The 115,343-nt window shown below is 39.6% G+C and carries 97 protein-coding genes, 1 tRNA gene, 2 pseudogenes and 1 riboswitch; of the genes and pseudogenes, 14 read left to right on the top strand and 86 right to left on the bottom strand.

Features of this window, described 5'->3' with window-relative positions; genetic code table 11:
• Positions 1 to 128: 128 nt before the first annotated feature.
• The 16 genes from DWV85_RS06660 to DWV85_RS06585 form a co-directional block, all read right to left on the bottom strand.
• The gene (locus DWV85_RS06660; RefSeq protein WP_123138381.1) at positions 129 to 905 is read right to left on the bottom strand and encodes an ABC transporter ATP-binding protein; all 777 of its coding nucleotides are present in this window, start codon (positions 903 to 905) and stop codon (positions 129 to 131) included.
• Entirely contained in the window at positions 902 to 1,951 is a 1,050-nt protein-coding gene (locus DWV85_RS06655) for an iron ABC transporter permease (protein WP_004697920.1), read from the bottom strand. The genes DWV85_RS06660 and DWV85_RS06655 overlap by 4 nt, the downstream gene beginning before the upstream one ends.
• 16 nt (positions 1,952 to 1,967) lie before the next feature.
• Entirely contained in the window at positions 1,968 to 3,140 is a 1,173-nt protein-coding gene (locus DWV85_RS06650) for an ABC transporter substrate-binding protein (protein WP_123138380.1), read from the bottom strand.
• A 102-nt stretch (positions 3,141 to 3,242) separates the two neighbouring features.
• Positions 3,243 to 4,415 carry an ABC transporter substrate-binding protein gene (locus tag DWV85_RS06645; protein WP_123138379.1) on the bottom strand — a complete coding sequence of 391 codons (1,173 nt, stop codon included), beginning with the start codon at positions 4,413 to 4,415 and terminating at the stop codon, positions 3,243 to 3,245.
• 201 nt (positions 4,416 to 4,616) lie between these two features.
• Positions 4,617 to 4,806: riboswitch (cobalamin riboswitch) on the bottom strand.
• Positions 4,807 to 5,019: 213 nt separating this feature from the next.
• On the bottom strand, positions 5,020 to 5,502 hold the full coding sequence (locus DWV85_RS06640; protein ID WP_123138378.1) for a GNAT family N-acetyltransferase: 483 nt from the start codon (positions 5,500 to 5,502) through the stop codon (positions 5,020 to 5,022).
• A gap of 193 nt (positions 5,503 to 5,695) precedes the next feature.
• Positions 5,696 to 6,115 (bottom strand): GNAT family N-acetyltransferase, encoded by a 420-nt coding sequence (locus DWV85_RS06635; RefSeq protein ID WP_123138377.1) that lies wholly within the window; start codon positions 6,113 to 6,115, stop codon positions 5,696 to 5,698.
• A 105-nt stretch (positions 6,116 to 6,220) separates the two neighbouring features.
• Entirely contained in the window at positions 6,221 to 6,685 is a 465-nt protein-coding gene (locus DWV85_RS06630) for a GNAT family N-acetyltransferase (protein WP_207798797.1), read from the bottom strand.
• Positions 6,686 to 6,777: 92 nt separating this feature from the next.
• Complete coding sequence (dgt, locus tag DWV85_RS06625; RefSeq protein WP_165851647.1) at positions 6,778 to 8,208, bottom strand: dGTPase; 1,431 nt, start codon at positions 8,206 to 8,208, stop codon at positions 6,778 to 6,780.
• 198 nt (positions 8,209 to 8,406) lie between these two features.
• Positions 8,407 to 8,709 (bottom strand): hypothetical protein, encoded by a 303-nt coding sequence (locus DWV85_RS06620; RefSeq protein ID WP_123138375.1) that lies wholly within the window; start codon positions 8,707 to 8,709, stop codon positions 8,407 to 8,409.
• 2 nt (positions 8,710 to 8,711) lie between these two features.
• Complete coding sequence (locus DWV85_RS06615) at positions 8,712 to 9,035, bottom strand: hypothetical protein (protein WP_123138374.1); 324 nt, start codon at positions 9,033 to 9,035, stop codon at positions 8,712 to 8,714.
• Positions 9,036 to 9,043: 8 nt separating this feature from the next.
• Positions 9,044 to 9,454: a hypothetical protein gene (locus tag DWV85_RS06610; RefSeq protein WP_123138373.1), complete on the bottom strand. Its 411-nt coding sequence runs from the start codon at positions 9,452 to 9,454 to the stop codon at positions 9,044 to 9,046.
• A gap of 279 nt (positions 9,455 to 9,733) precedes the next feature.
• Complete coding sequence (locus DWV85_RS06605) at positions 9,734 to 11,644, bottom strand: AAA family ATPase (RefSeq protein ID WP_123138372.1); 1,911 nt, start codon at positions 11,642 to 11,644, stop codon at positions 9,734 to 9,736.
• A 168-nt stretch (positions 11,645 to 11,812) separates the two neighbouring features.
• Entirely contained in the window at positions 11,813 to 13,348 is a 1,536-nt protein-coding gene (guaA, locus tag DWV85_RS06600; RefSeq protein ID WP_123138371.1) for a glutamine-hydrolyzing GMP synthase, read from the bottom strand.
• 260 nt (positions 13,349 to 13,608) lie between these two features.
• The gene (locus tag DWV85_RS06595) at positions 13,609 to 13,806 is read right to left on the bottom strand and encodes a 4Fe-4S binding protein (RefSeq protein ID WP_008603144.1); all 198 of its coding nucleotides are present in this window, start codon (positions 13,804 to 13,806) and stop codon (positions 13,609 to 13,611) included.
• Between the two features lie 184 nt (positions 13,807 to 13,990).
• Positions 13,991 to 15,142, bottom strand: coding sequence for an HAD hydrolase family protein (locus DWV85_RS06590; protein WP_123138370.1), 1,152 nt, complete (start codon positions 15,140 to 15,142; stop codon positions 13,991 to 13,993).
• A 56-nt stretch (positions 15,143 to 15,198) separates the two neighbouring features.
• The gene (locus DWV85_RS06585) at positions 15,199 to 16,380 is read right to left on the bottom strand and encodes an amidohydrolase (RefSeq protein WP_123138369.1); all 1,182 of its coding nucleotides are present in this window, start codon (positions 16,378 to 16,380) and stop codon (positions 15,199 to 15,201) included.
• Positions 16,381 to 16,553: 173 nt separating this feature from the next.
• Here DWV85_RS06585 and DWV85_RS06580 point away from each other — a divergent pair, with 173 nt between their 5' ends.
• Both DWV85_RS06580 and DWV85_RS06575 read left to right on the top strand, forming a co-directional pair.
• A complete protein-coding gene (locus tag DWV85_RS06580) occupies positions 16,554 to 17,336 on the top strand; it encodes a basic amino acid ABC transporter substrate-binding protein (protein WP_004694101.1) in 783 nt (260 codons plus the stop codon).
• Positions 17,337 to 17,647: 311 nt separating this feature from the next.
• Positions 17,648 to 20,020 carry an SEL1-like repeat protein gene (locus DWV85_RS06575; RefSeq protein WP_123138368.1) on the top strand — a complete coding sequence of 791 codons (2,373 nt, stop codon included), beginning with the start codon at positions 17,648 to 17,650 and terminating at the stop codon, positions 20,018 to 20,020.
• A gap of 172 nt (positions 20,021 to 20,192) precedes the next feature.
• Here DWV85_RS06575 and ileS read toward each other — a convergent pair whose 3' ends face one another.
• The 5 genes from ileS to DWV85_RS06550 all read right to left on the bottom strand — a co-directional run bounded on the left by ileS (position 20,193) and on the right by DWV85_RS06550 (position 26,382).
• On the bottom strand, positions 20,193 to 23,027 hold the full coding sequence (ileS, locus tag DWV85_RS06570) for an isoleucine--tRNA ligase (protein ID WP_123138367.1): 2,835 nt from the start codon (positions 23,025 to 23,027) through the stop codon (positions 20,193 to 20,195).
• A 376-nt stretch (positions 23,028 to 23,403) separates the two neighbouring features.
• On the bottom strand, positions 23,404 to 23,928 hold the full coding sequence (locus tag DWV85_RS06565; RefSeq protein WP_243632542.1) for a DUF805 domain-containing protein: 525 nt from the start codon (positions 23,926 to 23,928) through the stop codon (positions 23,404 to 23,406).
• A gap of 139 nt (positions 23,929 to 24,067) precedes the next feature.
• Positions 24,068 to 24,703: a DUF805 domain-containing protein gene (locus tag DWV85_RS06560; protein WP_021147635.1), complete on the bottom strand. Its 636-nt coding sequence runs from the start codon at positions 24,701 to 24,703 to the stop codon at positions 24,068 to 24,070.
• 218 nt (positions 24,704 to 24,921) lie between these two features.
• Positions 24,922 to 25,491 carry a DUF805 domain-containing protein gene (locus tag DWV85_RS06555; RefSeq protein WP_008603157.1) on the bottom strand — a complete coding sequence of 190 codons (570 nt, stop codon included), beginning with the start codon at positions 25,489 to 25,491 and terminating at the stop codon, positions 24,922 to 24,924.
• A gap of 3 nt (positions 25,492 to 25,494) precedes the next feature.
• Complete coding sequence (locus DWV85_RS06550; protein WP_008715195.1) at positions 25,495 to 26,382, bottom strand: DUF805 domain-containing protein; 888 nt, start codon at positions 26,380 to 26,382, stop codon at positions 25,495 to 25,497.
• 173 nt (positions 26,383 to 26,555) lie between these two features.
• On the opposite strand from DWV85_RS06550, the gene DWV85_RS06545 reads away from it, so the two are divergent.
• Complete coding sequence (locus DWV85_RS06545; RefSeq protein WP_123138366.1) at positions 26,556 to 26,852, top strand: hypothetical protein; 297 nt, start codon at positions 26,556 to 26,558, stop codon at positions 26,850 to 26,852.
• Positions 26,853 to 26,993: 141 nt separating this feature from the next.
• Here DWV85_RS06545 and trpA read toward each other — a convergent pair whose 3' ends face one another.
• The 11 genes and pseudogenes from trpA to DWV85_RS09440 form a co-directional block, all read right to left on the bottom strand.
• On the bottom strand, positions 26,994 to 27,785 hold the full coding sequence (trpA, locus tag DWV85_RS06540; protein ID WP_021147633.1) for a tryptophan synthase subunit alpha: 792 nt from the start codon (positions 27,783 to 27,785) through the stop codon (positions 26,994 to 26,996).
• The gene (gene trpB, locus DWV85_RS06535) at positions 27,778 to 28,971 is read right to left on the bottom strand and encodes a tryptophan synthase subunit beta (protein ID WP_021147632.1); all 1,194 of its coding nucleotides are present in this window, start codon (positions 28,969 to 28,971) and stop codon (positions 27,778 to 27,780) included. The genes trpA and trpB overlap by 8 nt, the downstream gene beginning before the upstream one ends.
• A gap of 42 nt (positions 28,972 to 29,013) precedes the next feature.
• Positions 29,014 to 30,585 carry an indole-3-glycerol phosphate synthase TrpC gene (gene trpC, locus DWV85_RS06530; RefSeq protein WP_123138365.1) on the bottom strand — a complete coding sequence of 524 codons (1,572 nt, stop codon included), beginning with the start codon at positions 30,583 to 30,585 and terminating at the stop codon, positions 29,014 to 29,016.
• Positions 30,586 to 30,588: 3 nt separating this feature from the next.
• Positions 30,589 to 31,599, bottom strand: a complete 1,011-nt coding sequence (trpD, locus tag DWV85_RS06525) for an anthranilate phosphoribosyltransferase (protein ID WP_123138364.1) — start codon at positions 31,597 to 31,599, stop codon at positions 30,589 to 30,591.
• A 589-nt stretch (positions 31,600 to 32,188) separates the two neighbouring features.
• The gene (locus DWV85_RS06520) at positions 32,189 to 32,755 is read right to left on the bottom strand and encodes an aminodeoxychorismate/anthranilate synthase component II (protein ID WP_123138363.1); all 567 of its coding nucleotides are present in this window, start codon (positions 32,753 to 32,755) and stop codon (positions 32,189 to 32,191) included.
• On the bottom strand, positions 32,755 to 34,224 hold the full coding sequence (locus DWV85_RS06515) for a chorismate-binding protein (RefSeq protein ID WP_123138362.1): 1,470 nt from the start codon (positions 34,222 to 34,224) through the stop codon (positions 32,755 to 32,757). The genes DWV85_RS06520 and DWV85_RS06515 overlap by 1 nt, the downstream gene beginning before the upstream one ends.
• A gap of 488 nt (positions 34,225 to 34,712) precedes the next feature.
• Entirely contained in the window at positions 34,713 to 35,165 is a 453-nt protein-coding gene (locus DWV85_RS06510) for a hypothetical protein (RefSeq protein WP_123138361.1), read from the bottom strand.
• Positions 35,166 to 35,583: 418 nt separating this feature from the next.
• Positions 35,584 to 36,567, bottom strand: a complete 984-nt coding sequence (locus tag DWV85_RS06505) for a DUF805 domain-containing protein (RefSeq protein WP_123138360.1) — start codon at positions 36,565 to 36,567, stop codon at positions 35,584 to 35,586.
• 34 nt (positions 36,568 to 36,601) lie between these two features.
• Positions 36,602 to 37,414, bottom strand: a complete 813-nt coding sequence (locus tag DWV85_RS06500; RefSeq protein ID WP_123138359.1) for a hypothetical protein — start codon at positions 37,412 to 37,414, stop codon at positions 36,602 to 36,604.
• A gap of 125 nt (positions 37,415 to 37,539) precedes the next feature.
• Positions 37,540 to 38,130, bottom strand: coding sequence for a DUF805 domain-containing protein (locus DWV85_RS09395; protein WP_243632554.1), 591 nt, complete (start codon positions 38,128 to 38,130; stop codon positions 37,540 to 37,542).
• 186 nt (positions 38,131 to 38,316) lie between these two features.
• A pseudogene (locus tag DWV85_RS09440) lies at positions 38,317 to 38,424 on the bottom strand (DUF805 domain-containing protein); the annotation flags it as partial.
• A 384-nt stretch (positions 38,425 to 38,808) separates the two neighbouring features.
• Here DWV85_RS09440 and DWV85_RS06490 point away from each other — a divergent pair.
• Entirely contained in the window at positions 38,809 to 39,987 is a 1,179-nt protein-coding gene (locus DWV85_RS06490; RefSeq protein ID WP_123138357.1) for an MFS transporter, read from the top strand.
• Positions 39,988 to 40,149: 162 nt separating this feature from the next.
• Here DWV85_RS06490 and DWV85_RS06485 read toward each other — a convergent pair whose 3' ends face one another.
• Genes DWV85_RS06485 through DWV85_RS06475 form a run of 3 tightly spaced genes read right to left on the bottom strand, consistent with a single transcriptional unit; the run spans position 40,150 to position 45,035 of the window.
• Complete coding sequence (locus DWV85_RS06485; protein ID WP_123138356.1) at positions 40,150 to 41,571, bottom strand: anion permease; 1,422 nt, start codon at positions 41,569 to 41,571, stop codon at positions 40,150 to 40,152.
• A gap of 2 nt (positions 41,572 to 41,573) precedes the next feature.
• Complete coding sequence (locus DWV85_RS06480) at positions 41,574 to 42,713, bottom strand: PrpF domain-containing protein (protein ID WP_123138355.1); 1,140 nt, start codon at positions 42,711 to 42,713, stop codon at positions 41,574 to 41,576.
• Positions 42,714 to 42,737: 24 nt separating this feature from the next.
• Positions 42,738 to 45,035: a hydratase gene (locus tag DWV85_RS06475; protein ID WP_123138354.1), complete on the bottom strand. Its 2,298-nt coding sequence runs from the start codon at positions 45,033 to 45,035 to the stop codon at positions 42,738 to 42,740.
• A gap of 180 nt (positions 45,036 to 45,215) precedes the next feature.
• Here DWV85_RS06475 and DWV85_RS06470 point away from each other — a divergent pair, with 180 nt between their 5' ends.
• Entirely contained in the window at positions 45,216 to 46,085 is an 870-nt protein-coding gene (locus DWV85_RS06470; RefSeq protein ID WP_123138353.1) for a LysR family transcriptional regulator, read from the top strand.
• A gap of 308 nt (positions 46,086 to 46,393) precedes the next feature.
• On the opposite strand, the gene dcuC is transcribed toward DWV85_RS06470, so the two are convergent.
• The 20 genes and pseudogenes from dcuC to DWV85_RS06355 all read right to left on the bottom strand — a co-directional run bounded on the left by dcuC (position 46,394) and on the right by DWV85_RS06355 (position 74,916).
• Complete coding sequence (gene dcuC, locus DWV85_RS06465; protein WP_123138352.1) at positions 46,394 to 47,647, bottom strand: C4-dicarboxylate transporter DcuC; 1,254 nt, start codon at positions 47,645 to 47,647, stop codon at positions 46,394 to 46,396.
• Positions 47,648 to 47,886: 239 nt separating this feature from the next.
• The gene (locus DWV85_RS06460) at positions 47,887 to 49,131 is read right to left on the bottom strand and encodes a M20 family metallo-hydrolase (RefSeq protein ID WP_123138351.1); all 1,245 of its coding nucleotides are present in this window, start codon (positions 49,129 to 49,131) and stop codon (positions 47,887 to 47,889) included.
• Between the two features lie 62 nt (positions 49,132 to 49,193).
• Positions 49,194 to 50,489: an amidohydrolase gene (locus DWV85_RS06455; RefSeq protein ID WP_123138350.1), complete on the bottom strand. Its 1,296-nt coding sequence runs from the start codon at positions 50,487 to 50,489 to the stop codon at positions 49,194 to 49,196.
• Positions 50,490 to 50,658: 169 nt separating this feature from the next.
• Entirely contained in the window at positions 50,659 to 51,603 is a 945-nt protein-coding gene (locus tag DWV85_RS06450; protein ID WP_123138349.1) for an EamA family transporter, read from the bottom strand.
• Between the two features lies 1 nt (position 51,604).
• Positions 51,605 to 52,081: a YhcH/YjgK/YiaL family protein gene (locus DWV85_RS06445; RefSeq protein WP_123138348.1), complete on the bottom strand. Its 477-nt coding sequence runs from the start codon at positions 52,079 to 52,081 to the stop codon at positions 51,605 to 51,607.
• A 282-nt stretch (positions 52,082 to 52,363) separates the two neighbouring features.
• Positions 52,364 to 54,430 (bottom strand): elongation factor G, encoded by a 2,067-nt coding sequence (gene fusA, locus DWV85_RS06440; protein ID WP_008603194.1) that lies wholly within the window; start codon positions 54,428 to 54,430, stop codon positions 52,364 to 52,366.
• A 401-nt stretch (positions 54,431 to 54,831) separates the two neighbouring features.
• Positions 54,832 to 55,968: a [FeFe] hydrogenase H-cluster radical SAM maturase HydE gene (gene hydE, locus DWV85_RS06435; protein ID WP_243632541.1), complete on the bottom strand. Its 1,137-nt coding sequence runs from the start codon at positions 55,966 to 55,968 to the stop codon at positions 54,832 to 54,834.
• Positions 55,955 to 56,701 (bottom strand): YaaA family protein, encoded by a 747-nt coding sequence (locus tag DWV85_RS06430; RefSeq protein ID WP_123138347.1) that lies wholly within the window; start codon positions 56,699 to 56,701, stop codon positions 55,955 to 55,957. The genes hydE and DWV85_RS06430 overlap by 14 nt, the downstream gene beginning before the upstream one ends.
• Entirely contained in the window at positions 56,679 to 57,281 is a 603-nt protein-coding gene (locus DWV85_RS06425; RefSeq protein WP_123138346.1) for a hypothetical protein, read from the bottom strand. Before DWV85_RS06425 ends, DWV85_RS06430 begins: the two co-directional genes overlap by 23 nt.
• Before the next feature lie 322 nt (positions 57,282 to 57,603).
• Positions 57,604 to 58,432: pseudogene (locus DWV85_RS09450) on the bottom strand (divalent metal cation transporter).
• A gap of 19 nt (positions 58,433 to 58,451) precedes the next feature.
• Complete coding sequence (locus DWV85_RS06415) at positions 58,452 to 59,201, bottom strand: hypothetical protein (protein WP_123138345.1); 750 nt, start codon at positions 59,199 to 59,201, stop codon at positions 58,452 to 58,454.
• A gap of 210 nt (positions 59,202 to 59,411) precedes the next feature.
• Positions 59,412 to 59,502 (bottom strand) — tRNA-Ser (locus DWV85_RS06410).
• Between the two features lie 50 nt (positions 59,503 to 59,552).
• Complete coding sequence (locus DWV85_RS06405; RefSeq protein WP_004697769.1) at positions 59,553 to 59,987, bottom strand: DNA starvation/stationary phase protection protein; 435 nt, start codon at positions 59,985 to 59,987, stop codon at positions 59,553 to 59,555.
• A 402-nt stretch (positions 59,988 to 60,389) separates the two neighbouring features.
• Positions 60,390 to 61,001 carry a serine O-acetyltransferase EpsC gene (gene epsC, locus DWV85_RS06400; RefSeq protein ID WP_120055854.1) on the bottom strand — a complete coding sequence of 204 codons (612 nt, stop codon included), beginning with the start codon at positions 60,999 to 61,001 and terminating at the stop codon, positions 60,390 to 60,392.
• Between the two features lie 163 nt (positions 61,002 to 61,164).
• Positions 61,165 to 62,079: a cysteine synthase A gene (gene cysK, locus DWV85_RS06395; RefSeq protein ID WP_123138344.1), complete on the bottom strand. Its 915-nt coding sequence runs from the start codon at positions 62,077 to 62,079 to the stop codon at positions 61,165 to 61,167.
• Between the two features lie 214 nt (positions 62,080 to 62,293).
• Positions 62,294 to 63,154 (bottom strand): hypothetical protein, encoded by an 861-nt coding sequence (locus DWV85_RS06390; protein ID WP_123138343.1) that lies wholly within the window; start codon positions 63,152 to 63,154, stop codon positions 62,294 to 62,296.
• A gap of 1 nt (position 63,155) precedes the next feature.
• Positions 63,156 to 63,653 carry a preQ(1) synthase gene (queF, locus tag DWV85_RS06385; protein ID WP_004697960.1) on the bottom strand — a complete coding sequence of 166 codons (498 nt, stop codon included), beginning with the start codon at positions 63,651 to 63,653 and terminating at the stop codon, positions 63,156 to 63,158.
• A gap of 1,358 nt (positions 63,654 to 65,011) precedes the next feature.
• The gene (locus DWV85_RS06370) at positions 65,012 to 65,845 is read right to left on the bottom strand and encodes a hypothetical protein (RefSeq protein ID WP_123138342.1); all 834 of its coding nucleotides are present in this window, start codon (positions 65,843 to 65,845) and stop codon (positions 65,012 to 65,014) included.
• Positions 65,842 to 73,158, bottom strand: a complete 7,317-nt coding sequence (locus DWV85_RS06360; RefSeq protein WP_243632538.1) for a hemagglutinin repeat-containing protein — start codon at positions 73,156 to 73,158, stop codon at positions 65,842 to 65,844. Before DWV85_RS06360 ends, DWV85_RS06370 begins: the two co-directional genes overlap by 4 nt.
• A 60-nt stretch (positions 73,159 to 73,218) precedes the next feature.
• Entirely contained in the window at positions 73,219 to 74,916 is a 1,698-nt protein-coding gene (locus DWV85_RS06355) for a ShlB/FhaC/HecB family hemolysin secretion/activation protein (RefSeq protein WP_123138341.1), read from the bottom strand.
• Positions 74,917 to 75,133: 217 nt separating this feature from the next.
• On the opposite strand from DWV85_RS06355, the gene DWV85_RS06350 reads away from it, so the two are divergent.
• Positions 75,134 to 75,865, top strand: a complete 732-nt coding sequence (locus DWV85_RS06350; protein ID WP_123138340.1) for a copper amine oxidase N-terminal domain-containing protein — start codon at positions 75,134 to 75,136, stop codon at positions 75,863 to 75,865.
• 171 nt (positions 75,866 to 76,036) lie between these two features.
• On the opposite strand, the gene DWV85_RS06345 is transcribed toward DWV85_RS06350, so the two are convergent.
• The 18 genes from DWV85_RS06345 to DWV85_RS06260 form a co-directional block, all read right to left on the bottom strand.
• Complete coding sequence (locus DWV85_RS06345) at positions 76,037 to 77,659, bottom strand: membrane biogenesis protein AsmA (RefSeq protein WP_123138339.1); 1,623 nt, start codon at positions 77,657 to 77,659, stop codon at positions 76,037 to 76,039.
• 223 nt (positions 77,660 to 77,882) lie between these two features.
• Positions 77,883 to 79,715, bottom strand: coding sequence for a carbon starvation protein A (locus DWV85_RS06340; protein ID WP_123138338.1), 1,833 nt, complete (start codon positions 79,713 to 79,715; stop codon positions 77,883 to 77,885).
• 281 nt (positions 79,716 to 79,996) lie between these two features.
• Positions 79,997 to 80,623 (bottom strand): imidazole glycerol phosphate synthase subunit HisH, encoded by a 627-nt coding sequence (gene hisH, locus DWV85_RS06335; protein ID WP_123138337.1) that lies wholly within the window; start codon positions 80,621 to 80,623, stop codon positions 79,997 to 79,999.
• Positions 80,624 to 80,701: 78 nt separating this feature from the next.
• Positions 80,702 to 81,778, bottom strand: a complete 1,077-nt coding sequence (gene hisC, locus DWV85_RS06330; protein ID WP_123138336.1) for a histidinol-phosphate transaminase — start codon at positions 81,776 to 81,778, stop codon at positions 80,702 to 80,704.
• Between the two features lie 109 nt (positions 81,779 to 81,887).
• Positions 81,888 to 82,214 carry a phosphoribosyl-ATP diphosphatase gene (gene hisE, locus DWV85_RS06325; protein ID WP_123138335.1) on the bottom strand — a complete coding sequence of 109 codons (327 nt, stop codon included), beginning with the start codon at positions 82,212 to 82,214 and terminating at the stop codon, positions 81,888 to 81,890.
• Between the two features lie 2 nt (positions 82,215 to 82,216).
• Complete coding sequence (hisI, locus tag DWV85_RS06320; RefSeq protein ID WP_004694201.1) at positions 82,217 to 82,534, bottom strand: phosphoribosyl-AMP cyclohydrolase; 318 nt, start codon at positions 82,532 to 82,534, stop codon at positions 82,217 to 82,219.
• 161 nt (positions 82,535 to 82,695) lie between these two features.
• Positions 82,696 to 83,454, bottom strand: a complete 759-nt coding sequence (gene hisF, locus DWV85_RS06315) for an imidazole glycerol phosphate synthase subunit HisF (RefSeq protein WP_123138334.1) — start codon at positions 83,452 to 83,454, stop codon at positions 82,696 to 82,698.
• 84 nt (positions 83,455 to 83,538) lie between these two features.
• A complete protein-coding gene (hisA, locus tag DWV85_RS06310) occupies positions 83,539 to 84,261 on the bottom strand; it encodes a 1-(5-phosphoribosyl)-5-[(5-phosphoribosylamino)methylideneamino]imidazole-4-carboxamide isomerase (RefSeq protein WP_123138333.1) in 723 nt (240 codons plus the stop codon).
• 13 nt (positions 84,262 to 84,274) lie between these two features.
• Positions 84,275 to 84,865 (bottom strand): imidazoleglycerol-phosphate dehydratase HisB, encoded by a 591-nt coding sequence (gene hisB / locus DWV85_RS06305; RefSeq protein ID WP_123138332.1) that lies wholly within the window; start codon positions 84,863 to 84,865, stop codon positions 84,275 to 84,277.
• Between the two features lie 122 nt (positions 84,866 to 84,987).
• Complete coding sequence (gene hisD / locus DWV85_RS06300; RefSeq protein ID WP_008603225.1) at positions 84,988 to 86,265, bottom strand: histidinol dehydrogenase; 1,278 nt, start codon at positions 86,263 to 86,265, stop codon at positions 84,988 to 84,990.
• A gap of 72 nt (positions 86,266 to 86,337) precedes the next feature.
• Entirely contained in the window at positions 86,338 to 87,942 is a 1,605-nt protein-coding gene (gene hisG / locus DWV85_RS06295) for an ATP phosphoribosyltransferase (RefSeq protein WP_123138331.1), read from the bottom strand.
• A gap of 242 nt (positions 87,943 to 88,184) precedes the next feature.
• The gene (hisJ, locus tag DWV85_RS06290; RefSeq protein WP_012863724.1) at positions 88,185 to 89,048 is read right to left on the bottom strand and encodes a histidinol-phosphatase HisJ; all 864 of its coding nucleotides are present in this window, start codon (positions 89,046 to 89,048) and stop codon (positions 88,185 to 88,187) included.
• A gap of 100 nt (positions 89,049 to 89,148) precedes the next feature.
• Positions 89,149 to 89,649 (bottom strand): GNAT family N-acetyltransferase, encoded by a 501-nt coding sequence (locus DWV85_RS06285; protein WP_123138330.1) that lies wholly within the window; start codon positions 89,647 to 89,649, stop codon positions 89,149 to 89,151.
• A gap of 137 nt (positions 89,650 to 89,786) precedes the next feature.
• Complete coding sequence (locus DWV85_RS06280) at positions 89,787 to 90,458, bottom strand: energy-coupling factor transporter transmembrane component T (protein ID WP_123138329.1); 672 nt, start codon at positions 90,456 to 90,458, stop codon at positions 89,787 to 89,789.
• Between the two features lie 9 nt (positions 90,459 to 90,467).
• Positions 90,468 to 91,280 carry an ABC transporter ATP-binding protein gene (locus DWV85_RS06275; RefSeq protein WP_123138328.1) on the bottom strand — a complete coding sequence of 271 codons (813 nt, stop codon included), beginning with the start codon at positions 91,278 to 91,280 and terminating at the stop codon, positions 90,468 to 90,470.
• Positions 91,273 to 92,898 carry a tryptophan transporter gene (locus DWV85_RS06270; protein WP_123138327.1) on the bottom strand — a complete coding sequence of 542 codons (1,626 nt, stop codon included), beginning with the start codon at positions 92,896 to 92,898 and terminating at the stop codon, positions 91,273 to 91,275. Before DWV85_RS06270 ends, DWV85_RS06275 begins: the two co-directional genes overlap by 8 nt.
• A gap of 140 nt (positions 92,899 to 93,038) precedes the next feature.
• On the bottom strand, positions 93,039 to 93,359 hold the full coding sequence (locus tag DWV85_RS06265; protein ID WP_123138326.1) for a type II toxin-antitoxin system RelE/ParE family toxin: 321 nt from the start codon (positions 93,357 to 93,359) through the stop codon (positions 93,039 to 93,041).
• A 2-nt stretch (positions 93,360 to 93,361) separates the two neighbouring features.
• Positions 93,362 to 93,607 carry a type II toxin-antitoxin system prevent-host-death family antitoxin gene (locus DWV85_RS06260; protein WP_004694224.1) on the bottom strand — a complete coding sequence of 82 codons (246 nt, stop codon included), beginning with the start codon at positions 93,605 to 93,607 and terminating at the stop codon, positions 93,362 to 93,364.
• Positions 93,608 to 93,822: 215 nt separating this feature from the next.
• Here DWV85_RS06260 and DWV85_RS06255 point away from each other — a divergent pair, with 215 nt between their 5' ends.
• The 8 genes from DWV85_RS06255 to rbsB all read left to right on the top strand — a co-directional run bounded on the left by DWV85_RS06255 (position 93,823) and on the right by rbsB (position 100,535).
• A complete protein-coding gene (locus DWV85_RS06255) occupies positions 93,823 to 94,344 on the top strand; it encodes a cysteine hydrolase family protein (protein WP_004697951.1) in 522 nt (173 codons plus the stop codon).
• A 108-nt stretch (positions 94,345 to 94,452) separates the two neighbouring features.
• The gene (locus DWV85_RS06250; RefSeq protein ID WP_123138325.1) at positions 94,453 to 95,109 is read left to right on the top strand and encodes an NAD(P)H-binding protein; all 657 of its coding nucleotides are present in this window, start codon (positions 94,453 to 94,455) and stop codon (positions 95,107 to 95,109) included.
• 36 nt (positions 95,110 to 95,145) lie between these two features.
• Entirely contained in the window at positions 95,146 to 95,328 is a 183-nt protein-coding gene (locus tag DWV85_RS06245; RefSeq protein WP_012863713.1) for a hypothetical protein, read from the top strand.
• A 322-nt stretch (positions 95,329 to 95,650) separates the two neighbouring features.
• Positions 95,651 to 96,538 (top strand): ribokinase, encoded by an 888-nt coding sequence (gene rbsK, locus DWV85_RS06240; protein ID WP_123138324.1) that lies wholly within the window; start codon positions 95,651 to 95,653, stop codon positions 96,536 to 96,538.
• 209 nt (positions 96,539 to 96,747) lie between these two features.
• Positions 96,748 to 97,161 (top strand): D-ribose pyranase, encoded by a 414-nt coding sequence (gene rbsD / locus DWV85_RS06235; protein ID WP_123138323.1) that lies wholly within the window; start codon positions 96,748 to 96,750, stop codon positions 97,159 to 97,161.
• Between the two features lie 45 nt (positions 97,162 to 97,206).
• Positions 97,207 to 98,688: a sugar ABC transporter ATP-binding protein gene (locus tag DWV85_RS06230; protein ID WP_123138322.1), complete on the top strand. Its 1,482-nt coding sequence runs from the start codon at positions 97,207 to 97,209 to the stop codon at positions 98,686 to 98,688.
• Positions 98,688 to 99,623 (top strand): ribose ABC transporter permease, encoded by a 936-nt coding sequence (rbsC, locus tag DWV85_RS06225; RefSeq protein ID WP_123138321.1) that lies wholly within the window; start codon positions 98,688 to 98,690, stop codon positions 99,621 to 99,623. The genes DWV85_RS06230 and rbsC overlap by 1 nt, the downstream gene beginning before the upstream one ends.
• Before the next feature lie 9 nt (positions 99,624 to 99,632).
• Positions 99,633 to 100,535 carry a ribose ABC transporter substrate-binding protein RbsB gene (gene rbsB / locus DWV85_RS06220; protein ID WP_101928634.1) on the top strand — a complete coding sequence of 301 codons (903 nt, stop codon included), beginning with the start codon at positions 99,633 to 99,635 and terminating at the stop codon, positions 100,533 to 100,535.
• A gap of 54 nt (positions 100,536 to 100,589) precedes the next feature.
• Here the strand turns inward: rbsB and DWV85_RS06215 are convergent, their stop codons facing one another.
• The 13 genes from DWV85_RS06215 to pcp form a co-directional block, all read right to left on the bottom strand.
• Positions 100,590 to 100,988 (bottom strand): hypothetical protein, encoded by a 399-nt coding sequence (locus DWV85_RS06215; protein WP_123138320.1) that lies wholly within the window; start codon positions 100,986 to 100,988, stop codon positions 100,590 to 100,592.
• A 253-nt stretch (positions 100,989 to 101,241) separates the two neighbouring features.
• Positions 101,242 to 104,478 (bottom strand): type I restriction endonuclease subunit R, encoded by a 3,237-nt coding sequence (locus DWV85_RS06210; protein WP_123138319.1) that lies wholly within the window; start codon positions 104,476 to 104,478, stop codon positions 101,242 to 101,244.
• Between the two features lie 15 nt (positions 104,479 to 104,493).
• On the bottom strand, positions 104,494 to 105,663 hold the full coding sequence (locus DWV85_RS06205; protein WP_123138318.1) for a restriction endonuclease subunit S: 1,170 nt from the start codon (positions 105,661 to 105,663) through the stop codon (positions 104,494 to 104,496).
• 1 nt (position 105,664) lies between these two features.
• Complete coding sequence (locus DWV85_RS06200; RefSeq protein WP_123138317.1) at positions 105,665 to 107,404, bottom strand: class I SAM-dependent DNA methyltransferase; 1,740 nt, start codon at positions 107,402 to 107,404, stop codon at positions 105,665 to 105,667.
• A 15-nt stretch (positions 107,405 to 107,419) separates the two neighbouring features.
• A complete protein-coding gene (locus DWV85_RS06195; RefSeq protein ID WP_123138316.1) occupies positions 107,420 to 107,647 on the bottom strand; it encodes a helix-turn-helix domain-containing protein in 228 nt (75 codons plus the stop codon).
• Between the two features lie 267 nt (positions 107,648 to 107,914).
• The gene (locus DWV85_RS06190; RefSeq protein WP_123138315.1) at positions 107,915 to 108,397 is read right to left on the bottom strand and encodes a GNAT family N-acetyltransferase; all 483 of its coding nucleotides are present in this window, start codon (positions 108,395 to 108,397) and stop codon (positions 107,915 to 107,917) included.
• Between the two features lie 117 nt (positions 108,398 to 108,514).
• Positions 108,515 to 109,288, bottom strand: a complete 774-nt coding sequence (locus DWV85_RS06185) for an amino acid ABC transporter ATP-binding protein (protein ID WP_123138314.1) — start codon at positions 109,286 to 109,288, stop codon at positions 108,515 to 108,517.
• Positions 109,285 to 110,001 carry an amino acid ABC transporter permease gene (locus DWV85_RS06180; RefSeq protein ID WP_077707929.1) on the bottom strand — a complete coding sequence of 239 codons (717 nt, stop codon included), beginning with the start codon at positions 109,999 to 110,001 and terminating at the stop codon, positions 109,285 to 109,287. Before DWV85_RS06180 ends, DWV85_RS06185 begins: the two co-directional genes overlap by 4 nt.
• 6 nt (positions 110,002 to 110,007) lie before the next feature.
• The gene (locus tag DWV85_RS06175; protein ID WP_004694255.1) at positions 110,008 to 110,724 is read right to left on the bottom strand and encodes an amino acid ABC transporter permease; all 717 of its coding nucleotides are present in this window, start codon (positions 110,722 to 110,724) and stop codon (positions 110,008 to 110,010) included.
• A gap of 55 nt (positions 110,725 to 110,779) precedes the next feature.
• Complete coding sequence (locus tag DWV85_RS06170) at positions 110,780 to 111,619, bottom strand: transporter substrate-binding domain-containing protein (RefSeq protein ID WP_021147573.1); 840 nt, start codon at positions 111,617 to 111,619, stop codon at positions 110,780 to 110,782.
• The gene (locus DWV85_RS06165; RefSeq protein WP_123138313.1) at positions 111,612 to 113,165 is read right to left on the bottom strand and encodes an MmgE/PrpD family protein; all 1,554 of its coding nucleotides are present in this window, start codon (positions 113,163 to 113,165) and stop codon (positions 111,612 to 111,614) included. The genes DWV85_RS06170 and DWV85_RS06165 overlap by 8 nt, the downstream gene beginning before the upstream one ends.
• Before the next feature lie 122 nt (positions 113,166 to 113,287).
• Positions 113,288 to 114,403, bottom strand: a complete 1,116-nt coding sequence (locus DWV85_RS06160; protein WP_077707928.1) for a glutathione S-transferase C-terminal domain-containing protein — start codon at positions 114,401 to 114,403, stop codon at positions 113,288 to 113,290.
• Between the two features lie 264 nt (positions 114,404 to 114,667).
• Positions 114,668 to 115,321 (bottom strand): pyroglutamyl-peptidase I, encoded by a 654-nt coding sequence (pcp, locus tag DWV85_RS06155; RefSeq protein WP_004694263.1) that lies wholly within the window; start codon positions 115,319 to 115,321, stop codon positions 114,668 to 114,670.
• Positions 115,322 to 115,343 lie beyond the last annotated feature (22 nt).

Genomic DNA, 115,343 nt, shown 5'->3' with positions numbered 1-115,343 from the left:
TTTTCCCAATAAAAAAGAAGCTGAAATCAATGCTCTGCAATGAATATTTACCCCTTTTACTGGACAAACAGTAAAGAGGGTACATATCATAAAGATTTCAGCTTCTTTTATTTTGAATCATTAGCCCTTCATTTTATTGCTTCTAATGGAATTACATGAGGTAGCCCATTGTCATCGATATATATTTTTGTTTTAACACGGTATACATCTTCCATCATGGCTTCTGTAAAGATGTTTTTCGGCGCGCCTTGAGCGTATACTGTACCCTCTTTGAGCACGATAATTTCATCTGCGAACATAGCAGCCAAATCAAGATGATGCAATGTTACGAGTGTTGTAAAATCATTTTCTTGAGTCAGGTTTTTTAGCAATGTTAACAAGTCAAATTGCTTGTGCAAATCTAAAGCACTTGTCGGTTCATCAAGAATTAAGATTTTAGGTTCTTTTACAAGGGCTTGCGCCATGAACACAAGTTGGCGTTGACCACCGCTGAGCTCCATGATGCTGCGCGATGCAAAGCGCTGTAAGTTCAACCGTTCCAATACCTCTTGTGTGGCTGCAATATCCTCATCACTTACACGGAAGGACATGGATCCCATGCGCCCTAGCATAACGACTTCAAAAACAGATAGATTGACTTTACAGTCATTATCTTGAGACAAATAGCTCACTGTACTACTAAAATCCTTTGTAGAATATTGAGATACAGGTTTACCATTAACGGAAATCTCGCCCTTGCCTTTCAAAATACCCATAATTGTTTTTAAAAGTGTAGATTTACCAGCACCGTTAGTACCGATGAGCGCAGTCAATTTACCTGTTTTAGCAGCAAAATCAACGCCCTTTAAGATTTGTCCGTCTTCCGTAGCGGAATAACCAAAGGTTAGATTATGAACTTCAATCATTTGAAATAGCTCCTTTTCCTAGTTAATACCAACGAGAAGAAGAAAGGTACGCCGATGATTGCCGTCACAATACCGATTGGGAACATCGCCCCAGGAACGAGCATCTTACTCGCAATAGATGCGAGAGACAAAATCGCCATGCCACACACTGCAGATAACGGTAAGAAATACCGTTGATCCTCACCCACAAGCATACGTGCAATATGTGGTCCTACAATACCGATAAAACCAATGGTTCCAACGAAAGAAACGGCAACGGCTGTAATGATGGAGATGAAAGCAAACACTTTTACCCGTAAGCTTTCAACATTAACACCAAGACCAGAAGCCTTTTCATCGCCTAATTTTAATGCTGTTAAACGCCAAGATTCACGCATCATAAGCGGAAGCATGATTGCTAGCACGATAAGAACAATAGAGATGTTCACCCAATTTGCCTTAGCTAAACTCCCCATCGTCCAGAACACGATGTTTTGAAGGGCCTCAGGAGATGCCATATATTGCATCAAGGATTGAAGCGCTTGAAACAAGAACATCATGCCGATACCAGCGAGAATCATCGTTTCAGAGGAGAAGTTCTTAATCTTATTAATGGAATAGATAAAGAAGCTCGTCAAACTAGCAAATACGAAGGCGCCAAATGGAACCATAAAGACACCTAAAAACTCTAATGCACTAGCGCCTACAACAACCATGAGAGATGCACCGAAGCCAGCCCCTGCGGATATACCAAGTGTATATGGGCTAGATAACGGGTTATCAAGGATAGTCTGCATGCCAGCACCAGCAATGCCCAAAGAAGCACCTACGAGCAATGCCATAATGGCCGTTGGAAGACGAATCGACCAAATGATAACATATGCGTTTTTGGAAACCTCTGCTGGGTCTGTTAATGCGAGCCATACATCACTTAACGTAAGTGATGCAGGACCTACAATAATATCGGTAACAAAACTTACCGCACAAATGATCAGACCGATGATAATAAACATGAGCTTTTTATAGCTCTGTTTTTTATAATCGTACTGATTGTTAGTTTCTGTCACTACGAAAAACTCCTTTTTAGTTCAAATGCATAAACCAAACGCCACCGTAAGAGAATGGAAGGAATTTATCATAGAATTCCTTAAGTGTGCCTTCAGGATCTACATCCTTGAATTCCTCAGGATAGAATGTTTTAGCTAAGTATTCGAATACTGCAACGTCATATACTTCACGAGGTAAACCATGGTGAGTAGAGAATACGTTTTTAGATTGAACGGCTTTCAATTCAGGCCAGCCTTGACGTTCTGTAGTGAAAGCCTTCAATAACTCTTGAGATTTTGCTTCATTTGTATCAAAACCTAAACGCATGGATGTAGGTTTCTTAGGCCAGTAAGAACCGATGATCATGATGATATCTGGGTTTCTTTCCAAAATAAATTCTGGGTTAACAGGACCTGCTTTTTGAACTACATCCTTAGTAATAAGGTCGCCACCTACTTGAGTTGCCAATGCGCCCCAGGCTACGTTTCCACTATACGCAAAACCTAAACCTTCTGGACCTTCGTTACCTGTTTCAATGTAAACAGTTGGTTTTGGTTTATTGATTTTGCTAATACGGTCCATAACTCGTGTTAAACGTTCAGTATAGAACTTGTTGATTTCTGCTGCACGCTCTTCTTTACCCAATGCTTTACCGATAGCTTCGATAGATTTTTGGTGATTTTCAAGCTTTTCCGCATGGTAATCGATATAGATAGTAGGAATGCCAGCTGCATCGATTTTAGGTTTGTAATCAGCTTCATATTGATCTTTGAAATATAAAGGCATGAAGATAACATCTGGGTTTAAGGAAATTACTTTTTCCACATCAAATGTTTTATCATTTACGTTACCAATGAGAGGAATTTTTTCCAACTCTGGCACTTCAGATTTGTAGCGATCCCACATATCTGTACGCAATTTGCTTAAATAAGGGTCAATACCAACAATAGTCTTAGCCACATCTTTACCTTGCAACGCAGCCATAGTCAAGAACGCACCACCAGAAGCACTCAATTGAACTACTACGCGTTCTGCTGGCTTTTTCAACGTAACCTTTTGACCAGTTACGTCTGTAATCTCAATTTGTTTGCCAGATTGTGCCGCATCCTTTTTCGTATCTGCTGGACCACCACAAGCTGTCATAATCATGCTCACAACTAGCAGGAGCACCGTGGCAAGATAAGCCATAAATTTCTTTTTCTTAACCATAGAATACCTCGATTCCAAACTTAATAAGTTCTAATAAACACAATATATAACAGCATTTATTTGGGGTTTTACATCATCAGCTCCTTCACACACAACACAACCCTAATTCATATGCATAAACCAGATGCCACTATAAGAGAATGGCAAGAATTTGTCATAGAACTCTTTAAGTGTAGCTTCTGGATCAACATCCTTAAACTCTTCAGGATAAAATGTTTTTGCTAAATATTCGAATACGGCCGCATCAAATACTTCGCGTGGAAGACCATGATGGGCGGAATAAACTTGTTTATTCTCTACGGCTTTTAATTCGCTCCAACCTTGACGTTCTGTGGTGAAAGCTTTCAACAACGCCTGAGACGAATCTTCAGTAGCTTCAAAACCTAAACGCATAGAAGTTGGTTTCTTAGGCCAGTAAGAACCCATAATCATAATGATGTCTGGATTCTTTTCCAATACAAACTCAGGATTAATTGGAGATGACTTTTTAATAGCATCTTTTGTGATTACATCAGCACCAGCCATAGTAGCTAATGCCCCCCAAGAGTAATTACTACTAAAGGAATTACCAAATTCTTCCGGACCATTCATCCCAACTTCAAGATAAACTGTTGGTTTTGGTTTGTTAATTTTACTAACACGATCGAGAACTCTTGTCACGCGATCCGTATAGAACTTGCTGATTTCTGCGGCACGTTCCTCTTTACCTAAAGCCTTACCGATGGCTTCAATGGATTTTTGATGACTTTCAAGTTTTTCAGCATGGTAATCTATATAAATAGTTTGGATACCAGCAGCATCCATTTTTGGCTTTGCATCAGACTCGTACTGATCTTTCAAATCTACAGGAATAAAAATAACATCTGGATTTAATGCCACAACTTGCTCAGCATTAAATGTTTTATCACCGACTGTACCCACTACTGGAATCTTAGCTAGCTCAGGCATTTCAGCAGTAAAGTGCTTCCACATATCCGCCCTGTAATCCTGCAAAGATGTATCCATACCGGCAATAACCTTTGGAGTATCTTTACCCATAAGGGCAGAAATCGTAAAGAATGGACCACCAGCACCACTCCATTGTAAGACAACTCTCTCTGCTGGCTTTTTAAGCGTTACCGTACGACCTGTTACGTCTGTGATTTCGATTGGCTTGTTATTTTGCGCCGTATCTTTTTTTGTTTCGCTAGAACCTGCACATGCAGCGATGAGCATACTAACAATTAGGAGGAAAACCGTGGCTAAATACGCCATAAACTTCTTTTGTTTGAACATAAGTACCTCTCTTCTCTCAACTAAAACTATCACTATAAGTGCACATAAAAAGCCCGTTTCCCCACGAAGAGGAAACGGGCTGTCATCTCAGTTAGACTAACTACCACGCCTAATAAGCTAGCATATAGTATGAGCTTTCAACTATGCATAGCTAGTATAAATTCATCTATATCAATCCCCATCCCTGTCTCTCGCAGGTCAATTGGCAATTGTTAATTAGGCAGTTCTCCTGGCTCCAGTTCAACGTTACTTTGCGCCTTCCCAAAAACTTCAGTGACCGAGAGCATTTTACCCTCTATGCAAAGTACCTCGCTGTTACAGTGGCGTGACCGCTTTGGCTTGTACCAAATTCTCTATTAAGTCAATAGACACCTAACCCAATCATATGTGATTTTCCTCATCGTAGCATGAGGGATATACAGTGTCAATAAACGTATAGGGGTACTTCTATCCTTATATAATCTACACTTTTTAGCAAAAAAGAAGCTAAAACTCAACCACTAAGCGGTGTTTTAGCTTCTCATTAGGACAATCTGTAAAAATATCCGTCAAATTCTATAATTTATTTTTATCTATTAATAACTACATTGCCATAACAAAGGTGCTAAAACTCAACGCGCATCTGATACCATTTAGCACCGCCGTGATTCGACTCAGACTCACCGTCATTTACAAAGCCAAACTTGGCATAATAAGGAATCTTTTCTTCCTTACAGGTTAGAATCACACCCTTACGTTTTTCTTCTCTCGCAAGGTCGATAAACGCCTCAATTAACTTACCACCTACACCGCGATTCCGATACTCTGGCATTGTATTTAAGCCAAATATCATCTGCCATGCGCCGTTAGGGTTATGCAAAGAAGCATCAGCAAACATCTCATCCGTTAAGATTTCATCATCCGTTACAAAACCATCGATAAAACCAATAGGTGTATCGCTGTCAAAGGCAATTAAAAAATGACCTACATAATGGTCTAATCGTTCCTTAAAAGCCTCACGAGGTGCAGCCTCGGCAGGCGGAAAACAAGTGGCTTCTATATGTGTCACTAAATCTAAATCAGCGGTTGTCGCTTTTCGTATTAACATATTAATATCCTTCTTTATGTACTTATGTACTTATTTGCTTATATACTTATGTATTTATATATTTGTATAAAGCACATTTTAAAATAAGTCAACTAAAATAAATCATTTTTAGTATAAACGCTTTACGCTATAAAGGCTACACGTAGAGATGTTACGTGTAGCCTTTTTCTGCTAAATCTTATATTTACTAAATTCACTTTTTCGTATATTTCGGCACATTTCGATACTGCATTGGTAATGAGTCCTCTTTAATCTTAAATCCGTGCTTTTCATAAAATGGAGCATTCTGACTTTCACCAATCATAACATTGATGTACAAATACGATTTGTAAGCGTCTTTCACCATTTCAAGCAAGTGCCCTGCAATACCTTGTCCCCGATAATCAGGATGAACTAGCACATAGTTTATGAAGCATACCAGCTCGCTATCATCCATGACACGAATAAGACCTATTAAACGATCTCCATCCCAAGCAGAAATCACGCGCGATGAATTCATTAGTGCCTTGTGCAATCTATCAGGATACTTGCCTACCACCCAGCGAACAGATAGAAATAACTCTGCTACCTGTTGGGGTGTAAATTTTCTTTCGTCTGTATATGTAATCCCCATAAAAGCTCCTCCAATGAATCCCAAGATAGCGCTATCAATAAACTGGTATCTACCATTTAAATAGACTATAAGACAAATAAGCTCTATTAAACTAAATAGTCTCTATCAATCAAGTTCCTTGCTCATATAGATAACATCGTCCATAGGGTTATGATAATACGGCTCGCATTCAACAAAGCCATGCTTCTTATACAAATGGATCGCTGCCTGCAACGGTTCAATTGTATCTAGCACCATTTCTTTATATCCAGAGGCCTTAGCGCGGTCCATGATGCTTTCAATAAGACGATCACCTAACGCATGTCCACGCCCTGCAGGACGTACGTAGAGGCGTTTCATTTCACAGCGTGTATCACTATGCTGATAATACGCTACCATGCCGAGCACCACATCATTATCATCAATAGCAACCAATAATTCACCATTTGGCGCTGTATATTTTTCAGAAATATCGGCTAATTCCTTATCTAAATCCTGAAAGGATAAATCTCGACCAAGCCATTGCGTATACTCTGTAATTAGCTCTTTTACTTGATCTAAATAAGGTTTTCCATCAACAATTTTAATCATTTAATCTTATTTACCTATTCCATATATCAAACTATTATAATTCATTATCTATTTATTAATAGTTATCGTTAGGTTTGAGCCCTTTCGATTAGTTATCTCATTAATTGAATACCTTCTAACATTTGATAGGTTTCTAACGCAAACTCATCGGTCATACCACTAATATGGTCAATAATCAAGTGAGCTCTAAGCCACCACTCTTTTATCAAAAACTCATTTACATTATCATTTACTTTAATCTTTTCTACATCAAAGTTATAGGCCTCTTTATAACGTTTTCCAATACGATGTAATAATCTCTTTTCAAAATCAAATCCTTTTATTTCCCCCTCATTAGTAATTAATTTATAAAAATCTTCATATTCCATTTTTAAAATACATCTATATTTATTTAAAATACCTGTTATAACTGCATATCCAGTAATTTCAATACTTTCAGCTTTAAATGAAGTATATAAAATACTTCTTGATACACTTTTTATAGTATCTAAAACTTTTCCCATATCATTACTTTTTGATATTAAACTATCTGCAGTGCCTTCATAAATCTCCTTCTTAAAAGCCTTAAAGCAATCAACAGCTTCCTTCATCGCTTTTAAGGACCAAGGGATTGATATATCTCGTTTAAAGCCCTTTAACTCATCATCTTTAGGTAACTTAACAGGAAGCTTTATACCTTCATATTTTTTATTCCACTCTTCATGAAAAGCATCTATAAATGCTTTTTCTGTAATTATCCCTTTTTCAATACCATCAGCTATATCACTCATGCAATACGCAATATCATCTGCCGCTTCCATTATATATACAAAAGGATATCTATTATTATTCTCTATTTCAACTGATTCATAAATAGAATTAACTAAATCCTGTTCTGTTTGAAAATAGCCTGCTTTTTTAAAGCGTAGTGCTTTATCTTTTTCACCTGTTGTTCTCGGATACTTTATTATACATAAAAGAGTAGAAAAAGTTAGGTTTAAACTATATTCATCATAGTCAGGATGTAACTTTGTAACAATTCTAAAACCTTGAGGATTACCATCAAATTCTTTAAAGTCATTAATTAATAAGTTAAGCAATGATGCAGCATTATCAAGTTCTAATTTAAGTGTTTCAGGAAGAGAATTTCGAATACTATCGTTCGCCCACTCTCTAATAGCAGTTTTACCAAAGTGGCCAAATGGAGGATTTCCTATATCATGTAATAAACATGCATTCTCTACAATTGAAACCAATGCTAATATATTATTTTCAGTCAAAAGTTTATCATTTTTCAGAGCAAATCCTATTTGATTGGCTAACGTTCTACCTAAATCTGCAACTTCAAGAGAATGGGTTAACCTAGTTCTTACACTAGAGTTGGGCTCAAGCGAAAAAACTTGTGCTTTTTGTTGCAACCGTCTAAAAGATGATGAGTAAATAATTCTAGATCTATCACTATAAAATTGATCAATCTTTCTTGACCTTTTAACAGATGACTCCCTCATTCTTCTAGTAATAATAAATCGATCATAATCTCTCATTTTACCACTCCTCCACCGATACATTTTAAGTAATATAATAAAACTACAAATCTAAAATATAGTTACAGTTATATATTTCCCCTATTTTTGCAAATAACCAACCATTCAATACATTTTATACTTCAAAACTAATTATATTTATACTTATATAATATTAAATCTAATACTACATAAAATTTAAAAGTGCTTTATCTACACTCACTTTAACTTTCGCATCTCACGAATAAACGCCTCAGCCTCTTGTAGATTCTTAGGGAACTCAAAATAAATACATTGCTCATGTCCACAATAAGGATTACGGAAATCATAGCCACTCAATAGCAAATACTCTATAATCTTCCACTCTTTGTCATTAGATTTTTTAGGAGCCTTGAACTTCTCGTTCACAAAGTACATTTTTCCTTTACATGTGGGACAGGTTTTGTTTTTGTTAAACAACTCGTAGTTTGTGCCCTCCGACAAGGAGATCCGGCAGTTTACACATACATTTTTATAGCCCATAGTTATTTACTCCCATACGGTTTATGCTGAAAGATTTCTTTTACAATCCCTTCACCAACAATATTTCCGCCTTCCATAATAAGGAACTCAGTACCTGCTTGTAGAGCCGAATAATCTACAGTTTCATAAACTGGCAGCGCATTAGCTCCTATTTGTTTATCAAAGATGACATCTTCACCATCAATAAAGTTAATACCAAGATATTCCTCAGTACCTTTTATAACAAAATGAGGATAGTACATTCCATTATTTAAATTCGGTGGAGTACTCCTCTTCTTGCTGAAGAAAATAACTGTGCAGCCAATAGTAAAATCTAAATTACTCATTCTGCACCTCATTCAACTACATATACCATATCGCCTTTAAAGTATATGTTCATTATACAGTGTACGGGATTCCCTTCGGTCCATAACCAACCCTGGAATACAGCGTGTCCCCAATTATAGCTCTCCGTAATGACCTCAAATTCACTTTCACTATAATCCTGCTGATACTGAGATAACTCAATTCTTTTACCTGTGAAAGTATCTAGTATTGTGTTATTAAATACGAGAATTTCAAAAAAATCTATATCACACGTCTCAAACACAACCTGAGCCTTATGAGTTTGCTCAATACCGTTTTCATAAGAAAAAATATAATCAAAAGTAAGGATCAAATTATCATCTGCATATTCTATTTTCTGTACCCGCGCATCATGGAGAGAATACTTGGAATGGTTGCCAAAAGATTTTGTCGTTTTCATAGGTCCTCTTTACAAAATTAACAATGCTTTAATCTAAAACTCAATTAATTTAAGCCTATCCTATTAATTAGTAATACTTTTCATTTATTATTGTATCATGTGTACCATAATGCTAAATGATTATTTTTTGATTAATGATTAAATATTAAAAGGCAAATAAAAAGCACATGATAAAACGCTTTTACGCGTTCAAACTCATGTGCTTCATTTTATCAAAGCCTATCAACTTTGACTTATTATAAAATTAAAGATGAATTTTTAGAAAAAAATATATCTAGACTAAAATAGTTTATTTATCAACTTAAATAGCTTTTCAAAATTATCCAAAGATTCATTTGAAAATGAAATACTTTGTATATTTTTAGCTAGATAATTTGCAGGTCTATAATGATTAAAACTTTCGCCATTGTTTAAAGCCCTTAATTGTTCTAAGATTGAACCGTCAGTTAAAGTTGTACTATCAATCTCCACATCAAATGTTTTATTGTATAAATTAACATAATCAGATTTTAAAAATAAATCTTCAATATCTGCATGATCTGACTGTATAACATCATGGTAAAATAAAATCTTATTCTCTTTAATAATTTGTTTCGCCACCATATTATTTAATCGACTTTGAGCGGATTGATCAGTAAAAGTATCTAATAAGCATACCAACTCCAATTTATTTCCTCGTAGCAAGGAAATAAAAGTTGCCACTTTATCAGCCCCCCCTACCGGAACAATCATAACTTCAGAGTTTAACCCTTCACGTCCATTCTCTTCTAATATTGTTGAAATTATTGATAAGTATGTTAAATCTGAAATTCCCTCTACAAGTAAATTCTTCTTTGATACAAATAAGTTCTGTGCTAAATCATATCCTAAAGCGGCTTGTAATGGAAATAGTGTGTTCGGATCCTTCTCTTGAACAGAATCTAATATTGTAGTTCCATCTTTTTTCTCGAACACAGTTCTAACCTTATTTAACTTATCAGTTTCAATCATAAATGGTGAATGTGTAGTATAAATAATCTGATAATCATTTGATAAATCAAATATGAATTTTAACAAATCATTCTGAGCCTTAGCATGCAAATTTAATCCGGGTTCATCAAGCAATAATATATATGTCGTATCTCTCTTTTCTTGAATTTTCATAAACCATACTAAGAAAGAAAAGAACCAATTAAAACCTTTACTTCTATTTTCTAAAGGTAATGAAACACCGGTTCTTTGATTTTGAACTCTAATCTCTAATATTCGATCAACAATTCTCGTATTATTATAACCATCAATTTCTTCTTTTTTATCTATTTTAAATAGTATTTTTAAATTCTTATTAGTTTTCCAATACTTAAATAATTCAGCGGAAATAATCGCTTCTGTAGCCTCTAATTCAGCAATAAATTCCTCAAAATTATCAGATTTTGTTAATGTCTCTATATCTATATCAGCTAACTCTAAAAGAGCTTTAGCAGTTTTTTTTGCAGAATCAGTAAAATCCTCTTCTAACTTTGTTAACGATACTCTTGATGGCAATGAATAATAATCATCATAATACATAAACTTGGGTAAATTAGGTATTAAATATTTACAAACAACAAACTCCTCAATGGGTGATTTTTCCCATGAATTAGTATCTTTGAAAAAAACTTTAAGAGAATCTAGCTTTTTTATATCGTCCTCACTATATCCCATTTCATTTTTATTCTCTAATACCTTCTTAAACTGAGATTTATTCGAAACATTTTGAAGACTGCTTGATAAGTCTTGATTTTCAAACTCTAATGAAAGAATCTTCCCTTTCATAAACTCTAGAGTATTAATCCAAGATAACCCCCATATCCTATGATTGTCATAGTAATATGTTACTGAAAATTTATTATTTAATGGTTTAATTCCAAGTTCCTCATAAATTTCATGTAAAAGATTATCATCTACCTGATACTCTAATTTAACAGCGGCAGGTATTTCACCAGTTTTATCAACCGATTTTTTCTGCTTTCTTGGAAAATCATGAATCATATTAAAAGTAAATTTTTCATCATTTTCAAAATACTGCGTTTTAGCTAATGCTTCTAAAATAGAGGTTTTTCCTGATTCATTCATTCCCACTAAAACAGTAACATCATCCTCAACATCAAAAGACTGCTCAGTTTCTATACATTTATATCTTATAATATTTGCTTTTATTAATTTTATCATTTTATTCTCCCGATTAAACATGAAAAATTTTTCAATATTTAAAAATTATAAAACTAACCCCAAACTCAAATACTATTAATAAATTTAATGTATTTATTTATACTTATATACTTGGCCCCACCCTCTTATATAATCTTCTCCAATAAACTAAATTACAATATCAAAAAATTATTCCCACTCAATTGTTGCCGGTGGTTTAGATGTAATATCGTACACGATGCGGTTGATGTGTTGTACTTCGTTTACGATACGACGGGAGATTGTGTCCAATACGTCGTAAGGGATGCGCGCCCAGTCAGCAGTCATAAAGTCTGTTGTTGTTACGCCACGCAATGCCAATGTATAGTCGTATGTACGGAAATCACCCATAACGCCTACGGTACGTGTAGAGGTTAGTACTGCAAAGTATTGGTTGATGCTTCGGTCAAGGCCAGCTTTTGCAATTTCGTCACGGAAGATATAGTCCGCATCACGCAAGATGTCAAGTTTATCTTTAGTGATTTCGCCCATTACGCGGATAGCAAGACCAGGACCTGGGAATGGTTGACGCCATACAAGGTAGTCAGCCAAACCTAATTCAGAACCAAGTTCACGCACTTCGTCTTTGAAGAGGTTGCGCAATGGTTCGATAAGGCCTTTGAAGTCTACAACAGCAGGCAAGCCACCTACGTTGTGGTGAGATTTGATAACTTCAGCTTCGCCAGTACCGGACTCGATAACGTCAGGGTAAATAGTACCTTGCGCCAAGAAGTCAACGGAACCGATTTTACGACCTTCGTCTTCAAATACGCGGATGAATTCTTCACCGATAGTTTTACGTTTAGCTTCCGGATCTTCAAGACCAGCCAATTTATCTAAGAAACGTTTTTCTGCATCTACGCGGATAAAATGCATGCCGGAATCTTTGAAAGCTGCTTCTACTTCATCACCTTCATTTTTACGCATCAAACCGTGGTCAACAAAGATACAAGTCAATTGGTCGCCCACAGCTTTAGAAATAAGCGCCGCCGCAACAGAGCTGTCTACACCACCAGACAATGCCAACAATACTTTGCCGTCACCAACGGTTTTGCGGATGTCTTCAATAGCAGATTTCGCATAGTTTGCCATTGTCCATGTGCCTGTAAAGCCACATACTTCGTATAAGAAATTGTGAAGCATTTCTTTGCCATGTTCAGTGTGCAACACTTCTGCATGGTATTGCATAGCATAGAGTTTACGTTCTTTATTTTGCATGGATGCTACAGGGCAATCCTTAGTATGTGCTACGATTTCAAAGCCTTCAGGAACTTTTGCTACATAGTCAACGTGGGACATCCAAACAACTTGGTCTTCTTCCAAGCCTTTGAACAATGGAGATGTAGTGTCCACTTTAGTAGGTGTTTTACCGAATTCACGGTTGTCCGCAGATTTAACTTCGCCACCCAATGTATGCGCCATAAATTGCATACCATAGCACATGCCAAGAACAGGAATACCAAGTTCAAAAATCTCTTTCTCAATTTTGGGGGAATTTTCTTCATACACGCTGTTAGGACCACCTGTGAAGATGATACCTTGCGGTTTCAATTCCTTAATTTTATCCAGCGCTTTGTTGTATGGATATACTTCGCAGTATACGTGATTTTCACGAACACGGCGCGCGATCAATTGGTTATATTGACCACCAAAGTCAACAACAATTACAAATTCCTTGTTTTCCATGCCTTCCTCCATATGCATCTATTTGTGAAAGTATATTCACGATTTGTTATGCCCATACGTTTCTGTACTGGGACGCGTTTTTCCGAGCCAAACGCTAATTTTTCATTTCATTTTATTATACCATAGGAAGTATAACGACTCCATATATTCCGTATGTAGATTATAAATAAATCTTTAATGTTCGGATTTCTAGTTATCACTCTTTTGGAGACTTACGTATGTAAGTCAATTTACTAACAATGTTGAAAGATTTCTAACTATCACTTTTTAGGATCCTCTCTTTTATACATTTTTACGGCCCCCACAGGACAGATAGAATAACAGTCACCACAACTGATACAGCCTTTCCCAATGATAAATCGAGTCTTACCTTCGGTAATGCATTGAACAGGACAATCCTCTGCACAAGCGCCACACTTAACACAAGTGTCATCAATATTAAACTTTAGATTTCCCAGTATACATCACCTCCTATGCATTCTTTATTTATTAGACTTTACAAACCTACGTAATCACAAGCATCTATTACAATTCATGTATTTTTGCAATTAAATAACACATATATTTTCAAATACTACCAGTTAAAAGTATTTATTTTTAATTGGTAGTATCTGGAATTTAGCACAACAATAACTATCAAAATTATTTTTTCTTATTTAGTTCACTATTATATGCAATAGCGGAATAGATTGCCTTTGCCACGCCTTGGTGGTTATTGTCTGTCGTTTCGTATCGTGCCGCTTCTTTAATGTTCGGCTTGCTATTGCCCATGGCTACACCAGCACCCGCAAAACGTAGCATAGATAGATCGTTTTCGCTATCCCCTAATGTCATTACCTCATCAGGACTTAAGCCCCAATGTTTTGCCAAGGCTTCTACTGCTGTGCCCTTTGTTGTGTGGGGCAAAACAAATTCTAAATTACCTTCACTAGAGAGCAGCACATCATAGAAGCGTTCACGGCCTGTACCGTCGTGAGATAGCCCTTGGTATTCATCGCGCAAGTCTTGCAAGATACGTTGACGCATCGGTTCATCACCGTAGAAGATCTGAATCTTCTCAGGCCCTTCGTCTAAGGATTCCATATGAGCTAGTAGATCACATACCATGGTCCGCGTAGCCAAGATAAATGGACGAATATTGGGTCTAAAGAAGAAATTGGATTGCTCTATTTCACATTCAGACATCTTTACCTTTGCTGCTTCGTTGCCTTCCGCCAATGCATAGTGGTCGTATGTTGCGCCTGGCAGGCGAGTGTCTCCTGTACCAGAAATCTGATTTTTTGTAATAGGCAGATGATTATCCATCATGCCATGTGACCCCTTTTTATCTCCTTCATTGCGTTCGCTAGCACATACGCCTAAGCGTTCAGGTGTAATACATCTAGACGGAGGATACATGCCAAAGATTTGGTCTTTCACATAGGCCTCTACATAAACGCCATAGGTTAACAGTTTGCGCAACAAATGTAGTGCTTGTTCTTTATCAAAACTTACGTGGAATAGACTGCGGTTTTCATCCTTATCCATCACATAAGCGCCATTGGTGCACATGAAATAGCGCAAGCACGGCAGTTTTTCAATGACATCATTCATCTCATTCCAAGCGCGGCCAGAAGCAATGGCTACGCGGATGCCACTTTCACGAGCGGCACGAATCGCCTCAATAGCATCCTCAGGAATTGCCTTTGCATCGGTTACCAAGGTGCCATCTACATCAGATGCGATGAATCGAATGGGCTTATCCCCAGTGAGGCCTATATAATTTTTTATTTCTAATGTTTCAGTCGTGGCCATACATCCTCCTTCTGTTCCTTCTATTCCCTTTATTCTTTTTATTCCTTCTATTCCTTCTATTTAGAATTATTAAATTCGGCTACAATTTCTTCTAAGATTTCTGGGTGTTCTACCAATCGCAATACTGTGCCACCAATGATATTTGCACCGTCGGTAATGGTTTGTTCAATGGTAGGCTCTAACATGGCAGCAGCAAATTCTTTAGAATGGCACACCTTTGGCTCGCCGGCCAAGCGTAATTTAGGATGGAATGCTGCACATTGATAGCTTACATTGCCAATATCCGAACTACCTCCAAAGGCTGCTGGACCGGGCTCAAAATCGAGGCCCATGTCGGCCATTACCTCTTCGATAAGCGCTGTGCCACGATTGTTTTGGTTCATATCATCATACGGATTGCCATAAAATTCTACATCCACAGTTGTACCTGTGCAAAGGGCCGCCCCTTCAAAGATTTTTTTGATTTGCTCAGATAAACCATTCAAGTACTCACGCTCCATATGACGCACAGTGACCTCTAATTCACCGAAGGCAGGAATCACATTGGATGCGGTACCTCCCGCAATGATCCATGTACCGATACGCGTTTCAGGACGCACCTGTTGGCGCATCATATCCATAGCATGTATAGCGAGTTGCACACCATTTACCGCATTGATGCCGTTCCAAGGCTCACCGGCCGCATGGGCTGGCTTACCGTGATACTTAGCACGGAAGCAATCGAGTGCCAAGAATTGTGAGTTAGGACGCGTTTCCTCGCCGTCGAGATGCACCATGATGGCAAAATCGTATTCTTTAAACACCCCTGCGTTGCACATATCTACCTTGCAACCCATCGCTTCTTCGTCTGGTGTGCCGATAATATCGATGTCCATATTGAAAGCAACTCCATCTTGTTGCATTTTGTGTAATGTCAATGCAGCTAACACACTCATAGAACCGCTGGCGGAGTGACCGCACGCATGGCCTACCTCTGGCAGTGCATCGTATTCACAAAGTATGGCTAAGCGGCCTTTTGGGTTGTCTACTTTCACGGCAGACGCCTTAAAGGCGGTCGGCAAATCACAGAATTCATAGGTTACACCCATGCCATATTTCTCAAGAATAGCGCCTATGATTTTGACGGACTCAAACTCCTGACTGGAAATCTCAGGGTTCTTGGCTAATGTGTAATTAATGGCAAACGCATCAGGTGCGAAGCTTTTACAAAGATTAGCAAAAGTAGTTGTAAGGGACATATTGCCTCCATGTATATAACCACATTATTGTAAAGGATTATGATACTCTACAATAAAGAATAAAAAACTCGTTTACTCTTAATTATACAATGTTATTGCCTATTGGTGTAAAATTCCGTACAATATAAACAGAAATGTATAAACCATGTATATGGATGTTTGAGGAGGATACTATGTTTAAGTTCAAAAAATTGACAGCCATCGCCCTCGTAGCGGTAGCAGCAATGGGTTTATTGGCTGGTTGTGGCAACGACAAACCAAAAATGACACAACAAGAAGGTGTATTACGTGTAGGTTCTGAAACTACATTCCCACCATTCGAATTTACTGAAGGCGACAAATACGTTGGTTTCGATGTTGATTTGTCCGAAGCAATTGCTAAAAAACTTGGTTTAAAAATGGAATTCAAATCCATGGGCTTCGATGCTTTGATTCCAGCAGTTCAATCTGGCGATATCGACATGATCGCAGCAGGCATCAACGCAACTCCTGAACGTGAAAAAGCATTGGACTTCTCCGATGTATACTTCGACCAAGGCGGTTTCATCACAGTTGTTCGTAAAGACAACACAACAATCCACAACATGGATGAATTAGCAGGTAAAACTGTAGGCGCTCAAATCGGTACAATCCCGGTTGAAATGGCTCAAAAAATTCCTGGTACAACAGTAAAACAAATCGATTCTAATGCTAATATCTTCATGGAATTGAAAGCTGGTACAATCGACGGTGCTATCATCGATAATGCAGTTGCTATGTACTACCTCAAACAAGGTGCTGATCAAGACCTTAAACTTGTAGGCGAACCTACTAAAGCTGAAGGTACAGTTCTTGGCGTGAAAAAAGGCAACAAAGCTTTACAAGAAGCTGTTAACAAAGCTCTTAAAGAACTTAAAGAAGACGGCACTTACCAAAAAATCTACAACAAATGGTTCGGCGATTACAACAAAAAATAATATGTATTCCTAAGAACTAGGATACATAATAACCCCTCTGAAAGATTGCAGACATCACATAAAATTTGTGACAGCAGATTTTCTTCAGAGGGGATTTTTTTATCATTTGAATCCAATACATGCTGAAGACTCTGTATTATGCATAGATATAAATTAGAAATAGGCTAGTATATTGTGAGAACAGGTAACTGATAGCAGTATGATATCAATAGAGAACATGCAGATATACTAGTATTTTCTCTTTTACGGTACCTCGCGTTCGTTATATAATAAATATGTATTTACTGTATACATGTATAAAAGGAGGCCTAATGGCACAGTACTTTACGGAACGCCTGCAAAAGGTCTTCCACATGATTTTTACATCCTACAATCAAAAACTGGCTCAAGAAGGCTTGCGTCAATTGGAGCTCATCGTCAATAATCAGCAAAATCCCAGTCAGCCAAAAGATAGAGCCTTACGAAACGACAAGACAAGCCGTCTTGAAAGTGATATAGACACTAAAGAGGATGCTCTCAAGATAGCCAATGATCCAGAGGCTCGAGAGCTAGGTGACGCCTATGCCCTCTTGGCACGCGTCTATGCAGGTCCTCGCTTTACTTGGGAAGAGTCTAACTTCCCAGAGGATAATATGCGCACCTATCAATGCTTACACGATAGCATTCGTCGCTGTAGCCCTATCGGCACATTACAAGCTTTGCGCATCAAAGGCTCCATTACACCTACCGTGGAGAAGGATATGCAAATTTCCTTCAACGAAGCATTTCGCATTGTCTATGATTACGCAAACCAAGGCGATGCGTATTGCCAATATGTTATAGGCAATGTCTTTTTCTGGCGTGATGATAATCGCATCGACTCCGCTGAAACGATGCTAACACCTCCGCCTATGAGTTGGACTAAACGCATTCAAAGAAGCCTTACAGCAAACTCTGTGCAGGATCGCATCGCCGCTTTGCAAGGAACTGTGCCAGACGAAACATTGCAAAAAAATGCATCTAATCTTGCGAAAGAGTGGTTTAACAAGGCCCTCGATAACGGTCTTGCCATGTTCCAAGGGAACTTACGCAACATCTATATCGATGAAGCCGATTTTACCAATGCGCGCCGTGTTGCTAGGACTGCGGCCGAGCTTGGTAACCCTGCTATGATGCTATATGCAGGCCTCGACTGCCACGAAAACGGTAAATTTGAGGATGCTTTCACGTGGTTCACTAAAGGTGCCGCCTTAGGTCAATCTGAAAGTATCGCAGAATTAGCGGATTATTACTACCATTTCTATGATGCTAAAGAGTTACGTTCTACGATTCCCTACGATCCAGTAAAAGCTATAGGCCTCTACCGCCGCGCTGCAACAAAGCAGTTTAGTGATGCTGGATATACAGCCTTACAGGCAGCCTTTGGCTACATCTTTCACATAGGCCACCTGCCTCTCGACTGGGGACTCATTGCAGATTTAACACATATGGCGGCCACAAAAGATCGCTTCATATTCGCCTTGCCCTATATCGGTTACATGCGAATCCACGGTTTAGGGGTAACGAAAAATATACGCTTTGGTGTGCAATCATTACTACGTGTCTTAGACGAGGAACAACGAGCCTTTGAAGAGGAGAATCGCATCCTCTTCTACGATATTACGCGCGCTTTAACTCGTGTTGCCTTAGGTTATGCCTACGAAAAAGGCTATGTAACTGGCAAGCCAGATTTAGATCAAGCCGTATCCTATTACGAGCAATCCCATCAATATATCTTGTCTCACAAGGCCAATTTGGATCCGGAGCTAAAAGATATTCCTATCGATGACGAAGCTGAAGAACGCTTAGCCGCCTTCGAGGAGGTCGATGGTCATTGGCAGTACAAGGAAGGTATTACTGAGTCAACTACTACGGTACGTCCTGCGCCTACCACCTGGCCTCAAAATGCGGCCCGCTTATCTGTAACCATGGACGACTTCCTCTGGGATACAACCTTGTACGACTGGCAAACCATTGAAACCACCTTAGAGTCACAGGAAGAAATGAAGCTCAGCTTTTACAATCATTTTCTATCCGTTCCAGATACGTTGCGCAATATCTTTAAGATCGATGTAAAACGGATGCTACGAGATCACTATCAAATAAGGCTACATGGTTATGATCCATCAGAAGGACACGAAATTATCTACAAGTCCATTTACGACAAAGAAAATACCATAAACCTATTGAAAGAGCTTTACGATAATCATCAATTGCCTAACCTCAAAGATAATTGGACTATCGAAAAGAACGAAGAAAAGCCAACCTGGCACTATGTACTCGATGTGGATCAACAGCCGTTTTTGCTAGAGGAATACGATGATGCAAACGCTATGATTCAGGCTGCATTGCAAGGGTTGAAAGAGAAAAAGTACGAACAAATTAATATTCGTACCCATGACTTTGTAGGCCCATCCTATTTCATTTTTAAAGGCAATCAGTCAGCCCCATTTAGGGTGCAGCTCTATCTGAAAGAGTCGGCCCATCATACTATCGATGACGATGGAAACCAACAAGACACGCCTGGTAAGACCTACTTATTTGAACAATATGTGGGAAACGAAGTGTCCTTAAACTATTGGATTCAAAAAACGATAAATACCTTGGAAATCCCTGAACTAGATAATTGGAAACAGTTAACAGTACCAAAGGATTTACAAACATAAAAAAGACCATCCCCAGTGAACTGCATTCCAAAATTGGACACAATTTTTGGAGGTGCAATTCAGCAAGATGGTCCTTTTTTTGATAATCCCTATAATCTTAATAATAGAATTATTTTGATTCTAGATTTTTTACTATAGCGTTTTTATGATAGTACTCTTTATAGCACTTTTATTATAATGTTTTTACAACATCGGCACAGCGTGCGCAAAGTGTAGGATGTGCGCTATCTTGGCCTACTGTATCGCGGTGGATCCAGCAGCGTTCACATTTTTCGAGACCAGAGGCAACAACAACTGTAGCAACGCCAGTTTCTTCGTCTTTAACAGCCTCTGCTGGTGCAGCACCGTTCACGATGTGAGCTTCGGATACGATAACGAGTTTAGCCAAGCCTTCTTCACCAAGGGCGTTCAATGCATCGAATGCAGCACCTTCAGCATATACTGTAACGGATGCATCCAATGGATGACCGATTGTTTTGTCTTGACGAGCAAGTTCCAATGCTTTTTGTACGGATGTACGCAAGTCTAACAATTGATTCCATTTGTCAGCCAATTCTTGGTTGAAATGTTCTGGATGACCTTGTGGCCAATCTTGAAGCATAACGGATTCGCGCATGCCCTCTTCTTTAGGCATATATTTCCAAACTTCTTCCGCTGTGAAAGAAAGTACTGGAGATACCATGGCTACTAATGTTTTCAAGATTTCGTACATCGCTGTTTGAGCAGAACGACGAGCTACATTATCTTTGCTTTCAGCATACATTGTATCTTTCATTACATCAAGGTAGATGGAACTCAAGTCTACTGTACAGAAGTTATGAATTGCATGGTACAACATGTGGAATTCATAGTTTTCGTACGCATCAGTAACCTTTTGACGTACTTCTTCTAAGCGCAATAATGCCCATTTATCAAATTCGGACATATCTGCGTAAGCCACTTTATCGGTATTTGGATTGAAGTCATCCAAGTTGCCGAGTAAGAAGCGGAATGTATTGCGGATCTTACGGTATACTTCGGATAATTGTTTTACGATGTCTTTGGACAAACGTACGTCTGCTTGGTAATCCGCAGAAGATACCCACAAACGCATTACATCGGCACCGTATACATCGATGATGTCGCTTGGAGCCACTGTATTACCTACAGATTTAGACATTTTGCGACCTTCGCCGTCCACAACGAAGCCGTGAGTCAATACGGAGTTGTATGGTGCTTTACCTGTTGTGGCTACTGCAGTCAACAAGGAAGAGTTGAACCAGCCGCGATGTTGGTCAGAACCTTCAAGGTACATAGCGCATGGTACATCAAGATCGTTTACTTCGAGCACGCCAGCCCAAGAGGAACCAGAGTCGAACCATACGTCCATGATGTCTGTTTCTTTTTTGAACTCATCATGACCGCAATGAGGACATTTGAAACCTTCTGGTAACAACTCCTTAGCGCTGTGAGCCCACCAAGCATCGGAGCCTTCTACGGCTACTTTTTCTTGCAATGCTTTGATAGTATCATCGTTGATGATGTGCTCGCCGCAGCTTTCACAATAGTAAATAGGAATTGGCACGCCCCAAATACGTTGACGGGAAATTACCCAGTCACCACGGTCGCGCACCATGTTGAAGATGCGGTCATGGCCCCATTTAGGAATCCATTGCACTTGGTTGTCGATTGCATCAAGCGCTTGTTGACGGTACCCATCTACAGAGGAGAACCATTGTTCTGTAGCGCGATAGATGACAGGATTTTTACAACGCCAGCAGTGAGCGTATTGGTGACGCAAACTAGATTTGTGAAGTAATGCATTGTTATGTGCCAAGATTTTGATTACAGGCACTTCTGCATCGTGGATTTCTACGCCAGCCAATGGGAATTCAGTATCGCCATAACGGTTGTCGTCTACTTGTTTAGTGTAGTTACCAGTTTCGTTAACAAGAGAAATGATAGGAAGATTAGTTTTACCTTCCTTGTTATAACGCATAACGATGTTAAAGTCGTCTTCGCCGTGTGCAGGCGCTGTATGTACGCAACCAGTACCTGCTTCAAGTGTTACATGGTCGCCACACAATACAGTGGATGTACGTTCTACGAATGGATGTTTAAATTCAGCTAATTCTAAATCTGCCCCAGAGAAGCGGTTTACGATTTCGTAGTCTTCGATACCAATATCTTTCATCGCCGCGTCAACAAGTTCAGTAGCCATCAAGTAGTATTCGTCGCCAGCTTTCACCCAGCCATATTCTAGATCAGGGTTAACGGAAATAGCTACGTTGGCAGGCATTGTCCAAGGAGTAGTTGTCCAAATAACAGCATATGCTTGTTTAGGATCTACGCCAGCTGGCAATGTTACCTTTTTCTCGGATACGTAAGGGAATTTTACGTAAATGGAGAAGGATTTTTTCTCAGCATATTCGATTTCTGCCTCTGCCAATGCAGTTTCGCAGTGCGTACACCAGTATACAGTTTTAAGACCTTTGTAGATATGTCCGCGTTTTGCCATTTCGCCAAAGATGCCGAGTTGTTTTACTTCGAACTCAGGACGCAATGTCAAGTACGGACGGTCCCATTCGCCTAATACACCAAAACGAATGAAGTCTTGTTTTTGTGTTTCTACGCACTCCAATGCATATTCCTTACATTTATTGCGCAAGTCCAATGGAGCCATTTCATGACGGTTAAGACCAGTGTTCTTAATAACCGCATGCTCGATTGGCAAGCCGTGCGTATCCCAACCAGGAATGTAGCGAGTATAATGACCAGTCATTGTTTTGTATTTCATGATGATGTCCTTCAACGTTTTGTTGAGGGCATGACCGATATGCAATTTACCGTTTGCATATGGAGGGCCATCATGCAAAATGAATGGCTTTGCATCTTTACGCAACTCCAAACGTTTTTGATAAATCTTGTTATCTTCCCAGAATTTTAAGATTTCTGGTTCGCGCTTAGGCAAATTGCCGCGCATTGGGAATTCTGTTTCAGGCAAATGTAACGTCTTACCGTAATCCATGCTGTGCTCCTTTTACATAAAAAAATCGCCCGCCCCCGAAGGGACGGACGTAATATCCGTGGTACCACCCTACTGACTCTCGTTACTTGTGAAAGCCACTTAAACATATAACGGTGTTCACCGGCGGCATTGCCGCTTGCTCCAAAGTGATCCGCAAATCTCTAGATTTCCAAACCTTTCAGCCCATGAGTTTGGTCTCTACTAAATCCGTCTGAGACATGCCGTCTTTTTCAACGCAATATTCATATAATAGATAATTATAGGACTCAAAGGGGGAAATTGTCAAATATTTCATTTCTAAATTTAACAGAACCTACATCCCCTATTAAGCAAAAGAAAAAGCCTACTTACGTAGGCTTTATTGTATATACAATTATTAAATAGCACTCATGAGAATTAGTTCAAGAATAATAATTGCAATGCACACGTACATGAATTTACGATCCATGTCGTCAGTTGGAGTTTCTTTAAGACCAGTGCGAGCAGCTTCTTCAGCAGTAATTACTTCATAGCTCATTGGAGATCCATATTGGTTATCACCTTCATCACCCTTTTGAGCGAGTAGATAAATAATATAGATAATACCAAATGGAATCAAGCTAATCAAAAGCATCCAACCACTTTTACCAATGTCATGTAAACGACGAGCAGCAAGACCAATGGAAGGCAATAGAATTGCAAGATTATATACTATAGAAATAAGACCTACAACACTTGCTAGCGCAGTATCCATTACAAGAGCACTCAATACATTGAAGATACCAGCAATAACAATTGTGATACCATAGAAACGCCAATATTCACTGCGGCTTGCACGACCTTTAAAATTAGCATAATTACCCATAATCGTATGTTTAAAATTATCTACATACGAAAGATTTTTGATAGACAAATCAGTCATAATCTTCTCTCCTCTAGAAATAACAAATAAATTCTTCTTGAAAATATTATATCATTACTGTTGACGATTTTGAAAATGAATGTCTATATGTTTTGGGAATAACTTATGCTTTATATTTCATTATAGGATACATCATAAACTACATCGCACTAGTCATAAGTAGTTTGTCCACCAAGAACCAGAGCACAAAGATAGCGCAGAATAGTCCTGCAGTTAGTCCCATAGATGGCGTAGTATCAATAAGACCTAATTCACGGGCCATTTGTTTTGTTACAACTACTTGACCTGTAGGGGAACCAAAGCGATTTGGTTGGCTTTCACCAGGCAGAGCCATAAGGATCAACAGGATAATAGTCCCTATCACAGGGATGAATCCAATAAATACGAGGCCCCCTGAGCGGCCTTGATCGTGTAGACGTCGCACTGAAACAGCCACGCCAGGAATAACCATAATCACGGACAAAAGGACAAGGATGACCAAACCAAAACCTACGCCTACTACGCTAGATAGTGGGCTAATATAGCTCAAAAAAGCACAAGTAAATAGAATGGCCACAAACAACAATTGATAGACTAACAAGAAATGCCAATATTCACTACGACTTGCACGACCATCAAAATCAGCATATTTATAAACCAAACATTGTTTAAAGTTTTCAATCAAGCCTAGATTGTATTTATCTAACGAGATTTGTGGTCTACTAACATGCCCACATTCTGGGCAGTAACAATCTGTTTTCAACACTGCATGTCCACAATAGGGACAAGATTTCATAATAAACTCCTTCTAGCTACAAACAGGAATCAGCAAAGATTACGAGGTCCTGCTGTACTTAACACATATAACAACTTAGATATTTTTTATTTATTAATATCTATATTTTTGAATTCATCTGAAATTCATTTTACTACAAAGTGTTATATTGTCTATAAAGGAGATGTTAAACTTTTATAAAATAAAATAATGAGATTGTTAATAAATACAGGTATCTATTACATGTATCCATTCCCATTAATACCATACCATAATATCTCTCTAATGATATCAGCAATAATAATAGATTGGATAATAAAGATGGCAATCCCCATCGCCCAATCTTGATGACGGGATGGAGTTTCTTCTAGTCCTGTAGCCTTGCTAACCTCAGGAGTAATAGGTGTATAGCCGGTTCTTTCACCATATGAATTCTCTCTTTCATCGCCACGACGCAATTCGTAAACGAGGAATATAAAGAAGCCTATAACAGGAATAAATGAGATTAACTGCGTCCAACCACTCCGGCCAATATCATGCATACGCCGTGTTGTGATAGCTATATTGGGAACTATAAAGAAAAGGGATACCCCTACAGTAACATTATCGATAAGCGCTTCATAATTAGGAAAGCCCAAGTTACTACATAGTAAAGCCAAAATCCCAAGTAATCCTTGTATCAACGTAACGCCTGCCACGAATCGCCAATATTCACTACGACTAGCACGACCATTAAAATTAGCATAGTTTCTAATGCCTAATTTGAAGGCATCGGTATAATTCAAATCATATATATTTATGGTTGACATAACCTAATCCTCCTCCGCGGCTTCAATAGCAACAATGCCCCAGCCTTTGCCTTCATTATGCAAACGAACTAATACGGGCTCTAGATTATCTTCAAAGGTAATGGTAAAGCCCATATAGTTTACAACAATATCATCATCTTGGTCTTGGGAAACATAGTCAAGCTGTATCGCTTTCACCTTAGGAACCTCTTCCTTAGTCATGGCTTGTTCCCATAGTTCAAAGGTACCATATCGCTCCATAGCACGAGCACTCAAATAACGATATGCACCATGATAATCCTTTTTGTTGAGGGCTTCATAATAATTACTTACCACAGTACGCCCCTCTGTTGTAGCCGTTTCACTTTGTAAAAGACGATTTGCTTGTTTCGTTAACGAACTAGGTTCCAAATTGCCATAAGCAGTCTCTTCTACCATAAAATTATGATTAATCATTGTACTACCTGCACTAGTGGCTAGGCATCCTAATACTAATATGGACACAATAAAGAGGCCCGAAACGGAACGTTTTTCCTCTAATTCATTAGATACAGGCGATGTGCGCTTACAGAATAGATACAATAATGCAAGCCAGCCTAAAATAGGAACCAATAGTAAAATCATCAACGTTGGATCATTATTAGAATCTCGTAACCGTCTTGCCATTAACATAATCTTCGGCAAGCATAACAGGATGGACAATACAAATAATACGCCGCCACCGATAGAGACAGCATAAAGAAATCCATACGGTATGTAGGTTGCAAGACCTGTAATACATATAATTAAGCCATATACAAAGGATATAGCACTTATGGTGAGCCAAAAATCGGCTGTATTGGTACGTCCCTTACTGTTCGCATAGTTTTCCACTAGCTCACGATAGAGGATTTCGTATACTCTCTGTTTCATAAAGCTCCTACTATAATCTTAGATAATATTAAATAATAAACATATATAGATATTCCTATTATACTATGATTTATCAACTTAGTTGATTCATTTTTTGTTCATGAAATATGCCTATACTACAGATATATTTCTTACAACTAAAATTTGTACAATCAATTATACAGGAGATAATTATGAAAGCTAAATTAATGAAAGCAGTAGCCTTGGCCAGCTTAGGTGCCTTCTTAACAGTTGGTATTGGTACTAATGTAGTCCAAGCCAAAGATTACCACTTCAAAATCGGTGAAAATCATCGCATGATAAAAAATGATGATGGCACAGTAGATAGTAGCGATCATCCATGGTACAAAGTAAATGATAAAAAGAAAAAGCACAGAAAGCATAGAATATCTGAACGTGAAAAGCATGATAAAAATGCAACAGCAAAACGCAGTGAACGACATCAACGTTCTGAATCCTCTAATGACTAAGCCTTGCGCATAATACATATTACTAGCCCTAAAAATACAAAACTAAATTAACCAACCAATGAAAAGGACGTTATACATTGTATAACGTCCTTTTGTGTTATCCCCTATATAATTTTTCCCAAGGCTATATGAGTTATTATGTTATGCGCCAGCCTTTAGAACAGCTTGTTTCATGGATTGTACGTAATCAAACAACGCTAGATCCGCATGTTCACCGTGTTCTGCCACGATTTTAACGATAGCAGAGCCTACGATAGCACCGTCGGATACGCGCGCCATAGCTTCCGCTTGTTCTGGCTTGGAAATACCGAAACCAACAGCTACCGGGATATCCGTATATTTGCGAATCATTTCAACAATGGATTTAATATCCGTCTTAATTTCACTGCGCATGCCTGTAACGCCAAGTGAGGATACACAGTATACAAAGCCTTCTGCGTCTTTGGCGATCATTTCGATGCGGTTTTCAGATGTTGGCGCAATTAAGGATACCACTTCAACGCCATGTTTGTGAGCCACACTAGCGAGCTCGCCTTTTTCTTCAAACGGCATGTCTGGTACGATAACACCAGAGATTCCCACCTCTTCACAGAGGGTAAAGAATTTTTCACGACCAAATACGTAAATAGGATTCAAATAGGTCATGAATACGAGCGGTATAGTCACCGCATCATCACCTGTACGCAGACGACGCACCATATCAAAGATATCATTGATTTTTACGCCTGTGGAGAGAGCACGCGTGCTCGCCTCTTGAATAACTGGGCCTTCCGCGGTTGGGTCAGAGAAGGGAATACCAATCTCTACCATGTCCGCACCGGCTTTCACCATAATACGAATATAACGTTCTGTATTCTCAATACCGTGATCACCAGCACTAATGAACGGGATGAATGCCTTGCCCTTTGTGAAAGCGTCTTTAATTTTACTCATGAAGATCCACCCCTCTGTATTTCGCCATAGCCGCCACGTCTTTGTCGCCACGACCGGATAAACAAATAATAATGATGTCGTCCTTGCTCATAGTAGGAGCAATTTTACGTGCATGTGCCACTGCATGAGCACTTTCAATGGCAGGAATAATACCTTCCAAGCGAGATAAGTATTCAAAGGCATCGACTGCTTCGTCATCTGTAACAGGCACGTATTCAGCACGACCGCTATCGTGCAAGTACGCATGTTCAGGGCCGATACCAGGATAATCAAGACCTGCAGAGATAGAATATACTGGAGCAATTTGACCATCTTCGTCTTGGCAGAAGTACGATTTCATACCATGGAAGATACCAACGGACCCCTTTGCGATTGTCGCCGCATGTTCTTCTGTATCAATGCCACGACCTGCCGCTTCACAACCGATGAGACGAACACCTTCGTCTGGAATGAAGTGATAGAACATGCCCATCGCATTGGAGCCGCCGCCTACACAAGCCATAACAGCTGTTGGTAATTTTCCTTCTGCTTCGAGGATTTGCTCACGCGCTTCACGGCTGATGATGGATTGGAAGTCACGAACGATCATAGGGAATGGATGAGCACCCATAACGGATCCCAATACATAGTGCGTATCGGACATGCGGTTTGTCCATTCGCGCAACGCTTCGGAAACCGCATCTTTCAATGTGCTAGTCCCTGTTGTTACTGGATGCACCTTAGCACCTAGTAATTTCATACGATATACGTTAAGTGCTTGACGTTCACAATCCTCTGCACCCATGTATACTTCGCATTCCATGCCCATCAACGCAGCGATAGTAGCCGTTGCCACACCGTGTTGACCTGCGCCGGTTTCAGCAATAACACGAGTCTTACCCATTCGTTTTGCCAATAACATTTGGCCGATTACGTTATTCAACTTGTGAGAACCAGTATGATTTAAGTCCTCACGTTTTAAATAGATTTTGGCGCCTCCAAGGTCCTTTGTCATGCGATCTGCATAGTATAAAAGGGATGGACGACCTGTATATTTTTTATGTAAATCCTCAAGTTCGTGTACGAAATCAGGATCATCTTTGTACTTGTTGTACGCCTCTTCCAATTCGATGACTGCATTCATCAATGTTTCTGGCATAAATTGACCCCCAAAGGAGCCAAAATAACCATGTCTTTGTTCACTCATATAACTTACCTTTCTATATACCATTCCTACTAGCACGCCATATTATGGCATTGCTATTGTTCTCACAATGTTGGTGAAAGCTTTAATTTTCTCATCGTCCTTCACACCATCTGTTTCGATGCCGCTGCTAATATCGATGCCATAAGGGCGAACCGTGCGAATAGCGTGCGCCACATTGGTGCTATCGATACCACCAGCGAGCATGAACGGACGTTCAAACTCATCTAAGCAAGACCAGTCGAACACTTCGCCCGTACCGCCCCGCTCATCTTTATGGTATGCATCAAACAGCAACATATCGGCACTGCTATCGATCCACGCCTCAGCATCTGTAGAGCTACGGATTTGAACAGCCTTCCACACCTCTACATCTGTTTTCTCTTTGAGAGCCTTGATGAAAGCCTCATCTTCGTCGCCGTGCAGTTGCACCGCATCAAGATTGGCGTCTGTAGCAATCGTAACGAGATTTTCTAGCGTTTCATTGACGAAAACGCCGACAGTTTTAATAGCTTCTTGATGTATAAGCGTCGGACTTGCATTTTCTGTACTAGTCAGTATCCCTTCATGCGCATCACCAGTTGCTGTTCCTTCTTGCACAGCACCAATTACTGCTCCATCTTGTACTACATCATTACTGCATTGTACTTCGTCTCGACTATATAGATTTCCATATTGCTTATGTAGTTCTTCAACCAATGTTTTAGCTTGGTCTACAGTGACTTGTCGTTTACTTGATGCAAATACAAGGCCCATGTAGTCTGGTTTTGCTTCTACTACAGCAGGGATTGTTTCCACTTTGGAGATACCGCACATCTTAACCTTTGGTGTGTAGTAGGTTGGACCATAGAGATATGCTAATTTCTCCACCTTGTTAGGAGAACGCATAAAGGTTTCACCCATCAAGGCTACGCCGATATTGTTATCCCGCAACACTTGAATATCCTCTGGTGTTTCAAGGCCGCTTTCAGATACGAAGATCACATCGTCTTGAACGAGATTCCGCAAGCGTACACTGTTTTGTACATCTACAGTAAAGTCTTTCAAATTGCGGTTGTTAACGCCGATAATACGCGCACCGCAATCGATGGCCATTTGTACTTCGTGCTCATCATGAGCCTCTACCAAAGAGGACAATCCAAGCGAATCAGCTAGCTCACGGAACTTTGTTAATGTTGGCACATCGAGGCATGCACAGATTAATAAGATGGCACTAGCGCCCCAAACCTTCGCTTGGTAGATTTGGTATTCATCGATGATAAAGTCCTTGCGAAGCACGGGAATTTTTACGGTGCTTGCAATCTCTTGCAAATATTTTTTATCGCCTTTAAAGAAGTCTGGCTCCGTCAATACAGAGATAGCCGCTGCACCAGCAACCTCATATTCTTTAGCGATGTCTAAATATGGGAAGTCCTCAGCAATGATTCCCTTAGATGGAGATGCCTTCTTTACTTCGCAAATAAAGTTGAAGTCTTGCTGACGAAGGGCTGCTTCAAAAGGAAATCCTGTATCAGATGGTAACGCTAAAGCCGCTGCTTTCACAGCCTCAGGAGACTCCACCTGTTTTTCTTGGGCTACCCGAATTTTGGTAGCCTCTATAATCTTATCTAAAATCAATGGTCATACCTCTTGGGTTGCTTTCACAAACTGTTCCATTGTCGCAAGCGCCTTACCAGAATCGATTATATGTTTCGCCTCTTCGATGCCCTCTGCCAATGTAATGCCGTCTTTTGCTAGGTAAATCGCCATGCCCGCGTTAAGAACAACCGCAGTGCGTTTACCGCCTTGCTCACCACCGAGAACGCGGCGAGTAATCTCAGCGTTCACCGTAGCATCGCCACCTTCAAGCTCAGTTTTATCAGCGTATTCGAAACCATATTCCTTAGGATCGAATTCGTAGCTTGTGAAAGTACCATTATTAATTTCGCATACGTACGTTTTATTGGTAGCCGTAATCTCATCAAGGCCGTCAAAGCCGTGTACCACAGCACCGCGTTTAACGCCAAGATTAGCCAATACACGAGCCAATGGTTCTACTAAAGATTTATCGTAAACGCCCATCAACTCAACCGTAGCACCTGCTGGATTTGCCAAAGGTCCAAGGATGTTAAACACAGTACGAACGCCCAACGCCTTACGTACAGGACCTGCATATTTCATGGCTTGGTGATATACAGGCGCAAACATGAAGCACATATTCGCTTTGTTCAACACCGCCTCGTTTTGTTCACCGTTAAGCTCTAATTTAGCGCCCAACGCTTCAATTAAGTCAGCAGCACCACATTTACTAGATACACTACGGTTACCATGTTTTGCTACAGGAATACCTGCGGCGGAAATGATAAAGCCAGATGTAGTAGAAATGTTGAACGTATTAGCCTCGTCACCACCAGTACCTACGATTTCCACAACAGTACCTTCATGAGGCACGGAGCCAGCCTTCTCGCGCATAACCTCAGCAAATGCTGTAACCTCATCTACAGTAGGGCCCTTTGCCGCCAAAGCACACAAGAAACCAGCCATAGGAACCTCTGGTACATCACCGCTCATAATTTTGTTCATTGTATCTTTAGCAAGGTCGTAGGATAAGTCCTGACCGTGCGTTACTGCATATAATGCGTCTTTAATCATTTTATATCTCCTTACTTGTTGTTCATTTTACTTCGGTTCAACGATAATAGGGCATATACCGGCGTTAATGCTACATGTGATTCACGTGGACCTATGCCCTCCACTGGCCGGGTCTGACTGTGGCCTGCGGCCTTCGCAGGGCCAAAGTCGGGTCTAGAACCCCGTGAACTCACATAAACACTATGACATTTAATCTTTTATATGCCCTGCTCCCCATCACACGCGCAATAAAATGAACAACAATTCAATATCTTTCAAATGATCCTGCGCATTATATGGAGTAACGCGCAAGTCATCCCTTTATAGGGAGAGTGGGAATGGTGGTGCTTTGCACCACCTTTTCCTATATTAGGGGTTCTGATTCGCATATTTCTTTAGAAAATATAGCTACAATTCGACATATGTATTATAGAGGGGCTATTAAGTAGGTACTGCCAAGGTTGAGTTGGCAGGAAATAAGGTCTTAAGGAACGACTTGGCGGCCCCACGTAGTGGGGTGGGTGGCCACTTGGAGTTCCGAGAGGCCTTATTTCTGCCTTATCGTTCTAGCTCCTAAAATAGCCCCTCGAATACCTAAATTAAACAGTGGTTATTTTTCTAAGAAATTGCGAATCATTTGTTCCCCGTTTGGTGTCATGATGGATTCCGGATGGAATTGCACTCCATAAATCGGGTAGTCTTTGTGTTCTACGCTCATTACTTCGCCGTCATCTGTAACGGATGTGACGATGAGTTCGCTTGGCATAGTTTCGTCGATAATCGCCAAAGAGTGGTATCGTGCGACTTCGAATTGTTCAGGCAAGCCCTTAAGGATTTTGGATGGGTGTACTTGTTTCGCCACGCTTTGTTTGCCGTGCATCACTTGTTTTGCGTAGGATACGGTGCCACCGAATACTTCGCCGATGGCTTGGTGTCCCAGGCATACGCCGAGGATTGGGAATTCCCCTTTGCATTCACGCAATAGGTCTTCGTATACGCCCGCATCAGCTGGTCTACCAGGTCCTGGTGAAAGTATCACATAGTCTGGCTTTAAAGCGCGGATTTCTTCAACTGTTAATTCATCGCTGCGGATGACTTTAATATCTGGATTGATAGAGCCTACTAATTGGTATAAATTGAAGGAGAAGCTATCGTAATTATCTATAAGGAGTACCATTATTCTACCTCCTGTGCATCTGTAATCGCGGAAATCATGGATTGGCCTTTGATCAAGGTTTCATTAAACTCACTTTCAGGAACGCTATCTCGAACGATGCCTGCGCCAGCGCGAACATAGACCTTACCGCCTTTATTCATAGCCATGCGGATGCCGATACATACGTCCATATTTCCGGAGAAATCGATATAACCTACGGCGCCGCCGTATACACCGCGCGGGCTTTTTTCAAGTTCATGTAAAATCTCAATGGCACGAATCTTAGGGGCCCCAGATAAAGTACCTGCTGGCAGTGTAGCACCGATAGCATCAAGTGCATCTTTGCCGTCTTGCATGTCGCCGCTTACAGTAGATGTAATATGGATGACATGGGAGAAACGTTGCAACATATGTAACGCCTCTACTTTTACGGAACCAAATTTAGAAATTTTACCTAAATCGTTACGGCCAAGGTCAACAAGCATATTATGTTCAGCCAACTCTTTTTCGTCATTGATTAGTTTTTCTTCAATAGCAAGGTCCTCTGCTTCCGTTTTACCGCGGCGCATGGTGCCTGCAATTGGGAATGTGTACATTTTACCGTCTGTCAGTTTCACCAAGGTTTCTGGAGATGCCCCTGTAAGCTCTACATCGCCACCAGATAGGTAGAACATGTACGGAGATGGATTCAATGTGCGCAATACGCGGTATGCGTTTAACAAGCTCCCCTCAAACTCGGCTTCGCGACGATTAGATACAACACATTGGAAGATATCCCCCTCCTTAATGTAGTGCTGCGTCTTTTTAACAACTGCTTCAAACTCGTCCTTTGTGAATTCAGAGGTAAACTCTGTTTTAAGAACGCCTTTTGGCACATCTGCCTCTTTGCCATTTACAACGAGATCAGCAAGAGTTTTCAATTCGAGCTCAGCCTTGTTGTAGTTGCGTTCTAAATCATTTGTGCTGATGTTAGCGATTAAGTAAATTTTATTTTTATAGTGGTCAAAAGCGATAACTTTATCAAAGAGCATAAGGTCTACATCGTTCACCATCGCAGAGTCATCATCCGGCGTTGGGAAATCCAATGTTGGCTCGATATAGCGAATGTATTCACATGCGAAGTAGCCTACAAAGCCACCTGTAAAAGTTGGTAACTCTTCTAAGCGAGGACTTTTATATTGACTCAAAATATTGCGAATCTCTCCTGCAGGATTAGAACACTCAAAGGTACGAGTCGTCCCGTCTTTGATGGTCATTTGATGGTTTTTGCAGAATAGCTCAATCTTAGGATCGTAGCCCAAGAAGGAATAACGTCCCCAATGATTACTATTATCCGCACTTTCAAGCAAGTACGTATGACTGTTCACTTGTTTTAAAGCTTTCAACACGCTAATCGGTGTACGTACGTCGGATAAAATTTCCATATATACAGGCACGATATCGTAGCCCGGTGCGATAGCTTTCACACGGTCAAAACTAGGAAAAATCATGAGAACCTCCATCTGGCATTTGCCAATAAAAAAACTCGCCCATGACAACATAACGTCAAGGACGAGTTTATAGTTCTATGCTTATAAAAGTATCAAAAATACTAGTATTATGCTATAAATCGCGGTACCACCTTGTTTGAATGCAATGCATTCCCCTTTCGCAGGATACTAACATATCCCTCACGACTAACGCTCGTGTGACGTCGCACCATACTAGGAATGAAAGTTCATTCTTTTCCATGCGCCCTCGGTGGTCCATTTAATAAGCTGCGTACTACGGGTTCTCAGCTAATCCCGCTCTCTGTGAGTGCATATCCTATTTTTATCTCCACCTCATCGGTTTCTAACAGGCGAGTATAAAATTATAATCTGATTATAATGTTTCTATAGAATGAAAGTCAAGAAGTTTTAATTTATGATTGTTGTTCTTAGCATGAACTTTGATGATAATGATAGATGTGTCCATAAAATGTCTCCTAACTATATTCTTATGAATTAATAGTGCGAATAAATTTATATGAAGCTACCAGTATTAATATTACCTTTATCAAGAATGGTAAACTACTTTGTAACAGCCAAATAACCCCTATAACATATGCAGAAAAAATAAATGTCCATTTTATTTTGCTTCTAGGGATGATATCAATACCTAACAACTTACCATGAAGGCCCAATAGAAAATAAAGATAAACTTTCCATTTCGACTGATAACGTTTATAAGCCTTTTTATAAATAAAATAGTAAATCTTTCGTCGTCTGTATATCGGCCATAATACGGGTATGCAAAAAATATAAGCCGGAAATAAATAACCTAACAACGATAAAGAAAAGGTATAGTTGCTTTTTTCATAAGCTGCAGCAATTGCAACAATCATAAATAGACCTGCACCAATCCATCTCATTCTAAAATCATTTAACAGATTTAAAACGTTCTTCTTCATATATAATCTAACCTATCATTTATGTTTATATGTAATAATTCCATCCTTTTCATAGATTTGTGTTTTCAATGGTGGTCATAATGCTATAGATTCCGAAGTAGGTGGCCCAAGTGAAGCAACATCATCCATTGGAATAGTCAGATCAGAAATCCTATTACTAAATGAATCCGATTTCTCCTCAACCAAACTATAAAAGTCTTCCACACGATTGTATTATACTATAAATCGCGGTACCACCTTGTTTGAATGCAACGCATTCCCCTTTCGCAGGATACTAACATATCCCTCACGACTAACGCTCATGTGACGTCGCACCATACTAGGAATGACTATGAAAGTCAAGAAGTTTTAATTTCTGATTGTTGTTCAGCCATAGAAAGATCTTTAACATACAATCTTATATATCATATTTTATGTATCATAATGCATAATAAAAAATACTATTACTTTCTTTATCATATAACGCAGAGGTTTTATTATACAACAGATACAATACATATATATTGATGATAGGAACAAACAAGACAACAATCCAAAATATACTACTATTACTATCTTTCAAACGTCTACAGATCATTACAATAATAGTATATATAAGATAAAAGTATAGAACATATCGCAAAGCATAGTTTTCGATATTATAATTTAATATCATATTGTATATTATAAACGCTAAATATACATTGAACAGATTCCATTGGCGAACTGTGCTTCGTCCATTAAGCCAAAGACTGTCAATTAATATGCTTTTATAAAAATCTGTTAAAAGAGGCCTTTTATCTTGGCGACTATAAAAAGAGTTTATAGCTTTAATTTGAGACGTAGTTAAATCATTACGTTCACCCCAGAGTACATCTATAACCTTATTATCAAAAATTATTCCCTTAAGTTCAACAGTATTATCTCGTAACCAAAGTTTCCTAGGTACTACAGAAAACAACAACATTGAACACAAAAGACATGGATAGAATATATCTGGCACATCAACGCCCCATAATATAATATTGTTGGACTCAAAAATAGCTTTTCCGTAAGAAAAGTCAAAATGCTTTCCACCCAATAATATCAATAATAAAAATACAGTAATTATGATATTTAACCAATTAAATCGCTCTTTTTTATAATATTTCAAGCTAGCATAATTTGTAAAAGCTACAAAAAGAACATAAATAACTGTGCCCACATAATATATAATGTCATAAATTTCTTGAGTATACACTATCTCCGGAAGAGTAGATAAAATAAAGATATTTATTCCTATACCAATAAACACCAATAAGTTTATAGAAAGGTATGTCTGTATATTGATTGTAAATAATTTAATTGTCTTGAAACATTGAACTAATGTTAATAATTCAAGTTTAAATTTTATTAATTCAGAATATAAAAGCTGTCTCATCATTCTTCATCTTATGATAAGTATTGTAATATATGCACTAATTGGAAATATTATAACTTCGCAAACATGATGCTCCTGTTCTTTCATTGATAATCAATACAACTAAATAAGAAAAGTGCTTATCATGTATTAACACAGCACCAAAACAAGATTCATTATCAACATGAATTTTTTTCAGCCTATTTCGGGTGTTACTTAAACTAGTTAGAATTAAAATAGATTCATCTATGGCAATAAAATAATCACCATCCATATCAAATTGATACCATTTACTATATTCCATAGGGAGTTTATAGACAAGCCTATTATCCTGATATATCTTAATATCCTCCTCATATACTATCCATTTATTATCTATAAAGCCAATACTATTTGCACCTCTAAATTCACTTTCCCAATTCCTATATAAAGTGAGTTCATTACAAGAAGATAGTTTATCAATAGCTATGAAACTTAAATTATTATCAACAAAGTCCCACTGTATCATGAGAGAACTGGAAAATATGCTAATAGACCCTGATTTAAATACAGAAAAATACAAAATATAAATGCATTCACTCTCAAAATCATACTTTATGAACTGTGAATAATGTCTATTTAAATCAATGTACCATAATCCTGCTTCTAAATGGAGTACAATTCTATTATTTTCAGAGTCTACAAAACTATTTAAAATTATAACCTTTGTATTATCTAGTATATAAGAGTCAACATACTCTAATTGAGGAGTGTAAATTATTACGCCTCTATAATCATCATTAACAATAACATAGTCTTGTGTCCTATTAATAAAATATAAATCATTTTGTTTAAGTGCGACTTTTATTTCATTTACTAAATTAATATCCATAACTCCTCGCCCATCAACATTATTTATTTATCTCTAAATCGCAATAAGTAATACGACAAAATCAAATCAATTTTCTAATCTCTTGTTTTTATGTCAACTGGTATTTTAAATCCAAGGCATTTCATTTAATTATCTATATGCCAAGATTTTTTAAACAAAAGATGATAGCTAACAAAAATATTGATATACGGAATAAAAAGGCCAATCATCCACAAGCCACTTAATAGAGAATCGTGAAGTCTACGTATACCTAATGTAATCATTGCTATGGCTGGCCATATTAGGATAACCATAAAGCCCCAACGAGGTATATAAAGAGAGATGCCAAGATGAACAATTAACGAAACTACAGCAATAGCCATATACATAATGACATCCATAAAAATGCAAGATCCCATAAGACCAACCCAAAAGGCTGATACGGAGGATCTGCCTTTAACATCAAGGAGCTTGGTAAATAAAACATCCCATACACAACCGCACACATAGTCAAATCTACTAGCATCCTTATCTTCACTAATAGTGGAACTTCGATTGTAAGTAATAATGTAGTTATTATATCTATCTCGACCTTCATCTAAGCCATATTTATTAGAATCTGGCACGCTAAGAGGCAAGGCAAAGCAAGCTAAGATGAAATACTGCCAAAAGAACCCATCCCAATAAAAGCTTGCATTTACAATAGTCTCGGATATAGATAACCAACTAAAACTCATCCCCCAATACACCCATAAGCTTAGATATGCTATGGGAACCAAGATCATATACCACAAGGATGAACCACAATCATTTAGTCTACGTTTAAGTATAAAAATAGTTGCAACTATATGTATAATCTGTAGACTTCCAAAATAAATATAAGACAAATACTGACTACCTTCAAGTGGAGTCCCTTGAATAATTCCTATCAACAGAACGAATATAAGGTAAGCTAAAAATTTACTAACCATTAATCCACACACAGCCCACAAATATGCTAATCTGCCTATGCGTTGATTCACTAGTAACATTTCTATATTTTGTTTAAATAGTGAAAGCTCATTATCTAGCCACATTAAAAAATTCTTTCTTCACTCTCATAACAATTTTCTAATCCTCTTTATTCTAATATAAATATATGTATATTAAAATATTAACCTTATGGTCTAAAATATTTATATTGTTTACGCTAAATACTAATAGTATACTGAAATTACATATGTTATCAGTTCCCACTAATTATTTTGTAGAAAAGAGAGCATAAGTTTTTATTTTAATCATCAAACACTAGAGTCAAGATACCATTGCAAATGACAAACTTCCTGACTTAATATTAGGAATGAAGTCAAAAAGATATAGAATTACTAATATTCTAGTACTATAAATTGTACTAAGAGTAGTGAAGGAGAGATACTTTGGAAACGTGGAAACGTACGGTGTATATATGCGCATTCTGTGTATTCTTCATGTCCCTCGGCATTAGTCAGGTCAGCCCGATTCTCCCTCTTTATTTCCATGAGATGGGATTGACTGATACAGGCTCTATTGCACGATGGTCTGGTGCTTCCATGGGGATTACTTTCCTCATCGTTTGTTTAGCGGCTCCCTTCTGGGGTCGATTAGCGGATCACAAAGGCCGTAAAATTACGCTTATTCGCTCTAGCCTTGGCATGGCCATATGTAGTATTTTATTAGGCTTTCAAACAACACCGGAAGGTGTATTTCTCATTCGTACTCTACAAGGGTTAGTGACTGGATTTTATTCTGCGTCAGTTACACTCATCGCCTCAGAAATACCGCAAGATCATACAGGTTGGGCCTTAGGAATTGTGGCCTCCTTTAATCTCGCAGGTTCACTAGCAGGTCCACTTGTAGGCGGCTATCTAAGTGATGTAGTAGGCATACGATATGACTTCTTTATCATCGGTGCCTTTATGCTTTTGGCATTCACCCTAACAGCTATACTTGTACATGAAAATTATGTACCAAAACCACTAGTAGAAAAACAAACCTTCAAGAACTTAAAATCCCACTTACCTGAATTTTCTAGTTTAGTTGCTTTATCTGCCGCATCCTTCTTGTATGCCATTTCGGTTACAGCCATTTCACCTATTATGACGGTCTATGTGAAAGGCATGCTACCAAGTAATGCCGAAAATATCGCCTTCATATCTGGCGCTGTATTTTCCGCCATGGGCGTAGCTCAATTCTTAAGTAGCTCGCCACTAGGAAAGTTAGTAGATCGCATCGGGCCAAGAAAGGTCCTCATTTATTCAATGCTATATGTAGGCCTACTCAATATTCCTCAAGCTTATGTAGACTCTGTGTATGCACTTGGCTTCATACGGTTCTTACAAGGCTTTGGTCTAGGTGGGATGCTACCTGCGCTGAATACATACTTATCCTCTAAAACACCTAAGGAATATACAGGTCAAGTATTCTCTTACAATCAATCCTGTTTATTTATGGGCTATTTCTTGGGCTCCTTTGGCGGATCCATCGTAGCCGCTCAATTTGGTTTCACTGCCCTCTTCTGGGCATGCAGCCTTACCTTTATCGGTGCTGCCCTATGGGTAGCCTACAAGCTTAAATAATGCAAAAAGAGCTGTCCTTAGAATCAGATTAACGTACTGATTCTGGGACAGCTCTTTTATATTGTTTTGTGAAATGTTATTTGTGAAAGTCTTACAACTTTCACCATCTAGGGGATGATCATTCTGTCTATTTGCAGAATAACTAATATCTCTAGTTAGGTATTAAAGGATGCCGAGGATTTCCCACCATGCGTAACCTACAACGAGGTTTACAATGAAGCACATGATAGCGAAGATACCGCCGATAATCCACCAGCTCTTAACAGTGTTGTAACCTGCACCGAATACGATTGGAGCCGCTGCACCACCGTAGTGAGTCAAGGCACCACCGTAGGAGTTTGTTGCAGCTAGTAACAAGGACAACGCCATTGGGTTTACACCCGCTACTTTACCTACAGTAAGGAATACTGGAAGCATGGCTACAACGTAGGCACTACCAGAGGCGAACAAGTAACGAACAGCGATACTGATAGCACCGATGATGATAAGAGCCATCATAGGGTTGTCGCCGAAGTTGAAGTGGTTACCCATGAAGTCAGCTAGCCATTCAAAGAATTTAACCTTGGACAATGCACTGGACATACCGATGATACCACCGAACCAGATCAATGTGTTCCAAGCACCTTTGGATTCAAGCATATCTTCCCATTTAATAACCCCGAACACAAGAGCGGCCACCATGGCTACGATAGCTACAGCCGTTGCATCAAGGGAGAATTTAATACCAAAGCCTTGAGTCAAAATGGAAGGTAATGCCCAGCCAAGCAACGCAAGGATAAAGATAACAATAAGGGCTTTCTCACGACCCGTCATAGGTCCAAGTTCTTTCAAACCTTCATCAGCAATCCCGTGAGAGTCGATGTGTTGAATAGATGGTTTATCTAAGTAGTATACCAAAGCTGGTGTAATGAGAAGCATTACAAGACCTGGTACTACGAGTGCTAATGCCCAAAGGCCCCAGTTGATGTCTACACCGAGGATTTTGTTCATGTAGTCAGCAGCCAATAAGTTTGGCGCCATCGCTGTAGCGAACATCAAGCTTGTTACCTTAGTAACCATGTATGTATTAACCATGAGGTAAGAACCAGCTTTTTTTGCGCTTTCACCAGGTTCAGAACCCAATGCTTTTGCTACAGAGTTCATAATTGGGAACACGATACCACCACAACGAGCTGTGTTGGAAGGTGTTACTGGGGAAATAATAAGATCTAATAAAGCAGTTACATAGCCAAGGCGCAATGTAGTATGACCTAAGGATTTAATCAACAGGTACGCAATACGACGGCCAAGGCCTGTTTTTACGAACGCCACACTGAGGGAGAACGCAGAGAATACTAGCCATACTGTTGTGGATGCATAACCAGACAATACGTTTTTCGTAGCATTCAAGAAAATTGCAGAACCTGCAATAGATAATAACAAGATAATTGGTGCTGGCCAAGGTTTAACAACTAGACCAACGATAGCCATTAAATAGAAACCTAACAGTCTCCAAGCTTCAACACTCAAACCTTCTGGCGGTGTAATGAACCACATTGCCAAAGGAATGGCAAACATAATTGCAATTTTAAGTAGCTTACCCATTCTTACTCTCCTTTAACATAAGCTATGCCTTTCATAATCGGTCGCGCTGTTCTAGCGACGCCCGCTTTCTCCACATGCCAACCCTTGTCATTGGTCAAGCATATTTCGAAATCAAATTTCCCTGATGGATGCGCCAAAGTAACGCGATTTGTCTCTTTAGCCCGTTCGCTTACTACTTCGTTCACCACAGTGCCCCTAATCGGCGCTGCCGTAGCTGTACAAATACCACCTGTAACAGCATAAGCTTTATGCATTACAGCTAGTGCTTTAGTACGCGCCACGATGTCTATGCTATTCCCCTCGATAGTTCGACCATCACTTGCTACGTAGGTTTGTGGTGCGGATACCATGCATACCTTTGGAACTGCAGGACTGGCGACCTCTTTAGATGGAGCAAGGCCCATCATAACTGCCGCAGTAGTGCGAATATCTTCAAGTGTATTGAGTAATACACCGCCATCCGTTTCTGTGAAAGCCGGTAATTCCGTGCCTTCATACCCAAGGTCTGTCGCCTTTACAAATACAGCTGGATTAGCTGCGTCTACGAGACTGACTTGGATTGTGCGACCATCAGCCAATGTAATGGTATCTTGTACATTGCCTGTTGGTAATAGCTTACCTGTCTTAGAACCGCCTGGCTCCAAGAAATATAATGTAATGCGAGCACCCGTACCAGGTACACCATCGATGGCAAAGTCACCGTCAATGACAGGTTTACCATCTCGGACTGGTACATGCGCTTCAATAACCTTATTTGTATTTGTGTTAAAGATACGAACTACTGTTTCTGGTTCTATGGCTTTCACAAAGCCTTCCATAATAGCAAATACCCCTGCACCAGCAGAAATATTGCCACAGTTCCCTTCATAATCAACCACCGCATCAGCAATACCTACATACCCAAAGGTATAGTCGATATCTGCATCATCCCGGTCAGAAGGATTTACAATAGCGACCTTGCTCGTCAATGGATCAGCACCGCCGATACCATTAATTTGACGTGCATCAGGAGAACCATATAAATCTAAAATCATACGATCTCGTGCAGCTGGATCAGTGGGAAGCGTATCTTTTAACAGATACGCCCCTTTACTAGTACCGCCACGCATATAGGTAATGGGGATTTCTTTATACCCGTTCATAACGTACTCCTCTATATGCAATGCTTATGCTTTGCTGTTTGCATAGTAGTTGATAAGACAACCAGCACCGATAATTTCTTTTTCTTCATCGCTTAAGTGGCCCAAATGCAGTGTGATTTCCGCTTTCTTCTTCCCACCGCTAATAACATATGCTTTGTAATCATCGGAGTCAGAGAATAATTGGTCACGTACATTTGGCACATATATATAATCGCCTACAGCCATAGTTTTAGAGTCTTCTTCACTAGTTACAAACGGTAACATACCCCAGTTAATGACATTACTGCGATAGCGTTTTGTAGCATATTCAATAGCAATGTTAGCACCGCCACCTAATACGCGTTGGCAAGATGCGGCTTGTTCACGAGCAGAGCCATCACCAGGGCGATTAGCGTACACCATGCTAGACACTGCCGTAGATTTAGCCATCTCTTCTACGGATTCTGTAAGGCCAAGAGCTTGTTTTACCTCTTCGTATGCACTTACTAAGTCTGCTGCGCTGTCACCTTCTTGACGAGATTTTTCCCAATTGCGAACGACTTTTGCACGGCCTACATATTCAGGAACCTTACGGCTCAAGGCAAATTCAGACAATGCATATGGATCGGAACGGAAGGAGGATGTTTCACCAGATGGGATCAATTCGTCTGTAGTTGTTACAGGATCATCGATATAAGCAGCTACTTTAAGCAATACATTTGGTGTCAATTCCTTAATAGAAGGCCATGGTTTAATGGATGGACCGTAAATGAGTTCCGCATCTTTTTTAGGCTCATTAAAGCCACTGTATACTTTACTTTCATACGGTTTATCGTCATAGTGATACGCTGATACTACATCATCGTATTCAACATCGGTTGCTGCCGTTAAAGCGCCACCATTAATAGCTGTAGCCGCTACAGAACGAGCATCGAGAAGTGCTACAGAGGAGATTTGACCATTACCTGGTTTAGAACCTTCACGGTTCGGGAAGTTACGTGTCGCATGACGACCGCTGAGACCAGTATTATTAGGTGTATCACCAGCACCGAAGCATGGCCCACAGAACGCTGTACGCACGATAGCTCCCGCTTCCATTAAATCTACAAGGGCACCATTTTTCATGAGTTCTAAGTAGATTGGTTGGCTAGAAGGGTATACGCTGAACGCAAAACGGCCAGAACCTACACTTTTACCGCGTACGATATTAGCTGCTTGCATGAGGTTTTCATACAAACCACCCGAGCAGCCTACGATGATACCTTGGTCTAAATGCAATTTGTCATCAAAATGCTTTTCAGGCAATTGTAGAGATAAGGATTTATTATCTAATTGCTCAACAGCTTGTCGTTCGATTTCTGCTAATAAATCACGACCACCTTCGTTAATTTCCTTAATAGTATATACATTGCTTGGATGGAATGGCATAGCAATCATGCTTTCCACCTCATCAAGGTTTACTTTTACAAGGCCATCATAGTAAGCTACATCACCAGGGTTAAGCTCTTTATAAGCATCACCACGACCATGAAGTGTTAAGAATTCTTTTGTATTGCTGTCTGTTCTCCAAATTGTTGTAAGGCATGTAGTCTCTGTAGTCATTACATCGATGCCGTTACGGAAGTCCATGGATAGGTATTCAATACCAGGGCCTACGAATTCCATTACTTTATTTTTTACAAAGCCATTAGCAAATACTGCCTTTTCAATAGCGAGTGCCACGTCTTGTGGACCTACGCCGTGTTTAGGTTTTCCATCGAGGTAAATAGCAATAACTTCTGGACGTTGTACATCATAGGTACGACCGAGCAATTGCTTTACAAGCTCTGGACCGCCCTCACCAATCGCCATAGTACCAAGAGCACCGTAACGAGTATGACTATCGGAACCGAGAATCATTTTGCCACAGCCTGCCATTGTTTCACGCATGTATTGGTGAATAACTGCAAGATGAGGAGGTACATACACGCCGCCGAAGCGTTGAACTGCGGATAAGCCGAATACATGGTCGTCTTCGTTAATCGTGCCCCCTACTGCTGCCAAGCTATTATGACAGTTTGTCAAAATATAAGGGATTGGAAATTTATCTAGACCACTGGCAATCGCCGTTTGAATGATGCCAACATAGGTAATATCGTGAGATGTTAAGGCATCGAATTTGATGCGTAGATCTTGATCACCTTCATGCTGTTGATGGTCCATTAAAATCCGGTACACCATCGTTTCCTTATAGGTGCGTTCTTTATTAAAAACTTCATGCTGATCAAGGGCTGCACTAGAATCTGCAGGAACGATATCGGTACCATGATATAAAAATACACCATTTGAAATTAATTCAACCATGACTTACTCCTTTATTAACCTCAGGTATATGTAAACCTTTACAAACACTATACTTTCACCACATATACTTGTGAAAGTTTCATTCCTCTGGTTATGACCAATCAGTATAGCCTTAGAACTCTCTCATCTGTACCAACTCTACGGGATAGAGTACAATAATACATATGTAAAGGAGAGTTTATGGACACGAAAGACTGTACAATTTTAAAAACCTTAGCAGAGGAAAATAATATTACCTATGCGGCTCGTCGTCTATTTATGACGCAACCTGCATTGAGTGAACGAATAAAAAAATTAGAAAAGGAATTTAACTGTCCCATCATCAATCGACAAGCTCGCGGTGTGGAATTTACCTATCAAGGCCAGCGCCTTGTGCGCTACGCCGAAGATTTACTAAACTCCTATACTTCGGTGCGCCAAGAGCTATTAGCTATGGGTAGTGAACCGCGCGGTACATTAAACCTAGGATGCTCAAATGTATTCGCAAAATATCATATTCCCCATATCTTATCCACCTTTAAAGAGACCTATCCACACATCGATATCATCATGTATACGGGACTCAGCTATAAGCTGTACCACGACTTCCTCGAAGGTCGCCTACACGCTGCCATCATCCGCGGTGCCCACACTTGGGCAGAGTCGAAAGAACATATCTGGTCTGAACCATTTTGTTTCTTCAACAAAACTCCATGTACTGTAGAGGAGTTACCTCGCTTGCCATATATTCACTATCAGACAGATCCGAATCTACAGCAAACTATCGATGATTGGTGGTATTCCCACTACTCACAACCTCCGATGCGCACCATTGAAGTAAACGACATCGATACATGTATGAAGCTAGTTAACCAAGGACTTGGTTTCACCATTCTTACCCAAAGTTGTGGCAATGATTACCCTAACCTATTTAAAGAAACCCTGAAAACTCTTGATGGTCATATCATGACTCGAGATACATGGATGTACACACGTCATAGTGCCCTTGAATCCAAGCCAGTACAGGCTTTTTACTCATTCATGAAAACATGGGCTGAAACAAAGGTATAACAATTATTCCTTTAATACATATAATATATTATGAAAATGCAATAAAAACAAATTGCTCTTTTCTTTGGTGTCCATAAATTTTACTTATATCTTATTATCTTACAAATGCATCTCAGTAATATAATGTCCGACTATACGGACTATATAGATTATACGGAATGTATAAAATCTATCATAACAAGAAAACCCGTCATGATTACATAAATCATGACGGGTTTGTTTTATAGAGTTTTATAGAGTTTTATAGAGTTTTATACATCTATCTGCTATGAGTGTATCGTAAAAACAAATCATCTTACAAGATAGAATTATAGTAACAAAAGCATAATAACTACTGTCGCAATAATACAAGGCACGGCATTGCGTTTTGCCATTTCCATAGGGTTGATACCTGCTAGTCCTGCGATGATGATACCTGCACCAGCTACTGGACTCATACTACGACCGATACCAGCACCCAATTGAGCCATGGAACCGAGTTGCATAATGCCATAGCCGAAGTCAGCCGCATGAGGTGTGACAGCACCGTTAAAGGCAAGAGCTGCTGCATTACCAGAACCAGAGATAACAGCCAATAAGAACGGACCAAAGGCTGCCCCTATTTGAGCGATTTGTTGAGAGTTCTTCATACCATCGATGAGTGCACTTGTAAGGCCGATGTGTTGCATCCCTGCAGTAAAGCATGCCGCTGCAGCCATAAGTCCCACTACATCACACATACCATCGCCAGTACCGCGGAAGAACTTCTTAACAGCGTCTGCCACATTAGGACGCACGGCAATGATGCCAATAGCAGTACCGATGAGCATAGATACAGGAACAGAGATTTCTGGAATCACCGCCACTTGTTTACTACCTAATACAAGTAATACAAGAGGAATAATCGGAATGATTGCATAGAAATAATTTACTTTGAATTCTTTACCTTCCTCTACAGTATCGTTTTTCATTACATACCCGGTATGCTCCTTCTTAATGATAGCTACGATGTTAAGCAAAATAGCGGCTACTACGATACCGATAATTGCTTGCATGGAGAAGCTGGCAATAACTGTCATTACGTCTACCCCCGCCAGTTGTGCCACTTGAGGGTTGAACATAAGGCCTGGGCTCAAGGAGCTACCCCATGTACCTAAGAAGATAGCAGAACCAGCCATCGCTGGATGTACTCCAGAACGAATTAAAGCCGGAATCAATAATGCACCTACGGCCGCAGCACAACCTGCCGCTGTAGGCAATGCAATATTAATTAAAAATGTAATAATAACAGCACCAGGAATGATGATTTTCGTCATCTTTTTGAGGCCTGCAGAAATGAAATACACCATATGCTCCGTACATTTTGTATATTCCATAACATAGCTAAAACCTAACACCGTACAGATTGTTGGTACAAGGCCTGGATTTGTAAGTTCTTTCACAAAGGCCGTCGTACCAGCGCCAAGCTGCCCACCAATAAAGCACATCAGTAAGCCCGATAATAATAAAACGAGCCGCGTTTCAAACTGTTTAATAATAGCGATAAACGTCGCTACTACGATAACAATACCTGTAATAACCATAACTCTCCTATCCGTGTACATAGGATGCAAGATAGCTATATCCCCTCTATAAACACTTTACACCCAATACACAACTAACAACACTAAATACAATAATCCTATCTATGTCTTACACCTAATAGGCCTAACAATAGTAAAAGTAATCACTTAATTATATTCAGTATAATCATATAACTATATAACTACTTATCTACATAACTACATAACTACATAACTACATAACTACATAAAGAAGTATATTAAACAAGCTTTGTTTCTTCCAAGCTAAGTTTTCTAAGCACCTTATCAAGCACCGCTGCACCCGTTACGATATCATCCATTTCAGCAAATTCTGCAGGATTATGACTGATGCCGTCACGGCATGGAATAAAGATCATTCCCGTCGGAACTACCTCCGCCCAATGCATCGCATCATGACCGGCACCGCTAGGCATTGTCATGTACTCCACACCAACAGACTTAACAGCCTCTTCGATTTCTCGAATCATCGCTGGGTGCATCTCCACTGGATAGTCCTGTGCAATTGTTTCAATTGTATACGATAATCCACGTTTCTCGGCAGTAATGTCAATAAATTCTTTAACAAGAGTAACTACAGAATTACGAGCTGCCTTAGATATGCTACGAATGTCTACCCCTAGCTTTACACCGCCTGGAATGACATTCATCGCACCAGGCGTAACCTCTACAACACCAACAGTACCCACCACGGGTGGCTCCTCTTGCATGGATGCAATCTCCTCGATGCCGAGGATGATTTTAGCGGCTCCACATAGGGCATCATGACGCAAGTTCATCGGCGTAGCGCCACTATGATCGGCATTGCCCCGAATGGTCACATAGAATCGCTCTGGCGCAGCAATACCAGTCACAATGCCAATCATTTTCTGTTCCTGCTCCAGCACCTTACCTTGTTCTATATGAATTTCTGTGAAAGACTTTACAGGTCGGTTATATTCCATTTCTTCAATCCCATCGGGATTTAAGTTGCGACCTTTCAATGCTTCGTACAAGGAAATTCCTTGTTTATCTACCAATCGGTGTAAGTCTTGTAATCTTAATTCACCACGCATGGCCTTACTACCTAGTGTAGCATTCCCAAAACGACCGGACTCTTCGCACATGAAGGATACCACAGCGATGGTATGATCATGTTCATAACCATCATCGATCATGCTACGAATTACTTCAATGGCAGACAATACGCCGACCACACCATCGTAATTACCTCCATTAGGCACGCTATCCGTATGAGACCCTACCATAACAACTGGTAAATCTGGTTTCTTACCAATCTTATAGCCAATGACATTACCAAAATCGTCTATTTCAACGGATAAACCCACATCAGTCATGCAATCTATAATATATTGACGCCCCTTCCAGTCTGCATCTGTGAAAGCAAGGCGATTAATGCCCTCACCAGGTGCCGTCAATTGGGCCATAGCATCAAAATCTTTAACTAATCTCTCTCGTTGAATCATATAACACCTCACAATCTATTACATCAATTACTGACAAACCATATGATGCTAGTACATAAAGCTTATTTTAAATAGTGAGCAGCAATGGTACCTAATGCAACGATACCATTTAGCATATCTTCTTCATCGATATCAAAGAGCGGATTGTGATGCGGTGCTTTAATGGCAGATCCCACAACCATATAGGTCGCTCTACCGCCGCGATCAATGACACGGTTCAAGAAGTACGCACAGTCTTCACTGCCGCCACCGCTGTAATCGAATGGCACCTCTTTAAAGATCCCAAGTGGTTCCACGATAGCTTGTACTTCATGAGCTAAATCATCGCTGATGCGACCTGCAGGAGTTTCTCCTTGTTTTGTGATTTCAAAGGTACAATCATGCATTTCTGCAGCACCTTTAATAATAGTCTTCGACCGTTCAATCATGTAATCATTGATTTCTGTCGTAGCACCACGAGTTTCTAGTTTAAGAACCGCCACATCAGGAGTCACATTGCGGCCTGTACCGCTTTCAAAAACACCTACATTCATGCGAGAAGCCCCTTGACTATGACGAGCGATGGCTTGTAAGTTGAGAACCGCTGTACAGCCGGCGAGCATTGCATTTTGAGCCTTTTCAGGGGAGCCCCCAGCATGAGCAGAATAACCGTGGAACACCGCATCAAGTTTTGTAGTCGCCAAGAAGCCATGATCGCTACACGCAAAGCAATTGGATAGATTTTCGTTAAACCCAATATGCATGCCGAACATCAAATCTACATCATCCACAACGCCCGCTTCCGCCATTGCTTTAGCACCGCGCACGCCTTCCTCAGCAGGTTGGAAAATGAGTTTAATAGTTCCTTTGAATTCATCCTTGTGCGCAGCCAAGTATTCAGCTAAGCCTAGCCCCATCGTCATATGTGCATCATGACCACAGGCGTGCATCGCCTTATCGTGACAAGAACGGAATCCTTTCTTTGTAGGCACATGGCTATCCTCTTTAGCTTCGATGACATCGTTGGAATCCATGTCTACACGAAACGCTACTACAGGACCTTCACCACCAAACTTCATAGTTGCAACGATGGCCGTTTTACCATAGCCCATCTTTTCTACAAGCACTGGATTAGCACCTTCTTCGATGGCGCGATCCATAGCAGCTTTCATAACCTCATCACTAGGCAAGCCCATGCGAGAATCTAAATCGAGTACATCCGCCCCTAACGCCACATCATAACCCAAAGAAATAAGCATATCCGCCACTTTCGCAGCAGATCGATATTCAAGCCAAGCAGGCTCAGGGTGCATATGAAAGTCGCGACGCATAGCGATTAACGTATCACGTCGTTGTTGCACAAAATCTTTTACAGACATAAATACCTCCTTAACAAACTAATAATCACGTATACATTTACTATATGAATTGATATGTAAATAGTCAACTAAATGGCGCATGTATACAGTATCTAAAATATACTTTATGTTATAACAAAAAACACATATACTACGAAATGATTTCTGTGATATATGTGTTCTTATCGATTTATTCTAATATGGTTTTATTCAGTTTTGCCAGTACTTCTCGTTTAATAGTTCGTTGTCTATCCCAAGCGATGATAACAACGGTAGCAATAATCATAGCCATACCAATTAGCCCTAATAGACTAAATTCATTTCCTAAAAAAGTCCACCCAAAGAAAGCTGCCGAAATAGGCTCTATAGATGACAAAATAGATCCTGGTACGGCCCCAATTCGTTTAACCCCTTCTAAATAGGCATTGAAAGATACTATCGTCCCGAGAAATATGACATTAAAACAACCAATAATAGTCCATGCGTCCCACACTGCATATGAGTTCGGTTGATGGAATAGTATAGCCGCAATAATACCGCTAATGAGCATCCCGAAGCCTACAATAGGTAATGTACCATATTTATAGAGTAAATCAACAGGAGAAATGCTATATATGGCTACACCGACAGCAGATAAAAGCCCCCATACGAGAACCGCCATCGGGAAGCTTTCAATAGAAAGGCCATCATCATTTCCCATTAAACAAATAGTCCCCACTAAAGCCAGTATAACAGAAACCATCTCACCTTTGGATGGTCGTTTACCATAGCGTACCAGCAGGTAAATAATAATCATAGACGGCGCCAGATATTGTAATACCGTTGCAATGCCAGCTCCAGCTAAAGCAATGGATCTGAAGTATGTATATTGGCATAATGCCATTCCAAATACGCCAAAAACAATGAGTCCTAGCGTATCCCTTACACTATGAAATACATTAAAGATGGAATTTCCAAATCTAAACCATGCGTAGATAACAGTTAGCAAACCTGCTGTAATCAATCGCATAGTTACTAGCCATTCCAAATTCATATCTCTAAAATTGCTTAAGAACTGTACGGATGCACCTGATACACCCCATAAAACAGCGCCTAATAGAGTTATAATAACACCAATAACTTCATATTGTTTCATGCTAGTCACCGAGCAAAGATACGTGAACTTTCACAACCACCTTACGGATTTTGATAGGTTTATCGTTTACGGCGAGTAAGGGCCGATGAACATCAGCGGGGAAGAATACAGTATAGTACCCTTCTGGGCAATGGATTTGCCCTTCATCAACGGCTTCATTAGAATAGAAATAGCAATCTCGCTCCGGATAGGACTCCACAGGTTTAACGAGACCTTTATCTACGAAAAATCCCATGTTTTCCTCGCCGCTCACCATAAATTGAATATCTACATAATTACGATGCGATTCTGGTTTTGTAGCTTCAAATAGTTTTGTTTCTACATCATCTACGTTGGCATACATCATGTCACCCTCGATGGCATGACGCCCTCCAGGCAACGCTTTCAAATCTGTGTTTTTCAAGAAATCTAAAGCACGCACGATGGCTTTAGGATAGCCCATTTTTGTATAATCTGCGGTAATACTAGAGAAAAACATACACAATCCTTTCACAATATCTATGGATATGGCACCACAATAAACCAATTATATTACCTTTTATGTTAGCACATATATACATAAAGGACTAGCTATTCTCTTATGTAAAAGCCCTCCATACGCTACATATATGGAGGGCCTCAGTAAAATACTATTCAAATTTATGACTTACGTCAATTATTACACTATGAAATTGTTACAGTATTAAATTGTTACATTATGCAATTGTCTATTCAGTTGTAGTGATTCAAACTGTATTAAATACAGCATGTGGCCATTACCTTATTCTTGGGTTTTATGAGCAGCGATAATTTCTTCCGCTTGCTTATGTGGAACCTCTTCATAGGTATAGAACTGACGGTTAAATACGCCTTGTCCTTGTGTAATGGAGCGCAATGCAGTCACATAATCGGACATTTCAGCCAATGGTACTTGTGCTTTAACAACGGAAATACCGGTTCTTTCACTTTGTTCCATGCCTAATACACGACCTCGACGGCTATTCAAATCACCCATGATGTCGCCCATGAAAGCATCTGGCGCAAACACGTTGACTTCATAGATTGGTTCTAATAGGACTGGTTTCGCCTTAGGAATCACATCCTTGATAGCCTGTGACGTAGCTACTTTAAATGCTAACTCTGAGGAGTCTACGCTGTGGTAAGATCCATCCAAGAGTGTCACTTGCACGCCAATCATAGGATATCCTGCAATTAGGCCTTTATCTAGGGTTTCTTTGGCACCCTTTTCCACTGCTGGTATGTATTGTTTAGGTACAGCACCACCAAAAATTTTGTCTACGAATGCAAATTCGCTACCATCATATAATGGATCCACTTGAATCTTAACGTGACCATATTGACCATGACCGCCACTTTGTTTCTTATACTTAGACTCGGTTTCAGCAGAGCCTTTAATGGTTTCGCGGTATGGAATATATGGAGCCACAAGTTTAGCTTGTACGCCGTATTTACGGTCCATTTTATTGAGGATATGCTCAAGATGTACTTCGCCCATACAATCAATTTGTAATTGGCGAGCTTCAGCATTTTTCACTACTACGCAAGTAGGATCTTCTTCTGCCACTTTAAGAACAGCACTAGCTAATTTTTCCTCCTCACCTTTTTTCACTGGCTCCATAGCCACAGTGTATAGAGGTTGAGGAAAACGGATAGCATCGTATGTCACTTTAAAGTCAGGAGCCGTTAATGTATCACCGGTCTTAGCATTAGCCAATTTTGGTATCACTACGATATCGCCAGCTTTTGCAGCAGATACAGGGATTTGTTGCTTCCCGATAAGGGTAACCATCTTGCCCCATTTTTCTTCTACACCTTGGTTTACATCATAAAGGCGATCGCCTTCTTTCAGTTCACCAGAGAAGATACGTACAAAGCTTTGTTTGCCTGCGAATGGGTCTAACAATGTTTTAAATACGAATGCAGTTAATGGTTTATCTACATGTACAACACATTGTTCGCCGGTTTCCGCATCAGTTGCGGTCATCACTTTTTTAGTTGCATCCGGCATGTAACGGATCATACGATCCAATACTTGATCTAAGCCAATACGAGATGTGGCACTGCCACACATGATTGGGCACACACGGCCACTAATCATCCCTTCACGCAAGCCTTGGCGGATTTCCTCTAAGGATAATTCTTCGCCTTCTAAATATTTTTCCAACAACTCATCGCTACCTTCAGCCGCGGCTTCTACGGTCATTTCCCGAATTTCTTGAGCCTTTTCGATAAGGTGAGCTGGTACAGCGACCTCTGTTGGTTGGCCGTCCTTATAAGTAAACGCGGTCATTTTCGCTACGTCTACAACGCCTTCAAAATCGGCACCTTCACCGATAGGAATCTGCAATGGCATAATGCCTTTGCCAAATAATTCCCGCATTCTTTCAATAGTGCCAAAGAAGTCAGCACCATCGACATCCATTTTATTGATAAATGCCATGCGAGGCATTTGTAATTCAACTGCATAATCCCATGCGCGAACTGTGTCAGTTTCTACACCAGATGTGGAGGATAGCACCATCAACATACCATCACAAGCACGCAAAGCGGCACGAACTTCGCCATGGAATTCGTTATAGCCTGGAGTGTCTATGAAGTTAACCTTATGGTCATGCCACTCACATGGCGCCATGCCCAATTGAATAGTTACATTACGTTTAATTTCTTCCGGTTCAAAGTCCATAATATGTTTATTATCTTGACCTTTACCTACGAAATCAACCGCACCAGAAGTTAACAACAAGGATTCAACAAGAGCTGTTTTACCCGCACCATCGTGGGAAACAACAGCAACGTTTCTAATTTTATCACTACTGTACTCTTTCATTGGAATCGCCTCCTTACTGGCAAATTACGGCTTTGCTAATACATTTCGACACTACAATAAAAAAATCCTCTTTTTCTGAGAAAAATTTCTTAGAAAAAAAGGATTATATAATAAGACTAAATTATAACGAAAATTTTAGTATTCCTATGTAGATCCTAAACTTAATTAAATTATTAATAAGACTTTATCGGTATATCCTATATATAGATGGGACTAGTGCCCTTACAAAGTTATAAAAAAGACGGTCTGTACTTGTGCAGCGACATCAGGAACGAGGAGCAAACAAGTATAGACCGTCTTTTTTAATTTAATTGTCGATATGTATTGGGGCCCCATCTATATATAGGTAAGACTCCCCCAAAGCTTATAATAGGATACATGAGTTAGATACACAGAGAATACTAAAATTCTCCCGTCCGTTTTCCGTAATGTTTGGAGTCCCCATTTTGTTTCCACCCTACGGTGTCACCGATGGACATTACGCGGCGCGTCAAGCAGTCTTTACATTGTTCTGCATTGTCGTCCACGCAAGGTTTATTATCGTATAGCAAATATTTCGCACGGTGTTCAGGAATGGTAATAATAGGCATTAGGATATTTGCACCTGCGGCTAAGCCTTTTTCACGGCCTAGTTTGTCTAATGCCTGTAATGCAGTAGTGGCTGCGATGTTTACGTCTTTCAAGAATAGACGTGTTAAGGCAATCATCTTAAGCCCTAGTTGAACGCGACGCAATTTACCTGCTTCGTCATCGATACCCATCGCCAAAGCTTCTTGGCCTAGAGGCGTATCATGATGCACCACATAAGGGCCCATACCAATCATGTCGATATCCATATCGCGATAGAACAAGATATCCTTCACAAGATCTTCTTCTGTTTGCCCAGGTAGGCCAATCATAACACCTGTACCTACTTGAAAGCCTACACGGCGCAAACGACGTAAGCATTCTACGCGCGTCTCAAAGGAGTGCAATTCATCACGAGGATGAATCTTATGGTATAAATCTGTATTGGTTGTTTCAATGCGTAATAAATAACGACTCGCACCGGCTTCACGCATGCGGCGGTACGCCTCTTCGCTTTGTTCCCCTACACACATCGTTATGCCAAGAGAACCATCACCAATGGCTTTAATATCGCGAATTAAATCCACAACATAGTCTACAAAGGCATCATCACAGCGTTCACCAGATTGGAGTGTAATGGAACCATATTCATGATCGTACGCCCACTGTGCCATCTTGATGATATCTTCACGATTCATATCAAAGCGTTCCGTCTTATCATTTTCACGACGGATACCGCAATAATTACAATTCTTAATGCATCGGTTTGAGAACTCGATGAGACCCCGATAGTATGCTACAGGCTTTACGTATTTTGCCTTCACCTCGTAGGCCTTTTTATATATCAACTGCAACTGTTCTTCATCAGTTACAGACATGAGAAATCGCAATTCCTCCTCGGTCAACCATTCATCGCCGACAAGGTCTTTTGCAAGAATGTCTTGCACTTGCAAACAATCACTTCCTTTCATAACGAATCGTCATCGATTCACTTGGTATGGTAATGGATTCAATGTCAGAGACACAGGTAAATCCATTGATTTCGCGCGGCAAATCCCGCACATGTTTCACTTGTCGAGTTAAACATTCATGAGCCATCACACCGCGACTCATTTTGGAGGACGTACTCATCTGCTTAAACGTATCGCCCCGTAATTCCCAAAATTCAACGGTTACCACCTTTGGATGGTTCACCATTTTTGCATATTCTTTAGATGCTAGGTTTAGAATCCAATCTTCCTTGTGAAAGTATGCGTCCACCGCTTCACGCCATGTATCGTATAGATTAATGCCCACCTTATCGACCATATCGAGTCGATAGTCGCGCACCCCCATATTAGGTTCAACAATGCCGTACAATGCAGACAACACAACGAGATGGCTTTCACCAAAAGCCTTGGCTTCGTCAGATAGGTTCGACCAGTCCAAATATTTGAAAGCAATGCCATCATAACTTTCACAGGCACGACCTACGGGATGAGCCTCAAAAGACTGGTAAAAATCAAAGAGAGCCTGTGCCTTATCATCCTTTAATTTCAAAGCCTTTCCAAGAGTTACAACATCGAGAGATTGTACATGAGTTATAATCTTTTTCGTGATATTCGGCTGAAATTGGCCGTCTCGGACTGCATGATGTACTGCCTCAGCGTTGCTAGCAACATCGGCAATCGTTTTTGTCTTACTAGGAGAGAGGACGATTTTCATGAGATAATTCCGCCTTAATAGATTCCTCTGTCAAATTGTCGATCAATTCAGGGTTCCACAACATGAGAGGCACAGCCACTACGTGGCTTGCTTTCAATTCTTTACATAATTTAATGCATTCTTTAAGATAATTAGAATCTTCATCTACAAGATCGCATACGATAAGCACGTGACGACCTTTAAGATTTACACCTTCATAATCGATGCTTTCAGCAGATACTGTAAGCATGCCGGTTTCCAAACGGCCTTCACTCATATCGTTTAAACGAGACATCAATACATGCTCAAGCATAGTAGATACAGGTGTCACTACGCGACCAATGCCGATAAGAGCCTCAGGTTGTGCATGAACGATAACTGTTTTCTTCCGTTTATCCGTTCTGAACTCAATAAGGGCTTTTTCTAAAGCGCCAAAAAATACAAATAACTGCCAAGGATCAAAAGAGCCTGTTTGGAACATATCGATAACAGAACCATCCTCATCCATATTGAGGCGCGTCAATAACTCTTCAGCAATGTCGTTAACCACAACACTAAAATCAGATTGTATTGTCTCTTGTACGTTGATTTCCTTTGCCATTAGGGCCTCCTAGTTTTCCATATATCACACTGCTAAGGAATACTCCCAACAGATATTATATTATCCTTAAAAATATTATTCTTATATAATACTATTCTTAATTGTACCATATTTTATACCCCTCTTGGGTATTCAAAGATACGCTTTTCACATAATAGATACGTTAGTAACATGACAAAAGGACCGCCATAGCGGTCCTTTGCATTTTAATTTTGTATTCTAATGTTGTACTCTAATATTATACTCTAATATTGTACTCTAATGCTGTATTCTAATTATGATTTTATAATAAACCTTTTGGTAACTAACAAAGAATATTCTATTAGCCTACAATCAATAAGTAGATATTCATGATCGTAACGATGATACCTATGCTCCATAAGAGAATATTTGTAAATTTACGGTTTGCGTATTCTCCCATGACCTTGCGGCTACTCGTCATGTAAAGTTGCAAGAAGATGGTGATTGGTAATTGCAAGCTCAAGAACATTTGAGAGAACAATAATGCTTGGAAGGAATCTGTAATAAACACGATCAACAATAATGCTGGAACATATGTTAGTGCCAAGCCTAATCGCGTATGGAAGTCTTTCATATCGTAAGACTCGCCAAACATTCCTGCAAAGATACTTGCCCCCGCCATACCTGCCGTAGCGGATGAGGCAAAACCTGCAAATAACAATGCTATTGCAAAAATAATACCCGCTGCGGGTCCAATGAGTGGTCGCAACAACTCCTCAGCCTGTTCAAGCTCTGTTACTTCAATACCATGAGCAAAGAAAACAGCCGCCGCCAATAAACTCAGCCAAGGCCGTCGCTGCCGCCGCAATTCCTGCCGTGCTAAGCACAAAGCGAGATGCATAACGCGGTAAGAATTCATAGGCACATTCCGACAAGCATTGACCGCGTACAATGCCTAAATGTGCCACATTATGCTGTAATAAAATGAGCATAATCGTAGATAGTGTGACTACCCACAATAATTCGTAACCATAACTGGCTCCAGCTGCCAAGTTAGCGGCCCAGTTGCCTGGATCGATAAATCCAACGGTTACGATTATACCAGGTCCTATATATTTAAAGACATCACTTACCTGTTGCTTACCGTTTTGATGGACAGTAAACAATTGTTTCTTTAAAAAATCAATCATTATAACCCCTTACCAAGAGTTATAGAGTGAACGTCATCTCCGTCTGCATACGAGCATCTGTTTTAGACTTTTTATCCTTGGAATCAGCGTAACGAATACGCACTTGATTATTTACCTTAACGCGAGAATCATCAATTTTAAATTTCTTCATTTTATCTTTGATCTGTTCATCTGTTAAAGCCCGTTCTTCCGGTTTTGCTACTTCATCGCCAGCCTTATCAAAGGCCTCTTGTTGATCCTTGGATACTTGATAGGTCTTACCAGATTTTTTAGCCCTTTCAGCACGCTTTTCATCTTGTTTTTGACGGCGCTCATCAGTAGCTTTTTTATCGCGAGCAATACGGTAATCCATTACATCACGCATATTTTCTTGGTAAATACGCAATGTATACTCTCGATCATTGTCGTTCATTTGCTCACGTTTTGTGACTACCTCATCGATAAGCGGCATAAGCTCATCCTTTGTGTAGCTAGCACCATCAAAAGTAAATCCGTGAGTATCTGTAATAGCACCATGTTTAATGAGCCTTTGTAACGCTGTATATGTCCAATCATTAGGCGTAATAACATCTGAGTTCACATGCTGTTGTCCTTTACTAGAACTACTAACAGCCTCTACATCAGCACTTACGCCATCCACCATAGGACGTGCACTTGGGATGGCAATACTTTCAGCATGACTAAACCCAACAGACGCAACAAGGCATAATGCACTAATGCCTAACGCTCGACGGATACGATTCATTTGACGTGTATGTTTTGTATTCATAAGAGTCTCCTTAAAATTACATTTTATACAATCTATTATATGAAACCCCTAGACATACGTCAACTCTATAACCTTACACACCTGTGTCATTCAATACTAATAAGGCCTTGGACTCACTCGAATCCTCACAAATTAGGCCTATATAAATAATATAATAAATCACTATATTATACAAAAAGACCCCACATCGAGTGATGTGAGGTCTTTACATGGCGGAGGATTAGGGATTCGAACCCTAGCGACGGTAACCCGCCCTAACGATTTAGCAAACCGTCCTCTTCAGCCTCTTGAGTAATCCTCCATGCTTTACTGGGTAATCATATCATACCCAATAAGGCATTGTCAATCGTCTTATTTCAGCATAGATTCGATGAACCAGATCTGTTTTACATAGTATGCAACGTGATCTTCCATCATGCTTACGAGCAAGAAATCACCTTCTTCATCAGCTGCTGCACGAATTGCTACAGCTTGATCATTCATGTATTTAAAATCCTTAAGAAGGATATCAATTACCTTTGCTTGAGGAATGTCTTCTTGTCCCAATTCTTCGATTTTAGTCAATTTTGCGTATTCTGCAGAATTTACCAACGGAAATTGACCTTGCATTTTCACATGTTCTGCTACGGCATCAAAGTATTCAAAGGCTTCATCATAAATGGATTCCAAGTATTCATGAATAGATTTGAATTGCGGACCAGTTACATTGAAGTGTAGGTTATGTAATTTTACATTCCATACGGAAAGATCTGCTAAATATTGATTTACTTGTTGTACGTTTTTCATAATAAAACTCCTTTTTTCACTTAATTCTCAATTATAGTTTATTCTAAAAGCAGAACAAACACAGTTGGCTTCTACGCCATCAATTCGTTTATTTAATTTATAATCAATATTGATTATATTTATATTTTACCAATAATGATTTTCCATGTCAATATATGAATAGATATTTTTGTATAAAAGTTTAATGAAAACATTATAACCATACTAAATCAAACATATCCCCAATCCAATCCAATACAATACAATCCATACCAAATCTAAATCCAATAATTCATAGAATCATATTTCTACGAATCATAAAAACCTCTAACTACTAGTTAATCTAATAATTAGAGGCTTGTATGATTCTATATTCAATATGACTCTATATTAAAATGAGTATATATTAAATACATTTTTATATTAAATATAGTATTCTATGTAATTATCAGGAATTTTCTTCTCCTCTGCTTGTGCAGCAGTTGCATTACGACTAGGTTTACGGACATACATATTTTCTGGATCTGTTTCAAAGATTACCATATCCTTAGGAATATCATGTTTAATAACGAGATTACAACCGATCTTCGTGCGCGCCCCAATCGTAATATCCCCTAAGATTTTTGTACCCGTACCGATGAGTACATCATCTTCAATGGTCGGATGGCGCTTTACCTTTTTAGAAGACATCCCACCTAGTGTTACTTGATGGAACAAGGTTACATTATCGCCTACAATAGCCGTTTCACCAATAACAACCCCCATACCGTGATCGATAAAGAGACCGCGACCAATCGTCGCACCTGGATGGATTTCAATGCCCGTCACATGCCGAGAATGGAGAGCCACACGACGAGCCAAGATGGGCCACCCCGCCTTATATAAACGGTGGGCAAAGAAGTGCCAGAACAAAGCCGTAATATGAGGATATGTCCATATAACCATCCATACACTTGTGGCAGCTGGGTCAGAATCCATTACGCGCTTAATATTATATTGAATTTTGCCCCATAATTTGCGCAAACCTTGCATCATAGTGACTCCATCTCAAATAACTCTACTTAACATTCTACAAAAATATAGATATATCTAGTATACAACATATTTGGTCTATATTCCTATATATAAGGCTTTATATCTATATAGAACCTATTCTTTTACCAATCTAAAATTCAGTATTGTATCTATTTGAAATCTATTATTTAACGTATTCGTTGTTGCCAAAGTCCAAGAGGGATAAATATTTCTCTACCCCATCAGGTGCAATAACAACGATATTCGCCTTAGGTAACTCACGAGCCATGCGTTTTGCCGCTACAATGGCCGCCCCCGCGGAAAGGCCAATAGAGATACCACTTTCACGCATAAAGGTTTGCACCTCGCTAAAAGCTTCTTCGTCACTTACCGTTTGCACGCCATCCATCAATATTTGGTCAAAGTTTTCAGGAATGAAACCAGCCCCAATACCTTGTATTTTGTGAGGGCCGCCCTTACCTTCGGTAATAGCAGGAGATCCCGTTGGCTCTACAGCAATGGCTTTTAGATTAGGATTATGTTCTTTCAATCGTCTCGTAACGCCTGTGAAAGTACCACCCGTGCCGATACCCGCTACAAATACATCGACATTCGGCACTTGTTCTACAATTTCAGTACCCGTCGTGCGGTAATGCATATCTGGGTTTGCAGGATTTACGAATTGGCCCAAGGTGAAAGCATTTGGATACTTCTCTAAAATTTCATTGGCCCGCTCAAGAGCCCCCTTCATACCTGTTTCTTTTGGTGTTAAGATGAGCTGCGCCCCATACGCCTTGATAAGCTCACGGCGTTCTTTACTCATACTTTCAGGCATGATAATCACTGTTTTAATATGTAGAATAGCGCCTACCATAGCAAGAGCGATCCCCGTATTACCACTTGTGGCTTCTACAATGATGCTATCCTCATGGATGCGACCTTGCTCTTTTGCAGCTTGTAACATACCGAGTACGGCACGGTCTTTTACAGAACCACCTACATTATATTTTTCAAGCTTTACATAAATATTGGTATTTGGCAATTGATATATCGGTGTTTTACCAATAAGTTCAATTGTTTGGCTTGTTACTATACTCATCTAATCCTCCCTCTAGCGATAGATGATAAAAATCGCCCTTAGGAACATCCCAAGGACGATATTATATTGCACCTTGTTATTCACCATATACGGGGTATAACCGTTTATGTATTCCAATTAATACAACCATACTCTAACATTTGAATCATTTCATTGTCAAGAGAATGAGAACGACTTTTAAAACCCTAAAAATACAGGAAATAACTAGCTTTATCTATTTTGTTGTAAGTGCGTCAAGTACCCCATCCCATGTGATGGGTACCATTATAATGATGAGGGCCAATCCAATAAAGAAAATTGCTCCTACCAAGACTGTAAGACGAGGGATAAGAGATATAGCCATACTACTAGCTAAATGCGATACTTTAGTTACATCATGATGTAACGCTACATGACCCCATAAGAAACCAGCAACTACATAGGTGATAATATATGGGTCGAAAATGATTAGGGTCGTCAATTCATTATCAGCATGCATAATTCGGTTAATACTCGGAGACACTAGTACATTTACAAGTATGGCTAGGATTTTAAACCACACTAGACACACGATATAAGGCCACATTGTTTTTATCGTCATTCTCAGCATATAAAGCAAGCCCACCAAGCTCGCTCCAAGAGAGCCTCTTTGACTCCCCATGTACCGCTCCATCCAAGAAGGCTTATGTTTACCTGCATCTACTTGGTCATAATAAAAGGATAAATCCCGTTCTCCATGAGCTAAATCAACGAGCCCTAATACTTGAAACAATATGAGCGAAAAGACTAGAATAACACCTATTTGAAAGCTTTCACTAAAGAACATGTCCATCAGATCGAAATCAAGATAACCAATGTTAAAGAGATTACCATACACATCGTGAAACGCAATATATATACCATTTGTTACAAGCATATCTAGCACAAATAGGAGCAACACAAAAATGATATATCCGTTCCAGCGAGTCCATTTACTTTGTTCTCTTAAATGAGTGTGAGTCCCTACGATTATCGATGCAGGTTGTAAAGACAAGGTCACACCAATCATAAAACAAGTAATAAAGGATGTGACCATTGTTAAATATTCGTATGCCATATTAACGGTATGCTACACGCTCAGGCTGCATGTCGTGGAAATGAAGGCGCTCTTTTGCAGTCTTTTCCCACTCTGTACCAGGCTTGCCATAGTTTGCGTATGGATCGATGGACAAACCACCGCGCGGCGTAAACTTGCCCCACACCTCGATATATTTAGGATCCATCAACTTCACAAGATCTTTCATGATAATGTTGATGCAGTCCTCGTGAAAGTCCCCATGATTGCGGAAACTAAACAGATACAACTTCAAAGACTTGGACTCTACCATTTTCTTATCTGGAACATAAGAAATATAGATTGTCGCAAAGTCTGGTTGACCTGTCATAGGACACAAGCTAGTAAACTCAGGGCAATTAAACTTAACGAAATAGTCATTATCAGGGTGTTTATTATCAAACGCCTCTAACACCTGTGGCGCATAATCAGTAGGATAATCGGTCTTGTGACCTAACATCGTTACCCCTTGTAACTCTTTTTCAGATCTGCCGGATGCCATAAGGAACCTCTTTCTATAATACGATATAAGAAATAATTCATGTGATACTTAATTATACCATAAGAAATTCTAGTTCTTATTTTCTAAAATGTATTCTATAAGAGGTTCCGCCTCATTATAATTACGCTTCTATATATGTAATTAATTGATAGAACAAAAAACATATATACAGCTTTAAAAATTTTTATTGTTAGCAGACATTCTTACTTTTCCCTTGATTCTCAATAACGGGAATATACTTTTTCTTTACAACTTAAACACTACAAAAAATCATAGAATTTCAATATACCTAGCGCCGCTAAGAAATAAAAAAATACAATCCACACTACATACATCTGTTTCTTTCTAGCCCAATCTTAATAACGACTGTGTGATGGCTGCCTGAATAGGGTAGCTGCAACTAAAACAGATTGTAAAAACCAAGCCATAACAATTGGCACAGCTATGTAATCTAAGAAATAAAACATGCTAAATAGCATGAAGGGGTATGTAATAATTATCGCCCAAGAGATGACTTTAATAAAACCATAATTAGAATTAGCAATTAAAGATACTAGTAATGGTGAAAGTTTTTTTTCTTAAGAGTATTTTATATATGATCCAATAGAGAACAATTGCCGAATAAAAGATGACTACGAAAACTAAGGGTAAATGAATATGCACAAACACTAACTCCTTTTACGACTTAAATAGTTATAAATATAAGTCCATACTACATAGATCAAAAGGATTACAATATATACAGTAAATCGACTTCATCCTCGATCATTTCAGGATTTGTAACAATAGTAAAAGGAATAATTATAAGAAAGAAAAGTACAACGCCCCTGACAAAATAATTATAAATTTTTAAAAATAACATATGAGTATTCCTATCATTAAAACCACTCGTTTACAACACAACTAAAATTTTAACTCTAATATATCACAAATTTTATATAAATTTATATAATAAAAATTAGAATAATCCATCATGATTGCCACATCCTTAACACCATATATCGGCTATGATAAGAGTGCCAAGATAGTAAAAGGACGCTATAGTTCTAAATCATTCAGTAATACTTATCACTGAAGTTTAGACTATAACGTCCTATCGGGTTTAAATGATCATGACCTTAAGATTAATTCAAATATAATCATTTTTTTAAGAGCTTATATATAAAGTACCATCCCAACATAAATATTCCACTAATAATATAAGCACTACCATAGAAATATATCCAAAACTCGTCACTAGTAACCTCAGGATCCATAACAAGCATTAATGTAATGCCTCCTAGGAAAAAAATCATTCCAACCCAAAAGATTAAATTAAATATTTTAAAAATATTTTCACCTCAATAATTTGCTAACACTTATATTAAAATTATATGATTAGGCATCTTATCAAACGGAATTAAATACTCTGAAAGACTTGTTAATTCGTCCAAATCATTACGAGTTATAACATATAAATGGAGTCCATCATCTTTTCCAACTATATCAGCCCGCTCACCATACCACGGTCTTTTATATGATAATATCCAACTTTTTATATCTCCATATAGGTTAAAAATCTGTAATTGTTCCTCTCCAATAGCTAAACCATATCTATCCGTCACAGATACATCAAAATACGGGACAGAAATAGGGTTTTTAATCTGAACCTTTTTAAAATAATCTAATATAGTTATATTATCTGTATCCAAACAAACTAATTTTCCATTATGAGAATAGGACTCTTTTGTTTCACTTTCATAAATAACGTATGCAAATTTTTCATCATATTCTGCTACTTCATTTATAATATGAACAGAATAATCAACCAATGACAAAGATACTACCCCTTTATTGGTATGCATTAAAATTATGTCATCATTAAATTTGTATAATTGATAAAAATAGAATTCCTTAATATTATTAGGAATAGGTATTAACTTAACAAAATGTGTATCAATATCTACAAAGCATAAAGACGACTCTAATTTAAATACAATTCTGTTTTTCAGCATATCTGTATATATAGCTTCAATAAGTAATAATTGTTCGCCTATATAAATTCTATTAACTTCGCTCCAATCCATGTCCAAAATAATTAGACCATTAAGTTTATCATTTATAATTATATAATTTGCACATCGCAAAGCAAAAATTATAACATTTTCTGAACTTGGACTTTTTATCTGTTTAATAGGTTCTAATTCTATCATCTATATTCCTTACTAAGTTTCTTTTTAGAATCAGCAGAATGTGGCTTTATTTCCCCCGTCAAAGGATCTGCTTCTCCTAAATGATTACCTTTTCTATCAAATACTTCTAAATGTGCTTTCTTTCCAAAGTGAAGTGTATCTCTATAATAATATTTTTTATCTTTTTTATAAACCTGAGCACCATGAGGTTCGACTTTACCTATTTTATCAAATGTACCATCTGATAAAATAGTTTCAGAATCTTTAGGCAGACGATTTTCCCTAATATAAGGGGCTTCTTCATCAAAGTTAAATTTGGTGGATATTTCTGGCTTCTCTCTATTATGCTTTGCAAACAGCGTAAGATTCTTTTCAAAATTATTAGCTGAATGAACTGCTAGTGTACTACCTGCCATTATTTGTGTCACAGATACCGGCGTAGCAACAGCTGTTACTCCGCCAGCTGTAAATATCCCCGTCTCTATAACACCTGTGCCAGCAGTAATACCACCACCAACAACACCTATCCCATCTCCTAATAATTTACCACCGTAATAATATTGGTTGTAACTAGGAGTGATTCCTAAAGAACGTTCAAATGCTGAAAAACCATCTTCAGTAAAGCTATCCAAAACACCTCTTGTAACATCAGTACTTTTTAAAATATGTGATAAGAGTTTATCTTCTCCTACTCGTATCCGATTATAATGATATAAAGTATTTTCATCAAATTCATCAGATCCAGCTTTAAAGCCCTCTATTTTACTTATTATTTCAGCCCGATTTAAAGCGAATATATTTTTCTCATTTTGTATTCGCTCAGCAAAAGAACTTTCCTCTTTCAAAGGTAATGATATTACTTTTACCATCGCCTTCTTAAGCTTACCAGTATTAGAATCTAAAGAGAATGCACGATCAAGACTAATATTATATCTGTTACGCTCTCGTTTATACGGAAGATAGATATTAAAATCAATTAAGTCCGATATTGTATTAAAATATTTTTTAAATATACTTTTCTCTTGACTAATATAATCAGCTTCTTGTTTTTCATCAATAGCTTTCCATTTTTGAATTACTAGTTTACGTTCCTTTTCACTCTTAGCCAAAGAAAGCTCATACTCATACTGTTTTCCTTGCTCATGAGTTAAATAATTACTTGTTGTAGCAGATAGTGAAATACCAGTTCCTAACGAAGAGTGTGAAACTGTTTTACCTAAAACCGCACTAGCAATTTTATATACATCAGAGTTATCAACATATTTACCATCAGCATTTATTGTACTATTAGGATGTTTAGCTACTTCCTTAGCAATAGCCCCCACCATTATCTCATTAGCACTAGCAGTTGCAAAACCGTCTAAACTGGAGCCTCCAGCCATATTAGAGACTACTGCACCAAAACCACCATGTAAGGCAACTTTATAAATGCCACCATCTTTCCATTTATCAGCTTCTTTTTGATATCGTTTTTTTAGAGCTTCATCAGAAGTATTAGCGACTTTTTCCTCATACTTCTGAACTTGCTTCATTGCAATATCCCCAATTAACTTGAAGCCCTCATCAGATACAGCATTAACGTATTCCATACGTTCTTTTACATCAGCCTTATCAAATATTGGTTTAATACTATTGAGTGCATGTTCAGTATCTCTGTTAATAGCAGTAAGTGGTTTACCCTCTACTTCTACCAATATAGCATCACTAATAGCAGATTTTGTAGTAGATTGGGCCTCATCTGATACTGGAATAGAAACTACTGGAGATAGTCCCAATGGGTTGATTTTACCGAGAATACCTTTTGCTGTCAATCCAGATGTATTCATTGCTATACCAGATTTCTTAGCCTTATAAGACGCTTCATTATGAATGTCTTCCATAACTAGAGATTTGGTAGACATCTTATTTTTTTCAGGTGTAGCTTTACTAGTTATAATAGCACCTTTTAATGTTGTCGTATTGCCAACAGTAATATTCACACCATCATTACCTGCATGTATACCCGATTGATCTGTAACACTTTTATAAGTACTATCAATATTGCCTTTTACATTAACACCATTAATCGTAGGTTGAGATATAAAGTTTGCACCAGATATAGATATCCCCTTATTCTTGGATGTTTCATGATAAATCTGACTGTCTTGTAAGCTTTCTACAGTGAGATTATTACCTACTTTCGCCGTTACACCTCGCCCAGAAACAGTAGACCCAATAAGGTTCGTATTACTGCCACTTTCAATAGATACGTTATTAGTACCTACAACATGTGTCCCTGTATGAGTAGTAGTATCTTCTATGCCATTTTCTGTCCCTTTATAAGCGGATGCCGACCAACCTACGAGCCCTCCAGTTCTCATACCAATATTAGCAGAAACATTCCAGCCACTAGACTTACTATTTGTTTCAACACGTTGCGTATTTGAACCGGCCTCTAGATTGATAGTATTGGAAGCAGCTAATTGTACATTCTTCCCTTTGATTTGCTCGCCAATTGCAGTAATATTACCTTTAATTGAATCTGCACTATTAGCATGAATCAAAACAGTTCCATCAGAGTCAATAGTCCCACTAGAATACGTATGACGTTCTAACTTCGATTCAGCTACACTTTTACTAGATCCAATACCTATTTGTACATTAATAGCTCTATCAATGGCTTTATCAGTAGCTTTATCAACAACACTTTTATTTTCTTCTAAAGTACTTCGTCTTTTCAGTAAAAACTCTTGTTTAGCTTTAAGCTCTGCTAACTTAGTTGCGTCAGTTTCTGGTGTATTGACTATATCAGCATTGACACGTTCCAATTGTGAATTAATAGCTCTCATTTGGCCATTATAACTTCTATCAACAATTTGCTTTGCTTCGCCAATAGCAGAGAGCAATCGATCCATAGACTGTTTGCCTTCTAATGATTTAAAGCGACTGTTTCTTCTATCAGATGCACTGTGTTGTTTTTTTACAGCACTATCTATTTTTTCAACAACACTGCCACCTAAACTTACAGTTAACCCTGAAGACTTACGTTCATGACGCTCCTCTTGTTTATACAAGTCATCTTTACCATCTAATATAATATCTTGCCCTAAAATGACAACGCCATTTTTCCCTACTGCATTCGTCGTGGTCAAATGAACTGTGCCACCCGCTTGTACAGTAACTTCTCCATTTGTGGATCCTAAAGTTGTGGCTTTATGAGTAGTTTCATCGATATAATAGTTATCTTTCGATTGTTTTTTACCAATCATGATACCCATACCAGCACCCATAATACCAGATTTTTTTACATCTTTAGATGCGGTACTTAGAGTATGCTTTGCCGCTGCATCCGTTATTACATCATGACCTGCTAATACAGATGTTCCTGCGGTACTCACGATATTAGAAGATGTAAGTGTCACATCGTTATTAGCACCTACCACTACAGTATGACCACTGACTGTACTCATTAATGCATTTGTAGATTCATCATTTGTTTTGATTTTAGTCTCCTTTTTATTAAGGAGGCCTTTTTCTTTGTATTTTAACGCAAATGCATCTTTAGACTCGCTATAGCCATTTTCAATGGATACATCATTTTCACCAATTACTTTTACCGCCCCAGAATCACTGCTAACAGTCAAATTACGAGCCTTAATATCATTTTTGGCGCCAATAGATACATTTCCACCAGCCTCTATTGTCGTTCCTAGTTCAGTTTGACGATAGGTTCGTAAATAATTATCCCCATCTTGAGTCATATCTTTTTTAGCAGTAAGAATATCTGTAGTACTATTAATATCATGTCCAGCGGTAATAGTGATAGCCCCTTCTTTACCTAATGCTTCAATAGTTGCACCACCTAGGTTTACGTCATTGCCAGCAGATACGATCATAACGCCTGTATCACCGCTTATAGCAATACCCGCCGTTTTATGTAAAACATCTTGGTTTGTTAAATGCTCAATAGAATTGTTAAAAGTGATATTCTCTTTTGCTTGTAATCCTACAGCATCACGACCAACAATTTGACCTTGTTGGTAAATAGTTGTATCCGATTGCAAACCAACTTTGTCTGCATTAATATGACCGTTATTAATAATATCTTGATTAGATGCGAGAACTACTGTTTTACCCTGAATAACACCTTCATTATGAATACGTTTCTTTGCATTCATAACCAATGTATTAGCACTTATTAGTGTTCCATCAGTATGTAACTGTAAACCATTGCTTTGTTTAAGGTATACCTTAGGATAGATCACCTCAACAGGTTTTCCCTCTACCATAACAATATCTTTTACAAGCCAGACCATATCACTAGTTAAACTAGCTGCTTGTTCTGCTGTCAGTGCTACACCTGGAGCAATACCGTGTTGTTTAGCATAGACAATACCGGCATCCATGAGCGCTTTAAATTGACTTTCGTCATCTGTATACCCATCAAGGAATCTATACCCTGTTCCAAATACAATCTGCTGTCTAACCAAGGTCTGCTCATACAAACCATCACCTAGTCGTTTTTCGATATTTTCAGGCTTTGTTTTCATCTCTCGATACATATAATCGGAAGATAAAAAGGCTTTTTTATTCGTAAATTGCGGATCTGTTTCAACTACATAGTTAGCAGTGCTTTCAGGATGTATTCTATACAAAGATTCTGTAGGCAATGCCAAAATATTAGTTCCTGCAGTTGGTTTAGATGCATCATTGCTGCTATCTTGTGCAAATGGATTTAAGAAGTCTTGTACCTCTTTACGGTGATTATCCCCTACCTCACCTTTTGCCTTACCATTTTTGTCTTCTTTCTTAGCCACCCCAAGTGATATTGGATTTTCTTTATTTACTTGTGGAGTCATAAATACTTGACCCTTATAACCTCTTCGTCTAGATTTATGTGGCCATCTTCTTTTATAGGTATATGAAGCTTCTGTAGTACCAAATGTATTAGTCACTTCTTGATTTTCTTTTGCTACTTGATCAATAGCACCCGTAGTAGTTAATGTACCACCTACAACCATTTGACTATTTTCATTAGTACCATTTCCCGTGAATGACAGATCCCCACCAAAGCGCACAACACCTGGCGTACTATTTTTCACCTCTTCTTTAGAGGTCATTGTTTTATTTCGAATAATAGTATAATTGTCTATTTTTTCATTAGCTACTCCGGAAATTTTTTGGTTATGTAATTCAGCCTTTGCATTATGAGCTTTAATTTTTTCATTTAATGAAGCTAAAATTGGCTTATATTGTGCATCCCACGCTTCTTGTTCAGGACCTGACGTTAGTGGGCGCTCTGTTGTCATAGATGTAATGCCAAACTCTTTAAAAATAGGATCATCATAAGCGTACGAAGGTACTTGTGTACCAATATATTCTGCTGGAATTAACTCTTCACCTGCCGCTTGCTCTTCTGGCGTAATTTGTTCTACCGTAACATATTCTGCAGCCTCATATATTGGCATTGGGGATTTTCCGTAACTATGGAGTGCGCCATAGCCACTATTTAAAGAAGTAAATTCAGACTTTTTAAAAACTTGACCATGCTCACTATGATTTTTATCTGTAATCAGGATTTGATCTTCTTGCTCTGTCAGCATAGCGTCATTACTTGCACCAGAAAGACCTTTTTCAATTTCAGGGCTAACACGTTTTGCTGTAAAGGAAGAGTTCTTATTTTGGTAGTCTTTACTTCGGATGACACCTTTTCCAATTCCCTCAATAGTACCACCGATATTGTGCAAAGTGTCTCGACCATCCAATGTCATAGTGCCACCACTATACACAAGAGACTTCTCTCTATTCAAGATAGAATCCGCCTCAATAGTTACATCATCTCGACCTGCAACAGTACTCCCTTTATGAGCAGATAATTCCTCTTGTACTAACTTAACAATCTTAAGCTTTTCATCATATACTTGGGATAGTTCTTTGATTCGGTTCAAATATTCATCTTGTTCAGTTTTTGATGTAAAAGCTGTAGTATCTATAGCATAAGCTGCTTCAAGCTTATCCTCTGCTGCTTTCATATCTGCCATAGCAGCATCTAATTTAGATTCTAACGCCACATTCTTACGATTTTCCAGTACCTCAGTTTGTATCGCTACTTTTCCACCATAAATGCGACCATTCTCTATATTATGTACTTCTTTACTATTAATTCTAGTAGTACCACCAGATACAATCACTGCGTCAGTATTACGAATAGTACCTGCCTCAACAGACAAGGAGCCATTACCTGTCACAGCGCCTTGAGTATTGGCACCAGCTGCCATTGTATTTTTGTTAGTTAAAGTTTCTTCTACCTTAATATGTCCATTTTTAACGGATGTAATATTCCCTGCATTAATTAACTCTTTTGTTTCTAAATCCAAGTTTCCACCTGAAGCAATTGTCTTTATATTCTGTATAGAATTTGCTTTAGCCACGAGACTTGTATCGGATTGAAGCGTACCATTAACAGATAGATGACCATTAGCATCTACTGAAACAGACTGAGACCCTGCAACTACACCATTAAGATTAACACCTACACCAGCTTCAGTGCCAACCATAGTAATATGATTAGCATACATCCCACCTACTGCAGCCACATCTAATCCAATCATTGGTTTTGTTTCAACAGTTGAAGACTCTAAAGCTGTAGCCTTTAAGTTGTTAGCATCAATGTGATTTTGTCCGGTACGAGTATTAAGTTTGTTTGCCCAAACCCCTGCATTTACATTAATAGTTCTTGCCAAGATAGATACAGAATCTGCACCTTTTCCATCAAGACCTTTGCCTTCAATAGCAACTTTCCCTTGTTCTACGCGGTAATTTTGTAAATTTCCAGCACCATTTAATTCTGCTCTACCTGTAGTTAACACAGCATGATCTGCATTAAGGAACCCACCACCATTAACTGTAATGCCGTTAGGATTTGCGACCACAACTGAAGCTCTTTGCCCCGCCACTTCTAAATAACCATTCATAGATGTCGGTGTACCTGATGTAACTTGGTTTACGATAACCTTTGCAGTACCATTCACCATGTTACTATTACCTTGTACATAACCAGCAAGTTCTGTTTTACTCGTTACATATGAGTTATTTAAAATAGCCCCTTGTTTCTCTACATTAAATTGCTCATATTTATTCATAGAGACGCCCTTATTAGTGGGTGCCGTAATATTAATTAAAGGTATCTGATTAGCAGTTTCCTGAACTAATGGTCGTTCAGTAATAACAGCATTATTATCTGGCATAATTGGCGAAGCCAGTACCATCGATTGAGATGCTACAAACACCCCAAAACTTAGCCAGGATACAATCTTACGCCCTAGTGTACGTCGTTCTTGATTCGTTTTACACATATAACTCTCCAATTATATAAATAATAGTTCAACACTTATTAAGTCTTAATTATATTTAGATTAGAATCTATATCCTACGGTAAAACCGCTATAAAACTTCTTCGTATGATATCCTTGTGGCTTATATAAAGGTGTGCTGATAAATGCATCAAATAATAAACCTGATGCATAATTACCTCTTATACCGATTGCAGTACCTGCAATGGCTTTACCTACCAATTTTTCTGCACTTTTACCATATACCGCGCCTACATCTAAACCAAGATATACTTCTGTATTAAGATGAGGAATAACAGAGACTACCTCATTACGTAAATACCACCCACTATCACCCATAAGTGTATATTCACCATCAAAACCATAGACACTATACCGATTACCAATATTTATAGTGTCTACACTATATACCCTTTTACCGCCTTGTACCCATTGTCCATGAAATGAAGATGTAAAGGATGCAGGACGATGGCCCATAACAAATGGCTTACGATAATCGACATCAGCAAGCCACATATGATATCTAGATGTAGGCCCCCCCATTGCAACAGATGCTGTATGTTCGGGCTGTGCACCAAATGCACCAATGCCCCATTGAAATCCTAAACGAGAATACAAGGTAGCATTACCAATATATTTACGATTAGAAACACCAAACTCCATTGAGGTAGTACGTAATGCTTGCACCGGAATTTCCGTATCATTAACAAAGCGATGATTATGACGTGTACTGATAGAAATATCAAATGCACGTTTCTCACGCTGTGTACGAGACCAAACATGATTCCATTTTGCCTTTATAGTAGTTGACTTACCACTATATGTGAAGTCATATGGATTGGACTGTATCATTTGATGATATCGTGATTTAGAAAAACTAAAACTAAAGGTATCCTTTCCATGAGGTATAATATAATTAAGACTGGCTGCACGAGTTCCTTTTATACTACCTGATCCACTAAGATCACCTGATAATGACATAGTAAATGTATCATTAGCTCTAAAAACTTGATCAAAAGAGGTAGTAAAGCTACCTTGATATATCCCGGTTGATTCCAGACCACTATTATCAATACTAATCGATCCATATACTGGCTTTTCTTGTTTGATTGATAGCTCAATAACAGATGTACCTATAGCTTTACCTGGGAGTAACTTCATTGTCACGGATTGAGATGATACACGTTTCATCTGCTCAAGACCTTGTTCAATATCACGGATATTAAGTATATCTCCAGGTCGTACAACTAAGGCAGTTCGCCAAGGTCCATGAGCCGAAGACTCACTATAACGGATATCTTCCACTCGACCAGGTATAACCATCAATTGTAATATTCCATCATTTAAATTTTGTTCTGGAATATAGACTTGAGATGTTACAAACCCCTTATCCAACAATTTACGTTGAAAGGCATTACGAATATTAGTAATATCTGATACAGTTACATTTTTTTGCTCATACTTGTGGGTAAGCTTATTTAGAAAAGATAATTCTTTAGGCATACCATCTAACTGTATTTGTTTAATATAAAAAGACGCACCATTCTGATCAGAAGGTACGTCTATAAGTGCCGGCTCACTAGCAACAGTCTCTACACGCTCTTCATCTAAGCGTAAGCTACGTTCTCGTTGAGTATCCCGGTCTTGTTGTAATTGCTCTTGTTGAGCTATAGGTATAATTGGATCAGTAGCCTGAACCATTAAAGGCATAGATAGACTATATATACCTAAACTCAGAAGAACTAAGTGTTTTTTATTCACGAAACTCTCCTATAAACATACTCAAATAGCACCAATCATGATAAGTTCATGAAATACGTATCATCAGAATAGCATAATTAAAGTTTTGTTGTAAAGTATAAATATATTTCTTCTTTTTAGTTTTATAAAATTAAAATTCATAATATAATATTCATATATCCATGTTATATTACCAATTATGATTTATCGTGACGTTTTATACACAATGGAGGTTACCATGAAATTAAAACAACTGATTTTGTCCGGTATAGCCGTTGGAGCGCTAGCTTTCACAAGCGGAATGGTACAGCCTGCACAGGCAGCAGTCGGTATGGATACGCCTGCACCGACGCAAAGTTTAAAGAGACCTGCATCAGTAACGACACAGCATTATATCAATGTTGATGGCATATTATTGGAGCCCATAGATAATAAACCAAATGTTATCTATGTTGACGGTCAGCCACTCGTAGCGTTACGTCAAGTATCAGAAGCATTAGGTTATAAAGTGTCTTGGGATGCCCCTACAAAAACGGCATTAATCGATATGAACATTGCTACCTTAGCAGTACAACCAGACTCTAAACAAGTCGTGCGCAAGGGTAAACTGCAAATCATCAACCTTGATACATCCGAATCTTTACTTCCTGCAGCACGTATGGTAGACGGAATTCTGTATGTAAGTCCGAACGCATTCAAACTCTTGTTAAATGATGTAACCATCAATAAAGACGAAATCTATATCGTTCCACAACAAAGTCAATTGGCCACTGATTCTAACACGCAAAAAGGCAAACGAAACGGTATCGAAACATTTTTACCGGATCAAGGAGATAAAGTAATTCCATACGAAGAAAAGGAAACCAAAGAAAAGAAACCTCTTATTACGGTAAAACGAACTAACACCAAAACAGATACCAAAGACACAGAAAATACCGAATATGTACGCTCTAACGGATTAAACAGATAATAAAATCTTTCGTATAGCTATATATAATTTAGCACCTTATAACTTAAAGAAGGCAACTCATCACCATGATGGATTGCCTTCTTTTTATAATTTTTGCTAGTTTATTATTTTTGTTACTTTATATTATTACTTTATTGTTTCTTCTTACTCTTTACGGCTCAATATAGTTTATTACTTACTGTTTTTTAACAGATTATCTAAGCTATCTTTTGCCGAATCCATACTCCGCTTCAGATCCTTCATGGATTCTTTCATGTCCGGCGCTATAAGCCCAGATTTGTCGATGCCCTTTGCAGAGTCAGAAGCACGCCTACTATTTTCTCTAGCTTGTTTCATATCATCTTTAATGCGAGTCATATTTTCATCAATTTCATCAAATGACTCATCATACAGAATGAAATTACTACCCCCGTGAGATGTAATATTAAGCGGCCCCATCGTAAGTTGTCCATCATCGATACGCAGAGCATCCGTAGTAATAGTGGTGATTTTCGTATGTACGTTCACATCGCTAAAGGATAAATGCCGCCCTTTATTGTGAAAGTTTCCCGTAATACTTTGAATTGGAATCAGCATATAGTGCCCTTCACCAGACCAGAAGTTCCCCCATACCTCCATGTCTCGAGGTTGGCCTTCACTTTTAAAGTTCAAATTTGCCGATACAGGCACGAGGAACTCAGGAGCCTTGAGGGCTACACTACTGTCTAAATCCTTTGCTACACCAGTAATCGTATAGGCTCGAGTGTCCAAATTATATACACCCTTAGCCTCCAATTTACCGCTGTATACATTGGCACTAACGTTTTCAAAATTCAAAATACCATCTTGGTACGTCACATCTCCTACTACATTCTCAAAAGTAAGTGCGGGGATGCGTAAAATAGGCATCGTCACACGACCTTTAGCAAAAGGACGGTTAAAATCACCTGTTACCTTTGTAAGCAAGGTCATGGCATCATGAATATTCTCACCAAAGCCTAGGGATGATGGATCCACCCCTTTCACATCAAATTGTAGATCCAGTTGAGGCATGCGATGCTTTAAAACATCCTTTAAATCTACACGACCTTTTAATACGAGACCATCCCCTATGGCAGTACCACCAAATTTGCCCGTCTCCATATCGATACGAATCGCTCGCTTACTATCAAGATCAATTTTTGAGTTTACATTCTTTATCACATAATGGCGATTTCTATTAAAAACCTCTAACTGACTATTTCTAAGTGTAATCTTAAGATCTAAATGTTGACCTTGCCAATTAAAGTTACGTACTTTCTTACCTAGTTCCTCTTGCCGTTCTTGTGTGGTCTTTTTAGGTGCTTTTGGACGAGGCTCTACCTCATTAATTGGTTTATTTACATCTGGAGATATGGGCGCGAAATCCAACCGATTATTATCGTCCAAATCAATGACTATAACCGCATCATCTAATTCAATGCCCTTGATAGCAGAGGATTTAAAGTTACGTGTCACCACATCCCACATATTGACGCGGACTTTCCCGCTTGGTGCATTGAACAACTCATGCCCTTCTGGATCCTTCCAAACAAGGCCTGTAAAAGTCAGAGTCCCCCACGGGGTAGCAGATAAACTTTCAACAGTAACCGTACCGCGCATCAAAGTTTGTCGAGCCATAACCTCATTAAAAATAACGCCCATTCCACGACTAGCAATGGTTGCTAGTACAAAGACTATAATCGCTCCAATGGCAAGAAAAGCAGCAATGCCTTTTAGGCCTTTCTTATACAATTGTTTATATTTTGTCCAATAAGACCGTATATAATGTTTCATAGCCCTATTATAACATGTTCAAATAACAATACCCATGTGGTGTTGCCTGTATCAATCATATTGACCATAAGAAACTCTTTTCCATACAAAAAGCGCCTTGCTCACAGAAAATTCTGCATGCAAGGCACCGTTACCTAACTATTTTATAAAAAAGGCAGCAAATTTATAGATTAAAAGTGCACTCACAAATGTGAGTGCACTTTATATATTACAATAATCAATCTTATGCTTTTACTTCTTTACCGTATTTTACAAGGCTTTCAGCTTCGATTTCAGCTTGAGTCCGATAGTCTTGAGGAATATTGGACAAGCGAATCCAGCTACGTATAGCTTCAATTAATACGATAAGGATCATGAGGAACATAGCGGCACTAAATGCTACTAGAATCCATTTACCAGCAGGAATATAGCTGTAGAATACATTTTCATAGTCTGCAGCGATAGCCACGATAGCCATTAAGATACAAGGAATACCTGTTACCCAAGCATAGCGTTTGCGGCCAAGTCTCATAATAACTGTAGTACCTACGGCCAATGTCATGGTACCTAATAATTGGTTAGATACGCCGAATAGAGGCCAGATAATACCGATGTTACCTTGTAGAACTAGGTAGCCCCACAAGATACAAATTAAAGCGGCACAACCATACACACCAGGAGCCCAGTGTTGGTCGTTGAATTTAGGATGGAAATGACCTAATAATTCTTGAAGTAAGTAACGACCTACACGAGTACCAGCATCGATTAATGTCATGATGAACAATGCTTCAAACATGATACAGAAGTGATACCAGTAACCCATCAAGTGAGCCATGTTAGGCAATCTGGAGAAGATATGAGCCATACCTACTGCAAGGGATACGGCGCCACCAGGACGGTGCATCAAGTCTTCACCAACCATTGCAGACAATGCTGGCAATTCATGGACTTGAAGGCCTAAAGCTTTGAAAGACTCAACTGTGGAGTTAATCGCAAAGTAATCATCTGGATGCAATGCAGTGGCAGCAATCAACGCCATCATAGCGATGAAGCCTTCTGTTAACATCGCACCATAACCGATAGGTAAAATTTCTTTTTCATTAGTAAGCATTTTAGGTGTTGTACCTGTAGCAATAACAGTATGGAAGCCAGATAACGCACCACATGCGATAGTAATGAAGATGTAAGGGAATACGGAACCTTTCAATACAGGACCGCCGCCCCAGATGTAAGGAGTTACAGCTGGCATTTGAATTTCAGGCATTACAATGATAATACCAAGAGCCAATGCACCGATTGTACCGATTTTAAGGTATGTGGACAAATAGTCACGAGGAGCAAGTAACAACCATACTGGCAATGCAGCTGCAAAGAAACCATACACAGCAAGCATAATTTCAATGGTTTGCAAGTCGTATGTGAACCAAGATGCATATTCGCTAGCCGCTATATTTGGGCCGTAGATGATAGCTGCGAAGATTAAGGCTACCCCAATAATAGTCGCCTCTTGGATTTTACCAGGACGCAACCATTTCAAATAAATACCAATAAAAATAGCGATTGGAATGGTAGCAAATACGGAGAAGAATCCCCAAGGAGAGTTATGCAATGCATTAGCTACTACTACAGCCATACCAGCAAGGGTAATGATCAATAGGAATAAGGTAGCGAGCATAGCACCAAAACCAGCAAGTTTACTGATTTCTTCGCGAGCAATATCCGCAATCGATTTACCATCGTAACGAACGGAAGCAAACAAGATAACCATATCATGTACAGCACCGGCTAATACGGAACCAATTAGGATCCATAATGCCCCAGGCAAATATCCAAACTGTGCTGCGATAACAGGACCTACAAGTGGACCTGCACCAGCAATTGCTGCAAAGTGATGACCAAAGGTTACCCATTTGTTGGTTGGCACGTAATCGTGACCATCATTGTGAACCATAGCTGGCGTTGGACGATATTGATCCAATGTCAGTACCTTAGCCGCTATAAAAGCCCCATAAAAGCGGTACGCTAAAATTAGAATACACGCGGAGGCAATAACTAAGTAAATACCATTCATAACCATATAAACACCTCCAATAATCACGTGACATGGAGTATATGAATATTACTGATAAAACTTATGTATCGTATCCATGCCACAATGGCTTCCTAAAATGTTAGTACTTACAACATTATTGTATAACTAATCAACAAGGTGTCAATTATTAATTTCTCATTTTGAAAGTTAAGTATAACTATAAAGCATAATAACGGCATTCTCTACCTATGAGATGCCGTTATTATCCTAGATATATTGGTTACTGAATGACTTATTCCTATCTGTAATGAAAGATAGCTATATCCCTATTCTCCTGCTGCTCTATAAGTTTTTGTAATAGTCCCAAATGTACGCAACAAATTTAGACCTACGACACCGCTTTTTTCAGGATGGAATTGCATTCCATATACTCTACCTCGTTCTACAATGCCAGGTACATCGATACCATAATTTGCAGTAGATGTGATATATTCAGAATTTGTATCCACATAATAGGAATGAACGAAATATGTATATTGATCATCTACATTGCTAAAAGCACTATGAGGCTGGTGTACTACATTTTTATTCCAACCCATATGAGGCACGCTAAGGCCAAGGTTGCGAGGAATTTCTTTTACCTTACCGGGAATAAGGCCTAAACCGGGCGTTGGGCCGTATTCTTCAGATTCTTCAAATAAAAGTTGCATGCCTAAACAAATACCTAATAAAGGTATTTCACGTTTTACTACTTCATAGATGACATCGACTAAACCACGTTCTTTTAGAACTGCCATCGCCGGTGCATATGCGCCTACACCTGGCAAGAGAACACTATCAGCATTTAATATAGTCGCCGAGTCTGCCGTTAGCACTGCTTCAAGACCAATGTAAGCTAAGGCTTTCTGGACATTGAAGGTATTCCCTGCATCATAATCTATAATGGCAATCATAATAAACTCCATTCTATAGGGTAAAACACGATAAGATTAAACAAAACGTATTACGAATTGTATGTTATTCTATACGAATTAATTCATGAAGTCTCTTAATATCTTACGCATAATATCCCCATCTTGAGACATGGGAATCGTAAGACGTAACCATCCTTCTCGTTGACCTCGGCGCACTTGGTAACCTGATTTAAGCCAAGCATCTGCAAGACCCTCTGCATCAGGCGCTGCAAAGAAAATAAAATTAGCCTCACTCTTATAGTAGTGAATACCTAGCTCATCAAAGAGGCTTTCCCATTTTGCCCGTTCCTCTGCATTTTGAGAGACCGTTCTCGCCACGAATTCTTGATCACCGAAAGCGGCTTCTGCAGCCACTTGAGATAAGGTATTCAAATTGTACGGCAAGCGAATGGTTTGCATATAATTTGCCAATTCTATAGGTGTCATCATGTAGCCTACACGGTAGTTAGCAAGGCCATAGGCTTTCGAGAAGGTACGCATGATAGCCACATTAGGGAATTCATCCAATAGCGCACGTGCCGTAGGAACTGCTACGGAGGTAACAAAATCGATATACGCCTCGTCTATGATGACCAAGGTTTCCTTTGGTATAGCTGCTACAAATTTACGGATATCTTCAACAGACTCATAGGTACCCGTTGGATTATTAGGATTACAAATCCACACGAGGCGTGTCGTTTCATCTACAGCTTTCACGAGAGCAGAAAAATCATACTGTCCCGTTTCAAAATCAGCTGGCACCTCGCGGATCTCAGCACCTTCCACGAGGCCATTCAAGGCATATTCCGAGAAGGCTGGCACGCTTACTACGATGGAGTCACCAGCGGTAATCAATGTTTTATTGACCATGGCGATGACCTCATCGAGACCTACGCCGATGACGAGTTGCTCAGGTTGTACTTGCCAGTAGTCAGCGAGTTTCATACGCAAATTGGAGGCGTTGCCATCCGGATAGTAGTTGGCATCATTATGGGTTACATAGCTAAGGATAGCCTCCCGTACCAATGGCGATGTACCGTAAGGATTTTCATTCGCCGACAAGCGCACCAATCGCTCTACACCAAGGCGCTCTTTCACCGCTTCAGCCGGCTCCTCAGGTATATAAGGTTTCAATGTGCGAATTATCTCTTTCATAGGCTATCCTTTCTATCTATTCCTTAACGCATATAACTCATATAACACTTAAAAAACACATATAAACTCCACCAGAGCTCATATGTCTGAGCTCATAATAGGATATACATTATAAATTTGTAATTTCTGGGCGATCCGTAGTCTTGCTAACAACCCCTTCACGGCTCGCAAGCTCTGCTTCAATGGCTTCGTATGGAATATTTTTCTCCGCTAATAACACGAGCAAGTGATATAACACGTCTGCTGTTTCGTAAATCAGCTCCTGTGGATCTTCATTTTTTGCGGCGATTACTACCTCTGTAGCCTCTTCACCAACTTTTTTCAAGATTTTATCGAGCCCATTGTCGAATAAATAATTCGTATAAGAACCTGCCTTTGGCTGTACCTTGCGATTTTTAATAATTTCGTATAATTCGTTCAGTGTTTGCTGTGCCATGTTTAACTCCGTTCTACTTCATTAAAGAAACAGCTTGTGCGCCCTGTGTGACAGGCAGGTCCTTCAGGCTTAACTTGAATGAGCAAAGTATCGCCATCACAATCTAGGGCCATGCTCACCACGTGCTGCACATTACCGCTAGTGCCACCCTTATGCCATAACTCTTCACGAGACCGAGACCAAAACCACGTTTCCCTTGTTTCTAGTGTTTTGTGAAAGCTTTCTTCGTTCATCCAAGCCACCATGAGGACGTCCTTAGTCTCCGCATCCTGCACAACCGTCGGCAACAAGCCATTTCCTTTTTCAAAATCCGGTTTCATATTCTATCCTTTATTAAAAGTAATCACCAATCTGTTATCCTATATTAGCTTGTATCTCTATCTATTTCTATTCTATTTATCTATAAACAAACTATTTAACGGACTCTGAACATATAGACTAGTAAAGAACTTACGAGAGATAATAATTTCTTAAATCTGTTTTAGCGTACTGTAATTCCGTGAGCTCGTAGTGCTTGTTTAAGTTCAGGAATTTTAACTTCTCCGAAGTGGAATATAGATGCCGCCAGTGCACCGGTAACGCTGGTTTGCTTAAAGAGATTTATAAAATCCTCAACCTTACCTGCCCCTCCAGAGGCGATGATAGGTACATTTACGACGGACTCTAGAGCCTTATATAGTTCAATATCAAAGCCGGATTTCGTGCCATCTTTGTCCATACTTGTCACTAATAACTCTCCTGCTCCACGAGCTACGGCCTCTTTAGCCCAGTCTAGAGCTTTCCACTCTGTACGCTTGCGACCTCCGTGAGTATAGGCATACCATTCGCCAGTTTCGTCATCGGTTTTCACGTCGATGGCTACTACCATACATTGATTGCCAAACTTTTGAGCTCCTTCTGTGATGAGCTCAGGGTTAGCGAGAGCCGCGGAGTTCAAAGATACCTTGTCCGCACCAGCTTTCAACAAAGCCGTCATATCATCAACACTCTTTATGCCGCCCCCCACTGTGAGTGGCATAAAAACTTGTGTGGAGATTTCTTGTACCACATCGCGCATAGTAGTCCGCGCATCAACGGTGGCCGTAATATCTAAGAATACCAGCTCATCCGCTTGTTGCTGCTCATAGGAGGCCGCAATGTCTACTGGACTGCCTACGTCTACGAGATTTACAAAGTTAACCCCTTTTTTTACCCGCCCATCATCTACATCAAGACAAGGGATAATCCGTTTCGCTAACATAAAGCTCCTTTCCATCGAATGTCACTCAATATATTCCATTGGTTGCGGTCAATAATTAATTTAAGAGCATCACAGTCATTTCTATTATTTCTGCTGATTGTACTCGGCGATTTCCTCTAGTGTAATCGAGCCCTCGTAAAGAGCCTTACCAACAATACTATCCATAACGCCTTTTTGTTCTAGCGATTTAATATCCCCTAGATTACGAACACCCCCAGAGGCAACGATGCGTGCTATAGGGAATTCTTTTTGCAAATTCCCAAGTAACTCTTCATTGGCGCCCTGCATCGTACCGTCTCTGTCTACATCGGTAACGATGAAATACTTTGCCCCACCTTCAACCATGGCACCAATTAAATCAGGCATCGGCACGTCCGATTGGTCGAGCCAACCTTCAGCGGCGACCTTGCCATTTTTTCCATCTACACCGATAACGATGCGCTCCGCACCGTATTCAGCGATAACCTGCTTCGTAAGTTCCGGATTTTTAAGCGCTACAGATCCTAAGATAACCCGATCTACGCCCAAACTCAAATAGAGGTCAACAGCCTCTTTATCTCGGATGCCGCCTCCGATTTCAAGGATACCTGTGAAAGCTGCACGCACTGCTTTTACAATGTCTACATTTACAGGCTTGCCCGCCTTGGCACCATCTAAATCGACGAGGTGCAAGGCTCCCACTTTAGCCGCTTCATATTGTTTTGCTTGGGCCACTGGATCTGGATTGATGACCGTTTCCTGCGCGAAATCGCCTTTATACAGGCGAACACTGCGCCCATCTTGTAAATCTATAGCTGGAAAAATCATACATTCTCCTTTATTAAATAACGCCCTTTGTAGAGTTAACCCCTTGGATATCCAGATTGATAGTAACTGCTTTGCGCAATGCACGACCCGTTGCCTTAAACATACTTTCAATAATGTGATGTGTATTGCGACCATACAAATTGCGCACATGTAAGTTCATAGCAGCGCTCATCGCAAGAGCTTGGAAGAAGTCCTCCACCAGCTCTGTTTCAAAGTTGCCACCTAAAACCGGCGTACTCCATTCCCCTTGGAAAACGAGGTACGGGCGACCACTCAAATCGATGACAACTTGCGTCAATGCTTCATCCATAGGGACCCAAGCATCGCCATAGCGCTCGATACCAGCCTTATCGCCAAGGGCTTTCACCAAGGCCTGCCCTAAGGCAAGTCCAACGTCCTCAACTGTATGATGAGCATCCACATATGTATCTCCCTTTGCCTCTACCACAAGGCTAAAACGGCCGTGCTTCGCCAATAGCGTCAACATGTGGTCAAAGAAGCCTATTCCGGTCGAGATGGAGCTTGTTTGTGCCCCATCAAGGGTAATTTCTACTGTAATATCTGTTTCTTGAGTGGTGCGTTGCACCGTGCCTGTGCGTATCATAACGACCTCTATACTTCAAATCTATTTTTATAATCTATATTTCTAATCTATATTTTCACTGTATATTTTAAATACACATATAAATATAGATGCCAAATCTATTTTCTAATATTTTTTATAATCTATTTTTCAAATCGTACTTCGATGGCACGAGCATGCGCTTCGAGACCTTCCGTACGAGCCAATGTAGTAATGTGTTTTGCCACTTCTTCTAAACGTTCTTTTGTAAATTGTGTGAAAGATGTACGTTTCACGAAATCATATACGCCTAACGGAGACGAGAATCGCGCCGTACCACTAGTAGGCAATACGTGGTTTGTACCACCTACATAATCGCCCAACGGCTCAGACGCATAAGCGCCAAGGAATACAGAGCCTGCATTTTGAACGAGGCTCATATAGTTCATTGGATCCGGCAATTGGATTTCCAAATGCTCTGGCGCCACTTCGTTCATTACGGTAAACATATCTTCAATGCTGTCCATAATAGCAATGTAACTGTTGTTTTCAATAGCTGGACGAGCGATGCTTTCACGAGGTAACAATTTAAGTTGACGTTCCACCTCATCAGATACGGCATTTGCTAAACTTTCACTAGTAGTCACCATAATAGCGCGTGCACGAGGATCATGTTCTGCTTGAGATAACAAGTCTGCTGCCAAATGAACTGGATTTGCGCTGTCATCGGCGATAACACCGATTTCACTTGGGCCCGCAATCATGTCGATATCGACTTGGCCAAATACTTGACGTTTCGCCGTAGCCACGTAAATATTGCCAGGACCTACAATTTTATCTACCTTTGGAATCGTTTCCGTACCATAAGCGAGGGCCGCCACACCTTGGGCACCGCCCACTTGATATACCGCATCAACGCCGGCAAGCTTTGCAGCACCTAATACGGCAGGATTAATGCCATCCTTTTGAGGCGGCGTAACCATGATGATTTCTTTTACGCCTGCAATCTTTGCGGGCAAAGCAGTCATGATAATGGTCGAAGGATACGCGGCTGTACCTCCAGGAACGTAAAGACCAACACGAGCCAAAGGAATGACCTTTTGACCACGGATGATACCCGGTGTATCCATATCCACAAAACCCTGCTCGATTTCACGGCTGTGGAATTCTGTAATATTCGCCTTTGCCTTTAATAATGCGGCTTTCAAATCATCAGATAAAGACTCATAAGCTGCGTCGATTTCCTCTTGAGGCACCTTGAAATCTTCAATGGAAACACCGTCAAATTTTTCAGAATACGATTTGAGCGCTGCATCACCGTTAGTGCGGACATCAGCAATGATATCGTACACCCGACGTTCAATCTCCATATCTGTGGTTTGCTGTGTGTAATTCCGTACGATAGCAAGCATCGCCTCTAATGATTCCTTATATATTTTCATCTGTCATCCTTCTTCCTACTTGAGCTATCCATATTGCTAGTTAAATATATGATTCACTCTACATCTTATTTATTAATTTTTATTAATTGCTTCTGAAAGCTGATCTATGAGTTTAAAAATGGTATTTCGCTTTTGTTTTAATGCTAATGGATTTGCTACTAAGCGTGTAGATATGGGCTGTAGCCAATCGAAGATTTCTAGATTGTTTTCACGCAAAGTGGTACCCGTTTCCGTAATATCTACGATAGCATCTGCTAGTCCTACAAGTGGGGCCAGCTCAACAGAGCCTTCAATTTTGATGATTTCTACATCTTGAGCTCCAAAGTATTGTTTTGTAACAGTTGGATATTTCGTACCAATTCGTTGACGACGGCCTTCTTTAGGGTCATAGCCTGCTAAAGAAGCCAAGATAAATTGGCATTTACCCGTTTGTAAATCAAGCATTTCATAGCTCGTATCGTCTTGTTCATCTAATACATCACTGCCGACGATACCGAGGTCCACAACGCCGTTTTTCAAATACGTCGTTACATCCGGCCCTTTTGCGAGGATGACCTCCATAAAATCGCCCAAAGAAATAATAAGTTTACGTGCCTTATTATGTAATGATTCACAATCTACGCCACAGGCTTCTAGGAGAGGAATAAAATCCTTTTCTACACGGCCCTTCGTAAGAGCGATGCGTAATGTATCGTTATCCTGCACTTTGCTTTCACCTTGCAAGGTAATATCAGTCAAGACATCAATGTTGAAAGCCATCCCAACGGCCGGCATCGGTGTACCATCAAAGCTAGATAACAGTCCATCATAACGACCACCACTGACGATATATTGAGACACGCCGTCCACATAACCTCTAAAGGTAATACCTGTGTAATAAGATTGAGGCGGTTCTGTAGACACATCAATGCGAACCTGTTGACCAGTTGCTTCCACTTGATTTGCCATATCTACGAGATTATCTAAAATGCGCTGCGCCGCTGCTGGCAAGATAATTTGATTAAGCTCATCCTTTATATCTTGAACCGTACCAAACAAGCGAGGCCATACAGTTAAGAAAGGATATAGCGCACTATTTTTAAAGTCAGAAATCAACTCATTATATCGTGGCAAGTATTTAGTGAATAACGCCTCTAAGAGCTCCGCTTTTTCATCATCTCTGAGTCCTAGAGCATCAGTAATAGCACGAGAAAAACGAGCATCCCCAATTTCAAGCAATAAATTGTTGCCCAACTGAGCTTCGTTCACCTCTTTAATAATCTTGAAACACTCTTGCTCAGCCTCAAGCCCTTCGTAGCCTACCATCTCGATGCCACCTTGCGTCACTTGGTTAACATCGCCACGGTGCTTTTTATTTTTCATAAATACATCGCCCAAGTAGTAGAACGTGCGAGGCAATTCAATATTTGTAGTCGCTAAGAAACGACCGATAGGCATGGTCAAATCAGGACGAATTACGACAGACACTTCAGAACTATCCATGAATTCGTACATATGTTGACCGCGCCCCATTGCATAGCCATTGAATACATCTTTGTACTCTACGAGAGGCGTAGAGATCTTTGTGTATTGACGATTTCGACAAAGACCGAGTACATATTGACTCACATCATCCTTGCGCTCTGCTACGATCCCTATATCATCACGGAACCCCGTAGGTAATTGCTGCTGTACCATCGTAAACATCCTTTCTATCATTTCGTCTTATTAGTTCTCTTGTCTATGAAAGCATCATATAACTAGTATTAAATGCGTTATATAAATCTTCTATTTACTATGAGAAAAATTCTACCTATATCGATACTTTTCTATTTTATCGCTTTATCTAGCTAAAGTATGAAACTATAATATAACGGTTCTATAGAATTGTCAATAGAACCGTTAATATTTCATGTATTTACTATAATAATGATTTTATACTAGCCCCAAACATTTTCTATATCTGCCACACTATGTGCATCAGATCCCAATACAAATGGCACACCGATGATAGCCGCCATGCCTTGAATGAAGCGACTTGGGTACATTTCACGGCAGTCAGGTTTGAAGAAGCCGCTCATGTTGTAGTCTAGCTCGCGACCTTGGACGCGCATAATATGCAAAATATCGCTCACCACCTGCGCATTGCGACGATCTAAATGACGTTCAAAGCCAAAGTGATGTTGGTATTTCTTGATTAAATCAAAGTGGCCTATACGTTTAGGTGTATATTCACCGAGGTCAGCACGCACGGCTTGGCGCACGGTGGAGTAATATTTGTAATATAACTCATATTGTTTTTCGATCCACGGCCCAAAACCTTTTTCGAATTCTTCAGGACTGTAGTCTAAGCAGTAAAAGGCATTATTAACGCCTTCCATAAAGTGAACGGATAAAATATTATCATCCGTCAACGGACCATAACGATCCAAGAACTCTTGAATATCTGATTCAAAGCCTGGAATATAATCGACTTCAAAACCGAGAGAAATATCGATATGTGTGCCATACGCACGTTGTAATTGACGGCCTAGCTCTAAGTAGGTATCAACTTCATTTAATTTCAAAGACGCTGTGTCATAGGCCTTTTTATCGCCACCGTATTCTGCAGCAAAAGCTGTTGGCAATGGTGCATGTTCTGTAAGGCATACCTTTTCAATACGCAACTCGATAGCCTTTTCTATCATCATCGCAGTTCGGTCCCCACTACCATGTGGACACAACTCCGTATGCACATGACCGTCCACGAGACGGCTACGATACTTACTATATCCAACGAACTGCCGTTCATCTTTCATGTTCATTCAATCACCCCTATTCGCCCTAACCCCTGGCGAATCCTTATCTATAATCTATACATCATTGGTATAACGTATTAATTTATATATTTTACTATACTAATTATTATACCAATAATGCGTATGTTTCGGTATCCTGATATTTACCATGTTTGAATCCAACTTGAGGCGTTAGACCACAATAGGTAAAGCCAAATCGCGCGTGTAACTTGGTGCTGCCTTCATTGCCAGCCGTAATAACGGATACCACATTGTGCAATAACGGATCATTTTTTGCTATTTCTAAAATATGAGCCATCAGTTGTGTAGCAACCCCTCTACCGCGATAATCTTGATGGATATAGATAGATAATTCGACGGTACTTTTATAGGCCTCTTTAGGTCGATATGGTGAAAGCGATGCATAGCCTGCTACAATCCCATCAATGGTACCTACCACAATAGGATGGTGCTCATCGCTATGAGCCTCATACCACTCCTGCCACTCTGACAACGTGCGAGGTTCAAGATCAAGCGTGGCTACGCCGTTTACAACCTCATAATTATAAATATCTAAACAAGAGGCTATATCATTCCTTGTAATTGGTCGTATTACTAATTCACTCATAAGTATTCCTCAAAACTGTAGGTATCCTAAAAAATATTATTTCTATTTAACATAATATATAAAAATAGCCCACATACGCAAGAAAAAGGACGAGCTACAACTCGTCCTTTTAATTATATTATTTGATCAGTAAAAAACTAAGCTGCAATAACAAATAAAATAATCGTTACTACCACAAGGCCTGCAATCACAGTATAATCGATTCTTTTCAATCCTACGGATGCAGCAAAGCTGTGTGTGGGGCCACCAAAACCACGTAGCTCCAAGGACAACGCCATTGTTTCGGAGCGTCCCAAGGATTTTAACAGCAATGGTTGAATAACAGATGCATAGGATTTGATGCGCTTAATGAAGTTGCCTTCTAGAGATAAGCCACGGCAAGCTTGCGCCTCTTGTACAGCATGGCTTTCAGCAATGAAGTCAGGCACAAAGCGAAGTGCGGCAGTGAACATAAATGCATATTCGTAAGGAATTTTACATTGTGTTACGAGCGCGGCCGTAAGATCTTGTAATTTTGTAGTTGCCAACAGACCTATAAAGACAAGTGTCATAGCCAACATTCGCAAGCCGGATACGATGGCAGATGTTATATCGCCACTGCCAAGGAATTGGATGAGGCCAAGGAATACAGCAAAGCTAGTTAATGCCAGCACTGCTTTGTGTTGTTTGAACAACAAACCTGCCACAAACAATCCACCAAGCTCTACTACGACTAATGCCAATAGAGATACCCAGTCGCGCAACAGGATGGCCCACACGGATACAGCGAGGGTCATCAAGATTTTTGTTAACGGTACTAAACGTTCCATATGCCCCTCCTATTTTCCGCTCAACTGAGCCACTAACTTGGATTTCAACTCATCCATAGATTTGCAATAACCTAAGGCTGGTACCGCTAATGAAAGTTCTACACTTGGCGGTTTTGTAAGGCCTAGGTCTTGCAATTCATCCGTAGATTTTTTGAATAATTCTTCTGGACTACCGTCAAAGGCAACGGTTTGGTTACCCATGATGATAGCACGGCTACATTCGCTAGCCATGATTTCCATATCATGTGTAATAAGAAGGATTGTGATACCTTCTGAATTAAGCTGACGCAATAATGCTAATAACTCTTTAGTTTCCTTACCATCTTGACCACTGGTTGGTTCGTCAAGGATGAGGATTTTAGACTGCATAGCCAGCGCAGAAGCAATGGCAACACGCTGCTTTTCACCGCGGCGCAATGTTGGAGGATAGGCTTCACGCAAATGGCCGATGCCTGTACGCTCCAATACTTCATCAACGATACGCTTCACTTCGGCTTTACTGCGTCCCAAGGACTCAGGTCCGAAGGCAACCTCTGTGGCTACGGTAGGTCTGAACATTTGGCGATCTGGCTGTTGGAATACGTAGCCGATAAATTGCCCCCGTTTAGACGGTGGCATGGACGTAATGTCTCTGCCGTTATAATACATGTGGCCTTCCCTAGCCTTTTCGAGGCCTACGAGCAAACGCGTAATAGTCGTTTTGCCGCAACCATTACGGCCACCAATAGCGATATATTCGCCTCCTTCGATGGTGAAAGTCACGTTTCGGAAAATATCTACGGATGGCACATAGCCAAAGCGGATCTTTTCAACCTTAAGCATGAGCGCCACCGTCCTTTCCTAGTACATCATCAACACGTTGAACTGGTTGTCTATTTTCTACTATATTAGATTGATCAGCAAGATTATCTACTGTATTTCTTTGATTAACTGGAGAATTGCTTTTACCATGCACCTCGGTTTGAATAGCATGAGCCATTTCAATTTGGTGCAAGCCCTTGATAGCAGACTCGATGCTGAGCCAAGGTTCATCACTGTGGAAGCCGGCTTGTTCTAATTCCATATAGGTTGTAAATACAGATGGCAATGCATCGACATGAATATTGTGCTCGTACATGTAACGAAGCGTAGTAGATACATCGTCATCACAGGCGATAGAACCATTTACCATGAGGGCCATGCGGTTTGCATACGGCAATACAGCATGCAAGTCATGGTCGATAACAACAACGGTAATGCCGTGTTTTTGGTTCAAATCACCTACAAGGCGATATAATTCAGCGGTCCCATCTGGATCGAGAGAGCTAGTCGGTTCATCAAGAACAAGTACAGTTGGGTTCGTAGCCAATACAGAAGCGATAGCTAAACGTTGGCGTTGACCACCAGATAAACTTGTAATCTTGCGGTCTTCTAAGCCTACGAGGCCAACTTGCTTAAACACTTCTTCAGAGCGAGCTTTAATAGTTTCGCGGTCATAACCGCGGTTTTCCATAGCAAAGGCCACTTCTTCACGAACTGTCATCGTTACGAGCTGTGTATCGTAGTCGGCCAGAACTACACCGATATGGTTCGCTAGTTCTGGGATTTCCATTTGCGTAGTCGCATGACCATCAACGAAGACCATGCCTTCTAGACGTCCACCATAGAATTTAGGCACCGCCCCTACCATCGCCATGCAAAGGGTACTTTTACCACAACCAGCAGGACCTGTAACAACGAGGAAATCACCTTCATTTACATCGAGATTGATATTTTCAAGGGATGGTGTAGTCGCCTTAGGATGATAGTAATTTACGTGCTCAATGGATATTTTAGCTTGGCGCTCAGGCAAAATAGTCAAGCGACTATGATCAGATGTCAATTGATCTGCATTTGGCAACATGCCACGTTTAGAGAATAAACGTTGTGCCGGAATATACAAGATTGGTGTAATGGCACCATTCAAGGCCCCTACAATGAGTACCAATGGCCACATGCCGTACATGTACACATTATTTGGCAACCCAAGCACTTGCCACAAAATAGTAACAAAGATACCCCCAGATACAACAGTTGCTAAAAAGCCAGACACGACAGGCGTTAAATCAAAACCACCAATTTTACGGAACTTCATGGACAACATAGCACGCGTTACGAGAGCCGCCGTCAAAGCACCACCTGGCTCAGACAACAAGTTGCCATAAGGAAACGCTGACTTAGACGTCAATACGTTGATGAGGGCCGCCACGAGGCCAATCCCCAAGGTTTGACTCAAACTAGGACGAGTCAATAAAATAGCTACGCAGTACGTAGCAATCGTCCAGTTCGGCGTTACCCCAGCCACACTAGGGCTCACCAAATGCAAAATCGTGCCCAATGCGAGCATCAATGTGCTGACAGTGACCCATCTAAACTGGCCACCCTGCACATGTGTGTACACAAGATCCTGAATCCGTTCCATAATAGCCTCATTTCTATAAAAATATATATGGATTTATTTTATCATTCTTCGAGAATTTGTGAAAGCCTAGAGGCTATCAAGGGACTTCAAGTAAAGTCCATAAAAAAAGCACCATCTATTAATGATAGTGCTTTTAAGAACTAATGTACTTCATCTAATAATATTCTAAGATAATTACGTCTACTGTTTAATATTCTATCAATATAGATAGTCCGATCTAAATAACGGTAAAAACTTAAATAATTATGACAAAGTAAATATCTGTATTCAATTTTACTTCCTAGATTAATCAATAATCGCTGCCCCATTTCTAGAAATATACTCAACGAATCATTCGCAGTTACTATATCCAAAACGGTTTTCTTAGCTAACTCAATATCACCGGTTTCTTCTTCTATAAAAGATTTTATTTCTAGCAAATCTTCTCGTGCTTTTGGTGCATAGCTAATTTGATTATTCATAATTAAATCCCCAATTCAGTCTTTAGTTGCTCTGATGAAATCCAGCCTTGTTCTTCACCAGATTTACGACCTGTCTCTAAAGCGCCCATAAGTTTTATCGTAGCCATTAGACGTTCATAATCTTGAATATCCATAATTGCATATCGGCCTCTACCATTTTTAGTTAAGAATACGGGACTATCTATAGTAACATCACGTAAAACTTCAGAATAGTTTCGTAAATCTGAAATAGGTTTTATATTCGGCATACTATCACCTCCAGAATACTTTAGTGATATACTACTCATTTTTCTAATATCTTATCACTATTGTAGTTAAATTATCGCGTAAATTCAACATTAAATTTTACAGCACCCTTTAAAATTACTATCAACATCTATGATACTTATATCTTCCTTTTCTTGTTATATACTTATGATATAATGCGCATAGATACTTATTTATGAATAAAAAAGGAAATATCATGGCACAAGCATTAATCGTAATCGATATACAAGAAGGCTTAGTTAAGGAAAACCCTTACAATGCCAAAAACTTTATCTCAAATACAAAAGCAATCATTCAACATTTTAGAGATCAAAATATAGAAGTCATTTTTATCAGACATTCTGAAGATGAAGGCTTATTAGCAACAGGTAGCGATAATTGGCAAGTCTATCACGAATTAAAACCGCAAGAAAACGAAAAGATTTTCAATAAATATTACAATAGTATCTTCAAGGACACTGAATTAAAGGAATATTTAAACCGAAAAAATATTACCGATTTAACATTCGTAGGAATGCAGGTGGAATTTTGCATTGATACATCTGTGAAAGTAGGCTTTGAGTATGGTTATAATATCACCATCGTCGAAGATGCTATCTCAACCTTTGACAATGAGTATCTACCAGCCGGTACAATCTTATCCTTTTACAAAGAAAAGATTTGGCGGAATCGATTTGCACAGCTAAAAACAACAAATGAAATGTTAAGCATCAATTAAATTACGAAAATAATACAAAGATTTTTATAATTTTTTCTCACGTATTTGTCATATATGTATGTTAAAATTTTATTAAATATTTATGCCCGAACATAGGAGGTCTTTTTTATGTATAAGTATATTACGATTTTAGGAGCTGCGGGCCAAATAGCTCAAAAGTTGACTGCTACACTATTAACATATACAGATATGCACATTACATTATACGGTCGTCAGTTGAAAACACGTATACCTCCAGAGATTATCGACCATGAACGCGTTACAGTGATTGAAGGTTCGTTCCAAAATCCTGGTAAATTAGAACAAGCTGTAACAAATGCGGAGGTTGTATTTGTAGGTGCTATGGAGTCTGGCAGTGATATGGCTTCCATCGTGAAAGCATTGAGCCGCAAAAATATACGCCGTGTTATCGGTGTGTCCATGGCTGGACTTTCTGGTGAATTCCCTGTAGCACTTGAAAAATGGACCTTCGACAACTTGCCGATTAGCTATGTTCAAGGTGAGCGCCAAGCACGCAATGTATTACGCGAATCCAACTTAAATTACACCATCTTGCGCCTCACATGGCTTTACAATGATCCAGAGAAAACTGATTACGAACTCATCCCTGAAGGGGCTCAATTCAACGATGCCCAAGTTTCACGCGAAGCAGTGGTAAAAGCTATCTTTGATATCTTACACGCTACGGATGAAACGCCTTTCCACCGCACAAGCATCGGCGTAGGTGAACCAGGTACACACTATGACAAACCAAGCTTTCACTAATATATAGTTATATTAACAATAAAGGTCTGATAGATTATGAAAATAGATAAAAGCTACAGTAATACAATAAATATTGACGATAATGCAACTAATATTTTACAAGCTAAGGTAGATATATTATCTGCTCTTGTACAAGGCCAAAATGACATCATTCAAGGTCGTATTCTATCTTTAGAGAAATCTTTTGATAGTATAGATAAAATGTTAGATAAAATATAAATAGTATAATATATTAATTCTTTAATAATAAGGTATATCCAAGATCTAAAGAGTACATTTTTACTCATGTAACATAGATTTTGGGTATACCTTTTTTATTCCTACATTTTATAGATATTTATATAGATAAACTCACGTATTTACGCTATACTAATAAATGATTAATATACACTTATAGGTATGTGAAAGCAAATGCCTCTTAGATTATCAGTTATATTTATATATACATTTCGTTGTATAAAATACGCAAGATTCTATGTATAAAAATAAATGATAGTTATTTTTAGTCCCAGTTAGGGCAGAGGCTTATTAAGGAGTTATTATGAATCGCATTGTTGTTATTGGCAGTTGCAACATGGATATTGTAGTCCTCGCGGATAAACGCCCTACTGCGGGCGAAACAATTATGGGCAACGAATTACACATCGCGCACGGTGGCAAGGGTGCAAACCAAGCGGTGGCTGCGGCTCGTCTAGGTGCAGAGGTCACGATGGTCGGCTGTATCGGTGAAGATGCATACGGCCAAATGATTTTAGATAATTTAAAAGAAAATTTCATCAATACAGATTACATCGTTACGGTACCGAACACTACAACCGGTACAGCACACATTACATTAGCTGAAGGCGATAATAGCATCATCGTGATTGCAGGTGCTAATGCTAAGGTAGACCAGTCCGTAGTAGATAACGCTTGGTCTGCTATTGAGCAAGCCGATCTCGTAATGGTGCAAAACGAGATTCCTATTCCAACTATTGAATACATCGTTCGTCGTTGTCACGAAGCTAATGTGAAAGTCCTCTTAAATCCTGCTCCAGCAGCCGACCTCGATTCGGAATGGTTAGAATTAGCAACCTATATTACGCCAAACGAACATGAGCTATCTGCGCTCTACCCTAACCAATCTACAGAGGAGACCTTACTAGCTAACGAAAACAAAATCATCGTTACCCTTGGTAGCAAGGGCGTAGGATATGCGGACAACGGTGAAATCCACATCGTACCTGGCTTCAAGGTTGAGCCCGTAGATACAACAGGCGCTGGCGATACTTTTAACGGCGCCTTTGCAACGGCTATTGTTAATGGTAAAAGCTTAGCCGATGCTCTACACTACGGCAATGCAGCAGCTGCCCTCTCCATCCAACGCTTGGGGGCTCAAGGCGGCATGCCTACGAAGGATGAGGTCAACGCATTCTTGGCTAAGCATTAACGAACTGAATAGGACTGTAAAAGCTCCACTGGCCAGGTCTGACTTCGGCCTACGGCCTTCGCAGGGCCAAAGTCGCTTTGAAAGTCCTATTCAGTTCTAACAAAAATTTGCTAACCAACGAATACGTTCGCCCTCTATATAGTAAATTTAAGAAATCAATAAATGAGGCTAAAAAGCCTCATTTACTGAATGATAAAAAGGAGTTTACCATGCAACGACACGGCATTTTAAATAGCCATATAGCTAAGGTTTTGGCAGATCTCGGCCACACAGATACAATTTGTATTGCGGACTGTGGTTTGCCAGTACCTGAAGGGGTTCAAAAAATCGACTTAGCCTTGGATTTTGGTGTACCTAGCTTTGAGCAAGTAGTATCCATCATCGCTAAACATATGAAATCCGAAGCGATTCATGTGGCAACAGAAATTAAAGAAAATAATCCTAAGGCTTACGCCTTCTTAGAGTCTACCTTCCCATCCGAGCAATACGAATGGATTGAAACGAGCCATGAAGCTTTCAAGGAAGCTACAAAACAATGCAAGTGCATCATTCGAACTGGTGAAGCATCTCCGTATGCGAACATTATCTTACGTGCCGATTGTATTTTCAGCGATCGTCCGTAGAATAATAGATTAAGATATACTTTCACCAGTCATATAGGAGTAGTTATGGAAATTGTTATGTCAGGCATTGCAAAGGCATTTGGTACGAATCAAGTGTTGCGCGATGTAAGTATTACCCTCAAGGAGGGCGAGGTTCACGCCTTGATGGGCGAAAATGGGGCCGGCAAGTCCACCCTCATGAATATCCTCACCGGTATTCACAAGGCTGACTCTGGCACCATCACCATCGACGGCGTAGAGCGCACCTTCCCGAACCCGAGAGAGGCCGAGTTAAACGGTGTGGCCTTCATCCACCAAGAGCTCAACATTTGGCCAAACCTAACATTGTTAGAAAATCTATATTTAATGAGACCAAAGCGCAATAAATTTGGTATGCTCGATAAAAAGGCGATGCTCGCTGAAGCAGAAAATACATGCCGCGAACTAGGCATCGAATTGCCGCTCACGACTGAGGCAGGCCTTTGCTCCGTTGGTCACCAACAAATGACGGAAATCCTTCGTATCTTGATGTTAGATGCAAAGGTTGTCATCATGGACGAACCGACAGCAGCCCTCACAGAGCGTGAAACGGCGACATTATTCAACATGATGCGCAAAATGAAAGCACGCGGCGTTGCTATCGTATATATTTCTCACCGCATGGAAGAGGTATTTAGCGAATGTGACACAATTACGGTTATGCGTGATGGTCACACAATTATCACTAAACCAACATCTGATATTTCCGTAGACGAAGTGGTACGTCACATGGTAGGCCGTTCTATCGATGAATTCTACCCTGCTCGTACTACAACACCTGGAGAAGTCGTTATGAGCGTGGATAACCTCAAACCAGAAGGTTTCGACAACGATATTTCCTTCTCCTTACGCAAAGGTGAAATCCTCGGTGTAGCAGGCCTTATGGGCGCTGGCCGTACAGAAATTATGCGCGCCATTTTCGGTGTAGATAAACACAAAGGTGGTGCCGTAACAGTAAACGGCTCTATTCTAAACTGTAAAAAACCAGAAGATGCCATCAAGGCAGGCATTGCTTTCATCACAGAAAATAGAAAGAGCGAAGGCTTGATCCTCGATTTTTCCATCGGTTCTAACATTACATTGCCGAATCTTGGCGAAATTTGCCCCTCTCATGTACTTGATAGTGGCAAACTCAATTCCTTTGCTGACGAATTGTCTAAAAAACTAGGCGTTAAAACACAATCTATTCACGAACCCGCATCCTCCCTATCCGGTGGTAACCAACAAAAGGTGGTTATCGCAAAATGGGTTGGTAAAAAACCATCCATTATCATCATGGACGAACCTACGCGCGGTATCGATATCGGCGCAAAACGTGATATTTATGATTTAATGAACGAATTAACGAATGACGGTGTGTCCATTATCATGGTGTCCTCTGAGTTGCCGGAAGTGCTGGGCATGAGTGACCGCGTTATAGTCATTCATGAAGGCCGTGTAGCAGGTATCTTGGACCGCAGCGATGCAACACCAGAATCGATTATGACATTAGCCACAGGAGGACAATAATGGACAGCAAAGCTCTACAATATGTAAAAAAATTAGGCCCCCTCATCGGCCTCATCCTATTATTTGTAATCATCTCTGTCATGAACGACAGTTTCCTTGAATTCTCTAACTTGCGTAACTTGTTGCGCCAAGTATCCATCAATGCGATTATCGCTTTTGGTATGACCTTCGTCATCTTAACTGGCGGTATCGACTTATCCGTTGGTTCCATCCTCGCCCTCTCCAGTGCAGTGATGGCAAACCTCATTGTAACTGGTACTGACCCTGTATTGGCTATCTTCTTAGCCGCAGGTGCGGGCCTCGTATTGGGGGGGATTAACGGTCTCGTTATTACCTATGGCCGCGTAGCTCCATTTATCGCTACCTTGGCGACCATGACCATCTACCGTGGTGCGACATTGGTATTCACTGATGGTAACCCTATCTCTGGCCTTACGCAAGATCCTCTATTCCACGGCTTTGGCCAAGGGGATATTGCAGGCCTTCCAGTTCCAGCTATCACAATGTTCCTTGCTTTCATCATCCTCTGGTTCGTATTGAGCCGCACATCCTTAGGCCGTAAAACATACGCCGTAGGTGGTAGTGAAAAGGTTAGTTACATTGCTGGTATCAAGATTGACCGCGTTAAAATCTTCGTGTATGCCTTAACTGGTATGCTCTGTGGTATCGCGGGTGCAATCATTACATCTCGTCTTAACTCTGCACAACCTACAGCAGGTGCAGGCTACGAACTTGACGCTATCGCGGCTGTAGTTCTTGGCGGCACAAGCCTTGCTGGTGGTCGTGGTCATATCGTTGGCACATTAATTGGTGCTTTAATTATCGGTACCCTCAACAACGGGTTAAATATCCTCGACGTTTCCAGTTTCTATCAACAAGTTGTAAAAGGTATTGTCATTTTATTGGCGGTTCTTGCAGACCGCAAGAAAGCCTAGGAGGTTCCTATGAAAAAACTATTGTTACTGTTGGCGATGGCTATCATGGTTATCGGTCTTGTAGCAGGCTGTGGTAAAAGCGCTGATAACGGCGGCGACAAAAAATCCGGCACAATCGGCTTCTCTGTTTCCACATTGAACAACCCATTCTTCGTAACTATGAAGGAAGGCGTTGAGGCTCAAGCGAAAGCGCTTGGTCTTAAAGTTAAAATCGTTGATGCACAAAATGACCCAGCAAAACAAGCAAACGACATTTCCGACTTGCTTGAAAGCGGCGTTTCCGTATTGATTATCAACCCTGTAGACTCTGCAGCTATCTCTACTTCCGTAGAAGCAGCAAATGCTAAAAATATTCCTGTAATCACTGTTGACCGCTCTGCTGATAAAGGCAAAGTAGTAGCTCACATCGCTTCCGATAACGTAAAAGGCGGCGAAATGGCAGCTCAACTTATTGCTGATAAAGTAGGCAAAGCTGCAAAAGTAGCTGAAATCGAAGGTATCCCTGGTGCTTCTGCCACACGTGAACGCGGTCAAGGTTTCCACAACGTAGCTGACAAAGACTTAACAGTAGTAGCAAAACAAAGTGCTGACTTCGACCGTACAAAAGGTTTGAATGTAGCAACAAACATTTTGCAAGCTAACCCAGATGTACAAGCTATCTTCGCTCATAACGACGAAATGGCATTAGGCGCTATCCAAGCAGCTAAATCCGCAGGCAAAACAATCTTCATCGTAGGCTTTGACGGTACTGCTGATGCAGACAAAGCTGTTAAAGACGGCACATTGGCTGCAACAATTGCGCAACAACCGGACCAAATGGGTAAAATCGCTATTGATACAGCTCAAAAAGTTATCAAAGGCGAAGCTGTAGAAGCTAAAATCCCTGTAGATCTTAAAGTTGTTACAAAATAATTGTAAATAGAAACTGGGTACAAAAAAGAGTCGCATCCTTTGATGCGACTCTTTTTATTTTGGCTCTCGTTCCAAAAATTCTTTGAAAAACTCAATAAACTTTGGCAAATATGTTTGATCTAAGCTTTCAATGGTCATATGACATTTGTAATTGTAAGTAGTACAGATGTTAACTTCCATTGTTAAGGCGCCCTTTTGATCTAACGAGAATGTGAGCGTATCCCCTTCTCCTGTTAAAGTATACGTAAAGGTTGCTGAACCTTTGCATATCTCATACAAATTTACTAATTCTTGATACCCTTTACGAATCCCAGACCAATCGCTAGGATCAATATAGCCGGCGCAGATATTATAGCCTCGTTTAATGTACACACCAAATACACCAAATTGAGATAATTCTGTATCCATATCAAAAGCAATTATTAAATTAGGTTCATTTACGATTTCATACATAGTACGTCACACTCCACAAACAACATTTTGATTTATTATAGCACTGTATTTGTGAATATAATAGAAGTTATAAGTTTTTCCGAAAGCCTTCTTAAGTCTATTTCCCTATTAAAATAGTAACAAATAATTAATCTTACTAATGAAAGGTAATGAAAATGACCACACTAGGGTATGTATTTACTCTAGTGTGGTCATTTTTATTATTATCAATACTTATTGAAAATAAAAACTCAATCTATACTTATTCCGGAAATTAGACAGACCCAATCCAACCATATCCTTGTACTGCCATATCCATAAAATGATTCATAAGTAAGGACACCTTAGAATCAAAAGATTCTTTATCATAACTTTCAGGCAAATCATCATTTAAGGATAGTTCCACCTCATATTTTAGCTTAGCAATTGGCTGTTCATCCTTATACCAATCTACTACAAGAAGATTATTACGATTATCGACTAGCTTCTTATAAAGATTCTTGGCAGAGAGTTTTACTTTTTGCTCTTCATCCTTTGTCACCTTTTTCCCAGCAATAAGCAAATCAAAGATTTCCAGTTCTTCTTCTGTAAGGCCTTCTGTATTTGCACGATTATCTTCCTGCCGAAGTTCTTCAAGAAGTTTTACAAGTTGCTCATAGTAATCTTCATTTTCAGTACCACCTGCATTATAGGAGTCAATAATTCGTTTGAAACGTTCGGAGAATTTGGTTCTTGTGCAATTTCTATTAAGCATCTGTTCGAGTGCTTGCTCAATGTATTCCTTCAAGTCGTTAATCTCAATAGCCTTATACTTAGCTACCTTGATTTCTTTTCTCAATTGCTCAACATCAACCTTAGAAAGATCAATAGCCTTTGTGCCTTTTATCATGTACTGTGCAGGTTTTTCCCGTACATAATTAACGAACTCTTGACTTGCTGTAACACTGCCATCCAGAATCTGATTCATTTTCTGTCTAGCACGAGCCACCTTTTCATCATTAACAGTGTTATATAAGAGACCATGCAAATACACAAGCGGGGCAAACTTATCGTTGTTCCAATGCTTCTCAAAGATTTCTGGCTTTGATGCTTCGTATAGATTTGTCAAAGAATTAAGGATAACCTTAAATTTTTCTTTATCATCATCTTTTGCCACGATAGTGTCATAAGCACTTCTTAATGCATCTAATTTATCCAGTGTATTAGAATCAGCAATTATCTTTTCTAAATCAATATCAAGAGATATCAAGAAAGAATCTGCTTCATCAATTGTACCGTCAATATAGCTGATTAATTGGTCAATATCTTTTGCAGGGAATTCTGTTCCGTCATCACCAGTGGCATATTCGGTTAATGCCTTCTTCATGTATTTAAACACGTTGACATAATCTACAATGATTCCGACAGGTTTTTCGGGATACACTCTATTGGCACGAGCTATGGCTTGCATCAGCGTGTGGCCTTTCATTGGCTTATCAAGATAAAGTGTAGATAAATTTTTTACATCAAATCCTGTTAGCCACATGGCACAAACGAACACAAGTTGCAGTGAGTCCTCAGGATCTTTAAATCTATCCTCAATATCTCTTCCATCCGGTGTGATTTCTTTCATCTTTGCACGATGCTCAGATATCTTTAATCCTTGCTTAGCAAACTTCGTTTCTTCATCATTTTCCTCTGAAATGATAACAGCCATTTCAACCTTATTCATATAAGTAAGAATGCGAGTGAGCTGATCACGTTTTGCCTTAGTGTCAGCTGTATTTCGCTCCTTCATGATGTTCTGCTTTTCTATAGCCCAATAATGTTGAACCTTGTCATACATTTTGACAGCAGTATACTTATCGACAGATACAACCATACCTTTTCCAAGAAATCCACGTCTTGGGAAGTGGTAGGCAATATCCTGTGCCACTTTATCTAAGCGATCATCTCTCTTAATAACTTCAAGGATACGTGATGATGCATTCTCTAAGAGACGAGTTTCATCTTCATTAAGATTTTCTTCTTCGATAATATCTACAACGTCATCGTCAAGGAAGTCATTCTCAAGCCCAACTTCCGGAACTCGTCTAGAATAGAATAAAGGCACTGTAGAACCGTCTTCAACAGACTGGGCAAAGTTATACTCTGATACATACTCACCAAACCACTGATTTGTAAGACGTTTAGAGCCAAGAAGAGGTGTTCCAGTAAATGCCACAAAGTTAGCATTCGGAAGTGCAGTTCTCATGTTCTCTGCTAAATCCTTATATTGCGTTCTATGTGCTTCATCAACAAGAACAATAATATCGTCACGAGTAGAAAGCACTGGATATTTCTTTGTCTTATCGTATCTGAACTTATGAATCAGTGTAAAGATAAAAGCCTTATTGGTAGTCAAGAAATCTCTTAACTGCTTGCTGTCCTTTGGCTGGCATTCTTCTTTAGAACCAATAACCTCTGTACGCACAAAGTTCTTATGAATCTGTGTATCCAAATCTTCGCGGTCTGTGATAATGAGGAACGAGAAATTGCCTTGAATCTTACGCTTCACTTTACGGGCAAATATAACCATAGAGTAGGATTTTCCTGAACCCTGTGTATGCCAGAAGACACCAAGCTTACCGTTAAGCTCTTTTCTATTCTCCACTGATTCCATTAGATTATTTACACCTAAGTACTGGTGGTTCTTAGCGATAATCTTTATTCTCTGATTTTCAAAGAGAATAAAGTTTTCTATATAATCAATGAATCTATCTTTGTTAAGAAGACCATCAACAAAATATCTAACAGAGCTATCCTTAACATTATCCGCAGCAAGAATTGCTGCTCGATCCAGTTTTTCCTTTTCGCTATCAACCTTAAGCCATTCAAAAAAATAGTCATAGGTTGCTTTAAAGGCGCCCAACTTTGTCACTAAACCATTTGAAAGAACACAAATCTGATTGAATGCAAATAGATTAGGAATATCTCGTAAATAATCCTGTAAATTCTTATTATATGCTTCTTCAATCTTAACAATGCTGTTCTTCAGTTCAATGAACACTATTGGCATTCCATTGACAAAGATAAGAATGTCCGGTCTCCTGTAGTAGACCTTACCTTGTATCCACATCTGAGACACCGCTGTAAAAGTATTATTCTCTGGATGCTCAAAATCGATTAGCTTTACAAAATCAAAGTCTTCTTTGCCATTTTTGCGAACTGTGATTTTTATATTATTACGGATTTGTCTATATAATTTGTAGTTCGTATCTACAATATCCGTTCCTGAATAATCTTGCCTTAATGTCTTGACTGTCTCATTAATTTTATCTTCTGCGATAGTTGGATTAATACGCTTAAGAGAAGACAGCATAACATTGGGAAGAACACATTCTTTCTTAGAAGCTCTTCCCGTGCCATCATTCAAATCGTCTCGCTTACTCGGATCAGCATCACAAATGAGGATATCATATTTAAACGGTTCTGCTTTTAATTTTGAAAGTATAGCCTGTTCTATATCATCTTCGGATATAAAATTTCGCATATGAGTTCCTCCTTATTACACTTCAAGTTTCCCACTCATTAGTCGAGGTAATAGCATATCTCTTTGTTTTGTAAGTAATTGATTTTGCTGATTAAGCATTTTGATTTCATCATAATATGGCTTAACATAATCATTATATTTATGAATCAATTCTTCTGGTGGAATTAAAATACAGAGCCTATTGATGTTTTTAGGATATACATGGGGTTGTGCAGCTCCACATTGCAAATTACTAATAACTGGTTGTAAATATTTAAGCGTATTATATACAAACCAAATTGTTGCATCATCCTGATAGTAGGAACAATCTGCAGCCCAAATATCCTTCATATGATATTGAAGATATCCTGCATTAGCACCTGAAGCACTGATTGTAAGGCTTGCACCATATACATTAGCTTCATTATGGTATCCGGAAGGCTGTAATCCTGCTGAAATCACAGGAATATCACCTTCAATCATCTTTGCTGTAGTAATATTTTTTCCTCTTGTAAAGCTTCCTATATTTCTTAACTCATCATATTTGAAGATAGTAGGAGCAAAGTGCTTTTTATCATCTGTGCCAACTTGCCAACCTCTAGGCTTCTTCTCCTCAAACTCTACATTTTTATATCCAGGAAAGCGAAATCTAACAAACCATTCTTTATATAGATTCTCTACCATCTGCTCCAATAACTTAATACGCTTGTTATTGTTTTCAATAAGGTTATCGTAAGTTGTTAAAATATCAGCTATTTTCTCTTGATCTATAAAGTCAAATGCTGGTAACTCAATTTTTCCTAAGTCTTTTGCTGAAAACGAAGGAAACGTTGATTGGGATAATTCGGCAATATTACTTAAATACTTGACAACAGAATCAGTTCCCAGGAAATAGTATAAAAATTCACTTGAATATAATTCTTTATTTTTATTTCTTAATAAAACATATCCTGTAGACGCAACTACATTTTCATAGTTTGATTTGTAATGATAATAATGTCTTAAATTTGGTCTTACGGAGGAATATAGTATGTCATCATACTTTACACAACGATTCGCTCTTGAAGGAAAGTTACCATCCAGATACGTAATATCGTACAAAATACCTTTAGTTACTGATGATGTATCAATATAATTAATATAATCAGTATAATTATTTGTATTTTTAGGTGGGTTTAATTCAAAATAATCTTTTATCTTCCCCATATCACTCACCCAACAATTCTTTCAGATTATTTGCAATGAGTTTTTCAAGTTCTCTTGCCTCGGCACTTAGAGATGCAAACTCAGAATTAAGTGAATATATTTCTCTCTTAAATTCTTCCTGTGTTAACCCATCATCTTCAATTACCACCCCAACATAGCGGCCTACATTAAGTGAGTAATCCTGATCAATGATTCCATCTTCACCATCCATAGGTGCTGCCTTACAAAGACCGATAACATCAGCATATACACCGTCAGGGAATCTTTCAGTTAACCAGTCAATCTGTGACTGCCAATATGCTTTTGTAAGAACTTCCTTGTCATCAGATGTTTCCGGAGCATTAGCAAGTTCTATTTTGTATTCATCAAGCAATTCAACAAGAGCCTGTGTATCGCCGTGATATAGTTTTGTGATAACTCCAAGGTTCTTAATCTGCTCATCAGAGAACTTTCTGTGTGCTTTGTCTACCTGTGTGAAAACATTTCTTGCATCAATAAATAAGATTTCATTTTTCTTATCACTATTTGGCTTCTGCTTATCAAAAAACCAAAGAGTCGCAGGAAGGGTAACTGATGAGAACATTTTAGAAGGAAGTGTCACCATCTGTGAGATGATACCTTCTTCAATCATTTTCTTTCTGATTTCATATTCTGAACCAGATGCATCAGATGCAGAATTAGCCATCACAAGTGCTGCCTTACCATTCTCATTTAAGGCAGTAGCAAAGTAGCCAATCCACAAATAGTTTGCGTTAGGCACAGTTTCTTTCTTATCAGATTTTTTCTTTGTTGATTTGGTCTTATTTCTTGGTACACCATATGTATTGAATCGGGCATCATCAGAAACCTTTTCAAACACAACTTCATCAACATTAAAGGGAGGATTTGCCATTACATAGTCAAACTGCCCAAATGCATTATACGGATCTGAATAGAATGAGTTAGCTTGTGTAATGTCACCACGAATATTATTAAGAAGAAGATTCATCTTTGCCAGTTTTACTGTATCAGGTTCCTTTTCAACACCATAGCAACGAAATTTCATTTGTTCACTCTCGCTGGCATTGTGATTATGCATGTATCTGGCGGCCTGAACGAACATGCCGCCAGAACCACATGCTGGATCCAAGAACTTCTTTTCACCTGGCTGAGGATTTAATACTTCAACCATATATCTTACAACAGTTGCAGGTGTGTAGAATGTTCCTCCATCCTTACCTTCTGCAAGTGCAAAGTTCCCTAAGAAATATTCATAAATTTCACCAAAGATGTCAACAGTGCTGTTTTCAGGAATATCCTTGAAAATACGTACAATGTTAGAAAGAAGCTCTGGTTCCTCTTCCGGAACCAGCTGAGCATATACTTCTTTAGGAAGAACTCCTTCCATTCTAGGGTTTTCATCTTCAATAGCTTCCATAGCTTCCTTTACGATGATAGCTTTGTTTGCATCATCCGGTGCATCATTGATAAAGTCGTAATAAGCACATTCTGGAAGATAGAAACCGCACTTTTCTAAAGAAATTTCCTTCATGGATTTTTCCATACGACTACCTTTAAGTCGATTATATTCAGCTTCAATTTCATCCTTATGTTGTTTATATAAAATATCTGCATATCTAAGGAAGATAAGCCCAAGAATAGGCTGACCATATTTATTCGCAGCTAAATGAGCACTAGCTCGAAGCACATCAGCAGAGTGCCATAGCGTATCTTTTAACTGTTTTAATTCTTTATCTGTCATAACAATAGTGCTCCTTTATTTTTCTATTTGATAGTCGAGCCAAGACTCTTCTAGTACGTCATATGGGATGTTATTATCTAAGCAAAATATATTAATACTTTTCATTGCTTTTAGGTTTGGCTTTGCACGTCCAGATTCCCAACGATTTACAGTAGAAAAAGCCACACCTATTACATTGGCAAATTCCTGCTGTGTTAAAAATGAACGTTGTCTGATTCTTTTTATTTCTTTAGGGAAACCCATATATATGTATCTCCTTTTTATCCATTAATATAGCATTATTATAGCAAATAAATATTCATTTTTTTAGTATCTATCCACTAGGCAGTCTGACTTATAGATATTAACCTATATCAAAATTAGAGAACATGATAACCATATATGAAAAAGTCCAAAGTACTCTTGAAATTAATACTGTAGTAGTAACATCTTATAGAATAACAAAGAGCCGCACCAATTAGATGCGACTCTTTTAGTTAGAATATTAAATTAATACTAATTTTCTTATCTTTACAATGTTTTCTTAAAGAATATCGTCGTATGTACCTTTCCAGGTAGTTGTGTTCGTTTAAATTCTTTAAAGCCAAAGCTTTCATACATTTTAGCAAGCCATGGGTGTTCTGCAGCGGTGCCAAGTGTTACGGTTGGTGTTTTATATACATTGCGCAATAGGGCTTCTGCTTCGGCAAGGACTTCGCGGGCATAGCCCTTTCCCTTATGTTCAGGGGCCGTCACAAAGTGTGCAATGTGCGGATATACATCTGGCGTAGCTTTGGGAATCCAAGGCATGCGGAATGAAATAGAGCATACCAAGGAACTATCTACGTAGAGACCAAATACAGGATATTTTAAGATCCATGCGCGAGACTCTTCTTGGCTAAAGTTGATGGCATCAAAGGATATAGGATAGTTCTTATTCTCCGCATAGCCTGCAATCAACACCTCGTGATACTCAGCCGCATCATCTACGGTTAATTGTCTAAATTCTTTCATTATGTACCTCGTTTAAGGCGACCTAACTCTAAAGATATTAGGTCGCCATTAATGTCTATATTACTAGGATAGCACGCATTACTATCGCTCTGTATTATTTATAGCACATATTATTATTTATAAAGCTGCGCTATCAAGAGGCAATTCGCTATCTAGTGTAAGGTAACGGCTCAAGAATTTACGTGTCCGTTCTTCTTTTGGATGTTCAAGGACAACCTTAGGGTCCCCTTGTTCTACGATAACGCCGCCTTCCATGAATACGACTTGGTCGGACACTTCTTTGGCAAAGCCAATTTCGTGAGTTACGATAATCATCGTAACCTTGAGCTCTTTAGCAATTTTGCGAATGACTGCTAATACTTCGCCTACGAGTTCAGGGTCGAGAGCAGAGGTAGGTTCGTCAAAGAGGATGACCTCTGGGTCCATCGCAAGGGCACGAGCGATGCCAATACGTTGTTGTTGGCCCCCAGATAATTGTACCGGATAGTAATCATCATAGCCTTCCATGCCTACTTCCATGAGGAAGCGTTGCGCAATTTCACGAGCTTGAGATTTTTTCATCTTTTTAACCGTTACAAGGCCTTCCATAATATTTTCAATTACTGTCTTATTAGAGAACAAATTATAGGCCTGGAATACCATGGATGTGTTACGGCGTATGTTTAGAATTTCTTTGTTAGACGCTTTATGTAAGTCTACGGAAATATCATTTAATTGCATCGTCCCTGCATCGGCTTTTTCAAGGAAGTTCAATGTTCTAAGGAACGTTGTCTTACCGCTGCCAGATGGGCCAAGGATAACCGTTACAGACCCTGTCGGTACATGTAAGTCGATGCCCTTTAAAATTTCACGGTTCCCGAAGGATTTGTGAACTTGTTTAATATCTATCATAATGCATTACCTCGTTTATACTTACTTGCATAGACTTCTAAACGATGGAAGATAAATTCAAAGATAATCCCCATCACCCAGAATAGACCGGCCACCACGATGTAGGCCTCAAAATATTGTGAATTTTCCTCTGTATATAACTTTGCAGCGCCAAATAGTTCAATAACTGTGATGACAAATACGATACTCGTACTCTTCATGGTGTTAAGGAACTGATTTGTAAATAGTGGCAACGCAAAGACTGTAGCCTGTGGCAATACGATACGACAGAATGCTTGGAACCAAGTCATACCGATGGCCTGAGCCGCTTCCATTTGCCCTTTCGGTACCGATTGTAAGGCAGCCCGGAAGATTTCACTCAAATAGGCTCCTGTGTGCAAGGTTAAACCTACAACGGCTACAAAGGTAGCTGGCACCTTTTCAAAGGGCACATGCACCCCTGTTTGATCCTCTAATGCGAGGAATAGAATTGGTAAACCATAGTACACGAGGTATAAGAGAACCATGTTCGGAATACTACGGCACAATAATACATATAGGTAGCTGAGCTGACTGAGCACAGGCACTTTATTTTGTTGTAGCACGCAACTTAATAATCCTAGGATTGTACCCAAACCAACGCTGAGGAAGGTAATCATAAGGGTGACTTTCACATAAGGAATGACAGCAAAGAAGGTGCCATAAATATAGGTTGAATCGATTATATGTCCCATACGCCCCTACTCCTCACTGATCAAAATGCGTTGCGTTTCCTTGCCCGCAACGGTAAAACGTTTTTCAAGCAATCGGCCCAAGAGGGACACGATGATAATTAGAATGCCATAAATGATGGCCGCGTCGACGAATAACTCAAGATAGCGCTGACTATTGCCGCCCATGAGGTCCGCCTTACGCATCATATCCACAACGCCAACGTTAAAAATGAGCGCCGTCCCTTTCAACATGCCGATAACGAGGTTCGTCAATGGTGGAATGCTCATGGTGAAAGCCTGCGGCAAGATGATGCGCACATAGCTTTGGAACTCGGTCATACCAAGACTTTTAGCGGCTTCTTTCTCACCAGGAGAGACCGCATCGATACTGGAGCGCATGATTTCAGCGCTGTAAGCTGCAATATGTAAGGTAAACACAGCGTACACAAATACGAGGCCTGGCACATTTTTCATATTAAGCCCCATATGGGACATAATTTCTGGCACCCCAAAGTATATAAGGAAGAGCTGTACCAAGAATGGTGTGCCCCGCATAAAGGAGATAAATACGATAAATAATTGGTTTAATACTGGAACCTTCTTGAGGCGAATGATGGCTATAATAGAGCCTAAAATAACACCTAAGATGGCAGAAATAACGGTGATAAGCACCGTTACGTGCACATAATTCAAGAGCTGTGGAAACGCTTGGATCATGTAGGACACATCAAAATACTTGCCCACAGTAACACCTCGCTTCTAGACATAATAGAATAAGGCCGCCAAGGCGGCCTATCCGTTATTTTTGTGTTGGATCGAATGTGTAATCCCCACCAAGATATTGTTCAGAAAGTTTTTTCAACGTACCATCAGCACGCATTTCTTTCATAGTTTTATCAATTTTTTCGTTTACTTGTTTCATGTCATCTGTACGTTTAGACAAGAAATAAGTTGGTACTACTGCCAATACATCGCCTACGGCTTTGAGTGGCAAGCCACGGTCTTTAATAGCAGAGTTAATTACGTATTCGTACTCACCTGCTGCATCAGCACGGCCTGTAGCAACGAGGTTTAATGTTTCTGCACCTGCTTTATCTGTATAGATAACTTCGATTTGAGGATTTGCTGTTTCGTTGAATTGTTTTACTAACTCGTTGAACTCAGAGGATGTAGTAACGGCGATTTTCTTGCCTTTCAAATCATCTAGTTTAGAGATATCGTTGCGGTCATTTTTAACTACTAATTTACGTGTAGAGTAGTTGTTAACCTCATTTGTGTAGTAGTATTTTGCTTCACGAGTTGGGTTACGGCGCATTTGGTTCGCGATCATATCCACTTGGCCTGCATCCATTGCTACGAAGGCAGCATCAACGGCCATTGGCTTGAAGTTGAAATGAAGGTCTGGATTACGACGTTCAATTTCTTTCAACAATTCTACGTCAAAACCTGTAAGGTTGCCGTTATCATCTGTGTAGGAATACGGGCGAACCGTACCGCGTGTAGCTACGTTAATTACTTTCGCATCAGGATTTACCTTTGCGTCCTTAGATGTATCATCGCCGCAACCAGCCACCACAAGCACGCCTAGTGCCAAAGCGCCAATAGCAAATAATTTCGTCAATTTCTTTGTATTAAACATGTAAAACTCCTTCTCCTCGCAATGTTTTCAGGAATGACTCTACCTCATTTGTATGGGTGAAAGCCTCAATCATTCTATCTATTTGGTCCGCCTTTAATATAAGGCCTAATTTAATGCGTATATCCTCCATAGTAAGAGGATTCTTCGGCGATCCTTTAGGATTATTCACCGTTTCTGTGAAAGTATCTCCATTTTTCAATGTAATGGTTACTTTCGTAATCCGCTCTGTTTGGGATACCTTCGGTAAGTCATAGACACGCTCAATTCGTGACATATAGTCTCGTACCTTTTGGTCTATGATATCCGTCTTGAATAACTCGTCCTGTACCGCCCCATACGCGAGGACTTGGTACACAACGTACTCTATGGAAAACTGCCCTTCTCGACCTGTTGTTGGCGATGTATAGCGCAATGCCGCATCAGCACCAGGTGGAAAATGAACAGTGACTCTGTCTATATCATTCCAAAGGAATAAATCGGTGGCAGCACATAGATTGATTTTCTCTTCTTTCTCTGTATCTGCTAACACAGACCGTGAGTCGGATATAGCACTTAGTCTACGTTTATCTTGTTCATCTACATCTGGTGAATCCTTGCAGTGCTTAGACACAGACAATGAAGAAATATATATTCTATGTGCTACGATTTCTGCTGCTTCAGCTCCACAAATGGCTGCCGAGCAATAAGGGTGGACTTTCATCCACAGACCAGGATCAATGAGTTGTCCTGGTGCTAGCCAACGGCCAGCGATGTCATTTGATGTAACGGTAATATTACCGATAGTTTTAAACCAACCCCGTTCAGGGTCAAACGGTTTTGTGCTTGTTTTAAGTGATGTATGTTGTAACAGTTCGTAAGCCCATACGCCATTGCGTGCTGCCAGTCCCGCATGGAGCGGCTTACCATCTGTACCACTTTGAAAGAACATGCCCGCCGATTGTGTGGCAGCCAAAGACAGGAGCTGAGCCAAACTTTCACCATGAAGACCTCGCAAAGCGCCTATAGCGGCCGCCGCCCCAATGACACCAACGGTCCCTGTAGAATGCCATCCTTGGGTTCGATGGGCAGGATTGATGAGGGAACCAATAATCCCCTCTAACTCGGCCCCGATGATATAGGCACGAAGGAAATCATGCCATGTATCATGCGGCTCGAGCACTGCCAACAAAGCAGAATATAAAACAGTACTGAAATGACCTGCCAAATTTGCCTGGGCATCATCAAAATCAAGATAATGCGAAGCAAAACCATAATACAAAGCCTTATCCGCCTTAGATACATTCTCTATTGCTAAGCCAGTATTGCCCTCTGATATAACCTTGCCATTCAAAACAGTGGAGTTCATATGACGGCCAACATCCGAGCCTATAGATGACTTAGCTCCTATGAACCGAGCCAAGTCTCGAACGGCTTGTTCGTTCTCTGCTGGTGCTAAGGATGCTAGATAATCTAGAAAGGCAATACGAGCCACTGACAGTAGGTCCTCACGGTTCGCCACATCCGTTTGTTCTATGTAGTTCACAATCGTCTGTGTTACGGAATCCATGGAGCCTTCCTTTCAGTTATCTATAATTAAATATATTGATCGATTCGTCAGTAATATATCAGATTTCATAGTAAAAGATTTACTAAATACAGCTCATCCAACATATGAATTTACTATCTATTTTATTTACCAAATTTTTCAGCACGGTCATTTGGTTCTAACCAAATGGAGTCGTCTGGACCTTTGGGAACAAGGCGTGGTAGATCTTCAAATGGCGTATGGTCTACATAGTAGAAGCGTTTGCGCATGGAGTCGAAGTCTGTTGTGCCACCGAAGGCTGGATTAGAATACAAATCCTTCGCGTAGTTCCAAAGATTTGGATAGTCTACGAGGCGTTTTTTATTCACCAAGTATTTTTGGTAGAACACGAGGTCAAAGCGCGCTAATGTTGGGAAAATACGGATATCTGGATCGGTAATAGTATCACCCATCAAGTAACGTTGCTTGCTAAGGCGTTCTTCAAGCCAATCTAAGCGAGCAAAGATACGATCATAGTAGTATTCGTAATCTTTTTGGTTTGTTACGAGAGCTGCCAAGTTTACAGCCAAGTTGAAGTCAGCGTAGATGATTACATTCAATGCATCTATGTCGGCACGCAATTCCTCAGGATAAATATCTGGCGCATCAGGGGACACAAAATCTTTAAAACCTAATGCTAATTCTGTAGTCAACGCATGGTAGTCATTATTTACAACAGCACCAGTTGTAACATCTACGATAGCCGGTACTGTGGAGCGTGCATCGTAGTTAGGGTCGCCTTTGCGGTACGCTTCACCTAAGGAGTGAATGCCCAATACAGGGTCCTTCTCATCCTTATCAAGGGTAAAGAACCAGTCTGCAATTACACCTGCAGGACGCAATGGATCAACCGTACCTTTTGAAATCACTTTATCTAGTCCGAGCAAATCGATGGCAATAGCAATACGGTGAGCCCAAGGGCAATGCTTAGACCATACAAGGCGGTAACGGTCCTTTTCTACAGGTAGAAACCCTGGTTCACTGCCAAAAGGTGTTGTGAATTGAGGCTCTTCACTATCAGAATATTTTTGACGACGGTTAAAATTCGATGCATCTTTACCTTCATACTCCTTCTGCTCCCCTTGAGAACGAGGGTTACTAGATTGAAACTCAGAAAAATCGATAGGACAAGGATTCATAGCGCGTTGAAACTCAACTTCTTTTCGAGCCGCCGCAATGGTAGGATCCTTGATTTTACTTATATCTACGTGTTCACTCATTCTATACTCCTTATAAAGGTCATCCCCATTAGCTTTATTCCACTTTTTATGGTGAAAGCTTTTGTGATATCCCTCAACTATTCCTACTAACTCAATATGAATATAAACCTATATTATATTATTTAAAAACCTATGTCAATAGTGGGTATTTAAAATTTATAATATCTATTACAAACAAAAATCTCGAGTTATATCGTTTCTAGATATAACTCGAGCTTTATTTAAATTATGTGTATTAAACAAACACTAGTATTGGTAATATTTTTATTCGTGAGGTGTTGTATAGTTAATATCTTGTGCCTTGTAACTTTCACCATGAGCTAATACATGAACGATGGTTTCCAATGTGGCACGTACAGTTTCAACAGCCATGCTTGGTTGATTTGGTTTATCCACCACTTGGGATGGCAAGTATGGGATGTGCATAAAGCCCGCCTTAATATTGCCCTTTTGCGCGGCATAGTGACATACACCATACATCAAGTGATTGCATACAAAGGTTCCCGCTGTATTGGAGACCTTAGCAGGAATACCGTTTTGATGTAACGCATTGACGATATTTTTTATGGGCAATGTCGCAAAATAGGCACTAGGGCCATCGGCTACAACAGGCTCATCTTCCGGTTGATTGCCCCCATTATCTGGGATGCGAAAATCGTCGCAGTTAATAGCAACGCGTTCCACTGTAATATCAGGACGACCACCTGCTTGACCTACACACAGGATAAAATCTGGTTGGCACTGTTCAGCTGCTGCTTTTACAGTATCAACAGATTTATAACGAATGGTAGGAACCATTTGTGTCACTACCTTGTAATCACCATCGGTATAACCATCCATTGTTTTGACCGCTTCCCAAGCCGGATTAATAGGTTCACCGCCAAATGGATCAAAACCGGTAATCAAAATTGTTTTCATCACACTACCTCATAACGATATC

The sequence above is a fragment of the Veillonella sp. AF13-2 genome, assembly GCF_003603295.1.
Lineage (GTDB): Bacteria > Bacillota > Negativicutes > Veillonellales > Veillonellaceae > Veillonella > Veillonella parvula_E.
This window is presented reverse-complemented; position numbering and strand designations above follow the sequence as displayed.

Bases quoted from the DNA above. Each gene is read 5' to 3' on its own strand.
- DWV85_RS06660 (WP_123138381.1), bottom strand. From the start codon at position 905: ATGATTGAAGTTCATAATCTAACCTTTGGTTATTCCGCTACGGAAGAC.
- DWV85_RS06650 (WP_123138380.1), bottom strand. From the start codon at position 3,140: ATGGTTAAGAAAAAGAAATTTATGGCTTATCTTGCCACGGTGCTCCTG.
- DWV85_RS06645 (WP_123138379.1), bottom strand. From the start codon at position 4,415: ATGTTCAAACAAAAGAAGTTTATGGCGTATTTAGCCACGGTTTTCCTC.
- DWV85_RS06640 (WP_123138378.1), bottom strand. From the start codon at position 5,502: ATGTTAATACGAAAAGCGACAACCGCTGATTTAGATTTAGTGACACAT.
- DWV85_RS06635 (WP_123138377.1), bottom strand. From the start codon at position 6,115: ATGGGGATTACATATACAGACGAAAGAAAATTTACACCCCAACAGGTA.
- DWV85_RS06630 (WP_207798797.1), bottom strand. From the start codon at position 6,685: ATGATTAAAATTGTTGATGGAAAACCTTATTTAGATCAAGTAAAAGAG.
- dgt (WP_165851647.1), bottom strand. From the start codon at position 8,208: ATGAGAGATTATGATCGATTTATTATTACTAGAAGAATGAGGGAGTCA.
- DWV85_RS06620 (WP_123138375.1), bottom strand. From the start codon at position 8,709: ATGGGCTATAAAAATGTATGTGTAAACTGCCGGATCTCCTTGTCGGAG.
- DWV85_RS06615 (WP_123138374.1), bottom strand. From the start codon at position 9,035: ATGAGTAATTTAGATTTTACTATTGGCTGCACAGTTATTTTCTTCAGC.
- DWV85_RS06610 (WP_123138373.1), bottom strand. From the start codon at position 9,454: ATGAAAACGACAAAATCTTTTGGCAACCATTCCAAGTATTCTCTCCAT.
- DWV85_RS06605 (WP_123138372.1), bottom strand. From the start codon at position 11,644: ATGATAAAATTAATAAAAGCAAATATTATAAGATATAAATGTATAGAA.
- guaA (WP_123138371.1), bottom strand. From the start codon at position 13,348: ATGGAAAACAAGGAATTTGTAATTGTTGTTGACTTTGGTGGTCAATAT.
- DWV85_RS06590 (WP_123138370.1), bottom strand. From the start codon at position 15,142: ATGGCCACGACTGAAACATTAGAAATAAAAAATTATATAGGCCTCACT.
- DWV85_RS06585 (WP_123138369.1), bottom strand. From the start codon at position 16,380: ATGTCCCTTACAACTACTTTTGCTAATCTTTGTAAAAGCTTCGCACCT.
- DWV85_RS06580 (WP_004694101.1), top strand. From the start codon at position 16,554: ATGTTTAAGTTCAAAAAATTGACAGCCATCGCCCTCGTAGCGGTAGCA.
- DWV85_RS06575 (WP_123138368.1), top strand. From the start codon at position 17,648: ATGGCACAGTACTTTACGGAACGCCTGCAAAAGGTCTTCCACATGATT.
- ileS (WP_123138367.1), bottom strand. From the start codon at position 23,027: ATGGATTACGGTAAGACGTTACATTTGCCTGAAACAGAATTCCCAATG.
- DWV85_RS06565 (WP_243632542.1), bottom strand. From the start codon at position 23,928: ATGACTGATTTGTCTATCAAAAATCTTTCGTATGTAGATAATTTTAAA.
- DWV85_RS06560 (WP_021147635.1), bottom strand. From the start codon at position 24,703: ATGAAATCTTGTCCCTATTGTGGACATGCAGTGTTGAAAACAGATTGT.
- DWV85_RS06555 (WP_008603157.1), bottom strand. From the start codon at position 25,491: ATGTCAACCATAAATATATATGATTTGAATTATACCGATGCCTTCAAA.
- DWV85_RS06550 (WP_008715195.1), bottom strand. From the start codon at position 26,382: ATGAAACAGAGAGTATACGAAATCCTCTATCGTGAGCTAGTGGAAAAC.
- DWV85_RS06545 (WP_123138366.1), top strand. From the start codon at position 26,556: ATGAAAGCTAAATTAATGAAAGCAGTAGCCTTGGCCAGCTTAGGTGCC.
- trpA (WP_021147633.1), bottom strand. From the start codon at position 27,785: ATGAGTAAAATTAAAGACGCTTTCACAAAGGGCAAGGCATTCATCCCG.
- trpB (WP_021147632.1), bottom strand. From the start codon at position 28,971: ATGAGTGAACAAAGACATGGTTATTTTGGCTCCTTTGGGGGTCAATTT.
- trpD (WP_123138364.1), bottom strand. From the start codon at position 31,599: ATGATTAAAGACGCATTATATGCAGTAACGCACGGTCAGGACTTATCC.
- DWV85_RS06520 (WP_123138363.1), bottom strand. From the start codon at position 32,755: ATGGTACTCCTTATAGATAATTACGATAGCTTCTCCTTCAATTTATAC.
- DWV85_RS06515 (WP_123138362.1), bottom strand. From the start codon at position 34,224: ATGATTTTTCCTAGTTTTGACCGTGTGAAAGCTATCGCACCGGGCTAC.
- DWV85_RS06510 (WP_123138361.1), bottom strand. From the start codon at position 35,165: ATGAAGAAGAACGTTTTAAATCTGTTAAATGATTTTAGAATGAGATGG.
- DWV85_RS06505 (WP_123138360.1), bottom strand. From the start codon at position 36,567: ATGATGAGACAGCTTTTATATTCTGAATTAATAAAATTTAAACTTGAA.
- DWV85_RS06500 (WP_123138359.1), bottom strand. From the start codon at position 37,414: ATGGATATTAATTTAGTAAATGAAATAAAAGTCGCACTTAAACAAAAT.
- DWV85_RS09395 (WP_243632554.1), bottom strand. From the start codon at position 38,130: ATGAGTTTTAGTTGGTTATCTATATCCGAGACTATTGTAAATGCAAGC.
- DWV85_RS06485 (WP_123138356.1), bottom strand. From the start codon at position 41,571: ATGGGTAAGCTACTTAAAATTGCAATTATGTTTGCCATTCCTTTGGCA.
- DWV85_RS06480 (WP_123138355.1), bottom strand. From the start codon at position 42,713: ATGAACGGGTATAAAGAAATCCCCATTACCTATATGCGTGGCGGTACT.
- DWV85_RS06475 (WP_123138354.1), bottom strand. From the start codon at position 45,035: ATGGTTGAATTAATTTCAAATGGTGTATTTTTATATCATGGTACCGAT.
- DWV85_RS06470 (WP_123138353.1), top strand. From the start codon at position 45,216: ATGGACACGAAAGACTGTACAATTTTAAAAACCTTAGCAGAGGAAAAT.
- dcuC (WP_123138352.1), bottom strand. From the start codon at position 47,647: ATGGTTATTACAGGTATTGTTATCGTAGTAGCGACGTTTATCGCTATT.
- DWV85_RS06460 (WP_123138351.1), bottom strand. From the start codon at position 49,131: ATGATTCAACGAGAGAGATTAGTTAAAGATTTTGATGCTATGGCCCAA.
- DWV85_RS06455 (WP_123138350.1), bottom strand. From the start codon at position 50,489: ATGTCTGTAAAAGATTTTGTGCAACAACGACGTGATACGTTAATCGCT.
- DWV85_RS06450 (WP_123138349.1), bottom strand. From the start codon at position 51,603: ATGAAACAATATGAAGTTATTGGTGTTATTATAACTCTATTAGGCGCT.
- DWV85_RS06445 (WP_123138348.1), bottom strand. From the start codon at position 52,081: ATGTTTTTCTCTAGTATTACCGCAGATTATACAAAAATGGGCTATCCT.
- fusA (WP_008603194.1), bottom strand. From the start codon at position 54,430: ATGAAAGAGTACAGTAGTGATAAAATTAGAAACGTTGCTGTTGTTTCC.
- hydE (WP_243632541.1), bottom strand. From the start codon at position 55,968: ATGAAAGGAAGTGATTGTTTGCAAGTGCAAGACATTCTTGCAAAAGAC.
- DWV85_RS06430 (WP_123138347.1), bottom strand. From the start codon at position 56,701: ATGAAAATCGTCCTCTCTCCTAGTAAGACAAAAACGATTGCCGATGTT.
- DWV85_RS06425 (WP_123138346.1), bottom strand. From the start codon at position 57,281: ATGGCAAAGGAAATCAACGTACAAGAGACAATACAATCTGATTTTAGT.
- DWV85_RS06415 (WP_123138345.1), bottom strand. From the start codon at position 59,201: ATGAATACAAAACATACACGTCAAATGAATCGTATCCGTCGAGCGTTA.
- DWV85_RS06405 (WP_004697769.1), bottom strand. From the start codon at position 59,987: ATGAAAAACGTACAACAAGTAAATCAATATTTAGCAGATCTTTCCGTA.
- epsC (WP_120055854.1), bottom strand. From the start codon at position 61,001: ATGATGCAAGGTTTGCGCAAATTATGGGGCAAAATTCAATATAATATT.
- cysK (WP_123138344.1), bottom strand. From the start codon at position 62,079: ATGAGTATAGTAACAAGCCAAACAATTGAACTTATTGGTAAAACACCG.
- DWV85_RS06390 (WP_123138343.1), bottom strand. From the start codon at position 63,154: ATGGCATACGAATATTTAACAATGGTCACATCCTTTATTACTTGTTTT.
- queF (WP_004697960.1), bottom strand. From the start codon at position 63,653: ATGGCATCCGGCAGATCTGAAAAAGAGTTACAAGGGGTAACGATGTTA.
- DWV85_RS06370 (WP_123138342.1), bottom strand. From the start codon at position 65,845: ATGATAGAATTAGAACCTATTAAACAGATAAAAAGTCCAAGTTCAGAA.
- DWV85_RS06360 (WP_243632538.1), bottom strand. From the start codon at position 73,158: ATGTGTAAAACGAATCAAGAACGACGTACACTAGGGCGTAAGATTGTA.
- DWV85_RS06350 (WP_123138340.1), top strand. From the start codon at position 75,134: ATGAAATTAAAACAACTGATTTTGTCCGGTATAGCCGTTGGAGCGCTA.
- DWV85_RS06345 (WP_123138339.1), bottom strand. From the start codon at position 77,659: ATGAAACATTATATACGGTCTTATTGGACAAAATATAAACAATTGTAT.
- DWV85_RS06340 (WP_123138338.1), bottom strand. From the start codon at position 79,715: ATGGTTATGAATGGTATTTACTTAGTTATTGCCTCCGCGTGTATTCTA.
- hisH (WP_123138337.1), bottom strand. From the start codon at position 80,623: ATGATTGCCATTATAGATTATGATGCAGGGAATACCTTCAATGTCCAG.
- hisC (WP_123138336.1), bottom strand. From the start codon at position 81,778: ATGAAAGAGATAATTCGCACATTGAAACCTTATATACCTGAGGAGCCG.
- hisE (WP_123138335.1), bottom strand. From the start codon at position 82,214: ATGGCACAGCAAACACTGAACGAATTATACGAAATTATTAAAAATCGC.
- hisI (WP_004694201.1), bottom strand. From the start codon at position 82,534: ATGAAACCGGATTTTGAAAAAGGAAATGGCTTGTTGCCGACGGTTGTG.
- hisF (WP_123138334.1), bottom strand. From the start codon at position 83,454: ATGTTAGCGAAACGGATTATCCCTTGTCTTGATGTAGATGATGGGCGG.
- hisA (WP_123138333.1), bottom strand. From the start codon at position 84,261: ATGATTTTTCCAGCTATAGATTTACAAGATGGGCGCAGTGTTCGCCTG.
- hisB (WP_123138332.1), bottom strand. From the start codon at position 84,865: ATGATACGCACAGGCACGGTGCAACGCACCACTCAAGAAACAGATATT.
- hisD (WP_008603225.1), bottom strand. From the start codon at position 86,265: ATGAAAATATATAAGGAATCATTAGAGGCGATGCTTGCTATCGTACGG.
- hisG (WP_123138331.1), bottom strand. From the start codon at position 87,942: ATGGTACAGCAGCAATTACCTACGGGGTTCCGTGATGATATAGGGATC.
- hisJ (WP_012863724.1), bottom strand. From the start codon at position 89,048: ATGAACATGAAAGATGAACGGCAGTTCGTTGGATATAGTAAGTATCGT.
- DWV85_RS06285 (WP_123138330.1), bottom strand. From the start codon at position 89,649: ATGAGTGAATTAGTAATACGACCAATTACAAGGAATGATATAGCCTCT.
- DWV85_RS06280 (WP_123138329.1), bottom strand. From the start codon at position 90,458: ATGGAACGTTTAGTACCGTTAACAAAAATCTTGATGACCCTCGCTGTA.
- DWV85_RS06275 (WP_123138328.1), bottom strand. From the start codon at position 91,280: ATGCTTAAGGTTGAAAAGATCCGCTTTGGCTATGTGCCATCCGTAGAT.
- DWV85_RS06270 (WP_123138327.1), bottom strand. From the start codon at position 92,898: ATGGAACGGATTCAGGATCTTGTGTACACACATGTGCAGGGTGGCCAG.
- DWV85_RS06265 (WP_123138326.1), bottom strand. From the start codon at position 93,359: ATGAATAATCAAATTAGCTATGCACCAAAAGCACGAGAAGATTTGCTA.
- DWV85_RS06260 (WP_004694224.1), bottom strand. From the start codon at position 93,607: ATGCCGAATATAAAACCTATTTCAGATTTACGAAACTATTCTGAAGTT.
- DWV85_RS06255 (WP_004697951.1), top strand. From the start codon at position 93,823: ATGGCACAAGCATTAATCGTAATCGATATACAAGAAGGCTTAGTTAAG.
- DWV85_RS06250 (WP_123138325.1), top strand. From the start codon at position 94,453: ATGTATAAGTATATTACGATTTTAGGAGCTGCGGGCCAAATAGCTCAA.
- DWV85_RS06245 (WP_012863713.1), top strand. From the start codon at position 95,146: ATGAAAATAGATAAAAGCTACAGTAATACAATAAATATTGACGATAAT.
- rbsK (WP_123138324.1), top strand. From the start codon at position 95,651: ATGAATCGCATTGTTGTTATTGGCAGTTGCAACATGGATATTGTAGTC.
- rbsD (WP_123138323.1), top strand. From the start codon at position 96,748: ATGCAACGACACGGCATTTTAAATAGCCATATAGCTAAGGTTTTGGCA.
- DWV85_RS06230 (WP_123138322.1), top strand. From the start codon at position 97,207: ATGGAAATTGTTATGTCAGGCATTGCAAAGGCATTTGGTACGAATCAA.
- rbsC (WP_123138321.1), top strand. From the start codon at position 98,688: ATGGACAGCAAAGCTCTACAATATGTAAAAAAATTAGGCCCCCTCATC.
- rbsB (WP_101928634.1), top strand. From the start codon at position 99,633: ATGAAAAAACTATTGTTACTGTTGGCGATGGCTATCATGGTTATCGGT.
- DWV85_RS06215 (WP_123138320.1), bottom strand. From the start codon at position 100,988: ATGTATGAAATCGTAAATGAACCTAATTTAATAATTGCTTTTGATATG.
- DWV85_RS06210 (WP_123138319.1), bottom strand. From the start codon at position 104,478: ATGCGAAATTTTATATCCGAAGATGATATAGAACAGGCTATACTTTCA.
- DWV85_RS06205 (WP_123138318.1), bottom strand. From the start codon at position 105,663: ATGGGGAAGATAAAAGATTATTTTGAATTAAACCCACCTAAAAATACA.
- DWV85_RS06200 (WP_123138317.1), bottom strand. From the start codon at position 107,404: ATGACAGATAAAGAATTAAAACAGTTAAAAGATACGCTATGGCACTCT.
- DWV85_RS06195 (WP_123138316.1), bottom strand. From the start codon at position 107,647: ATGGGTTTCCCTAAAGAAATAAAAAGAATCAGACAACGTTCATTTTTA.
- DWV85_RS06190 (WP_123138315.1), bottom strand. From the start codon at position 108,397: ATGAAAGAATTTAGACAATTAACCGTAGATGATGCGGCTGAGTATCAC.
- DWV85_RS06185 (WP_123138314.1), bottom strand. From the start codon at position 109,288: ATGATAGATATTAAACAAGTTCACAAATCCTTCGGGAACCGTGAAATT.
- DWV85_RS06180 (WP_077707929.1), bottom strand. From the start codon at position 110,001: ATGGGACATATAATCGATTCAACCTATATTTATGGCACCTTCTTTGCT.
- DWV85_RS06170 (WP_021147573.1), bottom strand. From the start codon at position 111,619: ATGTTTAATACAAAGAAATTGACGAAATTATTTGCTATTGGCGCTTTG.
- DWV85_RS06165 (WP_123138313.1), bottom strand. From the start codon at position 113,165: ATGGATTCCGTAACACAGACGATTGTGAACTACATAGAACAAACGGAT.
- DWV85_RS06160 (WP_077707928.1), bottom strand. From the start codon at position 114,403: ATGAGTGAACACGTAGATATAAGTAAAATCAAGGATCCTACCATTGCG.
- pcp (WP_004694263.1), bottom strand. From the start codon at position 115,321: ATGAAAACAATTTTGATTACCGGTTTTGATCCATTTGGCGGTGAACCT.